Raw genomic sequence first — 82,698 nt, forward strand, 5'->3', positions numbered from 1 at the left:
GGTCGCTTCTGTCTTTTGTTCTGTTTTATCACTCTCGTTAGTTGCGTCTAATTCGCTTTCCGTTGCTTTGTTTGCGCTATCGCTTGGACCAGTGGCAGTCTCTGCTATTTGACGTTTTTCTTCCACTTGCGCAACTTGTACGCGCTCAAGCGATTGAGCATCTGCTGGCTTAGTTTCTATCGAATTAGCATCGATGGAATTAGCAACTGGCGGCGCTGCACTTGTTGACGCACTGGCGGATTTAGGCATGAACAAACTAGCGAGATCGATCCCGTCTTGATTCAAAATGGCGTTTACAGTGAGGCCATCACTGTGAAGCTTATTGATGTGCACTTGCTGCTGCTTTAGATCCATCGAAATACCGTCGAGGGCAAACATGGGGAGCTTGACCACTGAGCGATCTTTGCCGTTAAGGTTAAGTTTTTCAACAATAAACTGGCCATTGTTGCTGATGACTTGTAACTCGCCATTCTCGGCAAGATCCACTTGATACTGAGTTTTAATACTGAGCTCGCCATCCGTGAGGACGGGATTAAATTGATCGTCGATAAATCGCCATAGTGGTGTCAGTTTCAGTTTGGCGACTTGGATGTCACCCGCAACTTTTAGCGGGAACAATTGGAATTGCCCCTGCAAACTGATTTCACCAGCATGATCATCACTGAGTTGTATCGCATAGTGATTGTGCTTGATAGGCACAATGGGTGAGTCAGACGTTGATTGGGCGTTTGGTGTCGTATTATCAACTTTGTTTACTTTTATGGCTGGTGTTATCGATGCCGATGATGCCGCCATCAAATATTCAGTATCAAGGGAACTGAGTTTTAGATTGATATTGGGGTAGTTCACTTGAGCATGGGTAATTTTGTCATCGAAGTTAAATTGTCCCGCATCCAACACAAATTGGCTGAGCAGGACACGAATGGGTGAGCTGGCTTCTGTGGGAACTGTTTCTGTGCTCGTGGATGAATGCCCGTTCAGGGTCTGCAGAATATCGTCGAAGTTGAATCCAGCTTTCCCTTTTTTCTCCACGCGAATGATATGTGCGTAGGGCGCTTGTATGTGTATGTTTTCGATAACGGCGGCGCGATTAAAAACAGATCGCCAAAAATGTATTTCGAATTGGACTTGTGCAATGCCAGCAAAAGGTTTGTCGTCTTTTTCTTTAATGGCCAGTTGGTCGATTTCGACTTTGAAATTAAAAGGGTTAATGCGTATATCACCGAGGGTGACGGGACGACCGAGCAGAGTTGAGAGTTTTTCTGGTGCCAGCGTGGTTATCGCATAGGGGAGGATTAAACCTAATGTGCAGACATAGCTAAGGTAGACTGCTGTGAGGTAAATAATCACTCGCAGGTATCTTGGGAGGGCAAAAAAAGAGTGTCTGAATTGCGATAACTGGGTCAGCATTAATATCAAGGCTCCAATGCATAAGACAGGGAAAAACTTCCATAAGTACGGACATTCTAGCGAATAATGCTAATGTTTCCAGAAATTATTTATATTTTTACCAATGAAATCTTGGTATTACACAGACAATAACGTCTTCTGATCTAAGACGTTCCTGAGTGGTAACCTATCATCTACATTGATAACTACATGTGTTTCAGCCTATGGCTAATGATTTGAGTCGTCAATACTCACCATGTTGGACGCTATTTTTGATCAGCGATTTAAATAACTAATCGCTGCAATAATGGCGCCTTGTGGATCTTTTATCCAACAAAAACGGCCTACTTCGGGTATATCTTCAGGACCAAACAGAATATCCCCGCCAAGTTTTTTTGCGCTGATAGCGACTTGATCGACATCGTTAACGGTAATGTAGCCAGTCCAATGTGAGGGAAGCATTGGGAGCAAACTATCGGTGATCCCCCCAATGCTGACGCCCTGATTTTCAATAATATGATAATTACCGTGGGGCATTTTGACGGTTTTAAAGTGCCAACCAAAAATCTCAGCATAGAAGTGCATAGCTTCTTCGGTATTATTGGTTGTCAATTCATGCCAACTTAACGCCCCTGCAGTGTTAAAAGCCGATTCCATAAGCGCATCCTTTATTCTATTTGGGGTAAATTTTGTGTATTGAGCCGAGGTTAACTGTCAGTGTTCAGTGCCAGCTGTATTCTGAGCCATATTTTTTGTGCGTTATCTTGATTGAGTGTAGTTGAGGCAAGTTGATAATTCACAGACGGTAAATTAAAATTTTTGCTTTTTTAGGTCGGCAAACATTAAATTAACTTAATGTTCTACAAGGAGATTCACTTTATTCAGTGCTGGCTAATCAGCTTCTTGTGGCTCAGTGGCGCTGCGGCTTAGTTGATGGGCTTCATCTTGCCCCTCGCGCCAAGACTTAGCACTGAAAACAGATTTTAAAACGGGTTTGTTTACTGTGGTTTGAGTGTTAGACCTGACTCCCGTTAACTTGTTAATATAGGCGAGTTTTGCATCTTATCGATGCCACCTTAGGGGATACGAGATTGAATAAGAGTTTAGTGACGAATTTATTGGCGGCTGCTTTGGTCGTTGTGGGTTACCTGATGAATTCGGCAATTGTCCTGAATGTCGGATTATTTGCTTTATCGGGTGCGATTACCAACTGGGTTGCAGTTTATATGTTGTTTGAGAAAGTCCCCGGACTCTATGGTTCGGGAGTTGTGCCTTCTCGTTTTGAAGAGTTTAAGGCCGGTATTGCTCATTTGATGATGAAACAGTTTTTTACCACTGAAAATATCGACCGATTCCTGTCTGAAAAAGAAGGGCTGAGTAAAATAGACTTGGCGCCAGTGATTGAAAAGGTTGATTTAGCGCCTTCTTTTGATGCGTTAATTAGCACAGTCGCCCAATCTTCCTTTGGCGGCATGTTGTCTATGTTTGGTGGCACAGATGCCTTATTGCCGTTAAAAGAGCCGTTTATTGTAAAGATGAAAGCTTCTTTAGTTGAAATGGCACAAAGCGATGCATTTCACGAGTTGCTGAAACAAGAAATTGAACAGCCGAATGTGATGGCCGATCTGCAAACTAAAATTGCTAACATAGTGGAACAAAGATTAAACGAGTTAACACCACAAATGGTGAAACAAATCGTTCAGGACATGATCCAAACGCACTTAGGTTGGTTAGTGATTTGGGGGGGCGTGTTTGGCGGTCTGATTGGACTTGCCGCAGCCTTAATCCAAGGTTAACCTGAGTTAAAGCCGCGAATAGAATGGGAGCTTTGGCTCCCATTTTTACTTACGCATTTTATGTTCATCATTTTGTGTCCTGATTAAATAGCAAGGAAGTCTATGAACCGTCACCACAGTATCAATTATTTGGAAATCCCAAGTCGCGACATTGCGAGCTCTAAGGCCTTTTTTAGCCAGGTTTTTGGATGGTCCTATGTCGATTATGGCCCTGAATACAGTTGCTTTATGGATGTCGGCATTACTGGGGGATTCTATCAAGCCGATGTGAATTTCACCCTCGTAAAAGGTTGCCCGCTGATTGTGATCTACAGCCAGAACTTAGAATTGACTCTGACGGCTGTCGTAACTGCTGGTGGCATTATCACAGCTGACATCTTTAGTTTTCCGGGAGGCCGTCGATTCCATTTTGTTGAACCTTGTGGCAATGAATATGCCGTCTGGTCAGAATGATCCTAATGTCACTCCTTGTATTCGAAATTGTTGTTTAGATCAGCAAGATATTTGCTTAGGTTGTTTCAGGCATCTTGATGAAATTTTAGCGTGGCGCGTTATGTCGGAAGTGGAGCGGCAAGCTTGTTTTATTAGGATGGAGGAGCGTAAGGGGGAGTATCTGGCTAAGTTCAATGACGTGGTTAGTAGAAGACAGGATGGAGTATGATTAGCCGTCAGAATTGCTTACGATAATTGATTTTTAAGCTTTAAGTGGATAATCGAACGGCGAAATACGCATTAACGTATTTCGGCGTTGGCATTTTGAAGCACCTTGGCATCTTGAAGCAGACTTTACACTGGATCTACCACTATGTGCTCAAGTTCGATGGCGGCAACGGTATGGAGCGCATCCATAGTCGCGCCAACTAAGCTGATTTTTCCTTGAGATGACTCAATTAAAACCGCACGGCTGATATCGCTAAATTCACGATTGTGGCGCGCCAGATTTGATAATGCCATCTGCATAGGCAGCATAGAAGGATTGAATGCCGCATTTTCTGCGTAGCGACCACAATAGGTTGCGCCATCATGGGTTTCTAATACCACAGCGGCAAAACTTTGGGTGTAAGGTGCATAGCTTAAACCTGCATGATCTAAGCCTTCTATGATCATAGGATCGGCACTATCTAGTGCAAATTCAGTTTGTTGCTTGGCCATTAAGGGCGAAGTGACATTTAAGTCTTTTGGCCCAAAAGCATAGGGTAAATAATAGGCCAGAGGATGGCTTTCCTGTGCGGGTAGATGAATGCAGATCTTGCTGCCTTCAACCAGTTCATTCATAAACTGACGACAATGACCGCAAGGACTGGCATTAACTATGATATCAACAATTTGGCTTTCACCACTGAGCCATGCGTGGCTGATAGCGCTTTGTTCTGCATGGACAGAATGAAATAACGCTTCACCGAGTAATTCTAAGTTGGCACCCATGTAGATATCGCCACTTTTACCTTTGGCTATCGCGCCGACATAAAACTCACTGATAGGCGGTTTGGCCAATGCCGCTGCTATCGGCAGTAATGCTAATAACACTTCTGCTTCGGTCATTTTGCTTGCACTTGTTAGCGTAGCAAGTTGCTGCGCATCAATGTGTCCAGCAAAATTCTGGTGCAACATTGGGATAAGTGCATCGGCTAACGGCGTTGGCAGTTGGGTTATGCTACGAATGAATCTATCTTGCATTTCCCTATTCCTTATTTGTTAAGTTCATGGAAGAACATTCTAGTAATTTTGTTACAGCATAAATGCGAGTTAGCTCGCGTTTATACGCTGTCAATGTCAGTGCTATCGAGAGTGATAAACTTATATTACTCACGTATAGAGTGAGTCTATTGGTGCACACAAATAAGCTTAAGACTATAAAAAAAAGACTTAAGCTTGAATTTACACAACTTAAAGTTCACGCAAATAATGACAAAGGGCAGCAAGTAGCTTTTGCTTAGTCTCATCCGCTTGTGTTTCTTGTAGCAAATTTTCTAATTTAAGTACGTAGTCTTGATCGGCTAAGCGACTTTGACAGAATTCACGCCAGCGCTGCGACTCTGTATCATCGAGTAGTTCAGGGTAATTACGGGCGCGGTAACGAAACAGCATCTCAGGAATACGTGGATCATCAAACTGCAAATCTAACGCCGCTAGATTTTGCGGTAGGGTATGACGGATGATTTCCATTTTTGCTTTATCAGCTTGGCTAAAGAACCCACCAGAATACAGCATCAAATCGGGATCTGTGGTCACTCTGCTGTCATCGTGCTCAAATAATAGCGCCAGTTTTTCGCGTAATTCTGGGTGACGTTTTAGGCGTTTATACTGCTCTCTGGCAAATTCTTTATCTATGCCTAAACGAACGGCATGCTCATCACTGAGGATTTTTGCCGAGGTGATAAAAGGGCACTTATTAAGATGAATTTGTTTTACTGCGATAGGTAATTCATCTTCGGCAAGATCGGCTCTTGACGTATACATGCGCGTTTTAATTTGCTCGACATCTAGCTCGAATAGCGGCGTTAAATCCATGGCTAAATTAACGCAAATAACGGCATTTTTGTTAGTAGGATGGTGCGCTACGGGTGAAATCAACGTTGCACAACCATTGCGCGCACTAATTTTAGAGCTCACGTGAACCAAAGGCTGCATATTGAGCACATCGATTTGATCGCTAACCGCTTGCTTACGGCGCAGGTCAAAATAGTACTGATATAACTTAGGCTGTTTCTCGCGAATGAGTTTTGCCATGGCGATGGTTGCATACACATCAGACATAGCATCATGGGCTTTCTCATGGCTTAAACCATTCGCTTGGGTCAGATGTTCTAGCTTAAAACTCGGAGAGCCATCTTCCTTTGTCGGCCAGTTAATACCTTCAGGCCTAAATGCGTAACAAGCGCGCACTAAATCAATGATATCCCAACGAGAGTTGCCATTTTGCCATTCACGGGCATAGGGATCGATAAAGTTCCGATAAAAGCCATAACGGGTCACTTCATCGTCAAAACGCAGTGAGTTATAACCTGCAACACAAGTGTTTGGTTGGCTAAATAGCGCTTGAATTCGTCCCATAAACTCAGTTTCAGGGATGCCTTTTAAATTAGCTAACTGTGGAGTGATCCCTGTGATTAATATTGCTTCCGGAGACGGCAAATAATCAGTGGCTTGCTTACAATAGAATGTCTCAGGCTCGCCGATGATATTGAGATCTAAATCCGTGCGAATGCCAGCAAATTGCGAGGGTCTGTCTTTCGCTGGGTTCGCTCCAAATGTTTCGTAGTCGTGCCAAAAAATCGACCCTACTTTATCGTCTTTCATCTTCATTTATTTTCGTTCTCTAAAGCATGTAACTTAATGTTATAATTGGTTAAATTGCTTTAATTGGATTCGTTGTCATTCACATCAATTTAGTATGCTGCTCTACGATGTGAGTACATATCTGTGTACATATTTCTTTCTGTGTCATAATAGCAAAATCACATGTACACAGGGTAATCAAAATGTCTTTATCTGACACGCAGTTACGTGCAATAAACGGCAAACCATATTTAGGGAAACCAGAGCTTGCAGACCGCGACGGCTTAAGCGTTCGTATTACCCCTGCAGGGACTATAACATGGCAGTATCGATTTAGGATTGATAATCAACCTGGGCGCTTAACCCTTGGTCGCTATCCTGATTTGAAACTAGCTGACGCACGAAAACTGATCCCTGAGTTACGGAACTCAGTGGCAAATAATATAGATCCACGTGTGTTTTGGAAACAGCGCAACACATTTGCGGGCCAGACAACACTGAGGGATTGCTGTGAACAGTTTTTATCGGCGCGAAGTGCAGCACTTAAGCCGGGCACTGTTGCTACGTACCAATCTTGCTTTAGAGCACATCTCTATGATGCCTTTGCTGATCGCAAAGTCGAAAGTATCACACTCGGCGAGTGGATAGATTTTTTCGATAAAAAGGCAATTCATAGTCGAGTCACCGCAGGTGCGATACTCAAACAGTTAAAGACGGTACTTAGCTGGTCCGTTCGCCGGCAAATGATATCGCTTGTTGATGTTCTTCAATTACGAGTCAGTGATGTGGGCTCTGCGCCCAAAGTCGGTTCGCGAGTACTCACCATTCTAGAGTGTGGCAAAATCATACGTGAGCTTGATAAATGCCGCGCGACCAAAGCCGTAACCAATGCCATCAAGGCATGTTTACTAACAGGGGCGCGGATATCAGAAATATTAAAATCCAAACGGGCTGATTTTGATCTTGAGTCGATGATCTGGACCGTCCCGATAAACAATAGCAAAACTAATTTGCCAATCCGGAGGCCAATCAGTCCCGCCTTACTCGACATATTGCAAGAACAGTGGAACCTCTATCACTCGCCTTGGAGTTTTCCCGCAGCAAACGATCTTAAGCGCCCGGGCAACATCGCTTCAGTAAATAAGCTGGTCCGCGAGATCAAACCAAGACTCGAAATCCCTGACTGGCGTATTTACGATTTTAGACGCACATTATCGACCAGAATGTCAGAAGCAGGGGTGTTACCCCATGTCACAGAGAAGATGCTAGGCCATCTACTAGGCGGTGTGATGGCGGTGTACAACAAACACGATTGGTTAGATGATCAAGCCGCGGCCTATGAACAGTGGACAAATAAGCTGAAATTGGCCGCTCTGGGTGATAGCAAAATAGTCGTGTTAGAAAGAAGAGCATAGGCAGACTTGCCGCTGACCATTGAAAATACTGAGCATATTCAGTAAGTCAGTTGCGTTGCCAAGCCGCAGTAACGCTCCTTTATAATGAGGTGCATTAGAACTCAGATTGGTGTTAAACAAGGACGTCATGGAACTAAAATTTTTAATCACGCGGGAACAGTTAATCACAATCGCGGAAAGAATAAACTCAGCACGCATTGCAAAGAATGCTCGTTTAGCTAAGTGGTTGTATGCCCTTATCGTTCGTGCATTACTCCTATGGATCCCGTTATTATCGCCGTTAATACTGTTTTATTTTTTCGTAGAAATTCACACCCCAGAGACATATATCGCAATCGCAATATGTGCAATTGCTTACCTTATTGTGTGGCAATTAGTATTAAAAAACATCGCCGAAAATCAAACTAACAAATTTGCAGTCAAGATAACCACTCTGGATCGAACGATTGAAAACACAACCTTACAGAGCCTTGCGAGCCTAGAAGGGGGCCACACAGTGACAGCCACAGCCTCGAAGCTAACGTTTGCGCTCCCTAGCGGTAAATCCATCACGATACCGTGGAAAAAGGTTTGTGCTTTCAAGCAAGACGATGATTTTTATTATCTAACCGTCTGTAAGCTGATGATGTTTAAAGCCACTTATTTAGTCGCCAAAAACGGTGACACAACAGAAACCGCAGGCTATCAAGCAGGTTTAGAGTACATAACGTCTCGGCTGCCGCCCGATAAAATGGGGCGGTAAAATATCAAAATATCGCCTGAGTGATCCAAACCATTCACATTGACACAAACACGATTGATCTTGCTCGTCCAGCCAAGTCAGCCATTGTTAAAAGTCACATTTGAACTAACCTTAAAAATGATGAACTGATCGCTACAGCCTTCTATTAGCGGGTTGCTAGATGCAGTTTTTCAGCTCATTAAAACGCTATGTCATCAATGACGATGTATAGCTTTGTTAGTAAACTAAAAAGGACTTTTATTATGAGCACGCTTAACACTTCTGCCTCAAATAGTGACCCAATATTCCCCTCAACATTTCCTGTCATGATCAGATCCAATCAATTTCCACAATGCTTATTGAGAATGTCTGGACAGGATTCACCACAGTTCAATGGTAATGGTTTTGGTACCGTTAATTGTCAGGCAGACCAAAATGATCCTGATAAAAACCCATGGGAGATTTTTAACGCTATTCGTAACGGCGATGGCACAGTCTCCTTTGAGTCTATGGCATTTCCGAGCAACTATTTACGGATGGCGGGTGAAGCTTCACCCGTTTTTAATGGGAATGGATTTGGAACCGTCAACTGCCAAGCATCGATTGGTCCTTGGGAAAAGTTCAATGTCGCAGTTCTAAGCGACAGCGCCAGTGGGGTCTTAACCTCCATAGCGTCAAATGCATTTCCAAGTAACTATCTTCGTATGGCCGGAGAGCAATCGCCCTCGTTTACTGCTGCAGGGTTTGGCACCGTAAATTGCCAAGCCTCTGTCGGACCTTATGAGCAATTTCATCTTGGTGCAGTCCTTAAAGAGTCAGTTGAGACTCTTGGACTGTGGTTTCCAGACTCACAGCCTACACCTGCACAGATAGAGAAGCTTGTGGCAGCCATTATCACAGGCCAACAGCCCAGTAATGTCGAAATGCAAGCGGCCACTGAAATGCAAAGTTTTTTAACGTTAACGGAGAACGAAAGTGTAGCAATAGAAGCAATTGATCTAGAGGCAATTTCCCCTTGCACTAAATCAATCGCAACATTCTGTATTGATGTGTTATTGCTTGCTCTGCAACTTGCAAGCATACGCATTATGCGAACTGACAGCATGGTAAAAGCGGCAGTACAGGCGTTGGGGGCTGAAGCTGTTGGCTTGGAGAGACTGATCACGGGTATAAGCAGTGCTTCTACCACGCTGAAAAAGGCGACATTGATATTTCAGTTTATCTCGCAACTATTCAATATAGGGTTTATTAAAGGCGTCATTAAAACAATCGTCAATGGCCTAAGCTGGTTTGGAGCCATAGTCGCGGTGGTATCATTCATCGCGACAGTCGTCGCATGGATATCAACCGATGGTGTCTTGTTAATTGCCCAAATAGTACTGGTCGGCACAGGACTCGCCGCTATCATCGCTGATGCTGTAGCAGTAGGCACTAACTGCGGTAGTAAAGGCTGTAATGTCGAAGGCGATGAGTTTATGGCCTAATAGTCAATCGATAAAGGTCTAAAAATAAAGCCCCAAAAATGGGGCTTTATCTTAAGGCTTAAAAATTAATTCAAGCAGCTACTTGCTGTTTTTCATCCCACTTATCGAGCGACGCTTTTAAGTAATGGCGGCCATTATGGATAGGAGCAGGGAAACCGTCGTTTCTTCGCCACTTCCAAAGCGTTGCTGATGAGCTAATCCGGTAGCGTGTCATGACTTCCTTAGTGGTAAGAAAGAGCGGCACTTGCATTTGCTGATCCACGGTCGGTTGGGTCGAAATCATCATTTACCTTCCTTTGCCAATTCCTCGGCGAGTCGTTTTAAAAATTGTTGGCAGCTGCCGACTTGTTTGCGGGCAGGGTATAACACTGGCGTAAAGCGTCTTTGATGACTGCAGATTGCTTCATGCCGATTTCTCCTTGGTGCTGTTAAACGCCGTGAAGGTGAGAGCAGGGCGCAGTGATAACAGTCGCTGTTTAAAGGCTTCGGCCTTAGCATTGTGCTGCGCAATGTCAGCTTGCTTTTGTGAATAGCCCGCCGCGTTGCAATAAAACGCCTCGCCGATGCAGATCACCGCTTCAATGTCCGTCGTATGAGCGTTTTATTCCCTTACGATGTAGGGCCGGTGAGCATTCGCACTGCGCAATATTGGAGTGAAACGATTCGGTTTAAGGCATTTACCTCCCACACACACTTAATTACACTGGGGTTTGATGATGTGGCGCCCGAGATTATGCGCCAATCGACCACTGAGACGGACGAGCCAATGTTAGTGGGATGGTTATGACAATGACAATAACAAATAGCACAACTGGGTTATGGACTTCACGCAGGAGGATTTATGGCTAGTCGCGCCGCGGATTTACTGAAAGTAGGGCGCCGTTTACGGGGCATGACCCAAGACGAAGTGGCTGAGATTTACGGCATCAGTCGCAGCACTTATCAACGTTGGGAAAATGGCCGCACTAATGCGCCCTATGACGATGTGACATCGATATGCATTGATGTGTTTAAGCTTTCGGTTAAGAAGATAAATGAGGTGGCTAATGGCCTTTAGCGATGAACCCGAGCAGAGGATGAACATTAAGGCGTTACGGTTAGGGTTATATCGCTGGGGCTGTTATTGGGTGTACCAAGAATTGGGCAAGGGTTTTTCAAACCGCTACGCCTGCGACCGTTTAGGCGAAGCCTTGGGCGGTGGCAACTTAAAGCATGAACTCAACGTGCCTGCCCATGTCGCACACTATGACCACCTCGTTGAGCAGTTATCCATTAACTGCAAACGTGCCATCCGCGCCCATTACTTGTGTAAAGAGCAGTGGGCCTTAATGGGATTTGACAGTAAAAAGTCCTACATCTTCTGGCTAAGAAAAGCCGAAATGGCACTGCTAGATAGGATTAATTAGAAGTAGCGCCCTCTTAAGAGGGCTGGCGGGTTAGCCGGTTGTCCACCAAGACTGCTCACCCGTTGACAGGATTTTATCAAAGGTTCGGACAGATACCTATGCGAAATCATTAGCCATCAAATGATGCGCTGAGCTTAGGTGTGATCTCTATATTGACCACAATGAAACTATGCTTTTACAAATTATTGTTTTGGTATCAGTTTTCATTGGCTGAGTTCGGTACGATACCCACTGTCGCAATCCTCGAACCCACCATCTCACGAACATGCAATATTACTTCACCAAAATCTTTACTTGCACCCAAGGTCGGCTCGTCAGTCAAGCTCTGACGTAGCACTTCATCTAATGACAAATTATCATTAGCAGAGAGTTCAATACCGTAGGAGTGCTTTAAATCTGCTACTTTGGTGTAGCCTTTCAACTTCAATTCACCCGTAGGTAATTCATAATGATTGGCTTCTGCAACACCAGAGCAAACCAGATCAACAAACTCACGCACATCGGGTTTCATCACAATAAATAAATGATCGCCAGCATACAGGAAGGTTGATCCCCTAGGTGGAATTACATTGTTTCCTCTGGTTATCATCGCTACTACTGTACCGTCAGGTAAAGCCATTTGGGATAAACGGCGACCAGAAGCGCGTGAGGTATCGCCCAATTGATACTCGACAATGTCAGCATCCACATCGCCTAAAGCAGTAATTTCCAGTGTCGCTGCAGGTGTCGCAGGAGGCGGTTCCGTGAGTCCTAAAGCGCGTGCAACCCAGGGTAATGTTGACCCCTGTATTGTCGCTGAAATTAACACGACGAAAAACACCACGCTAAAAATAAGACTGGCACCAGGCAGACCATAAATCAGCGGATATATAGCCAGAATAATAGGCACCGAACCACGTAACCCAACCCAGGATACTAGGGTAATTTCACGCGCATTAAAGCCAAAAATCTTCAGTACAGGGATTACCGACAAGGGGCGTGCGATTAAGGTCAGGACGATTGCAATCATCAGTCCTTCCTGCCAGACATCCAGCAAAGACGAAGGATTAATCAGCAAGCCTAAAAACACAAACATAACAATCTGGCCTAACCATGCCAAACCATCGTGAAATAAAAAGGTACTGCGCTGAAAAACAAAACGACTATTCCCTATCACCACACCAGCGATAAAAATAGCTAAAAAGCCGCTGCCGCCAAGATTAGCTGCTACGCCAAAGGACAGTAAACCAAATGCCGCGACCATCACAGGATATAATCCAGAGGTCGTCAGATGGATACGATTAATAATACGTACTGATAACCAGCCTGCCGCTAAACCCACTGCGGAGCCGATACCCATTTGCTGGATAAACAGCATCAATAATCCAGTCCCTGGTTCAAGCCCTTTGACCATGACCTCCAATAAGCCAACTGTTAAAAAAATTGCCATAGGATCGTTAGTCGCACTTTCAATTTCTAATGTGGCTTTAAGGCGTGGGTTGATATGAATACCTGCATTACGCAGTAATGAGAAAACGGCGGCGGCATCGGTTGAACCAACAATGGCACCAATCAGTAAACCGTAAAGTAAGGAAACATCTAGAATATAAGCAGCTGCAGCACCAGTGATCATGGCAGTCACCAATACGCCTAAAGTCGCCAACACAGAAGCAGGCTTCCACACTTGCTTAATCGACGCGATGGGTGTTTGCAAACCACCATCAAACAAAATAATGGCTAAAGCTAAAGACCCAAGCGCGTGAGCAATTTGTGCATTATCAAAAACAATACCTCCAGGGCCATCCTCACCAGCTAACATGCCCACCATGAGAAAGAGCACCAGTACGGGTAAACCCAATCTCGCAGACAATTTACTGGATAAAATACCAAGAATAATCAAAATCGCGGCGAGGAGAATAATTTGATCGATCACAAACATAAATAGTTTCTCTTTAATTAATGTAGGGAAATTAAACCATTACAGAGCTTTCAATGACTGCGCCAGCTCTAAAAAGATACTTCACTAAGCCTAATTGTCAGTTAGAAATCGTCAAATGCGTGATGCATTTTGGTCTTGTAGTCAATGATTCCATTTATCCAAATGCTACGCGACCCACTTCACATTTCAATTTTGATAATTTCAAAAAATCAAAATTTACGATTGGCACTCAATAATGGTGTTTACCGTAGCAAGCTGGCCCTGCTGACTTGATTACGTCCATGCTTTTTAGCTAAGTATGATTGCTTATCTGCGGATTCAATAAGCGTTTGCCATTTCAAATGCCGATGAGGTTGAATACTCGCAACGCCAGTTAATGGTGACCGCTTGGAAACTAGAGTAAATGTAAAGCGAGCACTGCGTTGACGATGAGGTATGTTCATCGCGCCTAAATGCTGAGTATCCGGTAATAGACAAATAAATTTCTCACCACCATAGTGCGCAACCAAATCGTTCGGGCGGTGTATCGCTGTGCGTAGTGCTTTTGTGACGAGACATATACATTGATCATCACTACTGATGGTCACAAGGATCGCTGAAAAGTTTAATTCATTTAAATCAATTTTTTGCAACATTTACAAAATTTAACATTACACTCTTGGCGCGTTGGGCAAATTTAGCCAAATAGGAACGCCGTACCACACGGCGTTCTCTGACACTTTGCTCCTTAGAGAGGGAAGTAGAACGCAATCAGCAAGGCAAATACGCCGTACAATGAGCTTACTGCGACCAATGCACGCGCATCGACAACGCCTCGTCGAAATAGCTGCCACAGAAAAATAATAGCCAAAGCAGTAATGACTCCTGCCGCCATCAGTGGGCCATCAAAAAGCCATGGCGTAAAGAAGATACCCAACGCACTGGGAATCGTTGCCTGAATCATCATGGCACCAGAAATATTGGCCAATGCCAAGCGTTCCTTTCCTTGCCGTATCCATATAAGTGTGTTCATCATCTCGGGCAGCTCCGTCGCCACCGGACTCAGCAGCAATGCTACCAAGTGTGGTGACCATTGTAGCGCTGTACCAATGGCCTCAAGTTGACCTACGAATATATGGGATGCAATGCCTATGACTATCAGGGACAACACGGCTTGCAGCGCCGCCCATTTTAACGATGGCTCCGTCACGGAAGGCTGAATTTTGAGAGGTTCAATCTCTTCTTCAGGCGCTGTGTCGCTCTCCTGAATTTCGCGCCAGACATAGATTGCGTAGGCTACGAGAAACAAGACACCCAGCCACGGCTTGATGGCAAAGGCGATTAGGCCAAGTGCCACTTTCACTACAAACACTGCGAGAAAGGCGAGCTGGTCGTGACTCATACGGGCGTGATCGGCACGTACATGATACGTTTCCCGTTGAAGGCGGCGATGGTGGTAAATCAGTGCCAAGCCGACCACTGCATAGGCTAAGGTTGCGAGCACGAGCGGACCGCCCATGGCTGCGCCGACGCCAATGTCCTTTTGCTCTGGTGTTTTGCCGAAGACAACGGCAATGAAGGTCACCGCCGTTTCAGGTAGTGCTGTACCGAAGGCTGCAAGTACTGAACCTACTGCAGTAGCTCCAAGATTCAAACGGCGGCCGAACCATTCGATGCCGTTGACGAAGTATTCGCAGGCCAAATAAATGGTACCTGCTGAGAGGAAAAACAGAGTAAGAGTAAGGATCATGTGAGCAATCCGGCCGGGCGAGCAATAATCCAATGGCACGATAACACTGCTCGCCCGGCTGGGAAAGCGTATTGCGGCCAAAGGTCTCGCCTGGCTCTCCGCATTCGCAGAGGCTGACCACGCCATGAGGTGTTAGACCTCAATTTTGTTGACGTGGACTCCTTAGTGGGAGGCTAAGGATGACTACTCCCCAATGACAATGGGGCATTTTACCGTTCTTGCAGGTAAATGTCGCCATTAGGTTTTAGTGTACTTTTATTTTCTGTTTTCTGAAGTGACCCATTTCTAGAATTCACAAACTTGGTTTTAGGCTAAAAAACCGTTTTTACATCCGCGATGTTTTCGCAACTTTGCGTATCAGCGACATCGCATATCAAGTTCTTGGGGTCGTTTCTAGAACAATAATCGGTGCTAGACAGCTCGTATAATTTCTATCATCTGTTTGGATGATGTTGAGCACAATCACATTTTGTATTGAATATCAGCATAATGCTATGTAGTGGCTTTTATCTGACAAGTCCAAATCAGTCGTCCATAAAATTACCAAAACTGTAATGCACTATCACGACATGCGCAGTGCTTCGGCGACTAGTGTAAAAGCGGGGGAGGGTTGGCGGCGACTGGGGTAATACAGATAATAGCCGGCAAAAGACTGGCTCCAGTCTTCTAGTACTTTGACTAAACGCCCTTCTTTGATATGGGGTTCAAACTCTGCTTCAGGCAGGTAAGCTATACCATTGCTTTGCAAGGCTGCATCGACTATGTGGTGCGATGCGTTAAAGATAAGTTGGCCGTCCACATGCACATTCAATTGCTTGCCGTTTTTTTCAAATTCCCATACATACAAACCACCGTGGGTCGGGAAGCGAATGTTAATGCAATTATGCTCGATAAGATCCTGCGGGTGTTTGGGGATGGGGTGCTGTGCAAAATAAGCGGGAGTCGCCACGGCCGCCATTGTTTGATGGGGGCCGATAGGGATCGCGATCATGTCTTTATCTATGGTATCGCCTAAGCGGATGCCGGCATCGAAACGATCTGCCACTATGTCCCTAAAGCCATAATTCACATCGAATTCTATTTTAATATCGGGATAATTGTGGAGTAACGGCGACAGTTTTGGGATGAGTAAGGTTCGCAGCACGAAATCACCGCAGGTAATCCTGACTGTTCCGGCAGGTTTATCACGCATGGCCGTTAGTGCATCCAGCTCGGATTCAATTTCATCAAATCGATTACCTATTGCATGTAACAGGCGTTCGCCAGCCACTGTCGTCGATACGCTGCGGGTGGTGCGCGTTAACAGCCTGATTTCAAGTCGGGTCTCTAAACCACTGATCGCTTGGCTCAGTGCTGATTGGGTGACACCGAGCAAGGCGGCGGCTCGGGTAAAACTGCCTTCGCGAGCGACGGTGACGAAGCATAAAAGGTCGTTCAGATTCCGTTTCATCATACTGTTTTCTATACCACTTTGATTAGCTGAGCTAATAAGCTCTATAAGCATTCATTAGCTAGTAAGGTTCCAGTGCATTTGAAACAATAGCTACCACAAAGTCAATCAGATTTAAATTTAACCATTGATAGGTATGTAATGACCACTCAGGTATGCGAAACGTTAGAACCATGCTGTGCGATTCAGCAAGCGAGTCAACAACAAACGGCAAATTGGAGTGGCGTGCTGGCGATGTCGTTATGCGTGTTTGTCTTGGTCGCCTCGGAATTTATGCCTGTTAGTTTGCTGACACCGATTGCCGCGGATTTGAATGTGAGTGAAGGATTGGTCGGGCAGGGCATTGCTATATCTGGTTTTTTTGCCGTGTTAACCAGTTTGAGTATCGCATCAATCGCTAAAGATACGGATCGCAGGTCACTCCTACTTGGGCTCATATCGTTAATGCTGGTATCGGGCATTGTGATTGCTTATGCCCCTAACTACTTAATTTATATGCTGGGCCGCTCTTTGATTGGTGTCGTGATTGGTGGATTTTGGTCTTTGTCTGGCGCGTCGGCGATCCGTCTGGTGCCAACGGAGAAGATCCCTAAAGCCTTGGCGATATTCAATGGTGGCAACGCGCTGGCTATGGTGATTGCTGCGCCGCTGGGTAGTTACCTTGGTGCGCATATTGGCTGGCGAGGTGCCTTTTTCGGCTTGGTGCCCGTCGCGCTTATTGCGTTTGTGTGGATGTGGTTTAGTTTGCCCGCGATGAAACCCGAAAAACGCATTGCTGGCTCTGCGAATGTGTTTTCTCTATTAAACAAGCCTTTGGTTCGATTGGGGATGTTGGCAATTGTGTTGTTCTTTATGGGGCAGTTTGCGCTGTTTACTTATGTGCGTCCGTTTCTGGAAACCGCTATCCACGTAGAGAGCAATAACTTGTCGTTCATTTTGCTGGTGATGGGTGTGGCGGGTTTTATGGGGACGCTGCTTGTCAGTGTGTTTTTGAAAAATAATCTCTACCGCACGTTAATCTTTATTCCGTTGGTGATGGCGGTAATTGCTTTAGCGTTAATCCTGTTTAGCGATAGCAGTGTTGCCGTAACGACGCTGCTTGCATTGTGGGGCGGCGTTGCTACTTCGGCGCCAGTTGCATGGTGGACTTGGCTTGCGCGAACTATGCCAGATGATTCTGAAGTCGCTGGCGGCTTAATGGTGGCGGTTATCCAATTGGCTATCGGGCTGGGCTCAACCTTAGGCGGTGTTCTATTTGATTTTAATGGTTACCACAGCACATTTTTGCTGAGTGCAACCTTGTTAGCTGCGGCTGCTTTATTGGCATATTGGACTAAGCGTTCGACACCAAAACTGCTGCTTCACACTCAATAATAAAGGAATTTTACTATGAAGATTAATGCTTTTGGTGCAAATGCCAGTCATTTACCGCTGGAACCTATGACTATTACGCGACGCCCACCCGGCGAGGATGATGTGCAGATCAGCATCGACTACTGCGGGGTGTGCCACTCGGATGTGCATCAGGTACGTTCGGAATGGGCGGGGACCTTATATCCCTGTGTCCCCGGTCACGAGATTGTTGGCCGAGTGACCGCCGTGGGCGGGCATGTCTCCAAATTTAACGTGGGAGACTTGGTTGGCGTGGGTTGCATCGTTGATAGCTGTAAGCACTGCCATGAGTGTATTGATGATCAAGAGAATTACTGCGATCACATGGTGGGCACTTATAACGGCCCAACTCATGACGCGCCTGGACATACGCTCGGTGGCTACGCGGAACAAATCGTGGTTGATGAACGTTATGTGCTGCGTATCAGTCATCCACAAGCGCAATTAGCGGCAGTGGCACCGCTTCTGTGTGCGGGTATCACAACTTATTCACCGCTTCGTCATTGGCATGCAGGACCGGGTAAAAAAGTCGGTATTGTCGGCATTGGTGGCCTTGGCCACATGGGGATTAAGCTCGCCAATGCAATGGGGGCTCATGTTGTGGCATTCACCACTTCAGAATCTAAACGTGATGCAGCCAAAGCCTTGGGCGCTGACGAAGTAGTTGTTTCCAAAAATGTCGATGAAATGGCTAAGCATTTGCAGAGTTTAGATTTGATTGTGAACACCGTTGCGGCTCCCCATGATCTGGACGCTTTTTTAAGCCTATTAAAGCGCGACGGTACTATGACCTTAGTTGGCGCGCCTGCAACAAATCATCCTTCGCCCAATGTGTTTAATCTGATTATGAAACGCCGCAGCCTTGCGGGCTCAATGATAGGTGGGATCCGTGAAACCCAAGAGATGCTCGATTTTTGTGCTGAGCATAACATAGTGGCGGATATAGAACTGATCCGCGCCGATGAGATTAACACCGCCTATGAGCGCATGCTGAAGGGTGATGTGAAGTATCGGTTTGTTATCGACAACGCGACGTTAACGCGCTAGCTGAACCTGAGTGTGAATTATGGGTATTCGATGGTTAAGCGTTCTGGTCGTGCGGATGTTTATGGTTGTATTCCTGTTTATGTCCAGCATTGTAATCGCATCCGCTGCGAGTTCAGTTTCATTCAGTCAACACAGTGAGTCTATGGCTATGCGCAGTGCAAAAAAGAGTGCAATAAAGATACGCATCATCATCGAAGACACAGTATTAACCGCAACGCTTGAAAACACGCAGGCGGCTCGGGATTTTGTGAAGCTACTGCCTTTGGCTCTCGAGCTTGCTGATTACAACGGCACCGAGAAAATTTCTGATTTACCCGCAAAGCTTTCCCATAAAGAAGCGCCAGAAGGTTATGCCCCAAAAGTGGGCGACATTGCGTATTTTGCGCCTTGGGGAAACCTTGCCTTTTTCTATCATGACTTTGGTTATTCGCGAGGACTGATCCGCATTGGTCAGATTGACGGGGGAGTTGAAGTCCTTATGGGCGATAGTGATATCAAAGTGCGAATTGAGCGAGCTACAAATGGCGATTATTGAGAATAGGAAATCTGTAATGTATATGAAAAAATTAAATAAAATCACTAAGGCAATAATAATACTAGGCCTGTTATCAACGTTAAGTCTTCCTACATTAGCGCAGGATATGTCTAACGGAGCTGATAATTTCTACCAAAGCAATAGCGTGGCTATGCAACGGGTTACATTTAAAAATCAATATAACATGGCTGTTGTGGGCAATCTGTTTATCCCCAAAAACCTCGATAAAAAACTGACTCATCCAGCTATTGTTGTCGGTCATCCAATGGGCGCGGTAAAAGAGCAAAGTGCTAATTTATATGCCACAAAAATGGCAGAACAAGGGTTTATTACCCTATCTCTAGACTTGTCATTTTGGGGCGAAAGCGAAGGTCAACCCCGTAATGCGGTTTCGCCCGATATCTACTCCGAGGATTTTAGTGCTGCGGTCGATTATCTGGGCACTCAAACCTTGGTCGATGGTGCTCGCATCGGCGTGCTGGGTATCTGTGGTAGTGGCAGTTTTGTGATTAGTGCGGCCAAGATTGACCCGCGCATGAAAGCTATTGCGACAGTGAGTATGTACAACATGGGGGCTGTAAACCGTCATGCCCTAAACCACTCTCAAACCGTTGAACAACGTAAAAAGCTTATTGCAGCTGCTGCGAAACAGCGTGACGTTGAGTTTAGTGGCGGTGAAATTCAATATACTAGCGGAACAGTGCATCAGTTAGATAAAGATACCCATCCAATCCAGCGCGAGTTTTACGATTTTTATCGTACGCCTCGGGGCGAATATACGCCAGCAAGCTCCTCACCACAGTTAACAACTCACCCAACACTGACCAGTAACATAAAATTTATGAACTTCTACCCGTTTAACGATATTGAAACCATCTCACCACGGCCCATGTTGTTTATTACTGGCGATAAGGCTCATTCAAAGGAGTTTAGTGAAGAAGCCTATCAATTAGCGGGCGAGCCAAAGGAGCTTTACTATGTTAAAGATGCAGGCCATGTTGATTTGTATGATAGAACTGCATTTATTCCATGGGATAAGTTGATTGAGTTTTTTAGAAAAAACTTATGAATGGATTCTAAATCATGAAATATATAGTGTAGTGGCATAATGAGTTTGGCAATCTAGTTATAACTGCATGAATTTACTCGTAGTAATTCAAGAACCCTACATATTCAAAGTTGTTAAGCAATATAGTTAATGCTTTTTCCAGATTTTGTTCAACGTCATTTCCGTTTTAGAAATGTTCGGCAAGTTCAAGTCTGGTTTGAGTGTCGCTGTGATTGGCCTTAAGCTGTAACGCTTTGATATCTATAGAGTCTGCATTTGTTGTTGGGGAAACAAGTGTTGCCATCAGTATTAAGTTGATAAGTGAGATTTTATCTATTGTCATGATTATTTGTATTCCTGAACAATACGGTGCTAACTCACTGCTCTCTTATTTTAACAGCTCGCAATGAAGAGATTCAAACTTTGTAGGTTTTTGCGCCCATCCCCTCGAAATTAACCTTAAGACAATTTCTATACGTGATCTGAATTTTAAGATCCTTTGAGATAAGAATATAATGTCTGCTGGCTAATCTAATTCTCAGTTGCTAAAGCCTTCTTATTTTCATCTGCAACAGCCTTTGCTTAAGTTCAGTTATTTGTTCTATTCTGAGAGCCTGTTTTCTGCCTTTATATACCTCTTTCTTCGCAAGCATGGTACTTTCGCGTTGTTGCTCTTTGATCAATGCTCGCTTAAATTTTGCAAAGATAGAGTGATTTACTGAATCAAGAACGGGGGTCTAAGAAGTCAAGTGTGACCTGGAGAAAGGATCAAGGCGAGAGCATCGCTGCGCTCAACGTCCAGAGATCGAAATGGAGCAAGGGGGACTGCTACGTAAACCTCGTAGTTTACTTTCTAGCCCTTGGCGAAGATAAGTCTCCTACAGAAAATAAGTGTCATGTTCGAGTTCGCCTACCTGTCGAAGAGCTATCCACGGTAGTGTCGATAGCAGATGATTGGTTTCTAGAGAGGGCGATGTTTCAAGACGCTGCGAATTTATCAGCATCTGACTCCCAGCATAAAATGGTCGTTAAGGAGCTTAAGTGTGTCACCGGCACATAACTAGTCGGTCAACCAGCCGCCAAAAGCGTGGCGCTTTTGGTGCCCTCCGCTGCGCTCCTACGCTGGTTGCCATCAGCGTTAGGCCGCAATGTCGCTCTGAAATTTTGGTATAAAATTATATGAAAAATTATTTTGAGAGTCCGTTTAAGGGTAAACCTCTCACTGAACAGATTAAGAACCCGAATATCAAGGTAGGTCGTTATAGCTACTATTCAGGCTATTACCATGGACATTCATTTGATGAATGCGCCCGCTACCTCCTGCCAGATCGCGATGACGTTGATAAATTAATTATTGGAAGCTTTTGCTCCATAGGAACAGGCTCATCCTTTATCATGGCTGGCAATCAAGGGCACCGGCATGATTGGGTTACATCATTCCCTTTCTTCTACATGAATGAAGAGCCTGCATTTTCGGAATCAGCTGATGCTTTCCTAAGTGCAGGTGATACCGTTATAGGAAACGACGTGTGGATCGGTTCGGAGGCAATGATTATGCCCGGAGTAAAGGTCGGTCATGGAGCAGTGATTGGTAGCCGGGCTTTGGTGACCAAAGATGTAGAGCCTTACGCGATTGTTGGCGGAAACCCGGCAAAAGCGATAAGAAAGCGGTTCTCAGAACATCAAATTTCAATGTTACTGGAGATGCAGTGGTGGGATTGGCCGTTGGAGCAAATTAAAGAAGCAATGCCTTTTTTGTGTTCGTCTGACATCGAAGGCCTTTACCGTATTTGGCAACGTTCAAGTGCCTAAAGAACGGCCGTTGTCACCCCTTCGGTGCTGGGAAGGCTTTCCGCCGCTTCGCGACTACAAGTCCGCCCCAAGGCCGGGTGTTAGTTTTCGTAGAGATGGAGCTTTGTAGATGTTTAAGAAATTTATTTTTTTGTTAGTTATGATTGCGTCTCTTACTGGTTGTAGTGCTACAGGCCCCAAATTTACTCAAACGGAAGCGCCTGAGGTAAATAAAGCTAAAGTGTATTTTTATCGTCCTTGGGCCATGCTGGATGGCGCCGCTGCTCCTATGGTACAGATAAATGGGGTAGATGGTTTTGAAATCAGTAATGGCGGCTTTCATATATTGGACCTTAATCCAGGCAATACGATAATCGCAGTTAAAGAGGGCGGTATTATGTCCAACTGGCGTGCAGGACCATTGCAAATCTCTTTCGATGCTCAAGCCAATAACACTTATTTTGTTCGCTTAACTGCAGAGCTTGCTAACTCAGCTTATCTTGGGGGGGTAGCCAGTATTTCTGGTAATTACTCGCTTGGATTGGTTAATCCAGAAACTGCAACGCAAGAGTTGCGTGAAACGAAAAATAACTAACAAGGCAAGTCAGCATCGCACCTTAGGTGCTGGACTCGCTTACGCTCGCCGCTTGCGGCGTTAGGTAGACAAGGATAACTCAGAGTGTACCTCAAGTATTTCATCATAATTACCTTATCCCTCTTCACTATGGGTTGCCAATCTACCCCAAAAGGCGGAGCCATTCCCATTGAGTCCGCCAAAGAAATAAAACTAGATGTTTTGAATATCAAATGGAGTGATCTTAGCTTAGCTCTAGGCGATAGAAGAATTGAAGATACAGGTTTTGTAGTCGCTAATTGGTCTGAGTCTTCTGATGATATTGGTCTATATTTAGGCATTTTAGGCGTATTAGCATCTGATTTATTAAATGAAAAAAACTTAGAAGGGCGCTTGGAAACTGAGCTAAAAGAAAATTTTGATTTGGCTAAAATTCTATTGGATTCGTTAAATTCACACTCTGAGTTAATATCAGAAATAAAGTCAATTCACTTAAACTCTAATATAAAAAATCAAGTAATAACACTTGAGCCATGGTGCATTATATTTTCCAATGAAAAAGGTCTGATTTTTGTTCCTCAGCTCAAAGCCACATTAAAATCTGAGTCCGGAAATGCAATTTGGGAAGGCAATTATGGACCAATGAGCAAAAGCAAGCCATTTGCTCTTAAAAACTCAATGACGAGCGAAAATATAGCTTTATTAAAAGCCAGACTAATTAAAGTCTATGGAGAAATTACAAACCAATTGACTGCTAATATCCAAGGTCAAACTAATTATGTAAGTAAAGATGAACATCAAAAGCTTACTGATGAGCTTATGAATAACTTGGAAATCCAGCTTGATGAAAATCTACTTAACAAGCAAATTTATAAGGAATAAAACATATGGGCTTTCGCTCCGATCAAGTTTAGCCCACATGTTTTAGCCCATTATTTGGACGTTAGGTGTCAGAACTATGAAAGTACTTTTTCTATTATTGAGCATGCTTTACCCAGCCTTATGTTTGGGGAGTGACACAATGTGGGATGTCTACATTCAAAAAGATGAATGGGCAGTACTTACAAAAAAACCTTCAGGTGAGTATTCTTTACCACTTGCTATAAACTCAATACCTAAAGGTGTCTGGATCGAGCATTTTAGGTTTTTTCCAACAGAAAAAGACGAGAAGATACAGGCTGAGCTGCACAAATATTTAGAGGCGAAATATCCACGCTTACAAGCCGAGGCATTAGCCTCTGCTGGGAATATGCATAATCCAAAAATCATAGCTCTGCGAGATGCATTTAAGGAAGCGATACTAGCAACCTCAATGGTTAAAAGTCTAAATTCTGCGTTAACAGATGGCTCAAGATGCGAGCGTATTACCTCAACGAGTTTTGAAAAGTTTCATATTCAAACAAAGACAACAGGGCAACCAATTTACGGCGCAATGGTATGGCTCACTACAGAAAAATGCACCGAGCAACCCTAATACTTCAGTTTGGTTCGAAGCTTCGTTCATGCGGTCTAGATAATCCCTAGATCTCCTTAAAAAGTTGGGAGCACTCAAATCCATGCAGCAGCAACCCTAAAGGAGTATGCAATGGCGCGCTTTTGTTGCTTTTGTGTTAATGCTTGAAGGGTGTAAAGGGTAGGGCAAAAGGTGAGTTTTTTGGCAGTTCTGGGTGAATTGATGGCGCCTAAATGGATCCTTCTATTCGGCTCACTGTTTCGGTCGCGGCCTCATCCTGCGAAGGCGTTATCCGCTCCCCGTTTTTAGTCATCGAAAGCAGGTGAACTGGGATGATCTGCACACTGTTTCTGGGTGATTGAACGCGTTTTTAGGCTCATGCTGCCTTAATCTGAATTGTTATTTATATGTTTCTATTCAATGGGTGTTGTTCAGTGTGTTGCACCAATATGGTTCAACCGTTTTTCGATGTGCCTAGATAATCCCTAGATAGCCTCAAAAAGTTGGGAGCACTCTAGCCCATGCAGCAGTAAGGCTACAGATGAGTCATTGCATCAACCCTAGTGGAGGATGCAATAGCGTGCATTTGTTGCTTTTGTGTTAATTTTTGGCGATAGGGTGAAGAGGGTAAAAGCCAAGGTTTTAGACTGTTTTAGGTGAATAGTAGCTGTCTAGGCCTAGGCTTACTTTAGCCGAGTGCCAGGCTCGTTCTCTTTACCTATATTAGTTATCCTGCATGTATAGGGATGGAGCGATGATCATGTGCAATTGTGATGAATTTAGATTTTCAGATGGTCGGATTTTGTGTCTCGCCGATGCTCACGGTTTGATTGAAGCCGAACGCGACACCTTATGGTGATGAGAATCACTATCAACTCTATGTAGATGCGAATCATTATCATCAATGGACCTTCTGGCGCGGTTGATTGCGGGTTCGGTGACACGCAGTGCTTCACTACATATGAGGATTTTAGAGGGCTTGGTTGCTGTTTTATTTGCAGGCTTGTAGGGGGCGTTCATAATTTTGAACGCTATTTATGAGATTGATTTTATTGCTTATTATTCGTATTTTCTAAGGAGTTCAAAAAATAGGTGTGCTCGGATATACCAACTTCGACAGATCGATTTTGTGATCCTTTGATCTTTGCTTTATGCGCCCTTTTTCTTAGCTTTGTTAGACTTGAGGTAGTAGTTGATCTACGAAATTATAGGCAGCATATGAAGAAATTTTCGATAATCGTATTCATACAAATTTTGGAATATTTTGTTTATCAGGAATGTTACAGGCATCAGTGGAAGAACCTAAGTGTGGAGGCTCGCAATCGAAATCCCACGGGCTAGCTATCCATTGCTTCTGGCTCACAATAACTGCAAATAAAAAACGCCATACCTGTAACCCTGCCGCCCGTATTTAATCGCATTGACTGGGCCTTCACTATCATTAGGTTGAAGCTGTGATTTGTTTAACAGTACTATCACAACAACCTTTGTTAACTCAACAAACTGGACTGCAGAACATTATGAAAAATAACCAACCGGCTCAACCCTCACGCCGGACAATCCTGAAACAAACACTTGCTGTCTCGGCCCTTTCGGTAACTGGGCTGGCGGCCTTATCTGTGCCCTCTATCTCTTTTGCGGCATCCCTCAGTAAAGAAGAACGTGATGGCATGACACCTGAGGCTGTGATTGAACATTTTAAGCAGGGCAATCTGCGCTTCCGGGAGAATCGCACGGCGAAACATGATTATTTGGCGCAGAAACGCAACAGTATTACGGGTCAGTATCCTGCTGCAGTGATCCTTAGCTGCATTGACTCACGTGCGCCAGCGGAAATTGTGCTGGATGCGGGGATCGGCGAAACGTTCAATTCCCGTGTTGCGGGTAATATCAGTAATCGCGATATATTGGGCAGTATGGAATTCGCCTGTGCTCTTGCTGGTGCGAAATTGGTGCTGGTTATGGGGCATACCCGCTGTGGTGCGATACGTGGCGCTATTGATAATGCAGAACTAGGCAACCTGACGGGCCTGCTGAATGAAATTAAACCTGCTATTGAAAAAACCGAGTACACCGGAGAGCGTAAAGGGAGTAATTACGATTTTGTCGATGCTGTGGCAAGGAAAAATGTTGAACTGACTATCGAGAATATCCGCAAAAACAGCCCGGTACTGAAACAGCTGGAAGACCAGAATAAAATTAAAATCGTTGGTAGTATGTATCACCTTACTGGCGGTAAGATTGAGTTTTTCGAGGTATAACGGCAACATAAGTCCCTAGCCCTAAAAGTCTGCCTCGCACTCTACTAAGAGATTATTAAATTTTATCTCTGATGCTAATGTATGTTTTGAGTATACCTAAAGCATACATCCAAATGAGACGGTTTTTCTGTCTCATTTGGATGTTATGTTTTCCTCATCTAAAGCCTAACGAGACATTTTTAATAACAATGGTCTTTTACGGTTATGCTCGGGTTTGAAGCAAAGATCAGGAGCTCGCCTTGCTGACGCAAACTCTGCGCGACAGAACACTATTGTAAACTGAACACTGCATTGAAATTAAGCACTACCAATAAAGCTGACCGTCATCTGTCTATCACTTAATGTGAGCTCAGTAAGATTTTATTGTCACTTAATCTGAGCCGAAGATTGCGCTAATTGCGAGCACAAGGAATTTCGATTGTGAGCCGTTACACCTAGGATTTGTTATCTACTGGCAGAGTTTATGAGCACTGATGGTTGGTCTGAGCTTAATTTAGAATTAGAACACTCTGCTAAAGTAATCATAAGTATGGAGCCGGAAGTTCTTAAGCACTTGTCATGCACACCACTTTTTAATAGATAAACATAATTAGACAACATTTTTTTGCAATTAAAAATAGTATCGAATTTAGAAGTGATTTTGTTGTTTAGCAGCTGTGATATTGGAAGGTTCTTAAACGAAGTTTGTACATATATTTATTATAAATCAATGGTTAATATTACATGTTTCCGTAGTCGTGCCAAAAAATCGACCCTACTTTATCGTCTTTCATCTTCATTTATTTTCGTTCTCTAAAGCATGTAACTTCATGTTATCAGTAGTTAAATTGCTTTAATTGGATTCGTTGTTATTCACATCAATTTAGTATGCAGCTCTTCGATATGAGTACATAATCTGTATATATTGGGTTCTGCGTCAGATTAGCTAAAATCACATGTACACAGGGTAATTAAAATGTCTTTATCTGACAATTGGTTACGTGCAATAAACGGTAATCCATATTTAGAGAAACCAGAGCTTGCAGACCGCGACGGCTTAAGCGTTCGTATTACCCCTGCAGGGACTATAACATGGCAGTATCGATTTAGGATTGATAATCCATCAGGGTGCTTAACCTTTGGTCTCTACCCGGATTTAGGACTTGCTGACGCACGTAAGCTGGTCCCTGTGTGACTAAATTCATGGGTAAATATTATAGATCCCTATGCGTTTTGGAAACCGCTTAACACATTCGAAGGCCGATCAGTTCCGCTTTACTCGAGATATTATAAGAACAGTGGAACTTATATCACTCGCCATGGCGCTTTCCCACGGCAAGCGACCGGGTAATGTTGCTTCTATTAATGAGCTGGTCCGCGATATGAAACCAAGACTGGCATATCCACGATTTTAGACGGACATTATCGACCAGAATGTCGGAGGCTGGGGGATTTATAGCGTTACTGTGAGTATGGGATAAGTTCAGTAACCATGATAAATAGCGTTCCAAATTAGTTAATGTACATAACTTAACTATTATGTTGCTGCTGACATTCATGACACCAACCCGCTAATTCAAGCTGTGGGCTCGATAAGGTAAATTCTGCTTGGCTAACATTCAACTGTAACTGTTCAACAAGAGCAGTGGGCAATGCTATCTCCGTGACTTTTTGACAAGTATTACAAATTAAAAATTGATTGTGAATGTGATGATCGCATACATGATGGCAGGCAATATACTTATTCACCGTTAATAACTTATGCACTAATTGTTCCTGTACTAAGAAATCCAACATGCGATAGATAGACATTATGGGTAAACTCTCGCCTAAACTTTGTTTTAACACATCGGCAATTTCATAGGCAGACAAAGGAACATCATGATCCTGTAATACGATAAGTACTTTTTTGCGCTTACTGGTAAGATTGATGCCTTTTTCTTCACACTTTTTCACTACTTCACGCAGTAAATCAAGATTTTTTCCTGTCATAGAACTGCCAAATTTTTTGAAATGCTCATACTTGCACAGTTTACCTGATCCACCCCTTCTAATGACAATCTTTGTTAGTAATCATCAGTCACCATACCGAGTGTTGTTCTGATTGCCATTTACAATCAGTAACTTAATTTACTTTCATTTATATTGAACCCGATTGGTACGTGGTGATACGTTATAACATATCATTTGTTTCGGCAGTAATCATATGGAGACGACCCACAAAATGAATTCCCACAAATACCTTCTGTTATTAGGTGTTGGCACTTTAGCTGTTTCAGCAGAACCTATTGAACGTATCAATGTCACTGGGCATGCTTTAGAAAAACCACTAAGTCAAAGAATACAAGCCAGTAAAATCGAACTCAGCGGCGATGAACTTAATAATCGTAAAGCCGATACCTTAGGAGAAACTTTAAGCCAATTACCGGGGGTAGACAGTGGTTTTTTTGGTAGCTCATCGGGTAGGCCACAAATCCGTGGATTTGGTGGAAACAGGGTTAAAATGTTGCTCAATGGAACTCAAGTTGAGGATATGTCGTCGGTGAGTGAGGATCAATACATCCCCATCGAGCCCTTTCTTGCTGACAGTATCTTGGTCATTAAAGGTCCTACAGCTGTGATTGCCTATGGTGGGCAAGCGATGGCAGGCATTGTTGATCTCCAAGATAGTCGTATTCCATTAAGCCCAATCAATGGGTTTAACAGTCGCGCTGAAGTGAAAGCTGGCTTCAATAGTACAAGTACCGCACTGGCAAAACTTACTGCAGGAAATGAATCTTTTAACTTTGCGCTGAATATGATCAACAAAGACCGTGGTGACTACGATATCCCTGGATATTCTAAAGACAGCGATTGTAAAACGTGGTCAAAAGTCGTAGGTGCTGCACAGTTTGCCGATCTATGCCAAATCAAATATGCGCAACCTGTGTGGCAGATGAACAATCAATTAAAACGCTATGAAGATGCTACACCTTTAGAACAACAAATTATCACCGACTACTCAATAGACAGTAATGGCACTGTGCTTAACAGCAGCCACCACACATCATCATTCTCGGCAGGCGGAAGCTACACTGGCCAACAACGTCTTTTGGGTTTGGCTTATGGTTATACGGACACTCATCGCGGTATTCCGGGATTTATGCGTCGTGGCAGCAGCGCACCAGTGGATTTTGATCAACGGGGTAATATTCGAATTTTCTCCCGTGGTGATCGCGTAGATATGAAGTATGTCGAAAACTGGGATGACAATTGGATAAACTCATTTAGCCTCGATGGCGCCTATTCGAATCAAGTCGATGATGAGCATATGGCTGAGGTATCTGTTAACCAATTCGAACTTACCTCTTGGGTCATTAGCCCTAAGCTCTATCATAGTTGGACATCAAACTTCGATGGTGTCTTAGGATTACAGTACGACACTAAAGCCTATAAAGGGGAGGGCTATGACAATTACATGCCTGATGTCGATAGTCAAAACTATGCAGCCTATACGCTACAAACCCTGCACTTTGGTCCGGTTACTTTTGAATTAGGAGGTCGTTATGATGCGATTAAGCACCAAGTAAACGCAGAGGGTTACAAGGTAGGTCGAGGCTCAGGAGCGAATGTTAAAGATAGAAATTTTTATCTCCAAAGCTACTCAGGATCACTGCAATGGGACATATTGCAAAATTGGTCAACACGAGTCAATTACGTTCATGCCGAGCGTGCTCCTGAAATGAGTGAGCTTTACGCCAGTAACCCACACTATGCTCTGTTAATTGAAGAACAGGGCAGCTCAAATCTTAAAAAGGAAATTAATCACTCCTTTGAAATAAATACCACCGCTAAAATCGCCGATTTACAGCTAATGGCAAGTTGGTATCAAAATCAATTCAATGATTTTATTTATCTTGGTAGTACAGGCCTTGAGCGTAATGGTACTTATGTTCGTGAATGGCGCCAAGCAGATACAAACAATCAAGGGTTAGAGGTACAAGCTATCTATACCTTACCGTGGCAAAGGTGGGGAGTTTTTGAACTCAGCGCATTTACTGACAGAGTGAGAAATACTCCTAGATATCAATACGATGGTAGTTACGACATCTTTAGTACTCGCCCACCTCTCGCAGGTGAGCGGGACGAATACTTTCGCCGCAGGTTAGAAGGCACTTCAATGCCTCGAACACCACAATCCAAAACAGGCACTGCACTAAATTGGCAGTATGATGCGCTTACTGTGTCCATCGATTATGTTCGCTATCATTCACAAGGTGACGTTAGCAGATTTGAGAGGCCCTCTGAATCTTATGCTTTGCTCGGAGCCAATATCACTTTAGATCAAGTCATTTCGAAAGTGCCGACTCAATTCTACCTAAGCTTAGATAATCTTACCGATGTAGATGCGCGCCCACATAACAGTTTCCTAAGGCATTTATCCCCTATGCCAGGTCGCTCAGCGGCTATTGGTGTCAGAGTGCAATTCTAAAAAGTTTCCTTCAAGGCTAATGGCCTTGAAGGTTTTCATTTGATTTCTTGATACCCAAGGTCAAAAATCTAACCTCCTTCAATTCAAGCCGCGACTTGCTGTTTTTTATCCCATTTTCCGAGAGATGTTTTTAAGTCATGACGGACCCAAAGCGTTTATCTGATGAAGCCTATTTAATGATATTTCTTACATAATATGGAAAAGTCATCCATTGGATTGAGTAAGAAATCTTTACCGACAATGGAAGTCATTTCTGATTCAGATATAAAAGGATTGTCAATTTTAAAAACTAATCGTTGATTCAATTTACTTTTTATCAAAAAATCGCAATGGCGTTGATAAAATAACTGGTCAAATTGACCATTATCGATAATTCTCTGGAGGCCAATTTGTATTCGCTGAGCTAAGCGAGGTTTGTTAGGTGAAACATAATAATATGTCGCTAGCGGAATATGTAGCATGATGCTTTCATCAACAACGAGATCTGGATATTGTTGATTAAACTGCTCAACCTCTTGAAAGACTTCATTCACTCCGCGGCCAAATGTTATAAACCGCCCTTTTGATAACATATTAAATAAACTGTCATATTGATTGCTTTCTATAATCTTAAATCCTGCTTGTTGCATGGCAACTTTAGTTGACCATTGGCTACCTGAACCAGTATCAAGAGCAGTTAACTGCGCTAGCGAGGTGATTTGGGCTAACCTAGGTACATTTTCCTTTTTAATAATAAAAATTCTAAATCCCTGAATGCCTTTTCTAATAGGAATTTTTATTGGAATAAGCTGTTTATTCCACTGTAGGTTAGAGGCTTCTGCAATAACATTGATGGTTTCACCCTCTTGTAATGCTCTGAAGATACGATTTCGACTCATTATTAGATCTAAGACTTGCAGTGATGCTTCACCAAAATCGGCTTTGGTTGCATCAATAACTAATTGTAAAAGGTCATAAGTATACTGATATCTGTGATCAAGCTTGGATTCTGACTGATTGATAATGAATTGATCATTAGCATAAGTGACGGGTATGTTTGCCAAGACCCACAGGGAAAGAATACAAAAAATAATGCCCAGTCGCTGTAAATTATCCATCAATAAACTCATTGCTAGAGGTTGAAATTGATTCGGTGTGCTTATTTTAGCAGTAGCCTAGATGGCTTGCGGGATAAAGAAACAGATGATAAGCGTAAATGATACATTTTTTTAGTTTGGGTTTATGTGAGTTGTAAATCAATTTAGACAGCCCAACGGTGTTGGCACTGGGTGCGAGTGGCTCGCAGAATATTTTAAAGTCCTTATGTTGTTTGGCCATAGTATTTTTAATATGGCTTTACGTTATATATGCATAAACGTGTTTGTAGTCTGGCAACGATTTTGGGGTAGTTTGAAGGTCGTGTTTATTGCGTTAATCATTTATGAGTACGTGCTTTGAGCGTTTAACCAGCGCTGGCGCATGCTCCACGTTTTTACTGTGCTATCACTTTGGCTCTACTGCTGATGTTAAACATATAAATTGACCACTCAAGACCCAGAGAGGACATCAATGAACTCGGATAAAATTTTAGAATCTGCACAAGCAACCTTGTCTGGATTAATACCATTTCCTCAAATTGTCGGCAATCTTATTGCTGAAGGTGTCGAGTATTACTATGTAGACTATGCCTTGAAGTCATTTACTTTCTATAGCGCAGTAGGTTCTACAGTGCAATCACCTTTATCATTTGAGGGACTTCCATTAATTGCTGAAAATTTTAATGTGATTGAACTCAGAGCTGCCATCTTGGATAGTCAGCAGCATGGGCAAAATTTTCGGCTTTTCTGCCAGCGCGCTATGAATGCAGGAGTTCAAGGTTATTTCGTGTTTTTGCGAGGTAAACGTGTAACCTATTTTGGCCGTCAAGGTGACCAGCATACCGAATGGTTTTCTGGCGCTAAGCCGAGCGATGTCTAACAATGCTGACTAGGCTCGCCACTTTCTGGGCAGGGTGCATCGTGAGTTTTACATTGGGTGAATGGTTACGTGAAGTTCATTGTATACGTCACTTACATCTTCCTGTGCTTAACGTTATAGATCACTGGAGGCATAAATATGCTACCACGCAATGTCACTACTATTTCTCGAATGCCGATTTACGGCATCATGAAGATTAAGTCATATCTTGCGATGGTAATGGTTTACGGGGTGATTTTAATTGGTATTGGACGGTACAATTGCGGTTAAATAGGAGAATAATGTCTTATGTACCATCAATTTCTAAATGAACCTATGGTGCTTGATGTTGAAAATACATCAATACTCACATTACGGCTACCCGACGATGTTAGTGATTTTATTGTGTCACAGGCGATCAGTGCCCCTTTACTAGAGATTATCGTCATCGCTGAAGCCGGAATTCAGCAAAATATAGTCATCCGCTTCCAGCCGTTTATGGGTCTTAAGGTCGAATCGTTACCGCAAAGTCCTCAGGCTTTCAATACACCAATAACCCGCAGCCTTGGGCAAGGTTTTAGGCTTTATACACGGATGGGAACTGCTGCGAAATTTTGTGCGGCTGAATTGAGGCGAGGTGTATCTTTTACCTTAGATACGACTCGTCATTTAGATGCAGATAATGACTTAATAGTAGGTGCAGATAATGACTTAATAGGTGCAAATAGTTACTTAACTTTTGCCTTACAAGCCAATTCAAAGTTTGAGTTAGTACCCTTAGAAGCGGATTTGCGGGTTTTGCATGAGCCCAAAGCGTTAATGGTTGCTAAAGCACTGTTAGCAAGGCACTACGACTATGCCGCATCATCTGAATCTCTTGCAATTTACATGACTGAAATCGAGCAGGTTAGATTAGAATTGCAGGCGTTTATGCGCGGGGAGCTTGGTCAATGTCACGCCAGCCTTGCTGATGAAGTATTAAGGATCGATCCCTTGCTACTGCAGAAACAACAATGGTTATTTAGAACCTATACCCATATGTTTGAGCGACCAAACTACAGCCGCGCTGCTAATGATGTTGATAACACTGATAAGCTATTAAGAAAATTAGAGTGTTATGAATTACTCGCTTCACCGGAATTGACCCTGATGGTAGATCGATTGATGGAAGACGAAACATAAACTTTTTACCCAAATTTAGCTAAATGATAAGAGTCCATTATGCATTATTTATGTCCCCTGTGTGCCGCCCCACTGACGTTAACGGAGCGAACTTGGGGTTGTTCACTGCAACATAAGTTTGATATGGCCAAAGAAGGCTATGTCAACTTATTGCCTGTACAGAAGAAAAACTCAAAAGATCCTGGTGATAATAAACAGATGATGTTTGCTCGGCGTGAATTTTTAAACGCGGGTTACTATCAAGGTTTGAGTGATAGAGTGAATGAGCTCGCGCTTGAGTTTGGTGCCGAAGCAAAACAAATCCTCGATATAGGCTGTGGGGAAGGTTACTACAGTCAACGTTTATTCCATGTGTTGAGCCAGCACCATGATTGCAATTTACAAGGTATAGATATTTCTAAGTCTGCAATTAAATATGCAGCTAAACGTTACCCTAATTTGCAATTTTGTGTCGCAAGTGCCTATGAAATGCCAATCGCATCCCAAAGTGTCGATCTTGCCATTCGTATTTATGCCCCTTCAAAAGTAGAAGAGTTACAACGGATTATGGCTGATGGAGGCTTACTGATAACGGTTTCTCCGGGACCTTTACACCATTTTGCGTTGAAACAACAAATTTATGCTGAGCCAAGATTACATCCCGTTTCCACAGCGCATATTGCTGGATTTGAGTGTCTTCATCAGGAGCGCTTAATCTCCCAGTTAGAGCTGGCAAACAGTGAACATATTGCTCATTTTTTAGAAATGACGCCCTATGCTTGGAAGTTTACTCATGCCCAAAAGCAAGCATTTGCGTTGCAAGGACTGAACTGTGAATTGGATTTCCAAATTGAAGTGCATCGGATTTCAAAGTAAGTGATAAGATTAAGCTATTGAAATAAGTTATTTAAAATGCTTAACTGTACTTGCTAAACAGCATGAACCTAGTGTTCTGCTAGCCGGTTGCAAAACCGTAAAGTAGATTTAGGCAAAATAAATAATCCAAAGTGTCGCAGTGTGTTGACTTATCTTTAGAATGGTTTATAGTCTTATCAGCTTGAAGGTTGGGCTTATATTTATGTGTTCAATACGACCAGTTCGTCCTGTAAACATAAGTAATACCGGCATTTTCCAGCTCCACCCGCCGTTAAGGCTTTAATTTTTTATTTACAGGATTTATATTATGTCTCAAGTTACTGGTGTTGTTAAGTGGTTCAACTCTGACAAAGGTTTCGGATTCATTGAGCAAGAATCTGGTCCAGATGTATTCGTACACTTCCGTGCGATTAACTCTGACGGTTTCAAAACTCTTGATGAAGGCCAAAAAGTGTCTTTCACTGTGACTCAAGGTCAAAAAGGTCCACAAGCTGAAAACGTAACTATCATTGGTTAATTTTCAGTGCTGTTAGCCTAGAGCTGATAGCAATGGATTAAAGGGCTATGGTTAATTCCGTGGCTCTTTTTATTTGTGCGAAAATAAGATTTCATTTAATTTAGATTGTTGAATCCAGTATAAGCGACGAGATCCACTTAACATGTCGCATTAATTTAATGCTTAAATCTGAAGTTAATCCTCTAATCTTTCTCTGTTAGAATCCAATTCTGATATCTCCAAGATTTGCAATAAAACCATTTGATACACTCTCCTTATTTTTACCCCTGTAACATTCAATTCCATTATATGTTAACTCTTAACGCTTGCTCTTATCGAGTTTATTTTTTTGCGTAATCTTATATTCAATGTCGAACGCGAATGTGTCTAATCATTCATTTTTTGTAAATCAGTGACTTCAGATATTGCCGAATATGATTGGTGCATTTACATTTCTTGCACTTAGTCATCCTACATATACTAAGCCGTACCTAAGGCTGAAAGCCTTGTAGTAAAGAGTTGAGACTAGCAAAGCATTTAGTGCTTGATATTAAAGAACACTAGCTTATTTATGATGTAGTTTGGAGCTGACCAAAAAACGAATATTGCTATTCAGATGCCTTACATTTCGTACATTTAAGCATTTCCGACGGAAGCTTTAGGTTGCTAACCCAACTTAATTATCGGCTACTTTATAGCGGAATAATGTTTTCCCTCGACTAGTTTCCCTAACTTATAAAGGAGAGGTCTACAGTTAGCACTAAATGGATTAAGTGCCCTTTCTACTGGCGGTATTGGCCTAATATTTTGTTAGCATGTTTATTGCTTCTAATGTGACGTTAGTGACAACACAAGAATACTTAAAGTTGATAACTATATACTGAGGATCTTTTAATGGGTTATGTTATTCAAGGAGACTACGATTAAGCCGAAAAATGGATTGAGCTAAATTTAAATATTGTGGAGTATTACAGTGTAAATAAAAAAGCCATGCAATTGCATGGCTTTTCTGGTTTAGCTTAAGTGATTATGGACGTGCCATATCCGACTCTGCACCATTAGCGAGTTTGATTTTGGCAGTAGACTCTTCGTTCGCAGTATTCTCATACTCTCGTCCTTTAGGGACAGCCACTTGTTCTCTCACCTCAACGACAGGCTTGGTCATATCCGAAGACACCATAGAGCCAAAGCGGCTGGCGGCTTTCGGCTTGCTGACAATAACTGCATCCATGATTTGCGGTGTTGTTGGAGCCGTTTGTATCGTGGCTTGAGGCTTAGCGATAGCTGCCGGTCTGGCCATTGGCGCAGAGGCTGTTGCTTTCACGGCTTCTTTTACTTCAGCGCTCGGTGCAACACTTGGCTCGACAAGTGTTTCGGTTTTAGCTGCTTCAGCTTTGGGTACTGCTACTGATTTAGTCACTGAGCTTTCAACTGATGGGACTACAACGACTACGGCTTCAGCAGTAACGCTGGTCACCTGAGTTTCAACGATTGACGCGAGGTCAACTTTTACGTCAGCAGCCTTTGGCTCTTCCGCTTTCGTTTCAGTGGTTTTAGTCACAACAGGTTTAGTTTCAACTTGCTGAGTTTCAACTGCTGCAACGTCATTTGCTTGAGGCTGAGGCTCAACTTTTGCTTCTACTTTAACAACAGCAGGAGCTTCAACAGCTGGAGTTGAACTGGTTTCAGCTATTTCGACGTCAGCAGTTTTAACGGCCGGTTCAGTTACCGCTGTTGTTTGAGTTGCAACAACAGGAGTTTCCACTCGAACACTGACGATTTCGCTTGGGTACTCTTGGTCCGCACCTAATTCGTCATTAGGAACGAATTGCGCTGGCGTTGATGTCCCTTGGTCATCTTCGTCGCGACGACGACGTTGACCCGCTGCACGAAGGTGGCGAGGGCTACGACGGCTACGACGTTGACCATCTCTTTGCTCGCGTTTTGATTGATCATCAGCATTCGCATTTTCGTTGTCTGCATCAACTTCGCTATCTTGCGATACAGCATCCGCTGCTACAGTATGAGCTGCTGTGTCAACCAAGGTGTTTTCAGCTACGTTAACAGCATCAACAGCAGGTGTTTCTACTACAGTAGCAATTACAGTTGTCTCTTCTAGCACAATATTTTCTTGCGCTTCTTGCGCTTCTTGCGCTTCTTGAGCAGGTGCAGCTTCCTTACGAGGCTGGCGACGTGTTCTTGGCGCTTTAGTTTCTACTGGCGTTTGGGCAATGACTTCAGCTTTGGCATTAACACTGATAGTACTTGCCGCTGCGGCGTTAAGGGCTGCAATTTCCGCTAACACTTCTGCGGCATCTTCAGGTGCAATTGGGATCGCATTATCTGGCGTATTATGGCCATTATCGATACGCACCTTACGACGCATGTTACGGCGCTGACGACGCTCGCGGGCGACTTCTTGCTTAGGGGCATCATCTGCTTCAATGTCGGCAACAACATCTTTTGGCGCTTGTACGCGTGGCTTAGGTTCAGCTTTAGCTGGACGTTTAGCCGTTTCTTCTTTTTCGCGTACTGGACGTTCTTGTGTGCTGACTACTGCATCAGTCGGCTTTTTTGGATTGCGGCTACGCGGCTCACGAGTGCCTTCTTTTGCTTTGTCGGCATCTTGGGCATTGCGTGGGCGGCGAGTGTCATTACGACGGTTACGGCGATTTGCGTTAGCCGCACTGGTATCAGTTGCTTTAGTTTCAACAACTTTTACGGGTTCAGCTTTTTCACTTGGCGCAAACATGGCACTGATTGCACTCACAAGCTTGCTGAAGAAGCCTGGTTGTGGCGCTTCAACTTTCACCGTTGGTGATGGGGCTTGTTCTACTTTTTGTGGCGCTGCAAAACCTTTTAATGCCGGAATAGGCGCCGCAGTACGTTCCAGTTTGCGTGGCTCATACAATTTGGCTTCAGGATGCTCTATACGCTTATAGCTTGATTCACTGATTTCATCATCACTACGGTGACGGATCACGCGGTAATCAGGCGTCATCATGTGTGCGTCAGGTATCACATACACTTCGACATCGTGACGCTGTTCTGTGATGCGAATGGCTTTGCGTTTCTCGTTTAACAAGAAAGCTGCAACATCCACAGGCACAATCGCTTCGATTTGTGAGGTGTTTTCTTTGATGGCTTCTTCTTCCATCAAACGTAAAATTGACAGTGCTAAAGACTCGGTACTGCGAATCGTGCCTTGGCCATGACAGCGAGGGCAGATATGCGCTGCAGATTCTTCTAAAGAGGGGCGCAGACGTTGACGCGACATTTCCATCAAACCGAAACGAGAAATGCGACCTAACTGCACGCGAGCACGATCATGGTGCACAGCATCACGTAAGCGGTTTTCAACTTCACGCTGATGGCGCACAGGCGTCATATCAATAAAGTCGATAACCACTAAGCCACCTAAGTCGCGGAGGCGCAATTGGCGGGCAATTTCATCGGCGGCTTCGAGGTTAGTGTTAAGTGCTGTTTCTTCAATATCGCCGCCTTTAGTGGCACGGGCAGAGTTGATATCGATTGAGGTTAAGGCTTCAGTTGGGTCGATAACAATTGAACCGCCAGATGGCAGACGCACTTCGCGTTGGAAGGCGGATTCAATTTGTGATTCGATTTGGAAGTGAGTGAATAATGGCACTTCAGCTTCGTACAGTTTTACGCGCTCAACGAAATCAGGGCGAACTAAGGCAATATGTTGCTTCGCTTCTTCAAAAATACGTGGATGATCGATGAGGATTTCGCCCACGTCACGGCGTAAATAGTCACGAATAGCGCGAACTATCACATTGCTTTCTTGGTGAATTAAGAAAGGTGCGCCTTTAACTTGTGAAGCTTCGGTGATCGCCGCCCAGTGGTGTTGTAGAACTTTTAAGTCCCACTTTAACTCGGCAGATTCTTTGCCTACACCCGCAGTACGCACGATAAGACCCATGCCAGCAGGCACTTCTAAGTCAGCCATCGCTTCTTTTAGCTCAGTGCGCTCATCACCTTCGATACGACGAGAAATCCCGCCAGCACGTGGGTTGTTTGGCATTAATACTAAGTAAGAGCCTGCAAGGCTGATGAAGGTCGTTAAGGCTGCACCTTTATTGCCGCGTTCTTCTTTGTCAATTTGGACAATAACTTCCTGTCCTTCACTGACCACTTCTTTGATATTTGGCCGACCTTGGAACGAATATCCCTTCGGGAAATATTCTCTAGCGATTTCTTTCAGTGGCAAAAAGCCGTGACGATCGGCACCGTAGTCGACGAAAGCGGCTTCTAAAGACGGTTCTACGCGGGTAATTTTACCTTTGTAAATGTTTGATTTTTTTTGCTCATGACCTGGGCTTTCAATGTCTAGATCATACAGTTGTTGCCCATCAACAAGGGCAACACGCAACTCTTCTGATTGAGTTGCATTGATTAACATACGTTTCATGATGACGTCATTCTTCTTTAAATAGAGGTCATCAAACATCGCGCTTCGCTGCATTACGGGCCTAGCAGTAGGTCAACTGAGCCTCACGGCTGGTGGCTAGGCAAGAGGTGCGCATTACTGTTAGACGCAGTCGCTGCGTGTCGCATCCTATTTATGGCTTATTTTTTAATGATTACAAAAACAAGGAATTCGTTGTAAAACATCAACCAACCCCATAAATTCTTTAGTTTCGTTCCGGTAATGCCCAAGTCGAATCGGTTTGTCTGACGACAAGTTAAAATATCCTTCGAAATCGGGGAGGAAAACCTAGGGTAAACCTTATTAAAGTAAGGTGACTTTCTCGATTTAATCGTAAAAAACGCATTTGTGGTATTTTTACTCTGTATACGATTTGCAAATCAATGATTTGCTATCAAGAAAATCTTTTTTTATCCGTTAAATTTTCCGCTTGGGATCAGGGCGTTGTGAACACTTTATTCACGGCTTATCCCTAATCGCTGGTGAAATATAGCAATAATCAAAAAATTCAGCAATGGAAAGGCACAATTCTTCTCAGTTGTTGTACAATGGCGACCGTTATAATTAGATGGCGCATCATGAATATAGAATCCACCCCACAACAGGTTCAGTTGATCACGATTGATGAAGATCACTTCGAACAGCGTATTGATAACTACTTAATGACCAAGCTGAAGGGCGTGCCGAAAAGCATGATCTATCGCATTGTCCGCAAGGGCGAGGTTCGAGTGAATAAGAAACGCATCAAACCCGAGTACAAGTTGCAGATTGGCGACATCGTACGTATTCCGCCAGTCCGCGTGGCAGAGCCGGATAACCGTACCGCACCATCGGCGAACTTAAGTAAAGTCTCGCAACTCGAAGATCGTATTTTGCATGAAGACAATCATTTGATCGTGCTGAATAAACCTGCTGGCATTGCCGTGCATGGTGGTAGTGGAGTCGATTACGGTGTGATTGAAGCATTGCGTTCACTGCGTCCTCAACAAAAGTTTTTAGAGCTAGTACATCGTCTCGATAAAGATACTTCGGGTGTGTTGTTGGTGGCGAAAAAGCGTAGCGCGCTTAAACATCTGCATGATCAGCTTCGGTATAAAAAGATGCAGAAAGACTATTTGGCCTTAGTTAAAGGTGAATGGTCTGCTCAAGATAAAGCCGTTAAACAGCCTTTATTGAAAATCACCCTCAAATCCGGTGAGCGCATTGTGCGTGTTAATGCTGAGGGTAAACCTTCAGAAACGCGCTTTAAAATTATGCAGCGTTACCAAGGTTGTACTTTAGTGAAGGCAAGCCCTGTCACTGGACGTACTCATCAAATTCGGGTGCATTGTCAATTTGCGGGTCATCCAATCGCCTGTGATGATAAGTACAGCGAGCAAGGGTTTGACGATAGTATGCGTTCATTAGGCTTAACTCGACTCTTTTTACATGCCGCTGAATTGATGTTCATTCATCCAGAAAATGATGAAGTGATGCGGGTTTCAGCGCCTTTAGATGAAAATTTGTCGCAATTACTCGATAAGTTAAAGCGTGCGTAATCGACGGGGATAGGTTTCAAGGATGAAGATAAAGCAATACGATTTAGTGATTTTCGATTGGGATGGCACTCTGATGGATTCTATCGGTAAAATTATCACTTGTATTGAAAATATGGCTAAGGCATTGCAGTTACCTATCCCAACTGAAAGTGACATTCGCGATATTATTGGTCTTTCTATGACAGAAGCGCTGCGAGTCCTATTTCCACACGGGCTCAATCTCAGCGCTTCTTCTGCCAATTCTCAGCATCAGCAGCATCCTAAAAATGCATTTAGCCAAGGCGAAGATGATCCATATCAGCAGATGCGCGCCGAGTTTAAAGCGCAATATTTGCATTTAGACACCACGCCAACGCCCTTGTTTGTACAAACTCCAGCGTTAATTGATGACTTGCATAGCCAAGGCTATAAGTTAGCCGTCGCAACTGGTAAAGCCCGTGCGGGACTTGATCGCGTCTTTGAGCAAACAGGCTTAGGTCGATACTTTGTTGCGTCACGCTGCGCTGATGAAGTGCACAGCAAACCCCATCCTGAAATGATCTCAAGCTTGCTGAAAGAATTGAATATTGCCCCGAACCGAGCCTTAATGGTGGGTGATTCTCTGCTGGATTTAACCATGGCGGCCAATGCAGGGATTGATAGCGTTGGTGTGACCTATGGCGCTCACAGTGCTGAAAAGTTGCTGCGGGCAAAACCTATCGCCTTGATTGATTCACCAAAGCAATTACTGCAATACCTCTAACACTGCTATTTAATACTGAAGCGGCAATACATGCCGCTGCGCATGAGACTTCCTTATCACTTTTATTTACGTCTCATCTTTTCGTCGATGAAACGACTCAGTAGCTCGGTATTTTTGATGCGCGTCATCGATTCAATAAACTGAGCAAATAGAGCAAAGCCTTGGTAAACGTTTAAGCAAGAACGTCTACACCTTGGGCTAACAGCATTTCCGTCAGTAATATCAGTGGTAAGCCAACTAAGGTATTGGGATCGCGCCCTTCGAGCTCTGTAAATAACGCGATACCTAAACCTTCGCTCTTAAAACTGCCTGCACAGTAGTAGGGCTCTTCCTTTTCTACGTATGCCACAATCTGCGCATGGCTAAGGTGCCTAAAATGAACCGTAAAGGGTTCAACCTCAGCGGCCATAGCGCCAGTTTTGGCATTATAGAGTGCAAGACCAGTATAAAAGGTGATTGCCTTGCCTGAGGCTTGAGTGAGCTGCGCGACGGCATTATTAAAATGATGGGGTTTACCGATAATCTTGTCATCAATGACGGCAACTTGATCGGAACCAATAATCAGACCATCGGGGAATTGTTCTGCTCCCGCGACGGCTTTTGCTTTGGCTAATCGCAGCACTAAAGCATGGGCCGATTCTTCGAGATACGCCGTTTCGTCAATATTAGGATTGCAGCATTCGAAGGGTAACCCGAGTTTTTGCAGTAAAGATTGTCGATATACAGACGTCGAAGCTAAGATTAATGGGGTTGGCATAATGAGATATCCGCAAAAGAGTGACTCATATTGTGACCAATCAATGCGAGAGAGTGCAAGAGTTTCGTCTTTTACGGTTTCTTTTCAATGAATGCGACTATTTTAGGCGGCTTGCGCTTGTATGCGGCCCCATGCTTGGGTACTATTTCGCTTCCGTCAATTTCAATGTTGGGGCAGGGGAAAGGCTTAAGTCGCAAACTGGGACTTAAGTTAGCATTTTTTCTTTGACTCTAGCGTTTTCAAACTATAATATGCGCGCCTTATGCAAACAGTAAAGATACCGGTTTCAATTGATCCATTTCGCGCCGCCTCGAGTCGCCTAGTTTATCAGGGCGTTGTTCCTGGTGTGCAACTGAAAAGATTAACTGAGTTATGTGCCGGCGACTGTTCCGATGTGGCAGTGTTGCTTGAATGTGGCGTAGATTTACAGGGGATAGTCTACCTGAAAGGGAAGGCTGTGACGGAGCTCACTCTGATATGTCAACGTTGCATGACACTATTTACCACTGAGGTTACGGTCGAGTTTTGTTTTGGTCCATGTCGGACTAAAGCAGAAATCGATGAGCTCCCGGATGCGTATGACCCAATTGAGTGCAATGAAATTGGCGAAGTGCGTCTACATCAATTGATCGAAGATGAATTGATAGTCGCTATGCCGATAATCCCAATGCATCAAGAAATTGATTGCAGTGCAGGATCTAAAGACATGGTTGTAGGCGAGATAGAACCCGCTCAAGAGGAGCGTCCAAATCCGTTTGCAGTGTTAGAAAAACTGAAGAGCAAGTAATCGAGGAGACAGGCCAATGGCTGTACAACAGAACAAAAAATCACGTTCAAAGCGCGGAATGCGCCGTTCACATGACGCACTGAGCACTGCTCAGCTGTCTGTAGACGCTACCAGCGGTGAAATCCATATGCGTCACAATGTGACTGCAGATGGCTTCTATCGCGGTAAAAAGGTAATCAACAAGTAATTTGTTGGTTTCCTAATGACGAATCTGACGCTTGCGTTAGATGCAATGGGTGGTGATCATGGCCCCCACGTCACGGTGCCTGCAGCCTTGCGGGCACTACAATTACATTCTTTTCTTAAAATCATTTTAGTCGGTGACAAGACTGAAATTGATGTCTATCTACGTCAAGCCGAAGCGAGTTTACTTTCGCGCATAGAAATCATTCATACCGATGAAGTCGTTAGTATGTCCGATAGGCCTGTGCATGCCTTGCGTACACGTAAAAACAGTTCCATGCGATTGGCTATTGAGTTAGTGCGTGACGACCGCGCACAAGCGTGTGTGAGTGCCGGTAACACTGGGGCGCTGATGGCAATGGCGAAAGTATTGCTGAAGACCTTGCCTGGTGTTGATCGACCTGCATTAGTCAGTTGTTTACCTGCGGTGACTCAAAAACCGGTTTATTTGTTGGATTTGGGCGCGAATATTTCCTGTGACTCGGAAACCTTATTTCAATTTGCCGTGATGGGCTCAGTCCTGTGCGAAGCGGTAGATAAGAAATCTCGGCCAAAAGTCGCCTTGCTCAATGTGGGCGTTGAAGAAATTAAAGGTAATGACCAAGTTCAGCAAGCCGCGCAGTTGCTGCAACACACAGAACAAATCAATTACACAGGTTTTATCGAAGGGGATGAAATCTATTCCGGTAATGTGGATGTGATTGTTTGTGATGGGTTTGTGGGTAACATCACGCTCAAGACCTCAGAAGGTATTGCCAAGTTATTAGTACATCAGTTAAAACGGGGACTAACCCAAGGTTTATTCGTTCGTTTTCTGGCTAAACTTATCGCCCCTCGTATCCAGGCGGTCCTTAGTCAGATGAACCCCGACCACTATAACGGTGCAAGTCTGATAGGATTGCGCGGAATAGTTGTAAAAAGCCATGGAAACGCGGATGAAACTGCCTATTTACAAGCAATTAGTTTGGCAGTAACGGAAGCTCAACGTCGACTCCCTGAAATGATAAAAGATCGTTTGGAGTCGATTCTTTTAGATATAAATAACTGATCCCTCCTTATGCATACAAAAATTCTCGGAACTGGTAGTTATCTACCAGTGCAGGTGCGTAGCAATCAAGATTTGGAAAAAATGGTGGAAACCACTGACCAATGGATTGTTGAACGTACAGGTATATCAGAACGTCGCATTGCGGCTTTCGATGAAACCGTTTCAACTATGGGCTACCAAGCGGCATTAAAAGCGCTAGAAATGGCTGGCATAGAAGCATCAGATTTAGACATGATCGTCTGCGGCACCACCAGTGCTCCCAATGCTTTTCCGGCTGCGGCCTGTGAAATTCAAGCCATGCTTGGCGTGCATACCATTCCAGCTTTTGATATCGCAGCGGCGTGTTCAGGCTTTGTTTATGCTTTATCTGTTGCCGATCAATTTGTAAAAACGGGCGCGGCTAAAAAAGTATTAGTGATTGGTGCCGATGTACTGTCTCGCTTATGTGAGCCAGAAGATCGTTCAACGATTATTTTATTTGGTGATGGTGCGGGCGCGGTTGTGATAGGCGCATCCGAAACGCTAGGGATCATTTCGACCCACATTTATGCCGATGGTCGCCAAGGTGACTTATTGAAATGCGCTTTCCCACCACGTAAAGGCGAAACCTCTGAAGCGGTTGGTTTTATGACCATGAAAGGCAACGATGTCTTTAAAGTGGCTGTGACTCAATTGTCCCATGTCGTGACTGAGACGTTACGCATTAACAATATCGATAAGTCAGAAATTGACTGGTTAGTGCCACATCAAGCCAACTTCCGAATTATCAATGCTACCGCTAAAAAGCTCGATATGAGTCTTGATAAAGTCGTATTGACCTTAGCTAAACACGGTAATACTTCTGCCGCGTCAGTGCCCATTGCATTGGATGAAGCCGTACGTGATGGCCGAATTCAGCGCGGACAACTACTGCTGCTTGAGGCCTTTGGTGCTGGATTTGCGTGGGGCAGTGCGCTCATTCGTTTCTAAGTTCTATATGTGTGTTCCACATGATTTTTCAATAAATTAAGTTAGCCATAGGTAATTTGAATATGGAAAATGTTGCTTTTGTATTTCCGGGCCAAGGTTCACAAGCCCTAGGCATGTTAGCCGAGCTTGCCGAATCTCATGCTGTTGTTGGACAAACCTTTGCTGAGGCGAGTGACGTCTTAGGTTATGATCTGTGGGCATTGGTTCAGCAAGGTCCTGTTGAAAGCTTAAATGAAACCGATAAAACTCAACCTGCCCTATTAGCGGCGAGCGTGGCGATTTGGCGTACCTACGTGGCTTCAGGCAAGCCTATGCCAGCTATACTCGCGGGTCACAGTTTAGGCGAGTATTCTGCTTTAGTTTGCGCCGGTGTGATGGATTTTAAAGACGCGATTAAGTTGGTGGAATTACGTGGTCAACTGATGCAGCAAGCGGTTCCAGCTGGCACGGGTGCTATGTATGCGATTATCGGTTTGGACAACGAGAGTATCGCTAATGCCTGCGCCGAAGTGGCTCAAGGTGACGTGGTGAGTCCAGTTAACTTTAACAGTCCTGGTCAAGTGGTCATTGCAGGTCAAAAAGACGCAGTTGAGCGCGCTGCAGCAGCTTGTAAAGCAGCAGGCGCTAAAATGGCGGTGGCTCTACCTGTCAGCGTGCCATCACACTGTGCATTAATGAAACCTGCGGCGGATAAACTGGCCGTGGCATTAAACGATGTACAGTTTAATACCCCAACAATTACAGTGATTAATAACGTTGATGTGGCATCACCCACCTCTGCTGATGACATTAAAGATGCGTTAGTGCGTCAGTTATATTGTCCTGTCCGCTGGAGCGAAACTGTTGAGCTAATGGCCCAAAAAGGCATTACCCAACTGGTGGAATGTGGTCCTGGTAAAGTATTGACAGGATTAGCAAAACGAATTAATAAATCACTATCAGCCCAAGCGGTTAATGATGTTGCTTCATTAGCAGCATTAACTGAGTAAGGAGTTTATATGAGTTTCAACCTGAATTTAACAGGCAAAGTGGCTTTGGTGACAGGTGCGAGCCGCGGTATTGGCCGTGCGATCGCTGAGACACTGGTCGAAGCGGGTGCCGTGGTTATTGGAACCGCAACCAGTGAGAAGGGCGCTGCGGCGATCCAAGAATATCTGGGTGACAAAGGTTTTGGTTTAGTGCTTAATGTCACAGATAGTGAATCTGTTACACATTTATTCGCCTCGATCAAAGAAAAAGCGGGTGATGTTGATATTCTAGTCAACAACGCGGGTATAACCCGTGATAATCTGCTGATGCGGATGAAAGATGATGAATGGCAGGATATTATCGACACCAACCTGACATCGTTATTTAGACTATCAAAACCTGTGATGCGTACCATGATGAAAAAGCGCTTTGGCCGAATCATCAATATCGGTTCAGTGGTAGGCACCATGGGCAATGCAGGTCAAGTTAACTACTCGGCAGCAAAGGCGGGTTTGATTGGATTTACAAAATCTCTTGCAAGAGAGGTTGCATCTCGTCAAATTACAGTTAATGCTATCGCTCCTGGATTTATCCAGACCGATATGACAGATGAGCTGACCGAAGAGCAGCAAAAAGCTATCATGTCACAGGTTCCGATGGAACGATTAGGGCAAGCGCAAGAAATTGCCAATGCAGTGCTCTTTTTGGCCTCGGACTCAGCCGCTTACATCACAGGCGAAACTTTGCATGTGAATGGCGGCATGTACATGGTTTAAGGGCGAATGGCAGGGATTTCTGTCGCAACTGAGTAGTGATCTGTATCAATTGATAGTGAAATTTCGTGGTTAGACCACGAAAACTAAGCTTGCATTGTCAGCCAAATCTAATAAACTACTCGCAATCTTACGCAAGTGCGTAATTTGAATAGGAAAGAAAACTAATGAGCAACATCGAAGAACGTGTAAAGAAAATCATTGTAGAGCAACTGGGCGTTAAAGAAGAAGACGTTAAGCCAGCGGCATCTTTCGTTGACGATCTGGGTGCAGATTCTCTGGACACTGTTGAGTTGGTTATGGCTCTGGAAGAAGAGTTTGATACCGAGATCCCTGATGAAGAAGCTGAAAAGATCACTACTGTTCAAGCAGCGATCGACTACGTTTCTAAGAATCAGTAATTCTGAATTCTTGAAGACAGGCGGCATTTTTGCCGCCTGTTTTTGTTTTACCCCCGTCAAATTCTGCCTCCGTGCCATTCAATCGTCTCTGGATCGTGTTTTAATTGTTATCCACGAGATGCTCGCCGCAGATTGGCGAATTTTTCTAAATAAAAGTTATTTAAGAAATTGTCTAATGATAGAAAACCCTGTGTCCTCTATCTGAATTAACAAATTAGCATTTAAAGGTGACTGCCGTGTCTAAACGTCGTGTAGTGGTAACCGGTTTGGGGTTAGTAACTCCAGTGGGCAATACTGTCGATACTACTTGGAAGGCTTTGCTTTCGGGTAAGAGTGGTATTGCACCGATAACCAAATTTGATGCCAGTGAATTTACCACTCGTTTCAGTGGTTCAGTAAAAGATTTCGATGTTGAGCAATACGTAACGAAAAAAGACGCCCGTAAGATGGACCTCTTTATTCAATACGGTATGGCGGCTGGCATCCAAGCTATCCAAGACTCAGGTCTGGACATGAGCAAAGAAAACCCTGGTCGTGTCGGTACTGCTATTGGTGCGGGTATGGGCGGTATGTGGTTGATTGAACAAGGTCACAGCGCATTGATGAATGGTGGCCCGCGTAAGGTTTCTCCTTTCTTCGTACCTAGTACCATTATCAATATGATTTCGGGCCACTTGTCGATCATGTTTGGCATGAAAGGCCCAAATTTTGCCGTGACGACCGCTTGTACTACGGGCGTGCATAATATCGGTTTTGCGGCGCGTACTATTGCCTATGGCGATGCAGACGTGATGGTTGCCGGCGGTGCTGAGGATGTAACTTCTCCTTTAGGCGTGGCAGGTTTTGGTGCAGCGAAAGCGTTATCGACACGCAATGACGATCCGACTGCGGCGAGCCGTCCATGGGATAAAGACCGTGATGGTTTTGTGATCGGTGATGGCGCTGGTGTGATGGTGATGGAAGAGTACGAACATGCAAAAGCGCGCGGTGCAACCATTTACGGCGAATTAGTCGGTTTTGGTATGAGCGGTGATGCGTTCCACATGACATCGCCTCCAAGCGACGGAGCAGGCGCTGCGGCGGCTATGGTCAATGCCATTAATGACGCTAAGTTATCACTGGAGCAAATTGGTTATATCAATGCCCATGGTACGTCGACGCCAGCAGGTGATAAAGCGGAAGCGGCAGCGGTTAAGTCAGTATTTGGCGACCATGCTTATAAAGTACTAGTTAGCTCGACTAAATCGATGACGGGTCACCTGTTAGGTGCTGCGGGTGCGGTTGAAGCGATTTTCACTTTGCTAGCACTGCGCGACCAAGCCGTACCGCCAACCATCAACTTGGATAATCCAGATGAAGGTTGTGACTTAGATTTTGTTGCCCATACAGCCCGTGACGTGAAGATGGATTACGCTCTGTGTAACTCCTTCGGTTTTGGTGGGACTAACGGTTCATTACTGTTCAAGAAAGTGTAAAACACAGTGAAAAAATGCGCCTGAGGGCGCATTTTTTATGGGTCAAATTCATTGCTCATGTGAGTTGAACTCCGTTATCTTATGGCTTTATTGTGATAGATGTCACTTTCTAACTGTATGATATCCATAGTGTTAACATTTGTTCATCAAGCTTGTTTAATTCTAGTGACCACAGATAATGACAGACATATTCAATCTTAATGGAGTGTGTCATGTTAAATCCTGCGGTGATCCCGCTTGTTCCCCTCATTGGCGCATTAACTGCCAATCTGACCGAATTGATCCGTGGTGAGTTTAAAGTGTGGCATCCAAACATGGACATTGGGATCAAGACTTTTACCTTAGCAATCGCTGCTTACGTGGTGGTTTGGTTTGCCTTATTGGTGACGGCGATTAACGTCGGTGGCGATAGCAATATGTCTTCGGGCCTCGAAGTGCTGGGTTTCTTTATGTTTGGCTTAGGCGTTTACACTTTTGCTAAGGGTACGCGTTTCGTCAGTAGTGAATTTCAGCTATGGATTTATCGTTTAGCGTTGCCGAGTTTATTGCTTTGCTGCGTGCTTATTAGCCACTTTGGTTAAATCGAATTTTTTGACGAGGTCAATCGTAATTATTTTTACTCGAATGGGGCTTTCTATCGTAAACTCAGCCTATTGCACGAAACATTGAGCCACAGTGGCTGAATAAGTTGAGGTTATATGGCTGGTATAGATAGACAAAGTACCCTGAGATTTTTGTCAGAGCCTGCGGATGTGAATTTTGGTGGTAAAGTTCACGGCGGCGCTGTGATGAAGTGGATCGATCTCGCGGCCTATGCCTGTGCAGCGGGCTGGAGCGGTAAATATTGTATTACTGCTTATGCGGGCGGTATTCGTTTTGTGCAACCCATTTTGGTGGGCAATATCGTTGAAGTCAGCGCAAAAGTGATTTATACGGGTAAAACTTCTATGCATATCGGTATCGATGTGCGAGCGGGCGATCCTAAAGTTTCTGAGCGTCATCTCACCACTCATTGTATTGTGATCATGGTCGCAGTTGATGAAGATGGCCTACCTACGCCTGTGCCTGAGTGGATACCACAGACGGAACATGATATTCATTTACGGGATTCTGCACTGCGCTTGATGGAAATGCGTAAAAAGATTGGCGCCGAAATGGAAGCCCATGTGGTGAAATAACCCCATAAATTAAATCAGCAAAGGCGCTTAAGGCGCCTTTGTTGTTTCTAGCGAAAAGTGCGTTTATCACTCGCTCCGATTTCACTCTGACGTTACCGTTGATGAATGTTAAACTGCGGCCACTATTTTGAATCGATTCACTTTGTTTATCTATTTAAGGATCAGCTCATGGCAAAAGTTGCATTTATTGGTTTAGGCGTAATGGGATATCCCATGGCGAGGCATTTACTGAACAAAGGCCATGAGGTCACTGTTTATAATCGTACTTTTGCCAAGGCGCAAACTTGGGTCGACACCTATGGTGGTCGCTGCTGTCCAACACCAAAGGAAGCGGCAGAGGGTCAAGATATTGTGTTTACTTGCGTGGGCAATGACAACGACCTGCGTGAAGTGGTATTAGGCTGTGATGGCGTTATTCATGGGATGGAAAAGGGCACTGTGCTGGTTGACCATACTACGGCTTCGGCCGATGTCGCTCGTGAGCTTGCCAAAGTCTTAGCCGAAAAGGGCATTGATTTCCTCGATGCGCCCGTGTCTGGCGGTCAAGCGGGCGCTGAAAATGGCGCCTTGACTGTGATGGTCGGCGGCGATGAAGCGGTATTTGAGCGTGTTAAACCCGTGATTGAAGCCTTTGCCCGCTGCGCCGAACGTTTAGGTGAGGTTGGCGCAGGTCAGTTAACTAAGATGGTGAACCAAATTTGTATCGCGGGTGTGGTGCAAGGTTTGGCGGAAGCGCTGCAATTTGCCCGTAAAGCGGGACTCGATGGCGAGAAAGTCATTGAAGTGATCAGCAAAGGCGCGGCGCAAAGCTGGCAGATGGAAAATCGCTACAAGACGATGTGGGGCCAGAGCTATGATTTTGGTTTTGCCGTCGATTGGATGCGTAAAGACTTAGGTATCGCCTTAGAAGAAGCCCGCCGCAATGGTTCACACTTGCCATTGACCGCTTTGGTGGATCAATTCTATTCAGAAGTTCAGGGCATGGGCGGTAACCGTTGGGATACGTCTAGCTTGCTGGCGCGCTTAGAGAAATCGGCGAAATAAGTTTTACCTTAAGTTTTATCGTTATAAAAACTTAGGTTATCGTAGTGATAAAACTCTGGTTTCGCAGTGATAGGTTTTGCAGTGATAAAAATGCCCAGTCCCGATTGCGTTGGCAAATAGGACTGGGCATTTTTGTGTGTATCGTTTTTTGACTAGGACATTAAGAGCTAGGATATTTAATCGTTAGTCTTTCCAGCGAATATGGGTCACTAAACTGTGGGTTTCACCTGGAGCAAGCACGGCTTTATCTTCTAATACATTGGCCGCTTCTAGGCAGACCATGGTCAGATAATCCTCTGGATTAAATCGGCCAAGGCGTTGTGACTTTTCAATCCATGGGTTCCATAATACGGCGGATTGGCTGTTTTCACGGCTGACTTCGATTGTCCCTTGCGGTGTATGCAATAACTGCACTGGGCCCAGATCGGTATAGACACGATCTGTTTCGCGATCAAACAGCACTTCATCCGTGGTTTGCGGGTAAGGCCCCTCGGCAAATTCGATGTATTTTGACCCACTAAAACCGCTGGCTTTGAGTTGGTGGATATCCTCAATCGGGAAATAGCTGTGCAGCGCTTGGGTAAGCGTGACGGTTTCATCGCTTGAATTGGTATTCACAAGGCTAATGCTTAGGGTGTCGCCTAGGGTGAATAACACGCTGACCTCAGTGTTATGCGGCCAATAGATTTTATCTTGCTCACTGATTTTTAAGCTAAAACGTAAATCCACTAACTGATTACGCATTTCTACCGATTCCAGCGCCCAAATACGGGTACGGGCGAAACCGTGTTGGGGAAAGTTCGCTTCACTACTCATGCCAAACCAAGGCCAGCATACGGGTACTCCGCCACGGATCCCATTACCGGGTTGATAATCGTCAGCCGATGAAACCCACAGCAAAGGTGGTTTGCCTAGGGGTTGAAAATAGTCTATTTGCGCGCCCTGCAAAAAAATTCTTGCCTGACATAACGCCGTATTCACTTCGACATAATCGAGCCCATTGGCGTGCTTTTTAGTAGTGACAGAACCCATAGTAACAATATCCTTAACTCTGCTGACATATCAGAAAAACAGGCAGTTAGCTTACAAAGTTTTCCGCGATAACATAAGGCTTTGTTGCGATCAATTTACGGTTTCGCTGTTCGTTTGTGTAAACAAAAGTCTGTGGCGGATACTGAGGTGCTTTCTTTTTCGGCAGATTTAGCTAAAGTGGTCAGAGCACCAAAGTGGTCAGATCACTTAGTTGAGTTGCAGTCTAACAAGAAAAGGGAAGCGATTATGCCAGTTTATCAAGCGCCGCTGCGCGACTATCAATTTATCCTCGATGAAATGTTACATATTTATCAGCAAGATGCACTTAAGGGGTTCGATGAAATCGATCCAGATCTTGTCGATGCGATCCTGCAAGGTATGGCCGACTTTAGTACTGAAGTTATGTTACCGCTCAATAGTGTCGGCGATCTGCAAGGCTGTAAGTTGGTCGATGGTAAGGTGATTACACCGGAAGGATTTGATAACGCCTATCGGCAGTTTGTTGATAATGGCTGGCCGACGCTGACCTGCGATCCTGAATATGGCGGCCAAGGTTTACCCGAAGTGGTGGGGATTTTTGCCACTGAGATACAAACGGCAACTAACATGGCTTTTGCCATGTATCCTGGTTTGACCCATGGCGCCTATGCCGCCATCCATGCCCACGGCAGTGATGCGCTCAAGCAAAAATATTTGAGTAAACTGGTTAGCGGTGAATGGACAGGAACCATGAACTTGACCGAGTCCCACGCCGGTACTGATTTAGCCTTATTACGCACCAAAGCCGTGCCAGTATCTGAAGGCGTTTTTGCTATTACCGGCGAAAAAATTTTTATCTCCTCAGGCGATCATCAACTCACCGACAACATAGTGCACCTCGTATTAGCCCGTTTGCCCGATGCACCTGAAGGCGTGAAGGGCATATCTTTGTTCGCCGTGCCTAAAGTATTAGTGAATAACGATGGTAGTTTAGGCGCACCGAACACTTTATATGCCAGTGGCCTTGAACATAAGATGGGCATTCACGGTAACTCAACTTGTGTGATGGTATTTGAAGCTGCGCTGGGTGAGCTTGTCGGCGAGCCGCACCAAGGACTGCGCGCCATGTTTACTATGATGAACCAAGCGCGTTTAGGCGTTGGCGTGCAAGGTCTGGGTGTCTCTGAGATTGCCTATCAAAATGCGCTAGCCTATGCCAAAGACAGATTACAGAGCCGCGCCTTAAGTGGCGCCAAAGCCCCGGAAAAAGCCGCCGATCCGATTTTGGTTCACGGCGATGTGCGCCGCATGTTGCTGTCGCAAAAAGCCTTCAATGAAGGCGCAAGAGCCTTAGTTGGACAACAAGCTTTGTGGCTCGATGAAGCTGAGCGTCATAGCGATCCCGCCAAAGCCAAAGTTGCCTCCCAATTAGCGGCACTGTTCACGCCAGTGGTGAAAGGTTTTATCACTAACCGTGGTTTTAATGCCTGTGTCGATGCACAGCAAGTGTTTGGCGGGCATGGTTATATTCATGAGTGGGGTATGGAGCAATTTGTGCGTGATAGCCGTATTGCACTGATTTATGAAGGCACTAACGGTATTCAGGCATTGGATTTAGTGGGACGTAAGCTGCTTAGCGACCGCGGTGCGGCGATGCAGCAATGGTCGGCGTTAGTGACAGAGTTTATTAAGTCACATAGCACGAATGCGGCGATGCAACCTTATGTGAGTGGTTTAATGGATTGTGCGGGTGATTTGCAAAAGGCTAGTGGTTATTTAGCTTCGCAGGCAGCGACCAATCCTGACATTATCGGCGCAGCCTCTATGGCTTATCTGGAGTTATTTGGGGTGACTGCACTGGCATGGATGTGGGCCAGAAGTGCCGCGGTGGCATTAGCGGCGTTGGAGCAGGGCACCGAAGAAACCGCATTTTACCAAGCTAAATTGAAAACTGCCGATTTCTACATGGCTTACTGGGCGGTGCAAGGTCGCAGTCTGCGTAAGCAAATTGAGCAGGCGAGTGAAATGGTAACTCAATTGGATGAAGCTATCTTTTAAGCATTCACCTTATAGGCTGAGTTAAGCCTTTGCTTAAAAACAGCTCAACAACAGTCAAAACCAGCGTCTTGTCGCTGGTTTTTATTTTTATATCGTTTAAATCTTTAACTTATTGTTTTGCTTAGCTTGCACGCAAATACTCAGCTTGATGCTGTGAGTCTCTTTCTTATTCCACATAAAACTTCCGTCGAAGGTTTGTGTTACTGGCGCTCTCTTTCGTTTGAGTCATAACCAAACATAACAAGGATTATGTGGGCTGATGTCGATGATTTATTAAACGCCTTTCACAATTGTGTAAATTCAAATGATAATTATTGTCATTCGTAAATCATTCTTTATAATGACGGCCAATTCGTTTGAATACATTTGTAAACCCTTTGGTTTATGCCATTTTTATGCGCTCGCGCTGGGGACATTCTGTGAAGACTCGTTTTGCCTACTCATTAATCGCACTTGCACTCGCTCAACATCAGTCGGTATTCGCCGCTGAAACTGTACTCGATAAAGAGGCCCCACAGCAGACCTTGTCTACGAGCTCACCAGTCCCCAGTCCTGCATCGACTCAATCCGCAGCCGATGGGGAGATAAAACTCGCAGCACCTGAGCGTATTGCCGTCCATGGCCGCGCGATGCAAATGTACGTCGATAAAGAAACGACGGTTGGCACTAAGACGGCGATTAATGTGATGGAATTGCCGCAGTCGGTGCAAGTGCTGACCGAGCAGTTAATCGTTGACCAAGCCGCGCGCAATATTACCGATTTATACCGCTCTATTGCGGGCGTGAGTGAGTTCAGTTATTCGGGCGTGACCTTTCGTGGTTTCCGCGACGATGCCAACGTCTTTTATGATGGCGTAAGGGGCGATCCCTATTCGGGTTTTTCTGTGCCGCAACTCTTTAACGTGCAGCGGGTTGAAGTGTTAAAAGGTCCAGCATCCGCACTCTATGGCGGCGGTGAACCCGGCGGCATGATTAACTATGTCACTAAAAAACCGACGTTTGTTGAGAGTAAAGAGCTGACCTTAAGCACGGGCAGTGAGGACATGATGGGGGGCTCGCTGGATTTCACTGGCGGCTTAACCCAAAATCTTGCCTATCGTTTTGGCGCTTATTATCAGCAGGAAGATAGCTTTCGCAATAATGCCGATAGCCAAAATGCCGAAGTGGCCGGAGGGTTACTCTACGAAATCAATGATGATACTAAGCTCACCACCACCTTCGATATCATTAAGCAGGATTTAGGCGGTAACCGACTGCGCGGCGTTCCTGTCGATAATGACGGTAACTTCCTGGTTGCGCCATCCTATAATGCCAATGAGAAGAGTGACTTCCAGAAGATGGATGCACTGGTGCTGCAATCGATTCTCGATCATCAATTTACCGATAATTTCTCGGTCAAGACTCAGATCCGTTATCTGAATAATGATTCGACGCAGCAATATCATGAATCGAGAGGTTGGGCGACCTTAGATGCCAATAAAAAGCCCATTATGGGTGATGGCACCATTAAGCGTGAATACCGAGTTCAAGTACGGGCTAATGATGAAATCAGTTTAACCAATGATTTTGTCTATGCATTCGATGCTTTAGGTTTTGAACATGAATTCCTGTTCGGCGGCGACTATCACTATGTCGAAACCGAATATCAGTACAAATTGGCGACTGATAAAGATGGTGTTGGTAACCTGAATATTTTTGACCTTAACTATGGTGAAACCAACCCTAATAGTTACAACTTGAAGGATAAAAATACCGATGGTACCCGCGCTAACCGTTACGGCATTTATGTACAGGAACATCTGCACTTTAATGAACAGTGGTCATTGATTGCTGGTTTGCGTTTTAGCCAGTTTGATGATTATGATAAAAATACCGGGTTCTCTTTCAGCGATAACGCGATAACGCCAAGAGCAGGGCTTAATTATCGTCCAATCGATTCAATGTCCTTTTATTTGAATTACTCAGAGAGCTTCAATCCAGCATCTTTAACCAATCAAGCTGAAGATATTGGTGACGGTTTCCTCGATCCAGAAACGGGCAATCAAATTGAACTTGGGATGAAAAATGAATGGCTTGATGGCCAGTTTATGACCACGCTTGCTGTGTATCGTATTGAAAAACAAAATGTCGCCCAAGCTAACCCTTTAGATACTGGCGATGACGATGGTATTCCCGCTTTACTTAATTTGGGTGAAGTACACAGTCAAGGCCTTGAATGGACGCTGGTGGGGGATTTAACCGATAACCTGACCGTCACGGCAAACTATGCCTATAACGAGACCGAAGTGGTTAAAGGGGTAACGAACGACAGTTTAACCAATACGTTTGATAGTAAGCACTTTGCCAATGCGCCACGCCATCAAGCAGGGATATGGACCCGTTACGATATCAATGCACTCGATTCGGCGATTGCCTTTGGCATGGATTACGTGGGTGAACAGTTCAGCCTCGATGGCCAAACGGTGAAGCCCCATACGATTTTTGACATGAGCTGGACGACCCTGTGGGATCAAACTCAAGTTCGCTTAAATCTTAAAAATATCTTCGATAAAGAATATGCCGTCAGTGGTTTTAGCGAGCGTAATGGCCATTTCCCCGGTGAGCCGCGTAATATCACGCTTGAACTGAGTCATAAGTTTTAATGCATTGATGTAAAAATAGCTTGTTCGTTAAGGATGATGAGCAAGCTGGAGCGAATGGGTTAATCTTGCGCGAATAACCGCCGTAGCTCTCTGTCTGTATTCGTGCCTTGAGCATGGATTAACCTTGTGTGACTTATCATCTTAATAGTTTTTATCTATTAAGATGATAGTTTCTATCCGTTATCATTTCTGATTCAGCTTGTTTAGACTCGCCTTATATGAATTATTCGATAAGGTTTTCCTATGCACGCCGTCAGCCACTTAGCCTCCAAAGACCCTCAATCTAACGCTAGCCCACAGGTGGCCCTGATTGCAGAAGGTGGTGGTCAGCGCGGTATATTCACCGCAGGCGTGCTCGATGCTTGGCTTGATGGCGGATTCGATCCCTTTGATTTGTTTATCGGTACCTCAGCAGGCTCACAGAATCTCAGCAGTTTTTTGGCCCGCCAAAAGGGGTATGCCAAACGCTTAATCCGCGGTTTATCGCGCCATAAACGTTTCTATCGACTTGGTCGCGGGTTAGTCGGCGGCAATGTAGTCGATTTAGATTGGTATTTTGAGCAGACTCGACAAGGGATGTTTAAATTAGATCTTAACGCGGCGGCAGCCTCACTCGGTCATCGGCAGTTACTGATCACAACTACGAATGCCAGTGATCGCAAAGGTTATTTTTTAAGTCCAAGCAGTAAAAGCCAGTGGCGCGAATTGCTAAAAGCTTCTAGCGCATTACCATTTTTGTATAAACAAGGGGTGAAACTCACGCCTTGGCTGAGTGACCGCGCCTGTAATAGCGACAAGGCTTCTAATAACGGCGCGGCTAATCATAACGCTTCTGATAACAGCGCCTCTGATCATGGCACTGCATTAAGCGAAGGTATTGATAGTGATTTTTATCTCGACGGCGGTTTAGCAGCGCCTTTACCTGTGCGTGAGGCCTATCGTCGTGGTGCCCGCAAAATTGTGGTGATCCGTACTGTGAGCGAGGATTTTCAGGCGCAATCGGCTTGGGTTCACAAATTAAAATCTTGGATTTGTGTTTCTGGCTTTTGTCCGAAAACCATAGATTACTTAGTGCAGCACGAACAAGCCTATCAGGATGAATTGGATTTCATCGCTAATCCGCCAGAGGATGTGGAGATAGTGCAGATTTTTGCTGCTGAAAATTTGCAAAGTAAATTGCTGGGCAGTACCGATGCGGATTTACGCCATGATTATCATGCGGGGCTGAGTGCCGGAAAGCAGTTTTTAAGCTTAGATCCGATGGCGTTGACGCAGATGAATGTTCATTTTCAAACTCAAGTGCAAATCAACGACAAGACTCAAATTCATACTAACGCTCATACTCAGGCTCAAATCCAGCCATTCAGTGCGCTGTCGGCCTAGTTTGGTATTTTAGCTAAGTCACCATTTTGTACGTGAGTAAGCAATAAAAGTAAAAAGCATCAAAATACAAGCGCCACCCTAGGGTGGCGCTTGTGGTTGGCTGTATTAACCAGTTCATCAATCTAGCTCATTAACCTAATTTATGAACTTAGTCCTTCAACGTTAGGCTATTAATAACTTGAGGTGTGTACAGAGCGTACTGCTCGGCCTGATGGGTCGATAATGCCGCGTAAGCTTTCGTCCCAAGCCAATGCTTCTGGCGTTGAACAGGCGACGGATTTACCGCCTGGAACCGTTTCTGCAGCGCCGCTCAGTGGATAATGTTCCTCAAAGAAGCAGCGATAGAAATAAGCCTCTTTGGTTTCTGGCGTGTTGTATGGGAAACGGAATTTCGCGTTCGCCAATTGTAAATCATCCACACGCGCTGCAGCTTGTTCTTTCAAACCGTCAATCCAAGAGTAGCCAACGCCGTCACTGAATTGTTCCTTCTGACGCCACGCTACTTCTTTTGGCAATTTGTGCTCAAAGGCTTTACGCAGAATATGTTTCTCAATACGGCCATCCTTAGACATTTTCGCTTCAGGGTTGATGCGCATCGCCACATCCATAAACTCTTTATCGAGGAAGGGCACGCGAGCTTCTAATCCCCAAGCGGCCATGGCTTTGTTGGCTCGCAGACAATCGAACAGATGCAGCTTATCGAGTTTGCGGACTAACTCCTCGTGGAATGCCTGTGCGTTTGGCGCTTTATGGAAGTATAAATAGCCGCCAAATAGTTCGTCAGCACCTTCACCCGATAACACCATCTTAATGCCCATCGCTTTGATTTTACGCGCCATTAAATACATTGGCGTGGCAGCACGTATGGTGGTGACATCGTAGGTTTCTAAGTGATAAATCACTTCTTTAATCGCATCTAAGCCTTCTTGGAAGGTGAAATGGATCTCATGGTGAATCGTACCAATCGCTTCGGCGACCTTTTTGGCGGCGATTAAATCCGGCGCACCTTCAAGGCCGACGGCAAAGGAATGTAACTGTGGCCACCAAGCGTTGGTTTCGCCATCGTCTTCAATCCGGCGTTTAGCAAAGGTTTGCGTCACGGCGGAAATGATCGATGAATCTAAGCCGCCCGACAGCAACACACCATAGGGCACGTCTGACATTAATTGACGTTTGACCGCTGCTTCTAATGCGTCACGCAATTCTTCTTGGCTGGCTGGGTTATCTTTAACCGCATCATAGCTTTGCCAATCGCGAGTGTAGTATTTCACCGCGGCGGCATCGCTTGAGTACAAATATTGGCCCGGTAAGAATTCCTCTACCGTTTTACACACTGGCATCAAGGCTTTCATTTCGGAGGCAACATAGAAGTTACCCGCAGCGTCACGGCCTGTGTATAGCGGGATAATACCCATGTGATCGCGGCCGATAAGGTATCTGTCTTGGGCTTTGTCATATAACACAAAGGCGAAGATACCGTTTAATTTATCAAGAAATTCAGCGCCATATTCTTGATACAGCGCCAAGATTACTTCGCAGTCAGAGTTGGTTTGATAGCTGTACTTATCGCCTAGCTGGGCTTTCAATTCTTTGTGGTTATAGATTTCGCCGTTGACCGCGAGGATCAAACTGCCATCTTCGGTCAGCAGTGGCTGAGCACCGTGTTCAATGTCAACAATCGCTAAACGTTCGTGGGCAAGAATCGCCTTATCACTGGCATAAATACCTGACCAGTCAGGGCCACGGTGGCGCATGAGCTTAGACATTTCTAGCGCGACTTGGCGCAGTTCTTTGGCATCAGATTGGATATCTAAAATCGAAAAGATTGAACACATAGTACAACTCCCACACTGTCTGTCATTTGAGGATGTCTCAATTGAGGTTTAATGTGCCAGCAATTTAGGCATTTGCCAAACACTATTTTTGATGTTTTATCTGTTTATTGACGTTTTTGTTGATTTAGATGTTTATGTTTTATGATTTTATTTGAGAATAATTCATTTAATTTGCGTTATTTTTGATGATTTGTTTTTATTGTTTGATTTGGCACGGAGAGTTTTGGGGAATTCACAATGTGTTTTAAAAAAGTATCGATGATAGAAAAACCGCTAAAAAAGACCTTAAATAATGAGTTGTCCCGTTTAAGTGTTTTATTTTTAATCAATTAATGCGCTGAGTTTGACATTAACCAATGGCATAAGCCTATTCAGAATGGTGTGGCAGGATGGATATTTCGCGATAACGGCATTGTTTGTGAGCTGAAAACAAAAAAAGCACGTGAATGGTTCACGTGCTTGTAGGTCTTGTTTGGCGCTTTGGCTGGCGCAGGAGGCGCTTTATTCAGCTGGCGCTTTATTTCGCAGGTTCTACTAGCAGGCGTCAATAAGAGACGACTAACCCAGCTGTCTCCCGCAAGAAGCCACTGACTCAGGCTGTTATTTTGCGTCCGTTACCAGCGTTGTTTTGGCTGGGCGCAGGCTATTGAATTCTGTACCTTGATAGTATCCCGGCCAATCTTTACTGTTGCCCAATATGCGTGTGACTTGGTAGTAGATTTGCAAGTCTTGCAGCGCGCCGCTCAAATCCCAGTCTTCACGGTATTCATCGCAGACATTGTGATAACAGCCCTTCATCGTGGTTTGCATTTGAGTTTTATAAGCAGCCGTGGCCTCATCAACTGGGTCGCTACCGCCGCCGGCAAATACCGCTGGCACGCCTAGTTTGGCAAAGCTGAAATGATCTGAACGGAAGAAACCGCCCGAAGCGGGATTTTTCTCACCCATGGCGATGCGGTTTTGTTGTTTAGCCGCATCGATAAGATAAGTTTCTAACTCAGATTTACCTTTGCCGACGATGGTAAAGTCTTTGGTTTTGCCATAGATATTAGTGCTGTCGAGGTTTAACACTGCCACGGTTTTGTCGATAGGATAAAGTGGATTAGCGGCGTAATAGCGTGAACCGAGTAAGCCCTGTTCTTCACCTGTGGTGGCAATAAAGGTGACCGAGCGCGCTAAACCATGGCCTTGTTTGGCATTGTCGGCTAATTGTCTGGCGATTTCGAGAATGCCAGCAGTGCCTGAGGCATTATCCATGGCGCCGTTATAAATCTGATCGCCTTCTTTCCTCTCGTCTTTACCTATGTGATCCCAATGGGCGGTGTAGAGGATTTGCTCGTCGGCTTGTGTGCTGCCGGGGAGTGTGGCGACCACATTGTAGCTATTCGCGTATTCGGCTTTATTTTTAAAGGCGATGTTGGCCGTTTGTTCAAGGGGTAAATTGATTGAGCTGTCGGCGGCGCGCGCCATTAAATTAGGCAGTGATAAACCGGCTTTATCGAACAGTTGCGTAGCCGCGTCCAATGTAAGCCAGCCTTCGACTTGGATACGGCTATCTTGTTCTGCTTTACTGAGGACCAGATCTTGCTGTGGTCCAGTCCAACTATTTTCTATCACGGACCAAGGGTAAGAGGCGGGCTCGGTATCATGGATAATCAGTGCGCCGAGTGCGCCTTGACGACTGGCCTCTTCAAATTTGTAGCTCCAACGGCCGTAATAGGTCATAGCTTTGCCGTTGAATTTACCCGAGTCAGGGCGAGCAAAGCCGGGATCGTTCACTAAGATCACCGCGATTTTGCCTTTCATGTGGAGATCTTGGTAATCATTCCAACCATATTCAGGGGCATTCACCCCATAGCCGACGAAGATTAATGGTGCGTTTTCAATACTAATACCACCGTTATCGTGGCGACTGCTGAGCACTAGATCTTTTCGGTATTTAAAGGGTAATCCTGCCAGCGTGACTTGCTGCGCTTCATCTGCTGTATAGCTCACCATAGGCACAGGTTGTAAAAAGCTGCCTTGGTACGCGCCCTTGAGTCCCATCTCTGCAAAGGCTTTGGTCAAATAATCCAAGGTGAGTTTTTCACCGTGAGTGGTGGGCGCGCGGCCTTCAAATTCATCGGATGACAGGGCTTTAATATCATTTCTAAAGCGCGCTTCATTAAACTGCACTGGTTTGAGTTCAGCCAAAGTGCTGTTGCCATCAGGCTCTGATACATTTGGACTACAGGCACTGAGCATGGCCAACGCACAGAGGGGATACAGACGTCGCATAGGTTAATCCTACTGTTGTTTTAATTAAGGTATTTTAGATTTATGTTAATCAATCAGAAGCGAGACTTATCATGAAGCAAGCCGCTGTGAGCCACAAGGCTGAGCGGCAGGTGAATGTGTTACTTAATGTTGCTTTATCCTATGCAATACGCCTTTGGGCGAGGCGTGTTGCATAGGTAATGTTTAAACGACTGGCAAGGATGAGTTGCTAGACGTAAGGATTAGACATCTGTTTAAACAACGTCGATATCGCCAGCGCAGGCAAACACATGGTTCGGGCGGAAGGGCTCTTTGTCGATATCTTCAAGCTTACTCACACCACTGGTGACCAGAATGGTCTCAAGCCCAGCTTGGAAGCCCGCCAAAATATCGGTACGCATATTGTCGCCAATGATGACAGTGTCTTCCGAGTGTCCATCAATATGATTAAGCGCTGAGCGAATAATCCAAGCACTCGGTTTGCCCACGTAGAAAGGTTTTTTACCGGTAATACGTTCGATGGGTGAGCAGAGTGCGCCACAAGCAGGGCTGTAGGCTGGACCATGAGTATCGGGATTGGTGGCAATAAAGCGCGCGCCGCGTGCGATGAAGCCTGCGGCTTTATGGATCATCTCCCAGTTGTATGAGCGGGTTTCACCGACAATCACAAAATCGGGATTAATATCGGTGGATATTGACACCCGACTTGAAGGCTTAACCCTTACTATAACAAGAATACGCAGATGTGTTTAGTAAGGGCTTAAATCTGTGAAAAGCTAAAGTTTAGCGGGATCTATTGGATAACCAGCATCACGTAGTTCTCTCAATAATTCCATTTCCCAGTTACTACTTGATATGTAAACGACACCGTCAATATCGCCGGGCTTTTCTACATGACCCTCAACTATTGCAGCTACATTTGGTCTACCAATAAGCCCCATCAAGTAACCGTGTTCAAAAATGACGTTTTGACGTGCTCTTGGTTGTAGCTCATTTTGTGCCGCTTTACTCTTTGTTTCACCCATGTCATCAGGAGTATATAGGACAACACCGTAACCAACGTCTTTAGCTAAACGTTCGAGTTTTTGGATGATGGTATCACCACTACTAGCTTTAAGATGTAAAATAATCGGCTCAAATCCATGCTTACTAAGAAATGCATCTGTGCGGTATTTTGCTACTTCATCATGCCCATGCACGATTAACACTTTTTTGGATTTAGCTTCAGGTATAGTTTTCACGTCTTGAACTTCCTTGTTGCTTGGGGTGAAATCATATTCATCATTTTTGATATCGAGGATTAACGAATCTAAATATGAATATGTTTTCTCTCCATCAGTTATCCAGAAATAGTCAGCATCGCTTTCGTTTCGGTGTAATAAAACAGAATAAACCACGAACAAAGCATTAAAGTGTTTAACTTCTCGAGGCATATTCTCTTCAAGAAAAGCCGTAGTAACATGTTTCCATTTTACAAATCTGCGTGCACCGTAGTTAGCACCTCGATCATTAAACGATGTATAAACGTCGCTTAGTAGTCGTTCTTTAAGTCTCTCTAATCCATCAATGATTTCTTGCTTTTCCATCCATGCCTCACAAAACAATGTTATTAGAAGCATTCTATCGCGTTATGTAGATATGGCAAGAAGTAGGGGAGGTAACTAGCTGTTTTAAAATGAGGTTTGTGATGTAGTGCGAGAGGTATTACTATAAGTGCAGATTGTATTAGACCACTGTAATGGTAAAGCCTGCTTTGTAGAGTTCGTGGGTGAGGGCGCCTTCGCCAATGACATAGGCCTTACTGCCTTCTTGGTGTTTTAAAAAGTCGGCGGTGGCCATGGCAGAGGTGTAAAAGCATTCTTCAGGAATATCAATACCGGCGGCACTTAAACGGTTTTGCAGATCCTTACCCGTTTGTACGGGATAGTTAGTCAATATCACTAACGGATTGCCTTGCTCTAAAATGCGCTGGATAAATTTGTCGCTGCCGGGGATCAGTTTATTGTCGTGCAGTAGTACACCATCGATATCGCAGATAATATTTTTCATCTAATAGTCTCTTGTCATGCCGATCAAAAATCACTTTTTCGTTAAGTTATCTAATGCCACATTGCCTCAGAAAACAATGCTTTTGTTGAAAATAGTTAAAAAAATAGAGACCCGGAGGTCTCTATTTTTTTGATTGGTACAACTTACTGTCAAGTGGAACTAATCGGGCGCGTAACCGCTTGGACCGATAAGGTTGCCATCGAGATAGGCTTGGCCATTTTGCATGTTAAGACGTTGCTGACTAAACCATTTCACCACGAGCGGATAAATAGCATGTTCTTGCTCATGCACGCGGGCGGCGAGCATATCAGCCGTATCGTCTTCATAAACAGGCACTTTGGCCTGTAATATCACTGGGCCCGCATCCAGCTCTGGCGTGACAAAATGCACGCTGGCACCATGTTCGCTATCGTTCGCGTCTATGGCACGTTGATGGGTGTTTAAGCCAGTGTATTTCGGTAGCAGCGAAGGATGAATATTGATCATGCGACCTAGGTAATGATTCACGAAATCATCGGTTAAGATCCGCATAAATCCCGCCAACACGATTAAATCGGGCTGATACTTTTCAATCACTGTCATTAAACGTGCATCGTATTCAGAGCGAGATTCACCTTGGTGAGCTATCACGCAGCTGGTATCAATTTCGCCATGATGGGCGCGCACTAGGCCATAGGCATCGGGTTTATTACTGATGACTCCGACAACTTCGGCCTGCAGATTATCATCGCAACCGTCGATAACCGCTTGCAGGTTACTGCCATTTCCGGAAATTAATACAACTACACGACAGCTCTGGGGCATTACAGGATCTCCACTTGCTCTTCATTGCCTTCACGATGTGCGATAGCACCGATAAGCCATGCTTGTTCGCCTTCTGCAGCCAGTAATGCAAGTGCTGCATCCACTTTATCGGCTGGCAGCGCGACTAACATGCCGACGCCACAGTTGAAGGTGCGATACATTTCGTATTCTGCAATGTTGCCATTTTCCATTAACCAACTGAAAACAGCGGGCCATTGCCATGAATCGCCTTGGATAACCGCTTTTAAATTATCTGGCAGTACGCGTGGGATGTTTTCCCAGAAGCCGCCGCCAGTAATGTGCGCCATCGCATGGACATCAGATGCTTCAATCAGTTTGAGCAATGATTTTACGTAAATTTTGGTTGGCTCAAGTAGATGTTCAATCAGCGGTTTGCCGTTGAGATCTTGTTGAGGGTCTGCTTGGCTCACTTCTAATACTTTACGTACTAAAGAGTAACCATTTGAATGAGGGCCGCTTGAGGCTAATGCAATAAGCGCATCACCCGCTGCCACTTTGCTACCGTCAATAATGTCGGCTTTTTCAACTACACCCACGCAAAAACCCGCTAGGTCGTAATCTTCACCTTCATACATGCCTGGCATTTCAGCGGTTTCACCGCCAATTAACGCACAACCAGATTGGAAACAACCTTCGCCGATGCCGTTGACGACGGACGTTGCCGTTTCAACATCGAGCTTGCCTGTTGCGTAGTAATCGAGGAAAAACAGTGGCTCAGCGCCTTGAACGATCAGATCGTTCACACACATGGCGACTAAGTCTATGCCGACAGTGTCATGTTTTTTATAGTCGATAGCTAAACGTAATTTAGTCCCAACACCATCGGTGCCAGACACTAAAACCGGTTGTTTGTATTTAGTGGGGATTTCACACAGGGCGCCAAAACCACCTAAGTTGCCCATAACTTCTGGACGACGGGTACGTTTAACGGCTGCTTTAATGTTACTTACCAGTGCATTACCTGCATCAATATCAACGCCGGCATCTTTATAGCTCAGTGGGGTAGGTGTGCTCACGGAGGGATCCTCTCGGGTACATCGTTATTGGATTTTATGCGGCGGTATTCTACCAGCTTGTGCTAGGGGTCGAAAGTCATGATTTGGATTTATGCCCCTCGGCGGAGTTTTTTTGGTCTGAATGCGAGATATTCTATTTTTAGAGGTCTTGAGTTTGGTCACAAAATAGTAAATCACAGTAGGTATCTTAGACGATTGGGGATTATTCTTGCGAGATAGCTCACGATTAGACCGAATGGCAAAACTTTCTGTTTTACCTAGTAAACAAATCAACTAGAATCTGAAAAATTTGCCTAAAATAATACGCCGAAAAATAAGCAGGAGAGAAAAATGAAAGTTGTCGAGGTTAAACATCCTTTAGTGCGTCACAAAATCGGTTTAATGCGCGAAGGTGACATTAGCACTAAACGTTTCCGTGAACTAGCCGCCGAAGTGGGTAGTTTATTAACCTATGAAGCTACCGCAGATTTCGAAACTGAAACGGTGACGATTGAAGGCTGGAACGGTCCGGTTGAAGTCGATCAAATCAAAGGTAAAAAAGTCACTGTCGTGCCAATTTTACGTGCGGGTTTGGGCATGATGGACGGCGTACTCGAGCACATTCCAAGTGCGCGTATCTCAGTTGTCGGTATTTACCGTGACGAAGAGACTCTTGAGCCTGTGCCTTATTTTGAGAAGCTGGCCAGCGACATGAACGAGCGTATCGCCTTAGTTGTCGACCCTATGTTGGCGACAGGTGGTTCTATGATTGCGACCGTTGATTTATTGAAAAAGCGCGGTTGTACTTCAATAAAGGCCTTAGTGCTAGTGGCTGCGCCTGAAGGCATTAAAGCCTTAGAAGCGGCGCATCCGGATATCGAATTATATACTGCCGCTATCGATAGATGCTTAAACGAGAAAGGTTATATCCTGCCAGGTCTTGGTGATGCGGGCGATAAAATCTTTGGTACTAAATAGACAAAGTTGCTAAATAATTAGAGTTGCTGATGCTCAATTGAGCGGATGTGGTCAGTAAGGGAGCCTAGGCTCCCTTTTTGTTTTTGTTCAACACAATAATAACAACTTTATCTTAAGCTGCTAAAGTTTAGGACAAGGTAAATAATAATTATCTATTGAAGTTGTTTTTATTGGCTTATTTTGCAATTTTATTGATCGCACTTTACGTTTTGTGCAAGGTACATTGTCGGTAGAACAGGGATTAAGAGGAATTATGGGAAATTCGGCTCTCAACTGGTTATTATTGCGTCGATCATTTGAATTTGCGACCCTCTTGTTTGTCGTACTCCTACTTATTCTATTACCGTTTAAAATCGATAGAGAGCATAAATCCTTTGTGTCTTTTGTAAAAAACGAGCAACTTACACCGAGTTATATTGAACTGCTTGGTAAAAGCTTATCTCTGCACGATATTATTGATTTCAATAAATCCTCTTTAGCGCTTTTTCAGCTTGACCCTTCTAGATTAATGCTGCCGCAAGGGGGAGTGCTTTCCGCAGAAGAAGAGCAAGTATTACGCTATTTTGATTATCTCTATTCCAGTAAAACCAGTAAAAAGACCAATGTCGAAGATATATTCCTGTATGTGGGACTTTATCGCAGTGATGCCATGTATTTTGCCTCCCCAATTCCTGAGGACGTAAAAGCGCGGCTGATTAAAGACCGTACTTCAACGAATGAGTTTTGTCAGAGTCTGCACTATTGCGCGAAAGACGCGACCCCAGAGTCCTTAGCCGATGGAATCGTATTATCCATTCCTTATCAAGATGAAGTCAGTGGAAAAGTCATTTTATCGATGGCATCACCGATTTCATCATCTAATGATCCTAATCATTTCATCGGTGATGTTATTGCCGACACGGCTCTAATGACGTCGGTTTTTATGCGTAATAAACATGTTGAATTGCAGAAAACGGATTATGGTACTGAGTTGGTGATCACGACAGATAGCCTTTGGGCTGAACTGACGCCGGAGTTCTTGTTTTATTCGATGACAAATCATTTAGATAACATGACTTCACTGACATATAAAATCAGTATATTTCGTTTCATTGTGTGGAATTTGCCCCTGTGGTTTTTGTTATCTATCGTGATCTTCTTCGTTCAAATTAATATCAATCGTTTTAGGAAACTTCGTACTGAGCGTCAACGGTTTAGTGAAGCGATGTTATTGGATGCTTTTACTCGAACCTATAATAAGAAAGTCTATGAGACCACACTGTTTGATGTCGCAACTAAGGGGCATTACGCGGTGATTTGCGTGGACGGCGACAAAATCAAAACCATTAATGATACCTATGGGCATAAACTCGGGGATATGGCGATCATGCAAATTGTTGATGCGATGCGCAGTGTATTTCGAGAAAATGATTTGTTAATCAGAACCGGCGGTGATGAGTTTGTCGTCATCTTGGCTAATTGTACTTTTGAACGGGCCTTATTGTTGGCTGAACATTTACGTCAGGCGGTCGCAGAGCGGCAGTTTTTAAATGTGCTGACAGTCTCCTGCGGTGTGGCTGATTCGCAAGATTATGCTTCCTTTGAGGCAGTGCTACAAGCTGCGGATAAAGCGTTATATGAAGATAAAAAGAATAAGCAAGGGAATCGCAAGCTTGACCCGACACCTTAATTATCACGTTCATTATTACGTGAGTTATCGAGTGAATCAGTGAGTTAACCAGCTGCCCGCAATAAAGTGAATACCCGAGATAAAAAACAGCGCGGAGAATGCCGCGCTGTTGTTACTTTCTAATACGGTAATGTAAACATCTGCGATAGCACTTACAACACCATGGCTGCAATCCAACCAAACACTAATAGTGGAATATTGTAGTGGATAAATGTTGGTATCACGCTGTCACGAATGTGATCGTGTTGACCATCGGCATTCAAACCTGCAGTGGGACCTAAGGTGGAATCTGATGCTGGCGAGCCCGCATCACCCAGCGCGGCGGCAGTGCCAACTAACGCGATTGTGGCCGCTACTGAAAAACCAAAACTTAATGCCAATGGTACATATATCGTCGCGATAATTGGAATGGTGGAGAAAGACGACCCAATTCCCATAGTGATCAGTAGACCAACCAGTAACATCAAGAAGGCTGCGAGGGCTTTATTATCCCCAATGATGTCGCTAAGCGAGGCCACAAGCGTACCCACTTCACCGGTTTCTTTCACTACAGCGGCAAAGCCAGCTGCTGAAATCATGATAAAGCCGATATTGGCCATCATTCGCACACCTTGGTTGAAGATATCTTGGTCGGCGACATGCTTCAAGGCACCCGAAAAACTGAAAATCATGAAGCCGACTAAGGCACCAAAAATCATAGAGTCAGTTTCAAGTTGTACGACGAGAGTGGCTAATATCGCCAGTGCAGCAATGATGATATTGCGTTTGTTGAGATTTTCTTCAGGTTCAGCGACCAACACTTTTGCCTCGTCGTAAGTCCGAGGCTTACGGTAACTGATGAATACTGCAGTGAGTAACCCTACGACCATACCCGCGGCAGGGATTAACATGGCTGGCGGAATTTGCTCGCGAGCAGCGGCTAAGCCATTGCTGGTTAAATTGGAAAGCAGAATATCATTTAAGAAAATGCCACCAAACCCAATCGGTAAAATCATATAGGTGGTGACTAGGCCGAAGGTGAGAACACAAGCCACAAGGCGACGGTCGATGTTCAGTTTGGTCATCACATGTAAGAGTGGTGGCACTAAAATCGGAATGAAGGCGATATGGATCGGTAAAATATTCTGTGAAGCCATCGACATGACGAGTAGCGATAACAGCAGTAACCATCGTACCCAGTTAGTGTTAGTGGGATTAGGATCTTGTCCAAGGCTACTAATGATGCTTCTAGAAATCAGCGTCGTTAAGCCTGAATGCGATAGTGCGACAGCGAAGGCGCCTAATAATGCATAACTGAGCGCAATTTGTGCGCCGCCACCTAAGCCTGTATTAAAGGCATCTATAGTTTGGTGCAGATCCATTCCGCCTACTAATCCCGCCACGAGGGCGCTCACGGTCAGGGCGACAACCACATTCACCCTAGCTAAACTGAGTGCTAACATTAAGCACACTGCAATTACGACTGCATTCATTATCAATTTTCTTAATTCTTTAAGCCAAAGGAGCTATTTTCGACTGCAAAGGCAGTGGATGTCCAGTTTGCCGAGGCGTTATCGGAAAAATATCTGAAAATGTGATCATGCTGGTTTTTGTCTGTTAGCTGAATGTGGATTGCTCCGCACACAGGATACACAGATTGCTCTATCCTTAGTCAGGTAAAATGGAAATACCCTTGAAAAATGTGATATTGGTCTTAAATAGGTTGTAAGGCACAGCACACGACTTATAATGCCTAAGGATTTGATTGGTAAGAACACCTTTTAATCAGTAAGGATTTAACTTGACCTAGGTTGAGAACATACTGGCTAGAAGGCATCTTGCCTTACACTTAGTTCAACTCATAGATGGAGATATAAAATGAGCGTATTAGTAGGCCGTCAGGCTCCTGATTTTACTGCTGCAGCTGTATTAGGTTCTGGCGAAATCGTTGATAGCTTTAACTTGACTGCAGCCATCAAAGGCAAACCAGCCGTCGTATTCTTCTATCCACTTGACTTCACTTTCGTTTGCCCATCAGAGTTGATCGCTTTTGATCACCGTATGGAAGAGTTCACTAAGCGTGGCGTAGAAGTGATTGGTGTGTCTATCGATTCTCAGTTTACCCACAATGCATGGCGTAACACCCCAGTTGAAAAAGGCGGTATTGGCCAAGTTAAATATACGCTAGTGGCTGATGTTAAACATGAAATCTGTAAAGCATACGATGTTGAGCATCCAGAAGCGGGTGTGGCTTTCCGTGGTTCATTCTTGATCGACAAAGAAGGCATGGTTCGTCACCAAGTCGTTAACGATCTACCATTAGGCCGTAACGTTGATGAAATGCTACGTATGATCGATGCACTGCAATTCCATGAAGAGCACGGTGATGTTTGTCCTGCTGGCTGGGAAAAAGGCGATAAAGGTATGAATGCAAGCACTGAAGGTGTTGCTGCTTACCTGTCTGAAAATGCAAGCTCACTGTAATTAGTACTTTTCTAATCACAGTCGCCTGTTAAATGAAAAAAGCTGCCAATGGCAGCTTTTTTGTTTTTTCATTGCTGAAGATCTCGTGTTAACTGTTCAATTTATTCCACAGTACCGCTTTCTGCATCCTGCGCATCCACAGCCAGTAATGGCCAGCCACCTAATGATTTCCAACGATTCACGATATGACAAAAAAGCTCCGCGGTACGTTCGGTATCATATAGCGCCGAATGGGCTTCTTTATTATCGAAGGGAATACCCGCCATAATGCATGCCTTGGCAAGTACGGTATGACCAATGGCGAGTCCGGCGAGCGTTGCTGTGTCAAAGGTGGCAAAAGGATGAAACGGCGAGCGTTTTAAGTCGCAACGTTCTATCGCCTTACTCACAAAACCATGATCGAATGCCGCATTGTGCGCCACTATGATACTGCGATGACAGTCGGAGGCTTTTTGGGCTTTCTTCACGGCTTTAAAGATTTCCAAAAAGGCTTCTTTCTCGCTCACCGCCCCCCGTAACGGATTCGTGGGATCAATACCGTTGAATGCTAACGCTTCGGGTTCTAAATTTGCGCCTTCAAAGGGCTCAATGTGGAAGTGTAGGGTTTTATCGATTCCTATCACACCTTCATTGTCCATTTTTAGTAGGGTGACGGCAATTTCTAGCAACGCATCGGTTTGAGAGTTGAAGCCCGCAGTTTCGACATCAATGACTACGGGAAAGTAGCCTCGAAATCGGTATTTCAATTTGTTCGCGTCGCAAATGTCACTCATAAAGTACTCAAGAAAATTCACAGGGCGCTATTATGCTAAATGTGTTGGGGTGTGTCATGCTTGATTGGTGGTTTTATGAGCTAAAGGAACTAAATAGTTTGCCGATAAAGCCATGTAACCGATTAAACATGAGTAAAGGCTATGTGGCGAAAACTGATATTAGTATCAATTTTATGCGTTCCAGCAACTGCAATGGCAGAGTTGCGCCATTATGTCGCCTCTTTAAGTGATTCCCAGTGGCGAGTGAGTGAAAATACTCCCATCGTCTGTCGCCTTGAGCATGATATTCCTTCTTACGGTAAAGCAATTTTTACCAGTGAAGCGGGTAAACAGCAGAATATGACTTTTACCTTAGATATGTGGGTAAAACCTGATCAAGTGACGCAGGCTAAATTAATTAGCCGCGCGCCGCAGTGGCGTCCTGGTGTGGTATCGAAAGAGATCACGTCATTACATTATCAAAAGTACTTTAACGGGGAAGTGCCTAAGCGTGCAGCTTGGTCTATGTTGGCAGAGTTGAGTCGCGGTATGGAACCAACGTTTTACTATGCTGATTGGTATAACGAGTCGAATAAGATAGCTGTGGGTTTGTCTTCAGCTAATTTTGGCCGTAAATATACTGAGTTTAAAGCTTGTCTAGCGCATTTATTGCCCTATAGCTTTGAAGATATCGCTTTTACTGTATTAAATTACGATGAAGGCGGGACCGATTTAACTCGTTTCTCCCAGCAACAACTGTCTCGGGTGCAAGAATATTTAGCCTATGATCCCTTGGTAGAGTTAGTGCTGGTGGATGCATATACCGACAGCTATGGTGGCCGTTCAGTAAACCAGAAAGTGTCGGATACACGAGCTGCGTCGGTAAAAGAGTTCTTTGTTGCCAGTGGTATTCCTCAAGATCGTATTGTCACATTCGGGCATGGTGAGCGTCGTCATGTGGCTTCCAATGATGATATGGATGAAAGGGCGCGTAACCGTCGTGTTGTTATACGGATCAGTAAACCTTTTTAGTGTTTGTTTTACCTAGGTTTTAAGTGTTTTCCAATGCCAAGTTTATGACTTGGCATTGTCGTTTTTAAAAGAAGGAGAGTTCAGGCAGTATGCCACTTTAATCGAATGATTCGCTCAATTTGCGAGTATGGGTAAAAATAATGAGATTTTTTAATTTGTAGTGATGACATATCCACCTCAACAAGTACTGCAGAAAGCGAGAGTGGGATAAGTACGAGTAATATCGATGATGTATAAAACTTGGCCGTTGCAATAATCAGGATTGTGTTTGAAATGCTAAAAAAAAGCCCGCTTAAACTAAGCGGGCCGCAAAAATAATGCATTTGCAATCAACAAATTGAAGGAAGGAAGTCAAGCATAAGAACCAGAAAAGAAACTGAAGTGTTGGGAACACACCAGTTTAAAAGTTCTTTGTTTTCGATATCTGCAAGCAGTTATCTCCTGAAAACAAGCACATTCTATTGGGAAACCTGTTGTAAAACAAACGAGAAAAATTGCCCATAAACATTAGTAATTCTAATGGCTACAAAGGTGATTTATATCACTTAAGTCACTATTTACCTTGATTAATAACTTATAACTCACTATTAATGCATAATAATACACTTCAATAAGCTTATCCTTGCTGCTATTTTGTTAAATTCACGATACAGCTTAAAAAACTTCATATTAAGTTACGCCATTGCCATGATTTTTTTTGCTTGTATAGTACTTGCTGAAAAGGCCTTAAGCCCGAAACCATAAGAAGGACGACAACACGATGGCATTAAGATTTCGCCTTGCAAAGCAAGGTTTGTTAGTGGCCACATTGGGGATGGCACTCGGTGCCTGCCAAAGTGGCAATTCACCTGAGCAAAATTCGACTGAGCAGGCAAGCGCAACTAAACTCGTTTACCCTGTCACTGAAAAAGATGACCTCGTCGAAACCATTCATGGTGTTGCGGTAGCCGACCCTTATCGTCATCTGGAGGCTAATACACCTGAAACTGAAGAGTGGGTAAAAGAACAACAAGACTTTGGTCAAGCCTACCTCGCTAAGATCCCCAATAAACAAGCTGTGGTCGAACGTATTACAGAACTTTGGAATTACGAAAAAGTCTCTGCCCCGTTTGAAAACGGCGACAATCAATTTTACTACCGTAATGATGGCCTACAGGCGCAATCGGTTTTGTACGTTAAAGGTTTAGATGGTGTTGAAAAGCCTGTTCTTGACCCAAATAAACTGTCTGCGGATGGTACTGTTGCCTTATCCGGCGTGGCTGTGAGTAATGACGGTAAAATTTTAGCCTATGGCGTTTCAAATTCTGGCTCAGATTGGCAGCAATGGCAGTTCGTTGATATTGCAACCGGTAAGAAACTGGCCGATGAACTGAAATGGATTAAATTTTCTAGCGCAGTGTGGGATAAAGAAAACCAAGGTGTGTTCTACGCCCGTTATGATGCCCCTGCAGGGGGGGATGTCTTAGCTGACGTTAATTTTAACCAAAAAGTGTATTACCACAAATTAGGCACAGACCAACATCAAGATCTATTGATTTATGAGCGTCCACAGAATAAAGATTGGGGCTTTGGTATTGATGTCTCTGAGAAAGGTGAATACTTATTACTGTCGATTTCTCAAGGTACGGATAAGCGTAATCGTTTCTTCTATAAATCGTTATTTGAGCCTAAATCCCAAGTGGTGGAATTGATCCTCAAATTAGAAGCTGAATATGAGTTTCTCGGTAATGATGGTTCAGTGTTTTATTTCAAAACCGATTTAGAGGCGCCTAATGGTAAAGTGATTGCGATTGACACCCGCAATAGTGATAAATCGCAATGGCAAACGATTATTCCTGAGTCTAAAGATCCGATTAATAATGTCGCCATTATTAATGACCATTTAGTGGTGAGTTATTTACATGATGTGTTAGGTCAATTATCGATTTACAGTATGGGTGGTCAGAAGCGTCAAGATGTGGCATTGCCTGGTCTTGGCAATGTGGCAGGGCCTTTTGGTAAAGCCAGCAAAGATTATTTCTATTATGTGTTTAATAGTTATATTCAGCCTGAAACCACCTATAAGTTTGATTTTAAAACTGGCGGTTCAACCGTCATTGCTAAACCCAAAGTCTCGTTTAATCCCGATGACTATGTTTCTGAACAGGTTTTCTATAGCAGCAAAGACGGTACGCGTGTGCCTATGATGCTCTCCTATAAAAAGGGCTTAGTGAAAAACGGTCAAAATCCGACATTACTTTATGCCTATGGTGGTTTTGCCATTTCGATGACACCACGTTTTAGCCCTGCCAATATCGCTTGGTTAGACATGGGTGGCATTTATGCTGTGCCGAGTTTACGTGGCGGCGCTGAGTATGGCGAAAGCTGGCATCAAGCGGGGATGTTCGATAAAAAGCAAAATGTGTTTGATGACTATTTTGCTGCTGCTGAATATCTGGTAAGCGAAAAATACACCAACAGCTCTAAACTCGGTGCCTATGGCCGCAGTAATGGTGGTCTGTTGATGGGCGCTGCTGTGACTCAACGTCCTGAACTTTTTGCTGCCGTATTACCTGCGGTGGGCGTGTTGGATATGCTGCGTTTTCACAAGTTCACTATTGGTTGGGCTTGGACGAGTGAATACGGCAGTGCTGATAAAGCAGAGCAATTCCCTGCGCTATTGGCTTATTCGCCCTATCACAATGTAAAAGCGCAAGCTTATCCTGCGACTATGGTAATGACAGCGGATCATGATGATCGTGTTGTGCCATTACACAGTTTCAAGTTTGCGGCCATGCTGCAGGAGAAACAGCAGGGCAATAAACCAGTCATTATGCGTATTGAGTCAAATGCTGGTCATGGAGCGGGTAAGCCCACGGCGATGAAGATCGACGAATTTGCCGACATCTACAGTTTCTTGTGGCAGAGTTTTGGCTTAACCTTGCCACAAGCTATCGCAAAATAACTAACTATGTTAATAAAATGGGGTCGTTTGACCCCATTCTCTTTTACAATTGCCCCTATTCATCTGAAACCCGCGCTATTCCTATCTATATCTTCATCGGGTCATTCACAAGTCTTGTTTCCCTAGGTATAGTAAGCGTCAATTTTTCAACCAAAATTTGCTTATTTTCAAATGATGTTTCATTGGCCAATTTCAGTCTATTACGAAGACACCGACGCTGGTGGCGTTGTCTATCATTCGAACTACCTCAACTTTTTTGAGCGCGCGCGAACCGAGTGGCTAAAAGCCCTTGGCGTGAGTCAGACTGCGTTATTAGCCGACGACACTGCTTTTGTCGTAAAGCGTGCGGAACTCGATTTTCGCAAAGCAGCACGTTTTGAACAGAACCTTATTGTTGAAACTAAGGTCATAGAGTTGAAAAAGGCCTCGTTGATCTTTCATCAACGCTTGGTCGATAAACAGGGAGACTGTTATTGTGAAGGCACAGTGCTAGTTGTTTGTGTTGCGCTATCACGTATGCGTCCCCGAGCTATTCCCTTAAATATTGTGCAGGAGTTTGACAGTGCAAGCTGATATGTCGATTGTTGGGTTATTTTTACAAGCCAGTTTATTAGTGAAATTTGTTATGTTCACTTTACTTTGCTTGTCGGTGATGTCTTGGACGGTGATTTTACAACGCCGTAGCTTACTGACATCCGCAAAAAGTAAATCGGCGAAGTTTGAAGACAAATTTTGGTCAGGTGTTGATTTAAACCGTTTGTATAAAGAATTATCATCTCGTCCAGATAATAGCGGTTTAGAGTCATTATTTGTGACTGGCTTTAAGGAATATTCACGCCTGAATAAATTAAATAGCAAAGTGCCCGATGCCGTCATGGATGGTACATCGCGAGCTATGCGTGTGACCTTGTCTCGCGAAATGGAAAAGTTAGAAGCTAACTTACCGTTATTAGCAACGATTGGTTCGACTAGCCCTTATATCGGTTTATTTGGTACTGTATGGGGGATAATGAATTCTTTTATCGCTATTGGTTCGATGGAAAACGCCACCTTAGCTATGGTTGCCCCCGGTATTGCTGAAGCTTTGATTGCAACGGCTATGGGTTTATTTGCTGCAATTCCAGCGGTAATCGCCTACAACCGTTTCTCGACTCAAGTCGATAAATTAGAAATGGCTTACGCAAACTTTATGGAAGAGTTCTCCAGCATTTTGCATCGCCAAGCATACAGTGAGAAGGAAGGGGCATAATGCAACCAGCTTATCAGCGCAAACGTCGTCGCCCCGTTGCTGAAATCAACGTGGTGCCTTATATCGACGTCATGCTCGTGCTGTTAATTATTTTTATGGTAACAGCACCCATAGTGACCCAAGGGGTCAAAGTGGAGCTGCCTCAAGGGGCGGCAGAAGTGTTACCCAATGACAGTAAGCCGCCCATTGTTGCTTCAATCGATGGTGATGGTGATTACTTCCTCAATAAAGGCGGTTCAACGAATGTGCCTATGGATTTGGAAGAATTGGCAACGGAAGTGGCTGCACTTATCGTGACTGAACCTGAGCGTCCTGTTGTGGTTAAAGCCGATAGAAATATTCCTTACGATAAAGTGATTCAGTTGATGGTGACACTGCAGCAAGCTGGCGTGCCATCAGTCGGTTTGATGACGGATTCACCCAAGGAGAAATAGGTGGCAGATAAGTCAGATGTAACATTACCTCTGTCAATTTCAGCGGGTATTCATATTGGCGTGATAATTATTCTGGCATTAGGAATAGATTTTTCTCACAAACCTGAGCCTATGCAACAAGTTAGCGCACCAGCAATCAAAGCGGTTATGGTTGATCAGCAAAAAGTGGCTAATCAAGTTGAGAAACTTAAGCAAGAAAAGCGTGATGCCGAACGCCGTGAGCAAGAACGTCAAGCCGAGCTTGAACGCAAAGCTCAAGAAGCGAAACAGGCACGCGAGCGCGAACAAGCTCAGATTAAACAGCTAGAGCAAGAACGTAAGCAGCAGGAAATTGAGATTCAAAAAGCCAATGAAGCGACCAAATTAGCCCAGGTGAAACAGCAGCAGGAAAAGGAAAAGGCGGTCAAAGCCGAAGCCGACCGTAAGCTGAAAGAGCAGGAGCGTAAGGTTGCTGAAGACGCCGCACAAAAAGCCGCTGAAAAACGCAAGGTTGAAGAAGCTGCTGCAGTGAAAGCTGAAACTGACCGTAAGCAAAAAGCAGATGCGGAAGCTAAAGCTAAAGCGGAGGCAGATGCTAAAGCTAAAGCAGATGCCAAAGCTAAAGCAGATGCTAAAGCTAAAGCAGATGCTAAAGCTAAAGCAGATGCCAAAGCTAAAGCGGATGCTAAAGCCCTTGCCGATCAAGAGCAGGAAATGGCTGATGCATTAGCGGCTGAGCAAGCGGCGCTGTCGCAAACCATGAATAAGCAGATGCAGAGTGAAGTCGGTAAGTATCAGGCAATGATAAAATCAACTATTCAACGTAATTTGGTAGTGGATGAATCTATGCGTGGAAAGACTTGTACTGTCTCTGTGCGTTTAGCGAATGATGGGTTTGTGATCAGCAGCCAAACAAAAGGTGGTGATCCCAACGTTTGTCGTGCAGCAAAAGCGGCGATTTTGAAAGCGGGCAAACTGCCTGTGTCTCCGGATCCTGCGGTTTATAACTTGATGAAAGAAATTAACTTAATCGTTGAACCAACGTTTAATTAAAGGAGCACCATGAAAATATTGGCAAAATGGTTAGCACTGGCAGTTCTGCTGTGCACCACCCCCGCGAAAGCGGCATTGGATATTGTGATCACAGAAGGTGTTGACGCAGCGCGTCCCATCGCTGTGATGCCTTTTGTATGGCAAGGTCCTGGCGCACCGCCACAAGCGATTGCTGATGTGGTGATGTCTGACTTAGCTCGTAGCGGTACCTTTAAACCTTTAGACGAGCTCGGACTACCTCAGCGCAATATTGGTGCTTTGGCTCAGTTTCAACCTAGTTCATGGTCTAGCGTTGGCGCAGAAGCTGTGGTGTTAGGTACTGTGAAACCTTACGGAACCGATCAGTATTTGGTGAGCTTTGATTTAATCGATTTAGTTAAAGCACAAAACCAAGCATTGAAAGGCTCAGTCAGTGCTACAGAATTTTTGATGGACAGTCGCCAAACTGTGATTTCAGCAGCGCAATTTCGTCAATATGGTCATAGAATTAGCGATATCGTCTATGAAAAGTTAACCGGTATTCGCGGTGCATTCTTAACGCGGATCTCCTATGTCGTGGTCAATCATACTCAAAAAGCACCTTATCAGTTGATGGTTGCGGACTATGATGGTTTTAACGAGCAAATGTTACTGCGCTCACCTGAGCCATTAATGTCACCCACTTGGTCGCCTGATGGACGTCGTTTGGCGTATGTTAGCTTTGAAAATAAAAAAGCAGAGATTTTCGTACAAGACCTTTATACCCAAGTGCGCACTAAAGTGAGCTCTTTCCCAGGTATTAACGGTGCGCCGGCTTTCTCTCCTGATGGCAAATCTTTGGCTGTGACGCTGTCTAAGGATGGTCAGCCTGAGATCTATGTTATCGATATTGCGACAAAAGCGATTAAGCGTATTACCAATCACTATGCTATCGATACTGAACCATCATGGTATCCTGATGGGAAGTCGTTGATTTTCACCTCTGAACGTGGTGGTAGACCGCAAATTTATCGCGTAGAGTTAAGTTCAGGTAAAGTGAGTCGTGAAACATTTGAAGGTGAATGGAACCTTGGTGGTTCAATTACGCCAGATGGACGTAGTATGATTTTTGTTAACCGTACTAACGGTAAGTTTAATATTGCGCGTATGGATTTAAATACGCGTTTTATGCAGGTGCTAACCTCTACACGCTTGGATGAATCCCCAAGTGTGGCGCCTAATGGTACTATGGTCATATATGGCACTACACACCAAGGTAAGCAAGTATTAGCAGCTGTTTCTACGGATGGACGCTTTAAAGCGAGATTACCCGTGGGTCAAGGCGAGGTGAAATCACCTTCTTGGTCTCCGTTTCTCTAATGTTATACCTTGATTTAATCACATTTAATTTTATAAGGAACACGTAATGGATCTGAATAAGTTGTTAAAAGCTATGTTGGTAGCACTTCCAATTATGGCTATTAGTGCATGTAGCTCAACTTCAGAATCAGAAACTGATGCAATGGGCTCAACAAACGGTTCAGGTAGCGAACTGAATGGTGGCATTCAAACTGGTGGTGTGGGTGGTATGTTGTCATCTGAAGAGCAGCAACGTCAGCAGTTAGAAGAGTTGAGAAAAGAACACATCATTTACTTCGATTTCGACCGCAGTGAAGTTCAAACTGAATTCGCCGCTGTATTAGAAGCTCATGGTACTTACTTAGTTGAGCACCCAAGTGTGCGCGTACTGATTGAAGGTCATGCGGACGAGCGTGGCACTCCTGAGTACAACATTGCTCTGGGCGAACGTCGTGCTAAAGCCGTTGCTAAATACCTACAAGGTATGGGCGTACAGCCAAGCCAAATGAGCGTAGTCAGCTATGGCGAAGAAAAACCACTTGATTTTTCTCGCACTGATGAAGGTTTTGGCAAAAACCGTCGTGCAGTTTTAGTTTACTAAGATTGAATCTCGGAGAGTAACACAATGAAACGTGCCGTCTTAATTACGGCAATGTTCCTTGGTGCGGGCGCTGCAGTTGCAGCGCCTGCTCCTGTGGAGGATATTGCTGGTGGTTCGGGTGATGACAGACTTGCTCGTATCGAACGTATTGTAAAATCGAGACAACAAAGTGAGCTCGAGATGCAACGTCGTCTTGATACACTGCAGCAGGAAGTTCTCGATTTACGCGGTTTAACCGAACAACAGAATTATCAGATTGAGCAGATGCAAGAGCGTCAGCGTCAGTTATATGATGAGCTTGCTAATTTATCCTCAAAGGCATCTGCCGCACCTGCAGCTGCAGCGACATCAATCCCCTCTGTGGTATCGACCAATGCTGCCGCAAGTAGTTTAAGTGAAACTGCAAGTTATGAAAATGCCGTTAACTTAGTCTTAAAAGAGCGTAAGTATGACGATGCCATTCCTGCCTTCCGTGCTTTTATCAAACAATACCCAGACTCTGTGTATGCCGCGAATGCGAACTATTGGTTAGGACAGCTATTATTTAATAAGAGCGAATTTGCAGAAGCCAAACAAGCCTTCAAAACTGTGGTTAATCGTTTTAGCGATTCTAATAAACGTGGCGATAGTTTAGTGAAGCTTGGCATGATCGCCGAGAAAACCGGTGATAAAGCTGGTGCGATGCAATACTACCAACAAGTTGTCAAAGATTACGCAAACAGCGCCGCAGCACGCATTGCACAGCAGCAACTGGCTGCAATTAAAGCGTAATTAACTAAAAAACATACTCTTAGTCTGTTTTTCATGCAAACGACAAAAAATTGGGAATTTGCGCTTGCATGAGAAGATGAAAAAGGTATTATAGGCGCCCTCAGAGCGGCGAGGTCGTTCGGGGCGTGAAATACCAGTAAATGGGTCGTTAGCTCAGTCGGTAGAGCAGTTGGCTTTTAACCAATTGGTCGAAGGTTCGAATCCTTCACGACCCACCACTTACTCTAATGAATAGAATAAGTTAGTGGTATTTAGTGAGATAGTCAGTAGTACAATGGGTCGTTAGCTCAGTCGCTTTTTTATAAAGCTAGGGCAGTTGGCTTTTAACCAATCAGTCGAATGGTTCTAATCCTTAATGACACACCACTTTACTGAAAGTGCATAAATCAGCGCAACACCAGATGGGTCGTTAGCTCAGTCGGTAGAGCAGTTGGCTTTTAACCAATTGGTCGAAGGTTCGAATCCTTCACGACCCACCACTT

73 protein-coding genes, 3 tRNA genes, 3 pseudogenes and 1 riboswitch (1 of these 80 only partly in view) are annotated in these 82,698 nt (G+C 44.4%); of the genes and pseudogenes, 55 read left to right on the plus strand and 24 right to left on the minus strand.

Features of this window, described 5'->3' with window-relative positions:
• On the minus strand, window positions 1-1,410 hold the beginning of the coding sequence (locus GWI56_RS04280) for a DUF748 domain-containing protein (RefSeq protein WP_198572223.1). It extends 2,001 nt beyond the left edge of the window; only the first 1,410 of its 3,411 coding nucleotides appear in the window; it begins with the start codon at window positions 1,408-1,410; its stop codon lies off the left edge, out of view.
• Between the two features lie 255 nt (window positions 1,411-1,665).
• On the minus strand, window positions 1,666-2,046 hold the full coding sequence (locus GWI56_RS04285) for a VOC family protein (protein ID WP_028760394.1): 381 nt from the start codon (window positions 2,044-2,046) through the stop codon (window positions 1,666-1,668).
• A 434-nt stretch (window positions 2,047-2,480) separates the two neighbouring features.
• On the opposite strand from GWI56_RS04285, the gene GWI56_RS04290 reads away from it, so the two are divergent.
• The 3 genes from GWI56_RS04290 to GWI56_RS04300 all read left to right on the plus strand — a co-directional run bounded on the left by GWI56_RS04290 (window position 2,481) and on the right by GWI56_RS04300 (window position 3,846).
• On the plus strand, window positions 2,481-3,185 hold the full coding sequence (locus GWI56_RS04290; protein ID WP_105253144.1) for a DUF445 domain-containing protein: 705 nt from the start codon (window positions 2,481-2,483) through the stop codon (window positions 3,183-3,185).
• A gap of 102 nt (window positions 3,186-3,287) precedes the next feature.
• Window positions 3,288-3,638 carry a VOC family protein gene (locus tag GWI56_RS04295; protein WP_198572224.1) on the plus strand — a complete coding sequence of 117 codons (351 nt, stop codon included), beginning with the start codon at window positions 3,288-3,290 and terminating at the stop codon, window positions 3,636-3,638.
• Entirely contained in the window at window positions 3,613-3,846 is a 234-nt protein-coding gene (locus GWI56_RS04300) for a DUF1289 domain-containing protein (protein ID WP_028760391.1), read from the plus strand. Before GWI56_RS04295 ends, GWI56_RS04300 begins: the two co-directional genes overlap by 26 nt.
• Window positions 3,847-3,971: 125 nt before the next feature.
• On the opposite strand, the gene cdd is transcribed toward GWI56_RS04300, so the two are convergent.
• Window positions 3,972-4,862, minus strand: a complete 891-nt coding sequence (gene cdd, locus GWI56_RS04305) for a cytidine deaminase (protein WP_198572225.1) — start codon at window positions 4,860-4,862, stop codon at window positions 3,972-3,974.
• 210 nt (window positions 4,863-5,072) lie between these two features.
• Complete coding sequence (gene sbcB / locus GWI56_RS04310) at window positions 5,073-6,491, minus strand: exodeoxyribonuclease I (protein WP_198572226.1); 1,419 nt, start codon at window positions 6,489-6,491, stop codon at window positions 5,073-5,075.
• Window positions 6,492-6,667: 176 nt separating this feature from the next.
• Here sbcB and GWI56_RS04315 point away from each other — a divergent pair, with 176 nt between their 5' ends.
• From GWI56_RS04315 to GWI56_RS04325, 3 genes are all read left to right on the plus strand, one after another.
• Window positions 6,668-7,879: a site-specific integrase gene (locus GWI56_RS04315; RefSeq protein WP_198572227.1), complete on the plus strand. Its 1,212-nt coding sequence runs from the start codon at window positions 6,668-6,670 to the stop codon at window positions 7,877-7,879.
• Between the two features lie 127 nt (window positions 7,880-8,006).
• Complete coding sequence (locus GWI56_RS04320; protein WP_198572228.1) at window positions 8,007-8,621, plus strand: hypothetical protein; 615 nt, start codon at window positions 8,007-8,009, stop codon at window positions 8,619-8,621.
• Window positions 8,622-8,965: 344 nt separating this feature from the next.
• Window positions 8,966-10,084, plus strand: coding sequence for a hypothetical protein (locus GWI56_RS04325; RefSeq protein ID WP_198572229.1), 1,119 nt, complete (start codon window positions 8,966-8,968; stop codon window positions 10,082-10,084).
• Between the two features lie 70 nt (window positions 10,085-10,154).
• Here the strand turns inward: GWI56_RS04325 and GWI56_RS04330 are convergent, their stop codons facing one another.
• Window positions 10,155-10,370 (minus strand): helix-turn-helix domain-containing protein, encoded by a 216-nt coding sequence (locus tag GWI56_RS04330; protein ID WP_173245503.1) that lies wholly within the window; start codon window positions 10,368-10,370, stop codon window positions 10,155-10,157.
• A gap of 294 nt (window positions 10,371-10,664) precedes the next feature.
• Here GWI56_RS04330 and GWI56_RS04335 point away from each other — a divergent pair.
• The 3 genes and pseudogenes from GWI56_RS04335 to GWI56_RS04345 all read left to right on the plus strand — a co-directional run.
• Window positions 10,665-10,871, plus strand: a pseudogene (locus GWI56_RS04335) (integrase); the annotation flags it as partial.
• 54 nt (window positions 10,872-10,925) lie between these two features.
• Complete coding sequence (locus GWI56_RS04340; protein ID WP_168823718.1) at window positions 10,926-11,141, plus strand: helix-turn-helix transcriptional regulator; 216 nt, start codon at window positions 10,926-10,928, stop codon at window positions 11,139-11,141.
• Complete coding sequence (locus GWI56_RS04345) at window positions 11,131-11,490, plus strand: hypothetical protein (protein WP_173245500.1); 360 nt, start codon at window positions 11,131-11,133, stop codon at window positions 11,488-11,490. Before GWI56_RS04340 ends, GWI56_RS04345 begins: the two co-directional genes overlap by 11 nt.
• Window positions 11,491-11,686: 196 nt before the next feature.
• Here the strand turns inward: GWI56_RS04345 and GWI56_RS04350 are convergent, their stop codons facing one another.
• From GWI56_RS04350 to GWI56_RS04365, 4 genes are all read right to left on the minus strand, one after another.
• Window positions 11,687-13,408, minus strand: coding sequence for a potassium/proton antiporter (locus GWI56_RS04350; protein ID WP_131524348.1), 1,722 nt, complete (start codon window positions 13,406-13,408; stop codon window positions 11,687-11,689).
• A 242-nt stretch (window positions 13,409-13,650) separates the two neighbouring features.
• Complete coding sequence (locus tag GWI56_RS04355) at window positions 13,651-14,043, minus strand: diguanylate cyclase (protein ID WP_173245497.1); 393 nt, start codon at window positions 14,041-14,043, stop codon at window positions 13,651-13,653.
• Between the two features lie 92 nt (window positions 14,044-14,135).
• On the minus strand, window positions 14,136-15,218 hold the full coding sequence (locus GWI56_RS04360) for a sodium:calcium antiporter (protein ID WP_198572230.1): 1,083 nt from the start codon (window positions 15,216-15,218) through the stop codon (window positions 14,136-14,138).
• Between the two features lie 11 nt (window positions 15,219-15,229).
• Window positions 15,230-15,341, minus strand: a riboswitch (yybP-ykoY riboswitch).
• A gap of 358 nt (window positions 15,342-15,699) precedes the next feature.
• Entirely contained in the window at window positions 15,700-16,590 is an 891-nt protein-coding gene (locus GWI56_RS04365; protein ID WP_198572231.1) for a LysR family transcriptional regulator, read from the minus strand.
• Between the two features lie 138 nt (window positions 16,591-16,728).
• On the opposite strand from GWI56_RS04365, the gene GWI56_RS04370 reads away from it, so the two are divergent.
• The 4 genes from GWI56_RS04370 to GWI56_RS04385 are packed head-to-tail and all read left to right on the plus strand — an operon-like array spanning window position 16,729 to window position 20,630.
• Window positions 16,729-17,961, plus strand: a complete 1,233-nt coding sequence (locus tag GWI56_RS04370; RefSeq protein WP_198572232.1) for an MFS transporter — start codon at window positions 16,729-16,731, stop codon at window positions 17,959-17,961.
• Between the two features lie 15 nt (window positions 17,962-17,976).
• The gene (locus GWI56_RS04375; RefSeq protein ID WP_105252874.1) at window positions 17,977-19,026 is read left to right on the plus strand and encodes an NAD(P)-dependent alcohol dehydrogenase; all 1,050 of its coding nucleotides are present in this window, start codon (window positions 17,977-17,979) and stop codon (window positions 19,024-19,026) included.
• A gap of 19 nt (window positions 19,027-19,045) precedes the next feature.
• Window positions 19,046-19,561 (plus strand): cyclophilin-like fold protein, encoded by a 516-nt coding sequence (locus tag GWI56_RS04380; protein WP_242068346.1) that lies wholly within the window; start codon window positions 19,046-19,048, stop codon window positions 19,559-19,561.
• 16 nt (window positions 19,562-19,577) lie between these two features.
• Window positions 19,578-20,630 (plus strand): alpha/beta hydrolase, encoded by a 1,053-nt coding sequence (locus tag GWI56_RS04385; RefSeq protein ID WP_242068347.1) that lies wholly within the window; start codon window positions 19,578-19,580, stop codon window positions 20,628-20,630.
• Window positions 20,631-20,796: 166 nt separating this feature from the next.
• On the opposite strand, the gene GWI56_RS04390 is transcribed toward GWI56_RS04385, so the two are convergent.
• A complete protein-coding gene (locus GWI56_RS04390; protein ID WP_198572234.1) occupies window positions 20,797-20,952 on the minus strand; it encodes a hypothetical protein in 156 nt (51 codons plus the stop codon).
• A gap of 836 nt (window positions 20,953-21,788) precedes the next feature.
• On the opposite strand from GWI56_RS04390, the gene catB reads away from it, so the two are divergent.
• From catB to GWI56_RS21685, 6 genes are all read left to right on the plus strand, one after another.
• Entirely contained in the window at window positions 21,789-22,421 is a 633-nt protein-coding gene (gene catB, locus GWI56_RS04400) for a type B chloramphenicol O-acetyltransferase (protein WP_198572235.1), read from the plus strand.
• Between the two features lie 109 nt (window positions 22,422-22,530).
• Window positions 22,531-22,995 (plus strand): DUF2846 domain-containing protein, encoded by a 465-nt coding sequence (locus GWI56_RS04405; protein ID WP_198572236.1) that lies wholly within the window; start codon window positions 22,531-22,533, stop codon window positions 22,993-22,995.
• 84 nt (window positions 22,996-23,079) lie between these two features.
• Complete coding sequence (locus GWI56_RS04410; protein ID WP_198572237.1) at window positions 23,080-23,856, plus strand: hypothetical protein; 777 nt, start codon at window positions 23,080-23,082, stop codon at window positions 23,854-23,856.
• Window positions 23,857-23,995: 139 nt separating this feature from the next.
• Window positions 23,996-24,448 carry a hypothetical protein gene (locus GWI56_RS04415; protein WP_198572238.1) on the plus strand — a complete coding sequence of 151 codons (453 nt, stop codon included), beginning with the start codon at window positions 23,996-23,998 and terminating at the stop codon, window positions 24,446-24,448.
• 1,499 nt (window positions 24,449-25,947) lie between these two features.
• Window positions 25,948-26,688, plus strand: a complete 741-nt coding sequence (locus tag GWI56_RS04420) for a carbonic anhydrase (protein WP_168823733.1) — start codon at window positions 25,948-25,950, stop codon at window positions 26,686-26,688.
• A gap of 955 nt (window positions 26,689-27,643) precedes the next feature.
• Complete coding sequence (locus tag GWI56_RS21685) at window positions 27,644-27,862, plus strand: Arm DNA-binding domain-containing protein (RefSeq protein ID WP_242068348.1); 219 nt, start codon at window positions 27,644-27,646, stop codon at window positions 27,860-27,862.
• A gap of 335 nt (window positions 27,863-28,197) precedes the next feature.
• Here GWI56_RS21685 and GWI56_RS04430 read toward each other — a convergent pair whose 3' ends face one another.
• Window positions 28,198-28,659 (minus strand): Fur family transcriptional regulator, encoded by a 462-nt coding sequence (locus GWI56_RS04430; RefSeq protein ID WP_198572239.1) that lies wholly within the window; start codon window positions 28,657-28,659, stop codon window positions 28,198-28,200.
• Between the two features lie 232 nt (window positions 28,660-28,891).
• On the opposite strand from GWI56_RS04430, the gene GWI56_RS04435 reads away from it, so the two are divergent.
• Window positions 28,892-31,138 (plus strand): TonB-dependent receptor, encoded by a 2,247-nt coding sequence (locus tag GWI56_RS04435; RefSeq protein ID WP_198572240.1) that lies wholly within the window; start codon window positions 28,892-28,894, stop codon window positions 31,136-31,138.
• A 173-nt stretch (window positions 31,139-31,311) separates the two neighbouring features.
• Here GWI56_RS04435 and GWI56_RS04440 read toward each other — a convergent pair whose 3' ends face one another.
• On the minus strand, window positions 31,312-32,235 hold the full coding sequence (locus tag GWI56_RS04440; protein ID WP_198572241.1) for a hypothetical protein: 924 nt from the start codon (window positions 32,233-32,235) through the stop codon (window positions 31,312-31,314).
• Window positions 32,236-32,686: 451 nt separating this feature from the next.
• On the opposite strand from GWI56_RS04440, the gene GWI56_RS04445 reads away from it, so the two are divergent.
• The 4 genes from GWI56_RS04445 to GWI56_RS04460 all read left to right on the plus strand — a co-directional run bounded on the left by GWI56_RS04445 (window position 32,687) and on the right by GWI56_RS04460 (window position 35,627).
• Window positions 32,687-33,094, plus strand: a complete 408-nt coding sequence (locus GWI56_RS04445; RefSeq protein ID WP_168823739.1) for a DUF1398 family protein — start codon at window positions 32,687-32,689, stop codon at window positions 33,092-33,094.
• A gap of 288 nt (window positions 33,095-33,382) precedes the next feature.
• Complete coding sequence (locus tag GWI56_RS04450; protein WP_198572242.1) at window positions 33,383-34,255, plus strand: hypothetical protein; 873 nt, start codon at window positions 33,383-33,385, stop codon at window positions 34,253-34,255.
• 39 nt (window positions 34,256-34,294) lie between these two features.
• Entirely contained in the window at window positions 34,295-35,110 is an 816-nt protein-coding gene (rlmA, locus tag GWI56_RS04455; RefSeq protein WP_198572243.1) for a 23S rRNA (guanine(745)-N(1))-methyltransferase, read from the plus strand.
• A 307-nt stretch (window positions 35,111-35,417) separates the two neighbouring features.
• On the plus strand, window positions 35,418-35,627 hold the full coding sequence (locus GWI56_RS04460; RefSeq protein WP_011789734.1) for a cold-shock protein: 210 nt from the start codon (window positions 35,418-35,420) through the stop codon (window positions 35,625-35,627).
• Window positions 35,628-36,633: 1,006 nt separating this feature from the next.
• Here the strand turns inward: GWI56_RS04460 and rne are convergent.
• Window positions 36,634-40,092 carry a ribonuclease E gene (gene rne / locus GWI56_RS04465; protein WP_198572244.1) on the minus strand — a complete coding sequence of 1,153 codons (3,459 nt, stop codon included), beginning with the start codon at window positions 40,090-40,092 and terminating at the stop codon, window positions 36,634-36,636.
• A 542-nt stretch (window positions 40,093-40,634) separates the two neighbouring features.
• On the opposite strand from rne, the gene rluC reads away from it, so the two are divergent.
• Both rluC and GWI56_RS04475 read left to right on the plus strand, forming a co-directional pair.
• The gene (gene rluC / locus GWI56_RS04470; RefSeq protein ID WP_049821723.1) at window positions 40,635-41,594 is read left to right on the plus strand and encodes a 23S rRNA pseudouridine(955/2504/2580) synthase RluC; all 960 of its coding nucleotides are present in this window, start codon (window positions 40,635-40,637) and stop codon (window positions 41,592-41,594) included.
• Between the two features lie 22 nt (window positions 41,595-41,616).
• On the plus strand, window positions 41,617-42,336 hold the full coding sequence (locus GWI56_RS04475) for an HAD-IA family hydrolase (protein ID WP_198572245.1): 720 nt from the start codon (window positions 41,617-41,619) through the stop codon (window positions 42,334-42,336).
• Between the two features lie 172 nt (window positions 42,337-42,508).
• On the opposite strand, the gene GWI56_RS04480 is transcribed toward GWI56_RS04475, so the two are convergent.
• On the minus strand, window positions 42,509-43,093 hold the full coding sequence (locus GWI56_RS04480) for a nucleoside triphosphate pyrophosphatase (protein WP_198572246.1): 585 nt from the start codon (window positions 43,091-43,093) through the stop codon (window positions 42,509-42,511).
• Between the two features lie 262 nt (window positions 43,094-43,355).
• Between GWI56_RS04480 and yceD the strand changes: the two genes are divergently transcribed.
• From yceD to GWI56_RS04535, 11 genes are all read left to right on the plus strand, one after another.
• Complete coding sequence (yceD, locus tag GWI56_RS04485; protein ID WP_198572247.1) at window positions 43,356-43,880, plus strand: 23S rRNA accumulation protein YceD; 525 nt, start codon at window positions 43,356-43,358, stop codon at window positions 43,878-43,880.
• Between the two features lie 16 nt (window positions 43,881-43,896).
• A complete protein-coding gene (gene rpmF, locus GWI56_RS04490) occupies window positions 43,897-44,067 on the plus strand; it encodes a 50S ribosomal protein L32 (RefSeq protein WP_006081226.1) in 171 nt (56 codons plus the stop codon).
• Window positions 44,068-44,082: 15 nt separating this feature from the next.
• Entirely contained in the window at window positions 44,083-45,111 is a 1,029-nt protein-coding gene (plsX, locus tag GWI56_RS04495; protein ID WP_028760370.1) for a phosphate acyltransferase PlsX, read from the plus strand.
• 9 nt (window positions 45,112-45,120) lie between these two features.
• A complete protein-coding gene (locus GWI56_RS04500) occupies window positions 45,121-46,080 on the plus strand; it encodes a beta-ketoacyl-ACP synthase III (protein ID WP_198572248.1) in 960 nt (319 codons plus the stop codon).
• Window positions 46,081-46,142: 62 nt separating this feature from the next.
• Window positions 46,143-47,069, plus strand: a complete 927-nt coding sequence (gene fabD / locus GWI56_RS04505) for an ACP S-malonyltransferase (protein ID WP_113938794.1) — start codon at window positions 46,143-46,145, stop codon at window positions 47,067-47,069.
• Window positions 47,070-47,078: 9 nt separating this feature from the next.
• On the plus strand, window positions 47,079-47,825 hold the full coding sequence (gene fabG, locus GWI56_RS04510) for a 3-oxoacyl-ACP reductase FabG (RefSeq protein WP_006081230.1): 747 nt from the start codon (window positions 47,079-47,081) through the stop codon (window positions 47,823-47,825).
• 164 nt (window positions 47,826-47,989) lie between these two features.
• Window positions 47,990-48,223, plus strand: a complete 234-nt coding sequence (acpP, locus tag GWI56_RS04515) for an acyl carrier protein (RefSeq protein ID WP_006081231.1) — start codon at window positions 47,990-47,992, stop codon at window positions 48,221-48,223.
• Between the two features lie 236 nt (window positions 48,224-48,459).
• Entirely contained in the window at window positions 48,460-49,698 is a 1,239-nt protein-coding gene (gene fabF, locus GWI56_RS04520; protein ID WP_006087466.1) for a beta-ketoacyl-ACP synthase II, read from the plus strand.
• A 212-nt stretch (window positions 49,699-49,910) separates the two neighbouring features.
• On the plus strand, window positions 49,911-50,279 hold the full coding sequence (locus GWI56_RS04525) for a hypothetical protein (RefSeq protein ID WP_028760367.1): 369 nt from the start codon (window positions 49,911-49,913) through the stop codon (window positions 50,277-50,279).
• A gap of 117 nt (window positions 50,280-50,396) precedes the next feature.
• Complete coding sequence (locus tag GWI56_RS04530) at window positions 50,397-50,876, plus strand: acyl-CoA thioesterase (protein WP_105252855.1); 480 nt, start codon at window positions 50,397-50,399, stop codon at window positions 50,874-50,876.
• Between the two features lie 168 nt (window positions 50,877-51,044).
• Window positions 51,045-51,920: an NAD(P)-dependent oxidoreductase gene (locus tag GWI56_RS04535; protein ID WP_198572249.1), complete on the plus strand. Its 876-nt coding sequence runs from the start codon at window positions 51,045-51,047 to the stop codon at window positions 51,918-51,920.
• Between the two features lie 183 nt (window positions 51,921-52,103).
• On the opposite strand, the gene GWI56_RS04540 is transcribed toward GWI56_RS04535, so the two are convergent.
• Window positions 52,104-52,952 carry a D-hexose-6-phosphate mutarotase gene (locus GWI56_RS04540; protein WP_198572250.1) on the minus strand — a complete coding sequence of 283 codons (849 nt, stop codon included), beginning with the start codon at window positions 52,950-52,952 and terminating at the stop codon, window positions 52,104-52,106.
• Window positions 52,953-53,198: 246 nt separating this feature from the next.
• Between GWI56_RS04540 and GWI56_RS04545 the strand changes: the two genes are divergently transcribed.
• The 3 genes from GWI56_RS04545 to GWI56_RS04555 all read left to right on the plus strand — a co-directional run bounded on the left by GWI56_RS04545 (window position 53,199) and on the right by GWI56_RS04555 (window position 59,014).
• A complete protein-coding gene (locus GWI56_RS04545; protein ID WP_198572264.1) occupies window positions 53,199-54,989 on the plus strand; it encodes an acyl-CoA dehydrogenase C-terminal domain-containing protein in 1,791 nt (596 codons plus the stop codon).
• Between the two features lie 395 nt (window positions 54,990-55,384).
• The gene (locus GWI56_RS04550) at window positions 55,385-57,631 is read left to right on the plus strand and encodes a TonB-dependent receptor (RefSeq protein ID WP_198572265.1); all 2,247 of its coding nucleotides are present in this window, start codon (window positions 55,385-55,387) and stop codon (window positions 57,629-57,631) included.
• Window positions 57,632-57,874: 243 nt separating this feature from the next.
• The gene (locus GWI56_RS04555; RefSeq protein WP_198572251.1) at window positions 57,875-59,014 is read left to right on the plus strand and encodes a patatin family protein; all 1,140 of its coding nucleotides are present in this window, start codon (window positions 57,875-57,877) and stop codon (window positions 59,012-59,014) included.
• A 170-nt stretch (window positions 59,015-59,184) separates the two neighbouring features.
• On the opposite strand, the gene asnB is transcribed toward GWI56_RS04555, so the two are convergent.
• From asnB to purM, 7 genes and pseudogenes are all read right to left on the minus strand, one after another.
• The gene (gene asnB / locus GWI56_RS04560; RefSeq protein WP_198572252.1) at window positions 59,185-60,849 is read right to left on the minus strand and encodes an asparagine synthase B; all 1,665 of its coding nucleotides are present in this window, start codon (window positions 60,847-60,849) and stop codon (window positions 59,185-59,187) included.
• Window positions 60,850-61,449: 600 nt separating this feature from the next.
• A complete protein-coding gene (locus GWI56_RS04565) occupies window positions 61,450-63,126 on the minus strand; it encodes a M28 family metallopeptidase (protein ID WP_198572253.1) in 1,677 nt (558 codons plus the stop codon).
• Window positions 63,127-63,359: 233 nt separating this feature from the next.
• Window positions 63,360-63,794, minus strand: a pseudogene (locus tag GWI56_RS04570) (HAD hydrolase-like protein); the annotation flags it as partial.
• Between the two features lie 87 nt (window positions 63,795-63,881).
• Window positions 63,882-64,691, minus strand: a complete 810-nt coding sequence (locus GWI56_RS04575; protein WP_198572254.1) for a nucleotide-binding protein — start codon at window positions 64,689-64,691, stop codon at window positions 63,882-63,884.
• Between the two features lie 148 nt (window positions 64,692-64,839).
• Window positions 64,840-65,154, minus strand: a pseudogene (locus GWI56_RS04580) (UMP phosphatase); the annotation flags it as partial.
• A gap of 159 nt (window positions 65,155-65,313) precedes the next feature.
• Entirely contained in the window at window positions 65,314-65,958 is a 645-nt protein-coding gene (gene purN, locus GWI56_RS04585) for a phosphoribosylglycinamide formyltransferase (protein WP_028760357.1), read from the minus strand.
• The gene (purM, locus tag GWI56_RS04590; RefSeq protein ID WP_113938786.1) at window positions 65,958-66,995 is read right to left on the minus strand and encodes a phosphoribosylformylglycinamidine cyclo-ligase; all 1,038 of its coding nucleotides are present in this window, start codon (window positions 66,993-66,995) and stop codon (window positions 65,958-65,960) included. Before purM ends, purN begins: the two co-directional genes overlap by 1 nt.
• A gap of 330 nt (window positions 66,996-67,325) precedes the next feature.
• On the opposite strand from purM, the gene upp reads away from it, so the two are divergent.
• Window positions 67,326-67,952, plus strand: a complete 627-nt coding sequence (gene upp / locus GWI56_RS04595) for a uracil phosphoribosyltransferase (protein ID WP_011789711.1) — start codon at window positions 67,326-67,328, stop codon at window positions 67,950-67,952.
• A gap of 253 nt (window positions 67,953-68,205) precedes the next feature.
• Window positions 68,206-69,621, plus strand: coding sequence for a GGDEF domain-containing protein (locus GWI56_RS04600; RefSeq protein ID WP_198572255.1), 1,416 nt, complete (start codon window positions 68,206-68,208; stop codon window positions 69,619-69,621).
• 152 nt (window positions 69,622-69,773) lie between these two features.
• Here GWI56_RS04600 and GWI56_RS04605 read toward each other — a convergent pair whose 3' ends face one another.
• Complete coding sequence (locus GWI56_RS04605) at window positions 69,774-71,093, minus strand: Na+/H+ antiporter family protein (RefSeq protein ID WP_198572256.1); 1,320 nt, start codon at window positions 71,091-71,093, stop codon at window positions 69,774-69,776.
• Window positions 71,094-71,478: 385 nt separating this feature from the next.
• On the opposite strand from GWI56_RS04605, the gene GWI56_RS04610 reads away from it, so the two are divergent.
• Entirely contained in the window at window positions 71,479-72,084 is a 606-nt protein-coding gene (locus GWI56_RS04610; RefSeq protein ID WP_006081247.1) for a peroxiredoxin C, read from the plus strand.
• A 101-nt stretch (window positions 72,085-72,185) separates the two neighbouring features.
• On the opposite strand, the gene rnt is transcribed toward GWI56_RS04610, so the two are convergent.
• Window positions 72,186-72,857 (minus strand): ribonuclease T, encoded by a 672-nt coding sequence (gene rnt / locus GWI56_RS04615; protein WP_105252848.1) that lies wholly within the window; start codon window positions 72,855-72,857, stop codon window positions 72,186-72,188.
• 141 nt (window positions 72,858-72,998) lie between these two features.
• Here rnt and motY point away from each other — a divergent pair, with 141 nt between their 5' ends.
• The 12 genes from motY to GWI56_RS04675 all read left to right on the plus strand — a co-directional run bounded on the left by motY (window position 72,999) and on the right by GWI56_RS04675 (window position 82,695).
• A complete protein-coding gene (motY, locus tag GWI56_RS04620; protein ID WP_028760352.1) occupies window positions 72,999-73,868 on the plus strand; it encodes a flagellar protein MotY in 870 nt (289 codons plus the stop codon).
• 760 nt (window positions 73,869-74,628) lie between these two features.
• The gene (locus GWI56_RS04625; protein ID WP_198572257.1) at window positions 74,629-76,812 is read left to right on the plus strand and encodes a prolyl oligopeptidase family serine peptidase; all 2,184 of its coding nucleotides are present in this window, start codon (window positions 74,629-74,631) and stop codon (window positions 76,810-76,812) included.
• Window positions 76,813-76,983: 171 nt separating this feature from the next.
• The gene (ybgC, locus tag GWI56_RS04630; RefSeq protein ID WP_006081251.1) at window positions 76,984-77,385 is read left to right on the plus strand and encodes a tol-pal system-associated acyl-CoA thioesterase; all 402 of its coding nucleotides are present in this window, start codon (window positions 76,984-76,986) and stop codon (window positions 77,383-77,385) included.
• Window positions 77,375-78,061 (plus strand): protein TolQ, encoded by a 687-nt coding sequence (tolQ, locus tag GWI56_RS04635; protein WP_028760350.1) that lies wholly within the window; start codon window positions 77,375-77,377, stop codon window positions 78,059-78,061. Before ybgC ends, tolQ begins: the two co-directional genes overlap by 11 nt.
• Complete coding sequence (gene tolR, locus GWI56_RS04640; protein ID WP_113938780.1) at window positions 78,061-78,495, plus strand: protein TolR; 435 nt, start codon at window positions 78,061-78,063, stop codon at window positions 78,493-78,495. Before tolQ ends, tolR begins: the two co-directional genes overlap by 1 nt.
• Window positions 78,496-79,527, plus strand: a complete 1,032-nt coding sequence (tolA, locus tag GWI56_RS04645) for a cell envelope integrity protein TolA (protein ID WP_198572258.1) — start codon at window positions 78,496-78,498, stop codon at window positions 79,525-79,527.
• Window positions 79,528-79,536: 9 nt separating this feature from the next.
• On the plus strand, window positions 79,537-80,865 hold the full coding sequence (gene tolB / locus GWI56_RS04650; RefSeq protein ID WP_028760347.1) for a Tol-Pal system beta propeller repeat protein TolB: 1,329 nt from the start codon (window positions 79,537-79,539) through the stop codon (window positions 80,863-80,865).
• Between the two features lie 46 nt (window positions 80,866-80,911).
• Complete coding sequence (gene pal, locus GWI56_RS04655) at window positions 80,912-81,445, plus strand: peptidoglycan-associated lipoprotein Pal (RefSeq protein ID WP_113938779.1); 534 nt, start codon at window positions 80,912-80,914, stop codon at window positions 81,443-81,445.
• 24 nt (window positions 81,446-81,469) lie between these two features.
• Window positions 81,470-82,216, plus strand: a complete 747-nt coding sequence (gene ybgF / locus GWI56_RS04660) for a tol-pal system protein YbgF (protein ID WP_198572259.1) — start codon at window positions 81,470-81,472, stop codon at window positions 82,214-82,216.
• Between the two features lie 142 nt (window positions 82,217-82,358).
• Window positions 82,359-82,434, plus strand: a tRNA-Lys gene (locus GWI56_RS04665).
• A gap of 58 nt (window positions 82,435-82,492) precedes the next feature.
• Window positions 82,493-82,582 (plus strand) — tRNA-Lys (locus GWI56_RS04670).
• Between the two features lie 37 nt (window positions 82,583-82,619).
• Window positions 82,620-82,695: transfer RNA gene (locus tag GWI56_RS04675), tRNA-Lys, on the plus strand.
• Window positions 82,696-82,698: the final 3 nt, after the last annotated feature.

The sequence above is a fragment of the Shewanella sp. DW31 genome (assembly GCF_015767295.1).
Taxonomy (GTDB): domain Bacteria; phylum Pseudomonadota; class Gammaproteobacteria; order Enterobacterales; family Shewanellaceae; genus Shewanella; species Shewanella oncorhynchi.

Bases quoted from the DNA above. Each gene is read 5' to 3' on its own strand.
- GWI56_RS04285 (WP_028760394.1), bottom strand. From the start codon at position 2,046: ATGGAATCGGCTTTTAACACTGCAGGGGCGTTAAGTTGGCATGAATTG.
- GWI56_RS04295 (WP_198572224.1), top strand. From the start codon at position 3,288: ATGAACCGTCACCACAGTATCAATTATTTGGAAATCCCAAGTCGCGAC.
- GWI56_RS04300 (WP_028760391.1), top strand. From the start codon at position 3,613: ATGAATATGCCGTCTGGTCAGAATGATCCTAATGTCACTCCTTGTATT.
- cdd (WP_198572225.1), bottom strand. From the start codon at position 4,862: ATGCAAGATAGATTCATTCGTAGCATAACCCAACTGCCAACGCCGTTA.
- sbcB (WP_198572226.1), bottom strand. From the start codon at position 6,491: ATGAAGATGAAAGACGATAAAGTAGGGTCGATTTTTTGGCACGACTAC.
- GWI56_RS04315 (WP_198572227.1), top strand. From the start codon at position 6,668: ATGTCTTTATCTGACACGCAGTTACGTGCAATAAACGGCAAACCATAT.
- GWI56_RS04320 (WP_198572228.1), top strand. From the start codon at position 8,007: ATGGAACTAAAATTTTTAATCACGCGGGAACAGTTAATCACAATCGCG.
- GWI56_RS04325 (WP_198572229.1), top strand. From the start codon at position 8,966: ATGTCTGGACAGGATTCACCACAGTTCAATGGTAATGGTTTTGGTACC.
- GWI56_RS04330 (WP_173245503.1), bottom strand. From the start codon at position 10,370: ATGATGATTTCGACCCAACCGACCGTGGATCAGCAAATGCAAGTGCCG.
- GWI56_RS04340 (WP_168823718.1), top strand. From the start codon at position 10,926: ATGGCTAGTCGCGCCGCGGATTTACTGAAAGTAGGGCGCCGTTTACGG.
- GWI56_RS04345 (WP_173245500.1), top strand. From the start codon at position 11,131: ATGGCCTTTAGCGATGAACCCGAGCAGAGGATGAACATTAAGGCGTTA.
- GWI56_RS04350 (WP_131524348.1), bottom strand. From the start codon at position 13,408: ATGTTTGTGATCGATCAAATTATTCTCCTCGCCGCGATTTTGATTATT.
- GWI56_RS04355 (WP_173245497.1), bottom strand. From the start codon at position 14,043: ATGTTGCAAAAAATTGATTTAAATGAATTAAACTTTTCAGCGATCCTT.
- GWI56_RS04365 (WP_198572231.1), bottom strand. From the start codon at position 16,590: ATGATGAAACGGAATCTGAACGACCTTTTATGCTTCGTCACCGTCGCT.
- GWI56_RS04370 (WP_198572232.1), top strand. From the start codon at position 16,729: ATGACCACTCAGGTATGCGAAACGTTAGAACCATGCTGTGCGATTCAG.
- GWI56_RS04375 (WP_105252874.1), top strand. From the start codon at position 17,977: ATGAAGATTAATGCTTTTGGTGCAAATGCCAGTCATTTACCGCTGGAA.
- GWI56_RS04380 (WP_242068346.1), top strand. From the start codon at position 19,046: ATGGGTATTCGATGGTTAAGCGTTCTGGTCGTGCGGATGTTTATGGTT.
- GWI56_RS04385 (WP_242068347.1), top strand. From the start codon at position 19,578: ATGTATATGAAAAAATTAAATAAAATCACTAAGGCAATAATAATACTA.
- GWI56_RS04390 (WP_198572234.1), bottom strand. From the start codon at position 20,952: ATGACAATAGATAAAATCTCACTTATCAACTTAATACTGATGGCAACA.
- catB (WP_198572235.1), top strand. From the start codon at position 21,789: ATGAAAAATTATTTTGAGAGTCCGTTTAAGGGTAAACCTCTCACTGAA.
- GWI56_RS04405 (WP_198572236.1), top strand. From the start codon at position 22,531: ATGTTTAAGAAATTTATTTTTTTGTTAGTTATGATTGCGTCTCTTACT.
- GWI56_RS04415 (WP_198572238.1), top strand. From the start codon at position 23,996: ATGTGGGATGTCTACATTCAAAAAGATGAATGGGCAGTACTTACAAAA.
- GWI56_RS04420 (WP_168823733.1), top strand. From the start codon at position 25,948: ATGAAAAATAACCAACCGGCTCAACCCTCACGCCGGACAATCCTGAAA.
- GWI56_RS21685 (WP_242068348.1), top strand. From the start codon at position 27,644: ATGTCTTTATCTGACAATTGGTTACGTGCAATAAACGGTAATCCATAT.
- GWI56_RS04430 (WP_198572239.1), bottom strand. From the start codon at position 28,659: ATGACAGGAAAAAATCTTGATTTACTGCGTGAAGTAGTGAAAAAGTGT.
- GWI56_RS04435 (WP_198572240.1), top strand. From the start codon at position 28,892: ATGAATTCCCACAAATACCTTCTGTTATTAGGTGTTGGCACTTTAGCT.
- GWI56_RS04440 (WP_198572241.1), bottom strand. From the start codon at position 32,235: ATGGATAATTTACAGCGACTGGGCATTATTTTTTGTATTCTTTCCCTG.
- GWI56_RS04445 (WP_168823739.1), top strand. From the start codon at position 32,687: ATGAACTCGGATAAAATTTTAGAATCTGCACAAGCAACCTTGTCTGGA.
- GWI56_RS04450 (WP_198572242.1), top strand. From the start codon at position 33,383: ATGTACCATCAATTTCTAAATGAACCTATGGTGCTTGATGTTGAAAAT.
- rlmA (WP_198572243.1), top strand. From the start codon at position 34,295: ATGCATTATTTATGTCCCCTGTGTGCCGCCCCACTGACGTTAACGGAG.
- GWI56_RS04460 (WP_011789734.1), top strand. From the start codon at position 35,418: ATGTCTCAAGTTACTGGTGTTGTTAAGTGGTTCAACTCTGACAAAGGT.
- rne (WP_198572244.1), bottom strand. From the start codon at position 40,092: ATGCAGCGAAGCGCGATGTTTGATGACCTCTATTTAAAGAAGAATGAC.
- rluC (WP_049821723.1), top strand. From the start codon at position 40,635: ATGAATATAGAATCCACCCCACAACAGGTTCAGTTGATCACGATTGAT.
- GWI56_RS04475 (WP_198572245.1), top strand. From the start codon at position 41,617: ATGAAGATAAAGCAATACGATTTAGTGATTTTCGATTGGGATGGCACT.
- GWI56_RS04480 (WP_198572246.1), bottom strand. From the start codon at position 43,093: ATGCCAACCCCATTAATCTTAGCTTCGACGTCTGTATATCGACAATCT.
- yceD (WP_198572247.1), top strand. From the start codon at position 43,356: ATGCAAACAGTAAAGATACCGGTTTCAATTGATCCATTTCGCGCCGCC.
- rpmF (WP_006081226.1), top strand. From the start codon at position 43,897: ATGGCTGTACAACAGAACAAAAAATCACGTTCAAAGCGCGGAATGCGC.
- plsX (WP_028760370.1), top strand. From the start codon at position 44,083: ATGACGAATCTGACGCTTGCGTTAGATGCAATGGGTGGTGATCATGGC.
- GWI56_RS04500 (WP_198572248.1), top strand. From the start codon at position 45,121: ATGCATACAAAAATTCTCGGAACTGGTAGTTATCTACCAGTGCAGGTG.
- fabD (WP_113938794.1), top strand. From the start codon at position 46,143: ATGGAAAATGTTGCTTTTGTATTTCCGGGCCAAGGTTCACAAGCCCTA.
- fabG (WP_006081230.1), top strand. From the start codon at position 47,079: ATGAGTTTCAACCTGAATTTAACAGGCAAAGTGGCTTTGGTGACAGGT.
- acpP (WP_006081231.1), top strand. From the start codon at position 47,990: ATGAGCAACATCGAAGAACGTGTAAAGAAAATCATTGTAGAGCAACTG.
- GWI56_RS04525 (WP_028760367.1), top strand. From the start codon at position 49,911: ATGTTAAATCCTGCGGTGATCCCGCTTGTTCCCCTCATTGGCGCATTA.
- GWI56_RS04530 (WP_105252855.1), top strand. From the start codon at position 50,397: ATGGCTGGTATAGATAGACAAAGTACCCTGAGATTTTTGTCAGAGCCT.
- GWI56_RS04535 (WP_198572249.1), top strand. From the start codon at position 51,045: ATGGCAAAAGTTGCATTTATTGGTTTAGGCGTAATGGGATATCCCATG.
- GWI56_RS04540 (WP_198572250.1), bottom strand. From the start codon at position 52,952: ATGGGTTCTGTCACTACTAAAAAGCACGCCAATGGGCTCGATTATGTC.
- GWI56_RS04545 (WP_198572264.1), top strand. From the start codon at position 53,199: ATGCCAGTTTATCAAGCGCCGCTGCGCGACTATCAATTTATCCTCGAT.
- GWI56_RS04550 (WP_198572265.1), top strand. From the start codon at position 55,385: ATGCGCTCGCGCTGGGGACATTCTGTGAAGACTCGTTTTGCCTACTCA.
- GWI56_RS04555 (WP_198572251.1), top strand. From the start codon at position 57,875: ATGCACGCCGTCAGCCACTTAGCCTCCAAAGACCCTCAATCTAACGCT.
- asnB (WP_198572252.1), bottom strand. From the start codon at position 60,849: ATGTGTTCAATCTTTTCGATTTTAGATATCCAATCTGATGCCAAAGAA.
- GWI56_RS04565 (WP_198572253.1), bottom strand. From the start codon at position 63,126: ATGCGACGTCTGTATCCCCTCTGTGCGTTGGCCATGCTCAGTGCCTGT.
- GWI56_RS04575 (WP_198572254.1), bottom strand. From the start codon at position 64,691: ATGGAAAAGCAAGAAATCATTGATGGATTAGAGAGACTTAAAGAACGA.
- purN (WP_028760357.1), bottom strand. From the start codon at position 65,958: ATGCCCCAGAGCTGTCGTGTAGTTGTATTAATTTCCGGAAATGGCAGT.
- upp (WP_011789711.1), top strand. From the start codon at position 67,326: ATGAAAGTTGTCGAGGTTAAACATCCTTTAGTGCGTCACAAAATCGGT.
- GWI56_RS04600 (WP_198572255.1), top strand. From the start codon at position 68,206: ATGGGAAATTCGGCTCTCAACTGGTTATTATTGCGTCGATCATTTGAA.
- GWI56_RS04605 (WP_198572256.1), bottom strand. From the start codon at position 71,093: ATGAATGCAGTCGTAATTGCAGTGTGCTTAATGTTAGCACTCAGTTTA.
- GWI56_RS04610 (WP_006081247.1), top strand. From the start codon at position 71,479: ATGAGCGTATTAGTAGGCCGTCAGGCTCCTGATTTTACTGCTGCAGCT.
- rnt (WP_105252848.1), bottom strand. From the start codon at position 72,857: ATGAGTGACATTTGCGACGCGAACAAATTGAAATACCGATTTCGAGGC.
- motY (WP_028760352.1), top strand. From the start codon at position 72,999: ATGTGGCGAAAACTGATATTAGTATCAATTTTATGCGTTCCAGCAACT.
- GWI56_RS04625 (WP_198572257.1), top strand. From the start codon at position 74,629: ATGGCATTAAGATTTCGCCTTGCAAAGCAAGGTTTGTTAGTGGCCACA.
- ybgC (WP_006081251.1), top strand. From the start codon at position 76,984: ATGATGTTTCATTGGCCAATTTCAGTCTATTACGAAGACACCGACGCT.
- tolR (WP_113938780.1), top strand. From the start codon at position 78,061: ATGCAACCAGCTTATCAGCGCAAACGTCGTCGCCCCGTTGCTGAAATC.
- tolB (WP_028760347.1), top strand. From the start codon at position 79,537: ATGAAAATATTGGCAAAATGGTTAGCACTGGCAGTTCTGCTGTGCACC.
- pal (WP_113938779.1), top strand. From the start codon at position 80,912: ATGGATCTGAATAAGTTGTTAAAAGCTATGTTGGTAGCACTTCCAATT.
- ybgF (WP_198572259.1), top strand. From the start codon at position 81,470: ATGAAACGTGCCGTCTTAATTACGGCAATGTTCCTTGGTGCGGGCGCT.